Below are 113,955 nucleotides of genomic sequence, written 5' to 3'. Positions count from 1 at the left end.
TGGCGGGGTATCGGCATCCGCACCGAGGACGACGTCCTGGTCACCGGCGAAGGCCATCGCGTGCTGACCGGCGCACTGGCGCGTTCGGCCGAGGAAATCGAAGCGTTCATGGCGGCGAAGTAGGCGCCGCGCAGGACGGCCGATCGCGGGTTTCCATCCAGAAGGAGTGCCAGGCGCTTGGGGCGCGGTCGATCCGTGGCCGGGTGGCGCGGGACCGTCCACCCCTCCGCCGGATGAACGACCAGCGGCCCGCCTTGAAATACCTGCCTAGGCATCTATATCCTATGCACCCATGCCTGCCAAGACAGACCCCCGCGAGAGCCTCGGCTACCAGGTCGCCGACCTGCACCGCCTGTTCGGCCGCGTGTTCGATCGCCGCGTCGCGCACCTCGAGCTGACCCGCGTGCAGTGGCGCGCGCTCAAGCATCTGGGCCACGCCGAGGGCGTCACCCAGGTAGAGCTGGCCGACCGGCTCGACATGGAGCCGATCGCGCTGGGCCGGGTCATCGACCGGCTGCAGAAGGCCGGTTTCGTCGAACGGCGCGCCGATCCGGCCGATCGCCGGGTCTGGCGCCTGTATCTGCTGCCGCAGTCGGCGCAGGTGATGGGCCCGGTGGAAACCGTGGCCCATGCACTGCGCAAGGAGGCGATGGCCGGCATCTCCACCGAAGAACTGGCGAACACGCTGTCGGTACTCGATCGCGTGCGCGAAAACCTCACCCGGCTCGACCGCGAAGACCGCGGCGAACCTTCTCCCAAGAGCTGAACCCCATGACCAGCAAGTCCGACAACACCCTCGCCGACGCGACTCCGGCTCCGGCACGCAAGCGCCGCGTGCCGGTCTGGCTGTGGATCGCCGGGCCACTGGCGGTCGCCGGCTTCTTCGGCTGGCAGTGGGTCAATTCCGGCCGTGAAGTCGATACCGACAACGCCTACGTCAAGGCCGAACGCATCCTGGTCGCGCCGCAGGTCGGCGGCCGGGTCGTAGAGGTCGCGGTCGGCCAGAACCAGCCGGTGAAGAAGGGCGACCTGCTGTTCCGCATCGACGCCCAGCCGCTGGAGATCGCGGTGGCGCAGAACGAGGCGTTGCTGGCGCACATGGCCAATGCCGCCGACGCCAGCCGGGCCAAGGTCACCGGTACCGGCACCACCATCCAGGCGTCGCGCGAGACCCTGGCCTGGGCCCAGCGCGACCTGCAGCGCCTGCAGCAGCTGGGCGACCAGCAGCTGGTGTCGCGCAAGATGGTCGACGATGCGCGCCATGCCGTGGCCGAGGCGCGCACCGACCTGGCCGATGCGATCGCTTCGCAGAGCGAAGCGGCCGCCACGCTCAGCGGCCAGGCGAACACGCCGACCGAAGACCTGCCCGACTACCGCGCCGCGATGGCGATGCTGGCCAAGGCCAGGCTCGACCTGGCGCATGCCGAAGTGCGCGCGCCCGTGGACGGCGTCATCGGCACCCACGACCTGCAGGTCGGCGAATTCCTCAACGTCGGCCAGACCGCGATGCCGCTGGTGGCGACCTCGCCGATCTGGATCGAAGCGAACTTCAAGGAGACCGAGCTGGCGAAGATGCAGGTCGGCCAGCCGGCGACGATCAAGGTCGACAGCTATCCCGGCGCGAAATGGAAGGCCCACGTGGCCTCGATCGCACCGGCCTCCGGCGCCGAGTTCAGCGTGCTGCCCGCGCAGAACGCCACCGGCAACTGGGTCAAGATCGTGCAGCGCATCCCGGTGCGCCTGGAGATCGATTCCGCCGACCGCGACAACGCCCCCGTGCTGCGCGCCGGCATGAGCGCCGAGGTCGAGGTCGACCTGCGCGCGCCGCCCGCCAGGGCCGAAGGCACCGCCGCCGTGGCCGCCGGCCAGCACTGATTCCACGTTCCGGCCCGCGCCTGCGGGCCGCGACCGTACTTCCCGGATACCGGACATGATTTCGCGCCTGAGTTCTTCCGAAGGCGGCAGCCGTGCCTTGCTGGTCGGCTCGGTGATGCTGGCCACGCTGATGCAGGCGCTGGACACCACCATCGCCAACGTCGCCCTGCCGGACATGCAGGGTTCGCTGTCGGCCACCCAGGACCAGGCGTCGTGGGTGCTGACCAGTTACATCGTGGCTGCGGCGATCCTGACGCCGGTCACCGGCTGGCTGGCGGCGCGACTGGGCCGGCGCCGCCTGTTGATCATCGCCGTCTCCGGATTCACCGTCGCCTCGCTGCTGTGCGCGATGGCCACCGGCATCGGTCAGATGGTGATGTTCCGCATCCTGCAGGGCGTGTTCGGCGCCTCGCTGGTGCCGATCTCGCAGTCGCTGCTGCTCGATGCCTTCCCCAAGGAAAAGCACGGCGCGGCGATGGCGATGTGGGGCATGGGGATCATGGTCGGCCCGATCCTCGGCCCGCCGCTGGGCGGCTGGCTGACCGAGTACTACAGCTGGCACTGGGTGTTCCTGATCAACCTGCCGGTGGGCGCGATCGCGCTGGTCGGCATCATGGCCAGCGTGAAGCGCGAAACGCCGCGTCCGCGTCCGCTCGATGCGGTCGGCCTGGCCCTGCTGGCGCTGGGCATCGGCGCGCTGCAGCTGTTCCTGGACCGCGGCGAGACCATGGACTGGTTCGGCAGCCTGGAGATCCAGGTCGAGGCCGCGCTGGCCTTCCTGGCGCTGTACCTGTACGGCCTGTGGTGGTGGAACCGGCGCGACCGCGCGCTGCTGGACCTGGGCATGCTCGGCAACCGCAACTTCGCGGTCGGCTGCGTGCTGATCTTCGTGGTCGGCATCGTCCTGTTCGCCACGCTCGCGCTGATGCCGCCGTACCTCAACACGCTCATGCACTATCCGATCCTGACCATCGGCATGGTGCTGGCGCCGCGCGGCATCGGCACCATGTTCACGATGATGCTGGTGGGGCGGATGCTCGGCCGGGTCGACGCGCGCATTCCGATCCTCGTTGGCATGGCGATGATGGTGCTGTCGCTGCACGGCATGTCGCAGTTCGGCATCGAGGCCTCGATCGAGGCGGTGGTGTGGCTGGGCGTGCTGCAAGGCATGGGCCTGGGCCTGGTGTTCGTGCCGATATCCACGATCGCGTACTCGACGCTCCCGGCATCGCAGCGCACCGAGGCCGCCGGCCTGTTCAGCCTGGTCCGCAATATCGGCTCGTCGGTGGGCATCTCGATGGTGGTCGCGTTGCTGGCCCGGGCCAGCCAGGTCAACCACGCCGAGATCAGCGCCCGCATCCCTGCGTACGGCGCGGAGCAGACCTTGCTGCCGGCGATCTGGAACCCGGCCACGCAATCGGGTGCAGCCATGCTCAATGCCGAGGTGATGCGCCAGTCGGCGGCGATCGGCTACTCGAACGATTTCTGGATGATGATGGTGCTGACCCTGTGCGCGATGCCGCTGGTGCTGCTGATGCACAGCGGGCGGCACGAAGCGCGCGAGGGCGGCGCCGCCGACGCGGCGGCCGCGGCGCATTGATGTGCGCGCCTTGAATCTCCGCCGCATGCCCGGGGATCGGGGCGCCTCAGCGCCCAGGCCTGCACTCGCACCATGAAGCTCGCCGGCATCCATCACGTCGCGATCATCGCCTCCGACTACGCGCGCTCGAAGCGCTTCTATGTCGAGGTGCTGGGGTTGGAGGTGGTCGCCGAGGCCTACCGCGAGGCGCGCGGCTCGTGGAAGCTCGACCTGCGCCTGGCCGACGGCACCCAGGTGGAGCTGTTCTCGTTTCCCGCGCCGCCGCCGCGCGTATCGCGGCCGGAGGCCTGCGGCCTGCGCCACCTCGCCTTGCGCGTGGCCGATCTCGATGAAGCGGTCCAGCACCTGCGCGCGCACGCCGTGGCCACCGAGCCGGTGCGCGTGGATGAATACACCGGCGGCCGCTTCACCTTCTTCGCCGATCCCGACGGCCTGCCGCTGGAGCTTTACGAAGGCTGAGGCCTGGCGGGGCCGCGAGCGGCCGGATCGCCGCGGTCCGGGCTGCATTTCCGGGGTGCGCACAATGCGACTGTCTTGGCAGTTAGCCGAAAGTCGCGTGACTGGCCTTGTCCAGCATCATGATCCGGTCGCGACGAGCCGGTAAAATCGGCCAATCCCCCACGGAACAACCGAATGAGCAACAGGATCGCCCACGCAGGGCTGGCGGCGAAGCGGATGACGGCCGAACAGGCGGCCGCGCTGATCGGGCCGGGCATGGCAGTCGGCATGAGCGGGTTCACCGGCGCCGGCTATCCGAAAGCGATCCCGCTTGCGCTGGCGCACCGGATCACCGCCGCGCACGACCGCGGCGAACCCTTCGCATTGCGCATCCTCACCGGCGCTTCCACCGCGCCGGAGCTCGACGGTGCGCTGGCCCGTGCCGGCGGCATCGATTTCCGCCTGCCCTACCAGTCTGATCCCGACCTGCGCGCCCGCATCAACCAGGGCGAGATCGAGTACATGGACATCCACTTGGGCCATGTCGCGCAGTACACCTGGTTCGGCTTCCTCGGCAAGCTCGATGTGGCCGTGGTCGAAGTCAGCGCGATCCTGCCGGACGGGCAACTGGTGCCCTCCACGTCGGTGGGCAACAACAAGACCTGGCTGGACCTGGCCGACAAGGTGATCATCGAGGTCAACCAGCGCCAGCCGCGGGGCCTGGAAGGGATGCACGACATCTACTACGGCACGGCCTTGCCACCGCAACGCGTGCCGATTCCGCTGACCCAGCCGGGCGACCGTATCGGCGAGCCCTACCTGCGTTGCGATCCGGACAAGGTCATCGCCGTGGTCGAGACCGACGCACCGGACCGGCTCGGGGCCTTCGCGCCGCCGGACGAGACTTCGCGGCGGATTGCCGATCACCTGGTCGAGTTCTTCCGCCACGAGATCCGCGCCGGGCGGCTGCACGAGAAGCTGCTGCCGTTGCAGTCGGGCGTGGGCAACGTCGCCAACGCGGTGCTGGCCGGCCTGCGCGAGGCGGGATTCCGTGGGCTGACCGCCTTCACCGAGGTGATCCAGGACGGGATGCTGGAACTCATCGGCGATGGCACCATCGAAGTCGCATCGGCCAGCTCGTTCGCGCTGAGCCCGGGCGGCGTGGACGACTTCGTGCGCAACATCGACCGCTACCGGGAGAAGATCGTGCTGCGTCCGCAGGAGATCTCCAACCACGCCGAGCTGATCCGGCGCCTGGGCGTGATCGGTATGAACGGCATGGTCGAGGCGGACCTGTACGGCAACGTCAATTCCACCCATGTGGCCGGCACCAGCATCATCAACGGCATCGGCGGTTCGGGCGACTTCGCGCGCAATGGCTTCCTCTCGTGCTTCCTGACCCCGAGTACGGCCAAGAATGGTGCGATCTCTGCGATCGTGCCGATGGTCAGCCATGTCGACCACACCGAGCACGACGTCGCGGTGATCGTCACCGAGCAGGGTCTGGCCGACCTGCGAGGCCTGTCGCCCAAGCAGCGCGCACGCAAGGTGATCGAGAACTGCGCGCACCCGGACTACCGGCCGATGCTGGAGGATTACTTCGACCGGGCCTGCAGGCACAGCAAGGGCAAGCACACCCCGCACCTGCTGGGCGAGGCACTGTCCTGGCACGAGCGCTATCTGGAAACGGGCACCATGCGGGTGTGATGAGGTACGTGGCAGCCGTGTCCTGCACGGCTGCTGCACTGTGATTCTCGCAGCGCATCGCGATGCGGTTTCGTCAAAGAGCGAGCACAGCATTGGTTTGGGCGGACGGGTCGCGGCAAGACGCGCTGCGATGCCCCTCGGGGCGAATGTCCCCCGGCACCGATAAAGCCGGTGCCTCCTCCTTGATTTCGCCCCGAGGGCATCGCACCACGTCCCGACAGGTACCAGGCGCTTCCTCCAGAAATCTGGCGCGCACGCGATGAACACATTGCGCCACTCGACGCATGCTGCCGGGTTCAGCCTTTTGCATTGACCGTGCGTCGCCCAGCCAGGCCGCTGCCACCTTCAGGCGATGTGGGGTGTTCCCTGCAGCGAAATAAAGGAGGAGGCACCGGCTTTATCGGTGCCGGGGGACATTCGCGGAAGGGAACACCCCGCAGCGCAACCGCGACGCACGCTCCGTCTTTTGCTTTTGCCCTTGCCTTGCTTTCTGCGTCCCGCCGCAAGCCAGGCTGCTAGCGCGCGGCGGCCTAGCGCCAAGCGAAAACGGGCGGCACCTGCGTGTCGCCCGTTCCGTTTCTCACTCTGGAAAGACTCAGCTCAGTGAAGCCAGCCACTCGTCGTCCGAACCTTCGTTGACGCCCTCGAACAGCGGAGTGGAGAAGTAGCGTTCGCCCGTGTCCGGCAGCACCGCCAGCAGCACCGTGCCGGCCGGCGCATCGGCGGCGACCTTGAGCGCCGCAGCGACCGTCGCGCCCGAGGAGATGCCAGCGAAGATGCCTTCCTCTGCCGCCAGGCGGCGTGCGGTGGCGATGGCGTCCTCGTCGGTGACGCCGAGGATCTGGTCGGCGACCTCGCGATTGAGCACCGCCGGCACGAAGTCCGGGGTCCAGCCCTGGATCTTGTGCGGCTTCCATTCGTTGCCGGCCAGCAGCGACGCATTGGCCGGTTCGGCGGCGGTGATCTTCACTTCCGGGCGGGCGACGCGCAGCACCTCGCCCACGCCGGTCAGCGTTCCGCCAGTGCCCCAGCCGCTGACGAAGTGGTCCAGTCGGCGACCGGCGAAGTCATGCAGGATCTCGGCGGCGGTGGTCTGGCGATGGTAGGCAGGATTGGCCGGGTTCTCGAACTGGCGGGCGAGGAACCAGCCATGCTTTTTCGCCAGCTCTTCGGCGCGGCGCACCATGCCCGTGCCGCGCTCGGCCGCGGGCGTCAGGATCACCTTGGCGCCGTAGGCGCGCATCAGCTTGCGGCGCTCGATCGAGAACGTCTCGACCATCACCGCGACGAACTTGTAGCCGCGCGCGGCAGCGACCTGGGCCAGGGCGACGCCGGTATTGCCTGAAGTGGCCTCGATGATCGTGTCGCCGGGCTTGAGCTGGCCCTTGGATTCGGCGTCCAGGACGATCGCCAGGGCCAGGCGGTCCTTGACCGAGCCGCCGGGATTGAACGCCTCGACCTTGGCATAGAGCTCCACGTGCGCCGGAGCGATGCGATGCAGCTTGACGACCGGAGTGCGGCCGATGGTGTCGAGGATGCTGTCGTAGATGGCCATGAGCGGGTTCCGTGGTTCCAGGAGGCGGGGAATGTGGGATTCAGTACGCGTGATTCAGGCGGCCTGGGCCAAGGCCGGTTCAGCGGGTGGCGGGCCGAGCGGCGTCGCGCCGAACCAGTGCAGCTGTGCAGCCAGTGCCGCCACCTCGCCCAGGATCAGCAGCGCCGGCGAGGCGACGGCGTGCGCCTGGGCGGTCGCGGCCAGGTCGTCCAGGGTGCCGGTGACCACGCGCTGCTCCGGGCGCGAGCCGTTTTCGACCAGGGCGAACGGCGTCGCCGGGTCGCGGCCCGCAGCGAGCAGGCGTTCGCGCAGGTGGCCGAGTGCGGCCACGCCCATGTACACGGCCAGGGTCTGCCGTTCCTGCGCCAGCGACGCCCAGTCCAGGGTGTCCACCGAGTCCCTGCAGTGGGCGGTCATCAGTCGCAGCGATTGCGCGTGGTCGCGATGGGTCAGGGGGATGCCGGCATAGGCCGCGCAGGCGACCGCCGCGGTGATGCCGGGCACGACCCGGTAGGGAATGCCGTGGGCATGCAGGTACTCGAGTTCCTCGCCGCCGCGGCCGAAGACGAAGGGGTCGCCGCCCTTGAGACGGACCACGCGGCGGCCGGCGCGGGCGTGCTCCAGCATCAGCGCGTGGATCTGCTCCTGCGGCATGCTGTGGTTGCCGGCCGACTTGCCGACCTCGATCCTCAACGCCGCCGGGTTGGCCAGGGCCAGCACGCCGGCGCCGACCAGGCGGTCGTACAGCACGACCTCGGCCGCCTCCAGCGCGCGCAGCGCGTTCAGGGTCAACAGGCCCGGATCACCGGGACCGGCGCCGACCAGGGCGACGCCGCCCGGGGGCAGGTCGAAGGCGGCGGAAGGGGACAGGCTCACGGCAGGCCCGGCAGGGAGTGGGATGCCGACCGTACCCCCGTGCTCATAACGGGCGGAAATAACTTGCCGCACAATGCTTATGCCTCCCAGTTATAAGATGGGGGCACTGATTACCACTACAGTCGCCAGACCTGTCACGACCTGACCCCCCCGGTCGCCCGGCCCCCGAATGACGCTTACCCAGCTGCGCTACCTCGTTGCCATCGCCGACGCCGGGCTCAACATCACCCTGGCGGCGGCGCGCGTTCATGCGACCCAGCCCGGCCTGTCCAAGCAGCTCAAGCAGCTGGAGGACGAGCTGGGCTTCCTGCTGTTTGTGCGCAAGGGGCGCAGCCTGGAGGCGATCACCCCGGCCGGCGCCGAGGTCCTGGACCGGGCCCGGGTGATCCTGGCCGAGACCGCCAACATCCGGGCCTACGCCGCCAACCAGCGCCGCGAGAGCCAGGGCCAGCTGACCATCACCACCACCCATACCCAGGCCCGCTTCGTGTTGCCGCCGGCGATCGCGCGGATCAAGCGCGAGTTCCCCCAGGTCAGCGTGCACCTGCAGCAGTCCGCCGAGGGGGCGGCGCTGGACCTGCTGGGCAGCGGCGAGGCCGACATGGCCGTGGTCAGCACGGCCGGGGGCGAACCGCAGGGCGGGGTGGCCGTACCGCTGTACCGCTGGCGCCGGCTGGCGCTGGTGCCGCGCGGCCATCCGCTGGACCGGGCCGGCAAGGCGCCGGACATCCAGGAGCTGTCGCAGTACCCGCTGATCAGCTACGAATCCTCGACCCGTCCGGAATCCTCGCTGCAGCGCGCTTTCAGCAGCGTCGGCCTGGAGCCGAACCTGGCCCTGACCGCGCTGGATGCCGACCTGATCAAGACCTACGTGCGTGCCGGACTGGGCGTGGGCCTGCTGGCGGAGATGGCGGTCAGCACCGGCGATACCGATCTGCGCGGCTGGCCGGCGCCCACCGAGGTTTCCGAATGCATCGCCTGGGCGGTGCTGCCGCGCGAACGCGTGCTGCGCGACTACGCGCTCGAGCTGGTCAACGTGCTCGCCCCGCAGATCGACAAGCGCGACCTGCGCCGCGTGCTGGACGGAAACCAGGCGGCCGACTGGCCCGAGCCTCCGACCTGGGAATCGCTGACCCAGACCATCACCAGCTGATCCGTGGCGCCTGCCGGCGGCGCAATACACCAGCGCGATGGAGGGCGACACGCGATGCATCGGCCGCTGCGCAACGGATGCGGGCCCCATCATGCAGCCTGCCGGTAGACTGCGCTCCTGCGCACGCCACAGGATCCCGGCATGAACACCATCATGGTCCCCGTTTCGGTCGGGGAGCTCATCGACAAGATCACCATCCTCGAGATCAAGGCCGAGCGGATCGCGGCCGAGGACAAGCGCCGGAACGTGGCAGTCGAACTCGACGGCCTGCGCCCGCTGTGGGAGTCGCTGGCGGCGGGGTCCGGTGAGCTGCCGGCGCTGAAGGCGCAGCTGCGCGCGGTCAACGAGCGTATGTGGGACGTGCAGGACGCCCTGCGCGCGAAGGAAGCGGCGCAGGATTTCGGCGAGGAATTCATCACGCTGGCGCGTGCCGTGGCGACCCGCAACGGCGAGCGGGTCGGGATCAAGAACGAGATCAACCGCCTGGCGGGTTCCCAGTTCATCGAGGAAAAGCAGTACCGCTAGTCGCCGGCGGCGGCCAGCTTCAATCCGGTGCCAGGCAACGCTAACCGCGCGGGCGGCACCGCAGCCCGGTCAGATCTCCTCGTGGATGCCGCACTCGCGCTTGAGGCCGAAGAAGCGGGTGTCCTCGTCGCGCATGCCCGGCTCCCAGCGGCTGGTGGTGTGGAAGTCGCCGATCGAGACATAGCCTTCGTGCCACAGCGGGTGGTAGGGCAGGTCGTGCTTCTTCAGGTACTGCCAGACATCGCGGTCGGACCAGTCGGCGATCGGGCTGACCTTGAGCCGTTCGCCGCGGCGCTGCAGGATCGGCGTTTCGGCGCGGCTGGCCGACTGGTTGCGGCGCAGGCCGGTGAACCAGGTACCCACGCCCAGGTCGTCCAGCGCGCGGCGCATCGGCTCGACCTTGCGCAGCTGGTTGTAGTTGTCCAGGCCGGTCACGCCCTGTTCCCACAGGCGCCCATGGCGCGCTTCCATCCACGCGCGACTGACCAGCGGACGATAGATCTGCAGGTTGAGCTTGAGCCGTTCGGCCAGTTCGTCGGCGAAGCGGTAGGTTTCCGGGAACAGGTAGCCGGTATCGATCAGGATCACCGGGATGTCCGGCTTCTGCAGGGTGAGCAGGTGCAGGGTGACCGCCGATTGCGCGCCGAAGCTCGAAGACAGCGCGGCGTTGCCCGGTCCATGCTGCAGCGCCCAGTCCACGCGCTGTTCGGCATCCATCGCTTCGAGCCGGCTGTTGAGCGCGTCGAGGTCCAGCACGGGCGTTGCCTGCGGGCTGTTGGCGGCTTCACGGGTAGTGGCGGTGAGGCTCATCGGAGGCTCCGGACGCAGGTTCTGCAGCGACATGGGATCAGGCGGCCTCGCCGAGCGCGGCCGGGGCCGGGTCGACGCGGACATGGGTGGGATAGGGCGGCAGCGCGACCAGGCCGGCGCGGTGCAGGAAATCGCCGAAGCCTTCGCCGGACTGGCGTTCGCCGGCATAGCGGGCGAACAGGGGATCGAGCGCCTCGATGATCTCGGCCTCGGTGATGTTCTCGCGGTACAGCGTGTTGAGCCGCTGGCCGCGGTGGTCGGCGCCAAGCATCAGGTTGTAGCGGCCCGGCGCCTTGCCGACCAGCGCGATCTCGGCCAGGTACGGCCGCGAGCAGCCGTTCGGGCAGCCGGAGATGCGCACCAGGATCGGCGCCTCGCGCAGGCCGTGCCGGTCCAGCAGCGGCTCCAGCCTGGCGGCGAAATCCGGCAGGTAGCGCTCGGCCTCGGCCATGGCCAGGCCGCAAGTCGGCAGGGAGACGCATGCCATCGCCGCGCGGGCGAGCGCGGTCGGCGCGCGGTTGCCGGCATCGAGGCCATGGTCGCGGACCAGCGCTTCGATGCGCTTGCGCTCGCCGGCCGGCACGCCGGCGATCACCAGGTTCTGGTTGCCGGTCATCCGGAACTCGCCACGGTGCACGTTGGCGATCTCGCGCAGGCCGGTCAGGTGCGGCGCGCCCGGGCGATCGGCGATGCGGCCGGCCGGCAGCGACAGGGTCAGGTGCCAGCGGCCATCCTCGCCCTCGACCCAGCCGTAGCGGTCGCCGTTGTGCTCGAAGGCGGCGGCGCGCGGCGCGGCGAACTTAAGGCCGGCGCGACGTTCGATCTCGTCGACGATGAACTCCAGGCCATGGTCGTCGATCGTGTACTTGAAGCGCGCGCGCTTGCGCAGCACGCGGTTGCCGAAGTCGCGCTGGGTGGTGACCACCGCGGTGGCGACCTCCAGCAGCGCATCGCGCGGGATGAAGCCGACGTTGTTGGCCAGCCGCGGGTAGGTTTCCGCGTCGCCATGGGTCGAACCCATGCCGCCGCCGATGGTGACGTCGTAGCCTTCGAGCTGGCCCTGGGGGTCGAGCACGCCGATGAAGCCCAGGTCGTTGGCGTACACGTCGACATCGTTCACCGGTGGCAGGGCGAAGCCGATCTTGAACTTGCGCGGCAGGTACTTGTCGCCATAGACCGGTTCGGTCTCCTCGCCGCTGCCAGCCACCTGTTCCTCGTCCAGCCAGATCTCGTAGTAGGCGCGGGTATTGGGCAGCAGGTGCTCGGACGTGCGCGCGGCGTCGCCGTACAGGTCGGCATGCGCCTTCGACAGCAGCGGATTGGCGGCGACCTGGACGTTGCGGTTGACGTCGCCGCAGGCGGCCAGGGTGTCGATCATCGCGGCGTTGATCGCCTGCATGGTCGACTTCAGTTCGCGCTTGATCACGCCGTGGAACTGGAACGCCTGGCGCGTGGTGACGCGCAGCGAGTGGTTGGAGAAACGCGTGGCGACCGAATCGAGCTTCAGCCACTGCTCGGGGCTGATCACGCCGCCGGGGGTGCGGGTACGGATCATGAACTGGTAGGCCGGCTCGAGCTTCTGCCGGCGGCGCTCGTCGCGGATGTCGCGGTCGTCCTGCTGGTAGCTGCCGTGGTACTTGATGAGGGTCTGGTCGTCCTCGCGCAGCGAGCCGGTGACCGGATCGGCCAGGCTTTCCAGCAGCGACCCGCGCAGGCGGCGGCTCTCGGCCTTGATGTCTTCGACGGAATGGGTGGTGCTCATGCGGTGGCTGGGCCGTGGCGTCTTCAGTAGACGTCGCGGCTGTAGCGGCCCTCGGTCTGCAGTGCGGTCAGGTAGTCGGATGCGGCCTCGGCGTCGCCGCCGTTGTGCGCGGCAATGATCTCGAGCAGGGTGGCGTGCACGTCCTTGCCCATGGCGATCGCGCCGCAGACATAGAAGTGCGCGCCGCTCTGCAGCCAGTCGTAGACCTCGCGGCCGCGCTCGCGCAGGCGGCTTTGGATGTAGATCTTGTCGGCCTGGTCGCGGGAGAAGGCCAGGTCGAGGCGGTGCAGTTCCCTGCGGCGCAGGGCATCCTGCCACTCGACCTGGTAAAGGAAGCCGGTATTGAAGTGCTGGGCGCCGAAGAACAGCCAGTTGCGACCGCTGGCGCCGGTCTCGGCACGTTCCTGGACGAAGCCGCGGAACGGCGCCACGCCGGTGCCGGGGCCGACCATGATGATGTCGCGCGCGCCGTCGGCCGGCACCCGGAAGCGCTCGTTGGGTTCGATGTAGACCGGAACCTGGCCGCCCTCGTCCAGGGTGGCGAGGAAACCGCTGGCCGCGCCGCCATGGTCGTGACCGTGGGCGTGGTAGCCGAGGATGTCGACGGTGAGGTGCGCTTCCTCGCCAACGCGCCTGGGGCTGGAGGCGATCGAATACAGGCGCTGGGCCTGCGGGCGCAGCGCGGCGAGCAGGCCGTCGTGGTCCCAATCCGCCGGCCAGCGGCGCAGCACGTCCACCAGCTGGTGGTCGGCAAGCAGCGCAGCCAGGCCGGCGGGCTGGGTCGGGTCGAGCAGCTGCTTCAGCGACGCCGCACCGGAACGTTCGGCATGCGCGGCCAGGAACGGGCGCGACAGCCGGGTCAGTTCGCGGCGGGTGGCCAGCCACTCGGACAGGGGCAGAGTCTGCTCGCCGGAGGTGACAGCGGTGTTGCCGTCCAGGTGCGTGGCCTGCAGCACGGCGTCGACCAGCACGGCGGGATTGCGGTGGCGGATGCCCAGTGCATCGCCCGGCTCGTAGGCCAGGCCCGAACCCTCCAGCGACAGCTCGATGTGTCGCACGTCCTTGTCGCCGGACCCGTACTGCAGGAAACCCTGGCCCTTGAACTCGCGCCCGCTCACGCGCTGGTTGGCGAGCACCTCGGCCGGGAACGGCCGTTCGTGCGACCAGGCCGACACCGCGCGCAGGGGAGTGACCGTGGCCAGGTGCGCGGCGGCCGGGGCGGGGCTCGCCTTGAGCAGCTCGCGCGCCTGGGCCAGGGCGCTGTCGCGCCAGGGACCGGCGACCGTGTCGATGTCCAGGTCGGCCTGCCCGGCCTCGAGCACGCGCTGCGCGCCCAGTTCGGCCAGGCGGGCATCGAGCTTGCGGGAGATGCCGCAGAAGTCGGCATAGCTGGTGTCGCCCAGGCCAAGCACCGCGAATTTCAGTTCGGGCAGCTTCGGCGCGCGCTTGCCGAGCAGGAACTCGGTGAAACCGATCGAATCGTCCGGCGGATCGCCTTCGCCCTGGGTGCTGATGACGACATACAGGAGGCGCTCGCTGGCCAGTTCGCGGGTGGCATAGGCATCGGTACGGAGCAGGCGCACGGCCAGGCCGGCGCCTTCGGCGGCCTGGGCGATCTTCTCCGCTTCACGGCGGGCGTTGCCGGTCTGACTTCCGTACAGCACGGTCAGCCGCTGCCCCGCCTGGCTCGCTGCCCCCGCAGCGCCGCCGGGAAGCACCGCCAGCTGGGGCGGTGCATGGACCTGGGCCAGGCCGGCGGTGTAACCCGAAAGCCACCACAGCGACGGCCCGTCCAGGCCATCGACCAGCCGGCCCAGCAGGACCTTGCGGTCTTCGTTGAGCGGGCTGGGGGGCAGCGCGGTGGGCGCAGCGGTCATGCGGGGTCTCGGCGGGCGTCGGGTTCGACGGACCACCGATGTTAGGAACCTGCAAAGCCCGGCTGAAACGCCCTGTAGTTATTGGCTTATGCTCTGAGCTTATTTCGTCGGACTCGCCGCCGCCCGGAACATCCACCGTCCCGGACCGCCACCGGGTCCCTCCAGGCCGGCCCTCCGTCGCCGGAGGCCCATGGCCTTCGCCCGCCCCCGCTGCCCGAACGCCTGATGAGCCTGACCCACCGCCTGTCCCACCTCGACCGCCTTGAGGCCGAGAGCATCCATATCCTGCGCGAGGTCGCTGCCGAGTTCCGGAACCCGGTACTGCTGTATTCGGTGGGCAAGGACAGCTCGGTGCTGCTGCACCTGCTGCTCAAGGCGTTCGCCCCGGCGCCGCCGCCGATCCCCTTGCTGCACGTGGACACGCGCTGGAAGTTCCGCGAGATGATCGCCTTCCGCGACCGGCGCGCCACCGAGACGGGCGTCGACCTGCGGGTCCACATCAATCCGGACGGCATCGCCCAGGGCATCGGCCCGGTCAGCCACGGCGCCACCATCCATACCGACGTGATGAAGACCCAGGGCCTGAAGCAGGCGCTGGACCAGTACCAGTTCGACGCCGCGATCGGCGGTGCGCGCCGCGACGAGGAGAAGTCGCGCGCCAAGGAGCGCGTTTTCTCCTTCCGCAACGAGAACCATCGCTGGGATCCCAAGCGCCAGCGCCCGGAGCTGTGGAACCTGTACAACGCCCGCATCCGCAAGGGCGAGAGCGTGCGCGCCTTCCCGATCTCGAACTGGACCGAGCTGGACGTGTGGCTCTACATCTACCGCGAGAAGATCCCGGTGGTGCCGCTGTACTTCGCCGCGCCCCGGCCGGTGGTCGAGCGCGACGGCGCTCTGATCCTGGTCGACGACGAGCGCCTGCCACTGGCGCCGGGCGAAGTCCCGCAGCTGCGCAACGTCCGTTTCCGCACGCTGGGCTGCTATCCGCTGACCGGCGCGATCGAGTCCGAGGCCGATTCGCTGGAGAAGATCATCGCCGAGATGCTGGTGGCCACCAGTTCCGAGCGCCAGGGCCGGGTCATCGACCAGGATCCGACCGCCTCGATGGAGAAGAAGAAGCTGGAGGGGTACTTCTGATGGCCGCCGACGCGACGGGCGCCACCGGCGCCGACATCGCCGCCTACCTGCGCCAGCACGAGGACAAGCCGCTGCTGCGCTTCATCACCTGCGGCAGCGTGGACGACGGCAAGAGCACCCTGATCGGACGCCTGCTGTACGAGAGCAAGCGCCTGTTCGACGACCAGCTCGCCGCGCTGGAGGCCGACAGCCGCCGGCATGGCACCCAGGGCGAGCGCATCGACTACGCACTGCTGATGGACGGCCTGGCCGCCGAGCGCGAACAGGGCATCACCATCGACGTGGCCTACCGCTACTTCGACACCGAGAAGCGCAAGTTCATCGTCGCCGACTGCCCCGGCCACGAGCAGTACACCCGCAACATGGCCACCGGTGCCTCCACCGCCGACCTGGCCGTGGTCCTGGTCGACGCGCGCAAGGGCCTGCTGCCGCAGACCCGCCGGCACAGCTATATCGTTTCGCTGCTGGGCATCCGCCACGTGGTGCTGGCGGTGAACAAGATGGACCTGGTCGGCTACGACCGCGGCGTATTCGAAGACATCGTCGAAGGCTACCGCGCGCTGGCCGCGCAGCTGGGCATCGCGCACGTGCAGGCGATCCCGCTGTCGGCGCTGGAGGGCGAGAACCTCTCCTCGGCTTCGACGCACACGCCGTGGTACGACGGACCCAGCCTGCTCCAGCACCTTGAAACCGTCGAGGTCGAAGCCGGCGACGCCGCGTCCGGACTGCGCCTGCCGGTCCAGTGGGTGAACCGGCCCAACCAGGATTTCCGCGGTTTCGCCGGCACCATCGCCGCCGGCGAAGTCGCGCCGGGCGACGCGGTCGTGGTGCTGCCCTCGGCACGGCGTTCCACCGTCACCCGTGTCCTGGGCGCGGACGGCCCGGTCGAGCGCGCCTTCGCCGGACAGGCGGTGACCCTGACCCTGGCCGACGAGGTCGACATCAGCCGCGGCGATGTCATCGCCGCCGCCGGCGACCCGCCGGCCGTGGCCGACCAGTTCGCCGCGCACCTGCTGTGGATGAGCGATGCGCCGCTGCTGCCGGGCCGCCCCTACTGGCTGAAGATCGGCGCGCGCACGGTGGCCGCCAGCATCAGCGAGATCAAGCACCGGGTCGACGTGAACACCCAGGAGCACCTGGCCGCCAAGCGCCTGGAGCTCAACGAGGTCGGCTACTGCAACCTCAGCCTGGAGGAGCCTGTTGCCTTTGCCGCCTATGCGGAGAACCGCGCGCTGGGTGGCTTCATCCTGATCGACCGCCAGAGCAACGATACCGTCGCCGCCGGCACCCTGGATTTCGCCCTGCGCCGCGCCGACAACGTGCACTGGCAGCACCTGGATGTGGACCGGGCCGCGCGCGCGCGGATCAAGGGCCAGGTGCCGAAGGTGCTGTGGTTCACCGGCCTGTCCGGCGCGGGCAAGTCGACCGTCGCCAACCTGGTGGACAAGCGCCTGCACGCATTGGGCTACCACACGTTCGTGCTCGACGGCGACAACGTGCGCCACGGCCTCAACCGCGACCTGGGCTTCACCGACGAGGACCGGGTCGAGAACATCCGCCGCGTCGCCGAAGTCGCCCGGCTGATGGCCGATGCCGGCCTGATCGTGCTGGTCAGCTTCATCTCGCCGTTCCGGGCCGAGCGGCAGATGGCGCGGGAGCGCTTCGCCGAAGGCGAGTTCATCGAAGTGTTCGTCGACGTGCCCCTGGCCGTGGCCGAGGCGCGCGACGTGAAGGGCCTGTACGCCAAGGCGCGCGCCGGCCTGATCCCCAACTTCACCGGCATCGACTCGCCCTACGAGGCGCCGGAGCGGCCCGAAGTCCACCTGGAAGCCGCGGGCAGCACCCCGGAGGCGATGGTGGCGCAGGTGCTGCAGGCGCTCGACCCGGAGGGGAGCTCGGGCACTTCCTGGCTCTGACGCGGGCGTCCGGCACGGGTTCTCCCATGTAGTCGGCGCACCATGTCAACGAAAGGCACATACAGACGTTAACAATCGCTCGTTACACTTCGCGGTCGAGTAATGAAAGCAGCGAGGCGGTCGATGGCGTCACGTTTCCTGGCCAGGGGTCTGGTCCTGGTCGGCATGGTGGGTCTGGCGGCATGCAACCGGCCGCCCGAGAAAACCGGTAACGCATCGCCCGCCATCCCGGTCACCACGACCGTGGTGCAGCCGGTGGCATGGAGCGACACGGTGCAGGCACTGGGCACGGCCCAGGCACGCGAATCAGTGACCCTGACCGCCAAGGTCAGCGAGATCGTCGACCAGGTCCACTTCGAGAGCGGGCAGCAGGCCCAGGCCGGCCAGCCTCTGGTGACCCTGCGCGTGGATGCGCAGCAGGCCGCGCTGGGCGAGGCGGAGTCGACCCTGGCCGAAGCCGAGCAGCAGTACCAGCGCCTGCAGGGACTGGCCGCGCAGCAGCTGGTGGCGCGCTCGACCCTGGATGCGCAGCGGGCGTTGCGCGAAGTCGCCGCCGCGCGCGTGCGGCAGATGAAGTCCGACATCCGCGACCGCCACGTGCGCGCGCCGTTCGCCGGCGTACTGGGCATCCGCCAGGTCAGCCCGGGCGCGTTGCTCACTCCCAATGCTGTGATCGCCACGCTGGACGACATCTCGCGGATGTACGTCGACTTCCAGGTGCCGGAAGCCGCGCTGTCGGCGATGGTGCCCGGCGCGCGCGTGACCGCCGGGACCGCCGCCTGGCCGGGGCGCAAGTTCGAGGGCGAAGTGCAGACCGTCGACGCGCGGATCGACCCGACCACCCGTGCGGTGACGGTACGTGCGGAGTTCGACAATCCCGAGCGCCTGCTGCGCCCCGGCATGCTGCTGGACGTGCACCTGTTCCGTCCCGAGCGCCAGGCGCTGGTCGTCCCGGAGATCGCGGTGGTGCAGGTGGGCCGGGACACGTTCGTGTACCGCGTCGGCCAGGACGACAAGGTCGAGCGGGCGATGGTGACGGCCGGCGTGCGTCGCGACGGCAAGGTCGAGATCGTGGAAGGCCTGCAGGCCGGCGACCGCATCGTGGTCGACGGCACCGGCAAGCTGCGCCCCGGCGTGACCGTGGCCGAGGGCGGCCCGGCGGCTGCGCCGGAGAAGCCGGCCGCGCCGGCGCCGGACGCCGACGCGCCAAAGCAGGACTGAGCGGATGAAGCTGTCGGACCTGTCGATCAAGCGCCCCGTGTTCGCGGTGGTGGTGAGCCTCTTGCTGGTGGTGCTGGGGGTGATGTCATTCCTGCGCCTGACCCTGCGCGAGCTGCCCAACATCGACCCGCCGATCGTGTCGGTGGAGGTGAACTATCCCGGTGCTTCGGCCGCGGTGGTGGAAACCCGCATCACCCAGATCCTCGAGGATGGCCTGGCCGGCATCGAGGGCATCAAGACGATCCAGTCGTCCAGCCGTAACGGCCGTTCCGACGTCACCATCGAATTCAACCTCAGCCGCGACATCGAGGCGGCGGCCAACGACGTGCGCGACCGCGTCAGCCGGGTGATGGACCGGATGCCGGACGAGGCCGATCCGCCGGAGATCTCCAAGGTCGAGGCCGACGCCGAGGTCATCGTCTGGTTGAACATGCGTTCCACCGTGATGGACACGATGGAGCTGACCGATTACGCCGACCGCTACGTCGTCGACCGGCTGTCCTCGCTGGATGGCGTGGCCCGCGTCCAGCTCGGTGGCGGCCAGCGCTACGCGATGCGGATCTGGCTGGACCGCGAGGCGATGGCCGCGCGCGGCATCACCACCAGCGACGTGGAAAGCGCGCTGCGTGCGCAGAACGTGGAACTGCCGGCCGGTCGCATCGAATCGGAGACGCGCGATTTCACCCTGCGCGTGGAGCGCGGCTACCGGCAGCCGCAGCAGTTCGCGCAACTGCCGTTGCGCAAGGGCGCCGACGGCTACGTGGTCCGGCTGGGCGACGTGGCCAAGGTCGAACTGGGCGCGGAGGAACGCCGTTCCTACCTGCGCAGCAACGGCGTGCCCAACGTGGGCCTGGGCATCGTCCGCACGTCCACCGCCAACGCACTGGACGTGGCCCGCGCCGCGCGCGCCGAGGCCGAGGTGATCCAGCAGACGCTGCCGGAAGGCACCGACATCTTCATCGCCTTCGACAGCACCACCTTCATCGAGGCCTCGATCGAGCGCGTGTACTGGACGCTGGGCGAGGCGATGGTGCTGGTGTTCCTGGTGATCTGGCTGTTCCTGGGCAGCCTGCGGGCCGCGCTGATTCCCGCGGTGACCGTGCCGGTGTGCCTGGTGGCGGCATTCATCGCGCTGTATGCGTTCGGGTTCTCGATCAACCTGCTGACCCTGCTGGCGCTGGTGCTGTGCATCGGCCTGGTGGTCGACGACGCGATCGTGGTGCTGGAGAACATCCAGCGCCGCGCCGACCTGGGCGAACCGCCGCTGGTCGCCGCGCGCCGTGGCACCCAGCAGGTCGCGTTCGCGGTGATCGCCACCACCGCGGTGCTGGTGGCGGTGTTCCTGCCGGTCGGTTTCATGGAGGGCAATACCGGGCGCCTGTTCCGCGAGCTTTCGGTGGCGCTGGCCGCGGCGGTGGCGATCTCGGCTTTCGTGGCGCTGACGCTCACGCCGATGATGTCGTCCAAGCTGGTGCGCCCGCACGGCAAGCCGCGCGGCCTCAATGCATTCACCCAGCGCACGCTCAACCGGATCGGCGAGGGTTACGGCCGCCAGGTCGCGCGCATGGTCGCCGTGCCTGGCCGGAGGCTGCTGGTGGTCCTCCTCGTTGCGATGGGGCTGTGCGTGGCGGCGATCGTGGGCCTCGGGCTGCGCGTGCCCAGCGAACTGGCGCCGGCAGAGGATCGGGGCCGCTTCTTCGTGATGGTCGATGGGCCCGAAGGCGCGGGCTTCGACTACACCGTCGGCCAGATGCAGCAGGTCGAAGAGATCGTGCTGTCCAAGGTCGGCGCCGACCAGCCGATCCAGCGCGCCAACTCGCGGGTGCCGCGCGGCTGGGGCGGTGGCGAGGACATGCATACCGGGCAGGTGATCGTCTTCCTGCAGGACTGGCACGAGCGCGAGGCCACGACCGACGAGGTGGTCAATTCGCTGCGCGCCCAGTTCGCCAAGCTGCCTGGCGTGCAGGTGCGCGCCAACGTTCCCGGCGGCCTGGTCGGCAGCCGCGGCCAGCGCTACCAGCTGGTGCTGGGTGGTCCCGACTACGCCGAGCTGGCGCAGTGGCGCGACCGGATCCTGCAGCGGATGGAATCCAACCCCGGCATCCAGGACCCGGATTCGGACTACAAGGAAACGCGTCCGCAGATGCGCGTGGAGATCGACCGCGACCGCGCCGCCGACCTGGGCGTGCCGGTGCAGGAGATCGGCCGCACGCTGGAGACGATGATGGGTTCGCGCCAGGTGACCACCTACGTGGACAACGGCGAGGAATACGACGTGATGCTGCAGGCCGGGCGCGAAAAGCGCGTCGACCCTTCCGACCTGGCCCAGACCTACGTGCGCGGCCGCGGCGAAGCGCTGGTGCCGCTGTCCAACCTGGTCACCCTGTCGGAGATCGCCGAGCCGGGCAGCCTCAACCGCTTCAACCGCCTGCGCGCGATCACCATCAGTGCCGGGCTGTCTCCCGGCTACACGATGGGCGAAGCGCTGGAGTGGACCCGGCAGGTCGTGGACGAGGAGCTGCCGGACTATGCCCAGGTCGACTGGAAGGGCGAGTCGCGCGAGTACCAGGAGGCGGGTGGCGCGATCGTGCTGACCTTCACCCTGGCCCTGCTGATCGTGTACCTGGTGCTGGCCGCGCAGTTCGAGAGCTTCCTGCATCCGCTGGTGATCATGCTGACCGTGCCGCTGGCGGTGCTGGGCGCGTTGCTCGGGCTGTGGGTGACCGGCAGCTCGCTCAACCTGTTCAGCCAGATCGGCATCGTCATGTTGATCGGCCTGGCGGCGAAGAACGGCATCCTGATCGTGGAGTTCGCCAACCAGCTGCGCGACGGAGGCGCGAGCGTGCACAGCGCCATCGCCGAAGCGGCCAAGGTGCGGCTGCGGCCGATCCTGATGACCTCGGTCGCCACGGTCATGGGCGCGCTCCCGCTGGTGCTCGCCGGCGGCCCGGGCTCGGCCAGCCGCGCCACCATCGGCATCGTGGTCATCTTCGGCGTGACCTTCTCGACCCTGCTGTCGCTGTACGTGGTGCCGGCGTTCTACGCGTTGCTGGCGCCGTACACGCGCTCGCCCGAGGCGTTGGCGCACGAACTGGAAAAGCTCGAAGCGGACACGCCCCAGGTCGGTGGCCATGGCTGAGCCGGGCACCCGTCCGCACGTGGAAGTGCGCCTGCAGGGCGATGGCTTCGTCCTGCGCGCCTGGCATGCAGGCGACCTCGAATCGCTGCTCGTCCATGCCGACGACCCGCAGGTGCCACGCGGCCTGAGCGACCGCTTCCCGCATCCGTACACGCGCGCCGACGGCGAGGCGTTCCTGGGCGGACGCGTGGTTGAACTGGACGGACCGCTGCTGGCCATCGAAATCGATGGCCAGGCCTGCGGCAGCATCGCCGCGCGTCCCGGCGCTGGCGAGCGTGCGCACGCGGCCGAGCTGGGTTACTGGCTCGGTCGCCGGCATTGGGGACAGGGCCTGATGACGCGGGTGGTGGGCACCTACCTCGGATGGGTGGTGCCGACGCTGGCGCTGCAGCGGGTGGAGGCCAGCGTGCTGGACGGCAATCCGGCCTCGGCGCGCGTGCTCGAGAAGAACGGGTTCCAGGAGGAAGGCGTGCGCCGCGGCGCCATCCTCAAACCGGACGGCCTGCGCGACCTGAGGCTGTTCGCGCGACTCTGGACGCACTGAGCGGCAACGCGGTACTGCGCACCGGCACGTGTTGCGGGTATCTTTCAGGCACCGGGCGGCGTTGCACGCCACCCTCCCTTTCCCGCGACACGACGGCCGGAGACCCATGCCCGTGGAAGCCTTTTTTGTCTGGTTGAACGGCATCATCTGGAGCAACGTGCTGATCGCGCTGTGCCTGGGCGCCGGCCTGTGGTTCTCGTTCCGCACCCGTTTCATGCAGGTGCGCGGTTTCGCCGAGATGTGCCGGCTGACGGTGTCCGGGCAGAAGTCCGAGGCTGGCGTGTCCTCGTTCCAGGCGCTGGCCATCTCCATGGCCGGGCGCATGGGCATCGGCAACATCGCCGGCGTGGCCACCGCGATCGCCTATGGCGGCCCGGGCGCGGTGTTCTGGATGTGGGTGATGGGCTTCCTCGGCGCCTCGACTTCGTACATCGAGTGCACCCTGGCCCAGATCTACAAGGAGAAGGACGCCGAGGGGCGCTACCGCGGCGGGCCGGCCTACTACATCGAGAAGGCCATGGGCCTGAAGTGGTACGCGGTGGCGTTCGCCATCGCCACCGTGGTCGCCGCGGGCCTGCTGCTGCCAGGCGTGCAGGCCAATGCCATTGCCGACAGCGCCACCAACGTGCTGTGCGGCATCGACGGCTGCACGGCGGTCGGCGGGACCGGCGCGATGAAGCTGTGGATCGGCCTGGGCGTGGCCGCGATGCTGGCGGTCATCATTTTCGGCGGCATCAAGCGCATCGCCACCTTCGCCGAGGTCGTGGTCCCGTTCATGGCCCTGGCCTTCATCCTGATGGCGGTGATCGTGATGGTCGCCAACGCCGACAAGGTGCCGGCGATGTTCGCCGACATCTTCTCCAGCGCGTTCGGCGGGCACGCCGCGTTCGGCGCGATCGTGGGGCAGGCGGTGGCCTGGGGCGTCAAGCGCGGCATCTACGCCAACGAAGCCGGCCAGGGCACCGGCCCGCACGCCGCCGCGGCCGCCGAGGTCTCGCACCCGGCCAAGCAGGGCTACGTGCAGGCATTCGCGATCTACTTCGACACCATGCTGGTGTGCACCTCGACCGCGTTCCTGCTGCTGTCCACGGGCATGTACAACACCTTCAAGACGGTCACCCAGGACGGCAAGGAAACCCTGGTGGAGATCTTCAGCGGCGTGCCGGGCGTGCAGCCTTCGGAAGGCGCGCAGTTCACCCAGGCGGCCGTGGAATCGGTGCTGCCCGGCTGGGGCGCGGGCTTCGTGGCGCTGGCGCTTTTCTTCTTCGCCTTCACCACGATCATGGCCTATTACTACATGGCCGAAACCAACCTCACCTACCTGGCTGGCGTGAAGAAGACCCACCCGCTGGCCACGCTGCTGCTGCGGCTGGGCATCGTGGGCATGGTGGTGTTCGGCGCGTACCACAACGCGGCCATGGCCTGGACCCTGGGCGACATCGGCGTGGGCCTGATGGCGTGGCTGAACATCGTCGCCATCCTGATCCTGCAGAAGCCGGCTTTGCTGGCGCTGCGCGACTACGAGCGGCAGAAGAAGCTGGGCCTGGACCCGACCTTCGATCCGGAGGCGCTGGGCATCCGCAACGCCGGCTTCTGGAACAGGCGCGGCTGACATGGCCGGCCCCTGGGACAACCGTCCGCCGCGCCGGCCTGCGCCGCCGCGCGGACCGCGTGGGCCGGACGATCGTGCCGGGCCGTCGTCGAACCCGCGGCTATCGGCCGCAGCTGTGCCTGCGCCGACGCGCGATGCGCCGGTGCATGCGACGGCAGGAGCGGGCGAACCGGCGCACGGTGCGCACGAGCGCGGCGGCAGCGGACATGCGACGCGCCGCGAGGAGCTCCGGCTCTACGGACTCAACGCGGTGCAGGCAGTGTTCGACCGCCGGCCCGAGGCGATCCGCAAGGTCTATCTGGCGCAGTCGCGCATCCACGCGCTCAAGCCTTTGCTGGCCTGGTGCGTGAAGCACCGGGTCGGCTACCGCGTGGTGGAGGAGGAAGACCTCGACCGCCTCGCGGCCAGCTCGCACCACGAGGGCGTGGTCGCCGACGTGCAGCGGATCGAGCCATTGCCGCTGGAGGCCTGGTTGCGCGGCCTGGCGCCCGGTGCGCCGGCACTGGCGATCTGGCTGGACGGCGTCGGCAATCCGCACAACTTCGGCGCGATCCTGCGTTCGGCCGCGCATTTCGGGGCGGCGGTATTGCTGCCGGCGCGCTCGCCGCTGGCGCTTTCAGGCGCGGCCGCGCGCGTGGCCGAAGGCGGCGCCGAGGCGGTCACCCTGGTGCGGTTGCCCGATGCCGCTGCGGCCTTCGCGCCACTGCGTGCGGCCGGATTCGCGATGGCGGCCACCCTGGTGCGCGGGGGCGACGACCTGTTCGGCGCGCGCCTTCCGCAGCGGCTGGTCTACGTGATGGGGGCCGAGGGCGAAGGCATGGATCCCGCACTGGCCGCCGCCTGCGAGTTGCGCCTGTCGATCCCCGGCACCGGAGCGGTGGAGAGCCTCAACGTGGCCGCCGCCACGGCGGTGTTCCTGTCACGGTGGGCGGCCCGTTCTATCTAGGCCGTTGCGTGCGGGCGCCGGCGTGGGCGCCACCCGGACCGCTTGCGCATGCGCGAGGTACTGGCCGCCGCGACGTTGCGATCGCGGTCGGGCACACGCCTGCAATCCGCTGCAGTCCCGTGGGGCGGGCGTGAAACCTCAGCGTGCGCTGCCGGCGATCCGCGGCGCGGGTGGCGCCAGATGCACCGCCGCGCCGCCCCCGCCGGACAGCTCCAGCTTCAGCGTGCGGTTGGCCGCATCGATGCGTCGCTCCTCGCGCCGCACGTCGGTCGCCGCGGCGCCGTCGCGCCACAGCGTGGCCTGGTAGTCGGCGGCGGGCAGGAAGTCCAGCGGCACTTCGAGCGTGCGCGGGGACTCATTGGTCATCGCGCCGATGTACCAGTCGCGGCCACTGCGTCGTGCCACCACGATGTACTCGCCGATCTCCCCGGCCAGCACGCGCGTCTCGTCCCAGGTCGCCGGCACGATCGACAGGAAGTCTGCACCGGGCGCCAGGCCGCCAGCTTCGCCCACGTATACGTCAGGGCTGTCGGCCACCATCTGCAGCGCGCTTTCGTAGACCACGAACATCGCCAGCTGGTGCGCGCGCGTGCCCATGACCTGCGGGCCGGTGAACGACTTCTGGAATTGCGCCGGGGCGACGTTGCGGAAACCGCCGGGGGTGTAGTCCATCGGACCCAGCAGCATGCGGGTGAACGGCAGGGTCACGTTGTGCGTGGGCGTGATGCGCCGGCTCCACTTGTTGTATTCCGCGCCGAGCACGCCTTCCTGGGTGAGGAAGTTCGGCCAGGTGCGGTTGAGGCCGGTCGGGCGGTACGCGCCATGCAGGTCGAGCATCAGCCGGTGTTCGGCGGCGCTGGCCATCATGCGGTGGAAGAACTCGACCATCTCCTGGTCGTCGCGGTCCATGAAGTCGATCTTGACGCCCTGGATGCCCATGTCGCGATAGGCCGCGAACACCGCGTCCATGCGCGGCTGCAGCGATTTCCAGTGCGCCCAGACCCAGATGCCCACGCCGCGCTCGCGCGCGTATTCGACCATCGCGGGCAGGTCCAGCTGCGGCACCGGGCGGAGGATGTCGGCGTCCGGGTTGTAGGCGCCGTTGCCGAGGCTGCCCACGTACCAGCCGTCGTCGATCAGCATGTACTCCAGCTTCAGTGCCGCGGCGTGGTCGATGTAGCGCTTGATGGTCGCGGTGTTCATGCCGGGGTCGGGCACATCCGGGGCCAGGCCGCCGGACCACCAGTCCCAGGCGGTCTTGCCCGGGCGGATCCAGGACGTGTCCTTGATCGGCGTGGGTGGATTGAGGCTGGAGATGAGGTTGGATTCGACCAGCGCACCGGGACTGTCGCCAAGCATCAGGACGCGCCAGGGGGTCAGGTGGCCACCAGCGGCGACGTCGGCGCGCGGCAGGCGCACCGCGATACCGCGCTCGTCCAGGCGCGGCGACAGGCGCGCTTCCACGCCCAGGCGTCCATCGCCGCGGCCGCTGAGGTACAGGCCGGCGAAACGGTCCAGGTCCGCTTCGGCGATTGCGAAGCTGGCTTCGCCGTCGCCGCTCCGGCAGACCAGCGGCAGTTCGATCAGATGCATCGGCCGCAGCTTGGAGGCGGCGAACCGGTCGTACTCGCCTTCGTGGCTGGTGCCGAAGGTGCCGAGGTTGAGCATCCAGCACGCGTAGTCGCGCGGAAACAGGAAACCGGTCAGGTCTTCCTTCACCACCAGGTCGCCCCTGGCCGGCAACGGCACGCGGTAGCGAAGCGCGATGCCATCGTCGTAGGCACGCAGGATCACGCCAAGCCTGCGGCCGCCGGCGTCGGCCAGGTCCACTTCCATCTGCCGGTAATGGTCGCGCACCTGGCTGGCCTTGCCGGCGACCAGCGCGTAGGTGCTGTCGTGGCTGCCATAGCGCACGTCGACGACGCGCAGCCCGCGATCGAGGCGGTCATCCGGTCCGAGCTGCAGGCCCAGCGGCGAGGGCAGCAGCACCTGCGTGCCGTTCCACTCCACCGAGTACAAGGCCTGGCCTTCGCCATCCAGCGACAGCGCGACTGTGGCCTGGCCCCCGGGTGACTGCAGCTGCAGTGGCGCGGCGGTTGCCGCTTCGCCCCGCGGAGCGAAAGCCAGCATGGCGACGATCATCACGAGAGCACGGCTTCCAGGCATTCCGGTATCCCCTCCAGGACAGGTCCCGGAGGTTAAACGCAGATGCGCGTCGTGTCTGGAATACCAGGGCGGCGCAGGTGGCATATGCGGCCTGCGCGCGTTACGGGTCAGGGCGCCTTCGTCTCCGCCTTCACCGTGCTGCCGAAATCGCCCTCGGCTTCGGCGGCGAGATACGCGAACACTGCATAGGCGGCTACGTTCTGCGCCAGTGCCGCCGGATCGATCTTGTCGAGGGTGTCGTCGGCGGTGTGGTGCAGGTCGAAGTAGTCGCTGCCGTCCTGCGCCAGCCAGGCCCACGTCGTGCCCTTGGCCGAAAGCGGGCCGATGTCGGGGCCAGCGCCGCCCTTGCCGGGTGCGTACTCGATGCCCAGCGGCGCCAGCGCTTCGGCGATCTTCTGCGTCGCCGCGCGCGCATGTTCCGGTGCGCCGGTGTTGAAGGCGTAGATGCGGCCCGCGCCGAAATCGCTCTCGGCGGCAAGCTGGTGGCGGGCAGCGTCGGCCGCATGCGCCGCCGCGTATGCCTTGCCGCCATGCAGGCCCTGTTCCTCGTTGGCGAAGGCGACCACGCGGATGCTGCGCGCCGGGCGCCTGGGCATCTGCGCGATGAGCTTCGCCGCGGCCATGGTGATGCCGATGCCGGCCGCGTCGTCGATCGCGCCCGTGCCCAGGTCCCAGGAGTCCAGGTGGCCGCCGATCAGTACGACTTCCTTCGGCTTGCTGCGCCCGGTCATTTCGCCGATGACATTCTGCGAGGTGTATTCGCCGTCCCAGCCCGCGTCGATCGCCAGGCGGACCTTGACCGGGCCGCGCGCGGCCAGGCGCGCGAGCTGGTCGGCATCGGGAATGCTCAGGGCGGCCGACGGCACCGGCGTCAGTCCCGCGTCATAACGGGTGATGCCGGTGTGCGGCACGCGGTGGTTGTCGGTGCCGGCCGAGCGCATCAGGAAACCGGTGGCGCCCTTGCGGATCGCCGCCGACGGACCCCTGGAGCGCACCGCGCTGCCCTTGCCGTAGCCGCTGCCATCGCGCGACGCCGGCATCTGGTAATCCACGAACGCGATCCTGCCAGCCAGCGAACCCTCTGCCGCCGCTTCCAGCGCGGCCAGGTCGGCGAAGCGCACGACCTCGCCCTCGACGGTGCCGCCGGGGCTTCCGCCCAGGGCGGTGATCGCCAGCGGCTGTGCATGCGGACCCAGCACCGCTGCGCTCTCGCTGCGCCGCTCCCATTTCGGGAAGGTCACCGGTTCGGTCCAGACCTTGTCGAAGCCCAGCTCGCGGAACTTGGCCTTGGCCCATTCCACCGCGCGCGCGTCCGCTTCGCTGCCGGCCAGGCGCGGACCGACTTCGGTGGTCAGCGACTCGGTGATCTTCCAGCCGGTGTCGTCGGCCAGGGCGCGCTCGCGCAGCTGCGCGGCCTGCTCCAGTGCCCTGGCGGGAATGCGGGTTTCGCTGGCGGCGTCCGCGGAACCGGCGAAGAACAGGGCAAGGGCCAGCGGGGCGGCGGCACGCAGGGCAGGGCGCATACGGACTCCAGGAGACAATCCGTCGAGCCTAGCAAACAGGGGCGGCGCGCTCCCGTGCGCATGGTCACGGGAGCGGCAGGGCCGGGCTCAGCGCTTGAGCGAGTCGCGGATCTCGCGCAGCAGCAGCACCTCGTCGGTCGGGCCCGGCGGCGGCGGGGCTTCGCGGCGCGAAATGCGGTTGATCGCCTTGACCACCATGAAGATGGCGAAGGCCACGATGACGAACTGGACGATCGCGTTGAGGAATTCGCCGACGCCGATGCCCACCGCCGGTACCACGTTGCCCGCGGCATCCACGCTGGCTTCCTTCAGCACCCACACCCATTTGGAGAAGTCGACCCCGCCCAGCAGCAGGCCGATCGGAGGCATGATCACCTTCTCCACCAGCGCGGTGACGATCTTGCCGAACGCGGCGCCGATGACCACGCCCACGGCGAGGTCGATCACGTTGCCGCGCATGGCAAATTCCTTGAACTCGCTCAACATGCCCATGCCTGTCTCCTGGTGTGCGGCACCCGGCGCGGGTGCGGTCGTAAGCCTAACCCGGCCACGGTCGCCGGTGGTTCAGTCGATCCTGCCACGCAGCGTGGCGATGCCATCCAGCGATGCCTCGAAACCGTCGCCCGGCTGCAACGCGGCCACGCCGGCCGGCGTGCCCATGAACACCAGGTCGCCTGCGCGCAGCGCATAGAGTTTCGACAGCTCGTGCAGGATGTCCGCAACATCCCAGATCAGGTCCGTCAGTGGCGCCTGCTGGCGCAGTTCGCCGTTCACGCGCAGCGACAGCGAGCGCGTGTCGATGTCGCCGGCCTCGGCGGCGGGGACCAGTGGGCCGATGGGCGCCGAATGATCGAAACCCTTGGCCGTATCCCAGGGCAGGCCCTTGGCCTTGGCCGCGGCCTGCAGGTCGCGCCGGGTCAGGTCCAGGCCGACGGTGTAGCCGAACACCAGCGCCGGTGCCTGCTCCAGCGGCAGTACGCCGGCAGGCGCGTCGCGGCCGATCGCCACCACCAGTTCGACTTCGTGGTGCAGGTCGGAAGTGCCGCTGGGATAGGGCACGACCTCGTCGATGACGATGGCATCGGCCGGCTTCATGAAGAACACCGGCACGCCGCGTTCGGCCTTCGATGCCGGTGCGGTGGCGCCCATCTCGCGGGCGTGGTCGGCGAAGTTGCGGCCGACGCAATAGATGCGCCGCACGGGAAAGCTGCCGCCCCCACGCACCGGGACGCGCGGTACGTCGGGAGCACGGATCACGTCGGTGGGGTGCAGGTCGGTGGGGTGCGCGTCTGTCACGGTTCGGCCCGGATTGTTGGGGCCTTGCAGTCTACGCGGCGCGGCGCGGAGGTCAGCGCGGCGCGGGCAGCTCGGACTTGCGCACGACGCGGTACTCCGCATCGACGACCTGGGTCGGGGAGGCCGGGCGCGCCGGGCTACGGCGCAGCAGTCGCCAGGCCAGTCCGACGGCAAGCATCGCCGCGCCGACGAACAGGCCGAAGAACACCAGCATTGCAAGCAGTACCAGGCCGACCACGCCCAGCACGGCGCGCAGCAGCGGCGTGCGCGGCTTGCGCGGGGAGAAGAACGCGTTGAGGTGGGCGGAGTCGAAGCGGAAAGAACGGGCGTGCATGCGATTTCACGTGCCAGAATGACGGCCAGTGCGAAGTATCGGCGTGTGCGTCGGCGAGGTTGTGATGGGTTCGTTAAATGTTGAACCACTGCTCAGTCTTGACGGGCTGGCCGATGGGGCGCTGGTCGAGGCCGAAGCGAGGCTGGGCGACGATTCCGAGTCCCTGGTCATCCATCGCCAGGGCGATGTCGTGCGCGCCTGGCTGAATGTGTGCCCACATGCCGGCCGGCGCCTGGACTGGGCGCCCGGCCAGTTCCTGAAGAGTCGCGAGGGACTGCTGGTCTGTGCCGCGCACGGCGCATCGTTCGAGCTCGAAGGCGGCCAGTGCGTGGCGGGGCCCTGCCGCGGCGATGCATTGCGCGCTGTGGCGGTGGAGGTGCGCGAGGGCCAGGTCTGGCTTGTGGGTGCCGCGGACGCCTGATCAGGCGATGGCGTTCAACGCGCGCCCCAGAACATCAGGTTGACCACGGTCACCGCGACCACGGTATAGATCAGCGACAGCGGCGCGCCGACACGCCATAGTTCCCGTGCCGAATAGTTGGCCGGGCCGGTGATCATCGACATCACCGGATTGGACGCGGTCATCAGGTTGTTGGAGGCCGACAGCGCGGCGATCAGCGCGAACGCGGTGGGATTGCCGCCCACCGCCAGGGCCAGGTTGATCGCGATGGGGACCATCACGATGGTCGCGCCGACATGGCTGATCACCAGCGAGAACGCGGTGGTCAATATCGCCAGCACGATCTGCAGCGCCCAGGGCGGCATCCCGTCGGGCAACTTGTCCAGGGTGTGGCCGGCGACCCAGGCGGCCGCACCGCTGCTGTCCATCGCCCAGCCCAGCGGGATCAGGCCGGCGGTGAGGAACACCGTCTTCCAGTTGATCGCTGCGTAGGCCTCGTCCATCTTCAGGACGCCCGCCAGCAGCATGCCGGCCACGCCGGTCATCAAGGTCAGCGCCACCGGCAGCTTCCCGGTCAGCGCGATGACGATGGTGATCGCGAAGATCCCCATCGCCAGCTTGAACTTGTGCGGGCGCTGCTCGCCCTTGGGGTAGTCGGTGACCACGGCGAAGTCGCGGCTTTCCGCCGCGCGCGCCAGGTCCTGCCAGATGCTGTGGAACACCAGCATGTCGCCGGCGCGCAACGTGGTCGAGCGCACGTCGTCGCGGATCACCTGCTTGTCGCGGTTGATCGCCAGCAGGCTGATGCCTGCCTGCTGGCGCAGGCGCAGCTCGCGCGCGCTCTTGCCGATGAAGCGCGAGGTCGGCGGCACCACCGCCTCGGAAATGCCCGCGCGCGCCGGATTGAACAGGTCGCCCAGGTTGCGCAGGCGCGAGGACATGCGCAGGAAGTGGTTCTGGGCGAAATCGTGGACCTGCTGGCGCGGGCCCATCACGCCCAGCACGCTGCCGACCCAGATGCGCATGTCCGCCGGCGGTGCCAGGCGCGTGTCGTTGCCGGATTTCAGCGCCAGCAGCAGCGGCGCGTCGTGCATCGACTCGGCCTCGGCCACCGACATGCCCACCAGCGGGCTCTCGGCGCTGACCACCAGCTCGAACACGTCGCCCTCGATGCCGTAGGTGCGGGCGAAGTAGCTTTCGGTGCGCGCCGGGGTGACGTTCTCGCCGCCGCCATCCTCCAGTTCGGCCAGTTTGCGGTTGCCGTAGAAGCGGAAGTACAGCAGCGAGGCGGCGAGCAGGACCACGCCCACGGGCGCGGGTGCGAACATCGGCAGCTGCTCGAGCGTGGCCATGCCCGAGGGCAGGTTGTTGTTGGCCGAGACCAGCAGGTCGTTGAGCAGGATCAGCGGCGAGTTGCCGACCATGGTCAGGGCCGCGCCCATGACGATGGCCGCCGCCAGTGGCAGCAGCAGCCGCGACATCGCCAGGCCGCTGCGCGAGGACAGCCGCGCGGCCACCGGCAGGTACAGCGCCATGACCGACGGGTTCTGCATGAAGGACGAATTGAGGCCCGCGATCAGCGTGGTCAGGGTCAGCAGCCGCTGTTCCTTGCCATGGCCGCGCCGCAGCAGCCAGCCGGCCAGCCGGTTGAGCGCGCCGGTGCGATCGAGCCCGGCGCCCAGGATCATGGTGGCCATGATGCTCATCACCGCGTTGCCGGAGAAGCCGCTGAAGATCTCCTCCGGCGGGATCAGGCCGGTGATGCCCAGGATGACCAGCACCACCAGCGCGACCAGGTCGGCGCGGATGCGCTCGAACAGGAACATGGCCATCGTGAACCCGACCAGCCCGAGCACCAGGCGCATGTCGTTGGTCAGGGTCAGGCCGGATTCCATTGCGCGCCGGTGTCCTTAGGGCGAAGCGGTGGCGGTGCGGTACGCGCGGCCGGCGGGTGCGGTCGAGCCTGGTCGGAGTTCGGGCGGCGCGGTGGTCATCGTGCTGGCGAGTCTAGCGCCGGCGCGCCGGCGTGATCCTCGATCCGGTCACGTTCGATGCGGTCGTACAGCAGGTCCCACACGCCGTGGCCGAGTTTCTCGCCGCGTCGCTGGAAGTGGGTTTCCGGCCGCCAGTCCGGACGCGGCACGTGGCCGCGCGGGCCGGCACGGTTGGCCAGCCCCGGGGTGGCGTCGAGCACGTCCCACATCTGCTCGGCGTAGTCGCGCCAGTCGGTGGCTGCATGCAGGCGGCCGCCGGGACGCAGCTTGCGCACCAGCAGCGCGGCGAACTCCGGCTGGACCAGGCGGCGCTTGTTGTGGCGCTTCTTGTGCCACGGGTCGGGGAAGTAGATCCGGACCTCGTCGAGCGAACCGTCGGCGATCTCGTTCTGCAGCACCTCGACCGCATCGTGGTGGTAGAGGCGGACGTGCCCGCTGTCGTCGTCGGCCAGTGCGTTGAGCAGGCGGCCGACGCCCGGGGCATGTACTTCCAGGCCGATGTAGTCGCGCGACGGGTCCTGGCGCGCGGCGAAACGCAGCGCCTCGCCGTTGCCAAAACCAATTTCCAGCACCTTCGGCGCTGTGCGACCGAATACCGCATCCAGGTCGCGCGGCGTGCCGGTGTAGTCGAGGCCGAAGCGCGGCCAGCGGTCTTCGAACGCGCGCTGCTGGGCAGGGGTGAAGCGGCCCTGGCGAAGCACGAAACTGCGGATCTCGCGGCGGCCGTCGCCGGGGGTGTAGGGCTTGGGCGGGGCCTTGGCGCCGTCGCTGCTGAAGGGGTCGGTCATGTCAGCCGATCAAGCCGTCGATCGGCGAGGATGCGCTGGCGTAGCGCTTGCGCGGGATACGGCCGGCAAGGAACGCGTCGCGCCCGGCCTCGACCGCCTTGCGCATGGCGCCGGCCATCAGCACCGGGTCGCGCGCGCCGGCGATGGCGGTGTTCATCAGCACGCCGTCGCAGCCCAGTTCCATCGCGATCGCCGCATCGGAGGCGGTGCCCACGCCGGCGTCGACGATGATCGGCACCTTGGCGTTCTCGATGATCTCCAGCAGCGTGTAGCGGTTCTGGATGCCCAGGCCAGAGCCAATGGGCGCGGCCAGCGGCATCACCGCGCAGCAGCCGATCTGTTCGAGCTGCCGGGCCAGGATCGGGTCGTCGCTGGTGTAGACCATGACGTCGAAACCGTCGGCAACGAGCAGCTCGGCGGCCTTGAGCGTCTGCACCACGTCCGGGTACAGCGTGCGCTGGTCGCCGAGCACCTCGAGCTTGACCAGCGTATGGCCGTCGAGCAGTTCGCGCGCCAGCCGGCAGGTGCGCACCGCGTCTTCGGCGGTGTAGCAGCCGGCGGTGTTGGGCAGGATGGTGTAGCGGTCCGGCGGCAGGACGTCGAGCAGGTTGGGCTCGCCGGGGTTCTGGCCGATGTTGGTCCGGCGTATCGCCAGGGTGACGATCTCCGCGGCCGCGGCTTCGGTGGCGCGACGGGTCTCGTCGAGGTCCTTGAACTTGCCGGTGCCGGTCAGCAGGCGCGAGTGGTAGGTCCGGCCAGCGATGACCAGCGGATCATGTGCGGGGGTGTTTTCCATCGCGCGATTATGGACCGGTGGCGCCGTGGCCGGAACCGCCCGTGCATGCTTTGCCTGCGGATCCGTCCGGGTGACGGCATGCGAGGGCACGAGCGGGTGTTGCGGCCATGCGAGCGACGACCCGGCGCCGCGCCATCATGACTGCAGCCGCAGTCGGGCTGCTGCGCGTTGGAACGTGCCCCGGCCTGGAGCTTTCGCGCCGGCGGGTGTGACCAGGGCGCGTTCGCGCCGCGGAATTTCCCGGCGACTAGCCGCCGCCGAGCGCGTGCACGATCTCGACCCGGTTGCCGGGCTCCAGCACCCGTGCCTCGTGCGCGCCACGCGGAACGATGTCGCCGTCGACCTCGACCGCGACCCGGCGCCCGGCCAGGCCCTCGGCCTGCAGCAGCCCCGCCACCGTCGTGCCGGGCGGAAGGGTGCGCGGCTCCCCGTTCAATGCGATGTCCATGGCCCATTGTCGCATCGCCCGCTCGCGGCATGCCGCAGCGCAGCGTGTGTGCCGGCCCGCTTGGGCGGACGATTGACCATTCGCAGCCGTACGCTGTAATGCCTTGCCCGCCCGGGCCTACCCAGATCCACAACAGGAGACTCCATGTCCGCTCCCCGTCCGCTCCGCTCGACGCTCGCCGTTGCCCTGGCCCTGGCGGCCGCTCCGGCCCTGGCGGGAGAGTTCGAAGGCGCCGTGTTCTTCGGTGACAGCCTCACCGATTCGGGCCACTTCCAGAACCAGCTGCCGGCCAACGTGCGCCCGATCACCGGCAAGTTCACCACCAACCCGGCCTGGGTCTGGGCCGAGTACCTGGCCGACCGCTACGACGGCAACGGCTTCACCGACAACCAGGGCGGCGACAATTACGCCCAGGGCGGTTCGCGGGTCACGGTGCAGAACGGCGCGGCCGAGTCGACGGTGTCGCAGGTCGGGCGCTACCTGGCCGCCAACGGCGGCAAGGCCAACCCCGACACCCTCTACACGGTGTGGACCGGCGCCAACGACCTGTTCGCGGTCGCCGCCGGCGCGCCGCCGCAGGCGACCCTCGCCACCGCGGTGGGCGGCGTCGTCCAGATCGTGGGCACGCTCGACGCTGCAGGCGCGCGCTACATTCTGGTTCCGAGCCTGCCGGACATGGGCATCACTCCAAACGCCATCGCTGCCGGCCCGGTGGCGCAGGCGACGCTGACCCAGCTGGCCACGACCTACAACACCTCCATGTACGGCGCACTGTCGCAGGCCGGCTACCGGGTGATCCCGCTGGACACCTTCAGCATGCTGCGCGAAGTGGTCGCCAGCCCGGTGACGTACGGCATGCGCAACGTCACCCAGACCGCCTGCCTTCCTCCGTCCGGCAGCTCGCTGACCTGCAACCCGTCCTCGCTGGTGGCGCCCGACGCGGCCAGTACCTACCTGTTCGCCGATGGCGTGCATCCCAGCGGCGCCGCGCACGCGATCCTGGCCGATTACGCCATCTCCGTACTTGAGGGCCCTCAACTGATCGGCGTCCTGCCGCACTCGGCCAAGGTCATCGGCCGCAGCCGCGCCGACCAGGTCGCCTACCACCTGCCGGAGGCGCCGGCCGGCCTGCGCTGGTGGGGCGGCGTGCGCGCCGACACCCAGCGCTACGACCATGCGGACCTCTACGACGGCATGGCCCCGGCCGGCCTGTTCGGCCTGGACTGGGCCAACGGCAACGGCATCGTCGCCGGCGGCTTCCTCGGCTATGGCCGCATGGATGCCGACTTCGGCGGCAACCGCGGCGACTTCGAGCAGACCGATGCGACCTTCGGCGGCTTCCTTGGCTGGTACGGCGGGCGCAGCTGGGTCAACGCCCAGGCCAGCTACACCAGCCTGGACTACGACGTGACCCGCGACGTGCGCATGGGCCCGTCGATGCGCCGCCACAACGGTTCGACCGATGGCAGCAATACCGCGTTCGGCGTCAACGGCGGCTACGACTTCGGCGAGGGCGCGCTGCGCCATGGGCCGGTCGCCGGCCTGCTGTGGCAGAAGGTCGAGGTGGACGGCTTCAGCGAGGACAACCTGTCCTCCACCGCCCTGGCCTATTCGGACCAGACCCTGGACTCGCTGGTCGGCAGCCTCGGCTGGCAGGTGCGCTACGACGCCGGCAGCTGGACGCCTTACCTGCGCGCCACCTGGGACCATGAATTCGAGGATGCGCAGGAGGAGGTCTTCGCCCGCCTGCAGACCCTGCCCGACCAGGAGTACGCAGTGCCGGGCGTGGACTTCGATGGCGACTTCGGCACCGTGGTGCTGGGCGCGCGCTTCGGCCTGTTCGGGCTGGACGCCGATGCGGGCGTGCGCGCCAGCGCCGGCCAGGATGGCGGCAGCGACAGCGGCGTGTTCCTCAGCCTGGGCGGCAGTTTCTGATCCACCACAGCGGCCGGGTGCGCACCCCGCGTGCGTACCCGGCTGGCGTTGCACGGGCGCCCCGCGGGCGCATAGACTGCCGGTCATCCGCGGGTGTAGTTCAATGGTAGAACTGCAGCTTCCCAAGCTGCTAGCGTGGGTTCGATTCCCATCACCCGCTCCACACATGCCGATAGCGCCGCGGACAGATCCGCGGCGTTTCGCGTCCCAAAGGCATCGTTCACGGTGACGCGCCGATGAAGCTGGCGATCCTTTCCCGCAACGCCTCGCTGTATTCCACCCGCCGGCTGGTGGAAGCCGCGCGCGCGCGCCACCACAGCGTGCGCGTGCTGGATCCCCTGCGCTGTTACATGCGCATCGCGCCCGGCGGTTTCTCGATGCGCTACAAGGGCCGGCCGGTGACGGGCTACGACGTGGTGATCCCGCGGATCGGCACCTCGATCACCCGCTACGCCACCGCGGTGCTGCGCCAGTTCGAACTGATGGGCAGCTGGACGCCCAATCCGCCCGACGCGATCCTGCGAGCCCGCGACAAGCTGCGTACGCACCAGTTGCTGGCCGCGCAGGGGATCGGGTTGCCGACCACGGTGTTCGGCGACAACCCGGACGACACTGTCGACCTGCTCTCGCTGCTCGGGCCGCCACCGCACGTGGTCAAGCTCAACGAGGGCACCCAGGGCGCGGGAGTGATGCTGACCGAGAAGACCTCGGCCTCGCGCGCGGTGGTGGAGACCCTGCGCGGGCTTTACGCCAGCTTCCTGGTCCAGGAGTTCGTGGCCGAGGCCAATGGCGCCGACCTGCGCTGCTTCGTGGTCGGCGACCGGGTGGTGGCGGCGATGCGCCGGCAGGCGGCCGAGGGCGAATTCCGCTCGAACCTGCACCGGGGCGGCGAGGGCTTCCCGGCTGAAGCCAGCGCCGAGGAGCAGGCGGTGGCCGTGCGCTCGGCGCAGGCACTGGGGCTGGGCGTGGCCGGCGTCGACCTGATCCGTTCGACACGGGGTCCGCTGGTCCTGGAGGTCAACTCGACCCCGGGCCTGGAGGGGGTCGAGGGGGCCTGCAAGGTGGACGTAGCCGGGGCCATCATCGACTACGTGTCTTCGAGATAATTCCTTTTATATCAGCAACATATGTTAATTGACGTGTGTTGCCCCGGTCGTTGGGGCCTGCGCTTTAACACGGCTTTAATCGATTCCGGCTTAGGCTCCGTCGGACCGCAGCTCCATCGTCAGCCAGGGAACCAAGGTCCCCCGGTCGTCAATACGAGATACGGTAATCGGGGCAATCCTTTGGCCCAGGCGGTCTCCCCAGCCTGGGCCTTTTTGTATCCGTCCGCCGCCGTTTGCCCGGTTCCCGATCGGCAGGCAGAATCGGAATACGCCCGCGTCCTGGCGATTCCCAATCCCTCTCGTTGCGAGGTCCCATGTACAAGCTGCTCATGCTTTCCGCTCTCGCCCTGGCGCCGCTCGTGGCCAGTGCCAACATCCAGTCCCAGGGCGACGCGTTCTCGCCGGAGAAGGGGCTCGACCTGAGCAGCTCGTTCGAAGCCCAGCGCACCGCCATCGTGACCGCACTGGGCGACGGCAAGACCTACGCCGAGATCTCCCCCGACGACCGGCAGCGCGTGACTTCCTCGCTCAACCGCATCTCCGGCCTGCTCGGCGACGTGCAGAGCGTGAACCAGCTGCCGGCAGCGACCAAGGTCGAAGTGTTCAACGAGCAGGAGCTGGTCAACACGCTGCTGACCCAGGCCCGCGAGGACAGCCGCCTGGTGTGCACCCGCGAGAAGAAGGTCGGTTCCCACCGCGCCACCAACAGCTGCATGACCGTGGCCGAGCGCCGGCGCGCCCGCGAGGAAACCGAGCAGCAGCTCTCGAAGATGCGCCGCGTGCAGATGCCGGCCGCCAACTGAGTGTCTTCCATGCGCATCCTCGTCATCGAAGACAACAGCGACATCGCGGCCAACCTCGGTGATTACCTCGAGGACCGTGGCCATACCGTGGATTTCGCCGCCGATGGCGTGACCGGCCTGCACCTGGCCGTGGTGCATGACTTCGACGCGATCGTGCTGGACCTGAACCTGCCGGGCATGGATGGCATCGAGGTCTGCCGCAAGCTGCGCAACGAAGCCCGCAAGCAGACCCCGGTGCTGATGCTCACCGCCCGCGACAGCCTGGAGAACAAGCTCGCCGGCTTCGACTCCGGCGCCGACGACTACCTGATCAAGCCGTTCGCGCTGCAGGAAGTGGAGGTCCGGCTCAACGCGCTGTCGCGCCGCGGCAAGGGCGTGCAGACGCGCGTGCTCAATACCGGCGACGTGGAGTACAACCTCGACACCCTCGAGGTCCGGCGCGAGGGCAGGTTGCTGCAACTCAACCCGACCGCGCTGAAAATCCTGCAGGCGCTGATGGAGGCCTCGCCGGCGGTGGTCACCCGCCAGGAACTGGAGACCCGGGTCTGGGGCGAGGAGTTGCCCGATTCCGATTCCTTGCGCGTGCACATCCACGGCCTGCGCGCGGTGATCGACAAGCCGTTCCCCGTTCCCTACATCCAGACCAGGCACGGCATCGGCTACCGCATCGCGGCTCCCGATGGCGGCACCTGACGGGACCGCGCCGGCGACCCGCAGCCCACGGCGCTTCCGCCGGCGGCTGCGCACCCGCATCATCCTTTCGTTCCTGCTGCTGGGCACCGGCCTGACGGCACTGTTCGCGTTCCTGACCGACTACTCGCGCCAGCGGGTCGAGAGCGAGCTGGTCGAGGAGGTGATGAACACCAACATCGACGAGTTCGCGCGCCGGTTCTACGTCGATCCCAGCCGCAACCCGGACCTGCCGGTGCAGCAGATGCGCGGCCGGGTGGTGAAGCGGGCCGACTTCGAGCAGCTGCGGGTCATGCAGCCGGACTGGTACGAGCTGCCCGACGGCATCCACAGCATCACCGGCCGCGACGACAACGGCGACCCGTTCGCCTACAAGCTCGCCGTCCGCAAGACCCCGAACGAGTGGTTCTTCCTCGCCTACGACATGACCCAGAGCATGCGCGGCGAGGCGCAGCTCAAGCGCGCGCTGTACGTCTCGATCCTGCTGTTCAGCGCGCTGTCGCTGGTAATCGGGTGGTGGTCGGCCTCGAGGGTGATGAGGCCGGTAACCGAACTGGCGGCGCGGCTGCGTGCCTATCGCGGCAGCAGCCACCCGCGCCGTCTGGCGACGCACTTCCCCGAGGACGAAGTCGGCCAGCTGGCCGAGGCGCTGGACGACTATTCCTTGCGGCTGACCGAAGTGGTCCAGCGCGACCGCGAATTCAATGCCGACGTCAGCCACGAGCTGCGCACGCCGCTGGCGGTGATCAAGGGCGCGGTCGAACTGCTGCTGTCGCGGCCGGAGCTGGACGAGCGCACCCGCGCGCGCCTGCAACGCATCCAGCGTGCCGAGCAGCAGTGCACCGACCTGATCGGCTCGCTGCTGCTGCTGTCGCGCAACGAGCGCGGCCAGGGCAGCAGCGACGTGGCCAAGGTCGCCGAGCAGCTGCTGGAATCGCATCGTGCCCAGCTGGGCGGCAAGCCGCTGGAGCTGCGCATCGAAGGCGAGCCGGGCTTGGTGATCGAGGCGCCGGAGGCCGCATTGTCGGTGGCGCTGGGCAACCTGATCGGCAACGCGGTCAAGTACACGCCGCAAGGCGAGGTCGTGGTCTGCCTGCTGGCGGATGGGGTGCAGGTGGTCGATACCGGGCCGGGCCTGAGCGAGGAGGACGCGGCGCGGCTGTTCCAGCGCGGCTATCGCGGTACGCACGCCGGGCATTCGCAGGGGGCCGGCATCGGCCTGTCCATCGTCGGCCGGTTGTGCGACCTGTATGGCTGGGACGTGAGCGTCCGGCCACGCCATGATGGCAACCATGGCGTGGTGGCCACGTTGTCGTTCAGCGGCGCTGCGCCGGTGGAGACGGGTACCGCCGGGTGATGCAAATCATGGCGCGCGGGCGGCGACGGGTTCGGCCCCGTCCAGGCGCCGGCTCCGCCGCACACGCTCGCGCCTCAGACGTACTCCAGCCAGCCACGCGTGTCGGCCGTGCTGCCATCGAACAGGCCGAAGAACAGCTGTTGCAGTCGCCGGGTCACCGGGCCGGGGACCCCATCACCGACCGGCTTCCCGTCGACCGAACGCAGCGGCGTGATCTCCGCGGCGGTTCCGCACATCAGCAGCTCGTCGCACAGGTACAGGTACTCGCGCGGGATGTCGCGCTCGACCACCTCGATCCCGGCGTCGCGGGCGAGCTTCACGATCGAATCGCGGGTGATCCCGCTCAGGATCGAAGCGCTGGCCGGCGTGGTGTGCAGGGCGCCGTCGAACACCAGGAACAGGTTCTCGCCCGCGCCTTCGCTGAGCAGCCCGGTGGATGCGAGCGCGATGCCTTCGCCGTATCCGTGGCGGCGCGCCTCGCGCGTCACCAGTTGCCCGGACAGGTAGTTGCCGCCGGCCTTGGCGCCGGCGGGGACCGTGTTGGGCGCGAATCGCTGCCAGCTGGAGACGCACGCGTCGATGCCCTGTTCCAGCGCCTCGGCGCCGAGGTAGCGGCCGAAATCCAGCGCGGCGACCGCCACGTCGATCGGCGTCTCGGCGGCGAGGCCGATGCTGCCGGCGCCGCGGAATGCGACCGGGCGCAGGTAGGCGCTGCGCAGGCCGTTGGCCGCCACGATGTCACGGCACGCGGCGTCGATCTGCCCGGGCGTGTACGGAATGACGATGTCGTAGATCCTGGCCGACTTGAACAGCCGCCGGGTGTGGTCGCCAAGGCGGAAGATCGCCGGCCCCTTGGGGGTGTCGTAGGCGCGCAGTCCCTCGAACACGGATGAGCCGTAGTGGATCGCGTGCGCCATCACGTGGGTGGTCGCCTCGGCCCAGGGCTTGATCGTTCCGTTGTGCCAGATCTTCTCGGGGAACTGCATGGGCCTGCTCCGCACGGGTACAGGGCCATTCTGCCCCAGGCCGCGACGGTGCGCGGGATGCGGGGATCGGCCTAGAGCGTGAGCCAGAAGCAGCCGTAGCTGCGGCGCAGGCCGAATACCGTGTGCGATGGCGTGGCGCGGCCGGCGAGGGTCTGTTCGACGCGCAGGCCGACCGGGCGCGGTCGTGCGGGTGGCAGGGGCGCGCGTACCGTTGCGGTCGCGGCGCCGGCAATGCCCGCGGCTTCGACATCCGGAGGGTTGGCGGATCCCTCGCTGCTGGTCCAGCTGGGCATCCAGGCTTCGGGACCCGTCGACGCTGCACGGGCGTCCACCTCTGCACCTTCATCCCGCGCCACATTGTCCGGGGGCGGCGGTTCCGGCAGCGGCATGGCATCACTACTGGCGTAGACCGGGACGATGTCCACCAGCGGACGTTCGGCCATCGCCTCCAGGCGATCGAGCGTTCGCGAGGCCGAGGCGTCGGTTGCTCCGCTCCAGTCGTACACGCTGGCCAGGCGATTGACGTCGCGGTTCTGGATGGCCGCGCCGATCTCGCCGACCAGCTGGCTGAGCTGGCGCGGACAGCCGCCACGGAACAGCCGCGGCCCTTCGCCGGCCGCCGCTGGCGGAAGCCGGGAGATCGCGCCGATGTCGTCGCAGCGGCGGTCGGTGTAGACCGCGCGCCCGTCCGGCCCGATGCAGCGTTGCACCTGCTGCGCCCGCACCGTCGCCGGCGGCAGCGCCAGGCAGAGGCAGGCGAGGAACAGCAGAAGCCGGGGCATCGGCGCAGCCTAGCGGCGACGCGCGCCCACGGAAAGCAGTTCGGTCACAGACGCGACAGCACCGCTTCGGTCGGCTTTGCCAGGTTCAGCGTGTAGAAGTGCAGGCCCGGCGCCCCGCCGGCGACCAGGCGCCGGCACAGGTCGGCGACCACGTCCGCGCCGAACTCGCGGATCGCCTCAGCGTCGTCGCCGAAGGCCTGCATGCGTTTACCCACCCAGCGCGGAATCTCCGCGCCACAGGCTTCGGAAAAGCGACGCAGCTGGGTGAAGTTCGAGACCGGCATGATCCCGGGAATGATCGGGATGTCCACGCCCAGTCGGCGCACATCGTCGACGAAACGGAAATAGGCATCGGCGTTGTAGAAGTACTGGGTGATGGCCGCGTCTGCGCCGGCATCGACCTTGGCCTTGAAATGGTGCAGGTCCGTCAGCGCATTCTCGGCCTGCGGATGCGTTTCCGGGTAGGCGGCCACTTCGATGCGGAAGCGGTCGCCGTGCTCGGCCCGGATCAGTTCGACCAGTTCAGAGGCGTAGCGCAGGTCGCCCGCATGGCCCATGCCCGAGGGCAGGTCGCCGCGCAGGGCCACGATGCGCCGGCAGCCGATCGCGCGGTAAAGCTTGAGCAGCTCGCGGATCTCTTCGCGGTTGCCGCCGACGCAGGACAGGTGCGGCGCCGCCTCGAAGCCATGGTGCTGGCTGAGGTGGCGGACGGTTTCGGAGGTGTAGCTCAGGGTCGAACCGCCGGCGCCGAAGGTGCAGGACACATATTCGGGAGCGTGCGCCTTCAGCTTCGCCGCGGCGCGATCGAGCTGCGTGCGCTGCTCGTCGGTCTTGGGGGGGTAGAACTCGAAACTGACGTGGCTCATCGCGGCCTGGCTCGGTGGGTCGCGGCCATAATATCTCTTTATCGCGATGGATGTGAATATGTATTTCCGCCGCCTGGCCAGGTGGCGGCCGCCACGCGATGCGGCGGTTTACCCTGTCGCGCCTGCCCCACGAACTGACACATGTCGATCTTCCTCACCGATTTCGCCCGCACCCGCCTGTTTCCGCGCCAGCCGCGCGGCAACACCATCCAGGACTGCACCCCGGGGCAGTTCGAGCAGTACCTCAACGCGCACGCGCCGCTGGCGGTCCTGGACGGCTATGCGTCGTTCTGCAAGCTGCACGTCCACCGCAACTGGACCTCGACCCGCTGCCTGACCGTGCCGGTCACCGCCGGGAACCGGCACCTGTTGCGCTCGGCCTACGAGGCGCGCAGCCGCGACGAGCTGCCGGTGCTGGTGCGCTGGTTCGAGGGCGTGCAGCCGCCAGTGGCCGACTACCTGGTCGTCATCCTCTATGACCGCGACCAGCTGGCCCGGGAAGGCACGCCGATCGATGCCGACTGGGGCGTGGTCGGCTGCCTGTACACGATGGCGCCGGAGGAGATCCCGATGGCGCCGGTGACGATGATGCGCAACGCGCTGGGGGTAGGGGAGGGTGGTTCGGGTGTCCCGCTTGATCGGGAGGCCTACCGCCGCAGCGTGGCGTTCTGGGAAGCCAACGCCAACTGGCGGCCCTGACGACGCGCCGGCCCGTCATTCCAGAGCGGGTTCCGGTGGCCACCCGGCCGTCGCGACCGCGCGGAGCGGGCGGTGCGCAGCCGGCACGCTCAGGATTCCGGTGCCGGTGCCGATCTATGCCAAGTCCCCTTGACCGGACGCCGCTGCTGGACGGCGTGCACCGGTGCGGGCGGATGCGACTTTCCGTCCACTCTTTACTCTGGTGCACATGGGCACGCTCCCGATCATCCTGATGAGTGTGCTGGGCGGCTGGGCCGTCCTGGCGACCGTGCTGGCTGTCGCCTGGGGCCGGAACCTGCGCCACGAGCGCGGGGAGCACGAGGCGGAACAGGAACGCAACGCGCGCTACCGTGCCGCACTGCGACGACTGGAGGGGCGCGCGACGGAGACGGCCGCGCAGTTCGAAGCGCTCGAACGCGAGTACCTCGTGTTGCGACGCAGGCTCGAGGCCGAGGCCCCGGATACAGCGCCGGAGGAGCGGCCTTTCCCGATGGTGGTGATCGACACCCTCGACATTTCCGGCGAGATCGGCCTGCTTTTCGAGCACGTCGCGCGCGTGGCCACGGCCATCCGCGGCTACAGCGCCTTCACCCGCGGCCATAGCGGCCCCGAACCGCAGAAGGCGCGCTACGACCTGCTCTGGCTGGCGGACTGCCTGCATACCTTCGACCGGATCGGCCGCGCGCTGGCCGGCGGCAGCCAGCGATCGCTGGCGGTTGCCTGCGAGGAGCTGCTCAGCATGTACGACATGTATCCCCGCGATGGCTCCGGATACGACAGCCGCGACACGTTCCGGCGCCTGGCCGAGCGCGTGCCACTGGGTGCGGCGACGGAGGCGGTCCGTTCGATCGCGATGAAGGTCGCGGCGGCACCGGAGCGGGTCGACCGGAACCCGCCAGTGGTGGAGGTCGTGGCGCCAGCGCCGGTGGCTAGCGTCGGCTGAGGTCGTAACGGCGCGGCGCGCGAAACGGAAACGGGCGCCTTGCGGCGCCCGTTCCGTGTACGGCTGAAGGCCTGTACGCCGCTCAGTAGCGGTAATGCTCCGGCTTGTACGGGCCGTCGACCGCAACGCCGAGGTAGTCGGCCTGGTCCTTGGTCAGACGGGTCAGCTTCACACCGATCTTCTCCAGGTGCAGCCGCGCCACTTCCTCGTCCAGCTTCTTGGGCAGGCGGTACACGGTCTTCTCGTAGACGTCCTTGTTCGCCCACAGGTCGATCTGGGCCAGGGTCTGGTTGGAGAAGCTGTTGGACATCACGAACGACGGATGGCCCGTGGCGCAGCCCAGGTTCACCAGGCGGCCTTCGGCCAGCAGGAAGATGCTGTTGCCGTTGGAGAAGGTGAACTTGTCCACCTGGGGCTTGATGTTGGTCTTCACCGCACCGGACGCGTACAGCGCATCGACCTGGATCTCGTTGTCGAAGTGGCCGATGTTGCAGACGATGGCCTGGTCCTTCATCGCCTTCATGTGCTCGAGGGTGATGATGTCCTTGTTGCCGGTGGTGGTGACGTAGATGTCGGCGGTGCCGAGGCTGTCCTCGACCGGGGCGACCTCGAAGCCTTCCATCGCCGCCTGCAGGGCGCAGATCGGATCGATCTCGGTGACGATCACGCGGGCGCCGTAGGCACGCAGCGAATGCGCCGAGCCCTTGCCGACATCGCCGTAGCCGCAGACCACGGCGACCTTGCCGGCCAGCATCACGTCCATGGCGCGCTTGAGGCCGTCGGCCAGCGACTCGCGGCAGCCGTACAGGTTGTCGAACTTGGACTTGGTGACCGAGTCGTTGACGTTGATCGCCGGGATCAGCAGCTTGCCCTGCTCGGCAATCTGGTACAGGCGGTGCACGCCGGTGGTGGTCTCTTCGGAGACGCCCTTCCAGTCCTTGACCACGCGGGTCCAGTAGCCCGGGCGCTCGCCGGCCACGCGCTTGAGCAGGTTCTTGATCACCTGTTCCTCGTGCGAGCCCGATGCCGAGTTGACCCAGCTGTCATCGCCTTGTTCCAGCTCGTAGCCCTTGTGGATCAGCAGGGTCACGTCGCCGCCGTCGTCGACCACCAGCTCCGGCCCGGTCAGGGTGCCGTCGGCCAGGGTGAAGGTCAGCGCGTCCAGGGTGCAGTCCCAGTATTCCTCCAGCGACTCGCCCTTCCAGGCGAACACCGGGGTGCCCGACGCGGCGATCGCGGCGGCGGCATGGTCCTGGGTCGAGAAGATGTTGCACGACGCCCAGCGCACGTCGGCGCCGATGTCCTTCAGCGTCTCGATCAGCACGGCGGTCTGGATGGTCATGTGCAGCGAGCCGGTCACGCGCACGCCCTTGAGCGGCAGGTTGGCGGCGTGCTTGCGGCGGATGGACATCAGGCCCGGCATCTCGTGCTCGGCGATGTCGATCTCCTTGCGGCCCCAGTCGGCCAGGGAGATGTCGGCAACCTTGTAATCGCCTTCGGTGGAGAAGGTCTTGGGCAGTGCGTTCACGTGTGTGCTCCGGTTCAATGGCGAGAGGGATCTCGCATTCGCCGGGCGCCGTTGTCGCTTGGGATACCTTGCCGAGCCTGGCCACGGGTCGGAAGCGTGCACGTATCGTGCGGCTCCTGCGGAAGATCCCGCACGTCCCATGGTCGCAGCGCCCCTCGGCGGCGCGCGCATTATATCCGTCCATCCGGATCGATGGATGAACCGGGCACGGCGTCGCCGTTGCGGGACTTTCGCCACGGGTAGCCGTCTCAACGGGCGTGGTATCCAGTCAGGTCGTCCCAAGCCACCCCAGGAACTGCCGATGCCCGCACCCAAGACCTCCGACCCCGGCCGCCCCGTGGCGACCGCCGGTTCCGGCCGTCCGCGACCGTCCGCCCCCAGGGGCGCCCTGCCGGCGCTGGCCCTGGCGGCGCTGGCCTGGGCCTTGCCCGGCCCTTCGGCGGCCCAGGCCGGAGCGGAAGGGGCGTCGCGCTATCGCGAACCGGTCGCCGAGCTGCGTGCGATCGTGGACGCGCCCCGCGCCCCGCAGCTGACCCTCTCGCCGCGCCGCGACCTGGCCGCGCTGGTGCGGATGCCGGACCTGCCGGGGATCGATGTGGTCGCCCAGCCCGAACTGAAGCTGGCGGGCCTGCGCTTTCATCCGCGCGTCCACGCGCCGAGCCAGTTCACCTTCGGCAGCGAGCTGTGGCTGATGGATGTCGCCAGCGGCAGCGAGCGGCGGATCGCCGGATTGCCTGAGCCGCTGGGACTGGCCGGGCTGGCCTGGTCGCCGGACCAGCGCCATTTCGTCTTCAACCGGATCGACCGTGCGAGCGGGGCCAACGAGCTGTGGCTGGTCGACGTGGCCGCACTGCGCGCGCGCCGGCTGGTGGCCGGACTCAACACGGTCGCCGGCAGCGCCTACAGCTGGTTGCCGGACAGCCGCGGACTGCTGGTGCGGCTGCAGGCCGGCAGCCCTGGCCCGTTGCCGCCTGCCGATGCGGTGCCGACCGGCCCGAGCGTGCAGCAGACCGAAGCCGGTGCCGGGGTGCGTTCGATCCGCACGTTCCAGGACCTGCTGCGCAACGAGAACGATGCGCTGACCCTGGAGCACTACCTGGTGTCGCAGCCCGCGCGCGTGGACCTGCAGGGCAAGGTGGTGCGTGTCGGTGCGGCCGCGTTGTACACCTCGACCTCGCCTTCGCCCGATGGACGCTTCGTGCTGGCGCAAAGGATCGAGCGCCCGTTCTCCTACCTGGTTCCTTTGATGCGCTTCCCGCGCGTGGTCGAGGTGCTCGACGCTACTTCCGGTCGCAGCGTGCACACCGTCGCACGCCTGCCGCTGGTCGAAGGACTGCCGACCGGCAACGACGCGGTGCCCACGGGCGTCCGTTCGGTGGCCTGGCGCGCCGACGCGCCAGCCACGCTGGCCTGGGCCGAGGCCCAGGACGGCGGCGACCCGGCCCGCGAGGCGGCGGTGCGCGACGCGGTGTTCATGCAGGCCGCGCCGTTCTCGGCCGCGCCGGTGAAACTGGCCGCCCTGGGCTCGCGCTACGGCGGCATCACCTGGGGCCGGGGCGACCTGGCGCTGCTGGATGAAGCCTGGTGGAAGAATCGCCGCACGAAGACCTGGCGCATCGCGCCTGATGCGCCAGCCCAGGCCCCGCAACTGCTGGTGGACCGTTCTTTCGAGGATCGCTACGCCGATCCGGGTTCGGCGGCCACGCTGACCGACGCTGCGGGGCGGCAGCGCCTCCTGACCAGCGCCGACGGGGGCAGCCTGTTCCTGCTCGGCGAGGGCGCTTCGCCGGAGGGCGACCGTCCGTTCGTCGACCGCTACGACCTGGCCACCGGCAAGTCCGAGCGCCTGTTCCATTCGCAGGCGCCGTACTACGAGGCGCCGCAGGCGCTGCTGGACGATAGCGGCCTGCGCCTGCTGACCACGCGCGAATCGCCGGCCGAGCCCGGCAACTTCTACGTACGCGATGCCGGCGCGGCCGAACCGCTGCGCGCGCTGACCCGCTTTCCGCACCCCACGCCGCAGTTGCGCGACGTGCGCAAGGAGCAGATCCGCTACAAGCGCGCCGATGGCGTGGAACTGACCGGCACGCTGTATTTGCCGGCCGGCTACGACGCCGGGCGCGACGGCCCGTTGCCGGTGCTGATGTGGGCCTACCCGCAGGAATTCAAATCGGCGCAGGCCGCCAGCCAGGTCACCAACTCGCCGTACCGGTTCAACCGGATCAGCTACTGGGGGCCGCTGCCGTTCCTGGCCCGCGGTTTCGCGGTGCTCGACGATCCGTCGATGCCGATCGTGGGCGAGGGTGACGCCGAACCCAACGACACCTACATCGCCCAGCTGACTGCCAGCGCGCAGGCGGCGGTGGACGAGCTGGCCCGGCGTGGCGTCGGCGACCCGAAGCGGGTCGCGGTCGGCGGCCATTCGTATGGCGCCTTCATGACCGCGAACCTGCTTGCGCACACGCGCCTGTTCAAGGCCGGCATCGCCCGCAGTGGCGCCTACAACCGCACGCTCACGCCGTTTGGGTTCCAGTCCGAGGAGCGCAACTTCTGGCAGGCGCCGGAAACCTACCTGACGATGTCGCCGTTCAACCATGCCGACCGGATCAAGGACGCGCTGCTGCTGATCCACGGCGAGCAGGACAACAATTCGGGCACCTTCCCGATCCAGAGCGAGCGCATGTTCGCCGCGGTCAAGGGCCTGGGGGGCAATGCGCGGCTGGTGATGCTGCCCAACGAATCGCATGGCTACCGCGCCCGCGAATCGATCCTGCACATGCTGGCCGAGACGGACGACTGGTTGCAGGAATACGTGCGCAACGCCACGGCGGAGCGCGCGCAGGCGAAGAACTGACCTGGGGCGTGGCCTGTCGTGGCGACGGGTCGCGCCGGTCCGTTTGCGCTGGAGTGGTGGCGCATTGGGTGCTGCTGAAACTTTTGCGGCGCCGCACAAAACGCGGCTAAGCTCGGGGGATCGTCTTCCTTTCCCGTAGCGCGTGTCGATGAATGCTCCCCGCCAGCTCGAATTCGCCCCACCGGACCTGCCGCTGCGCGACGACGTGCGGCGGCTCGGCGCGCTGGTCGGCGACATGCTCGCCGAGCAGGTATCGCCGGCCTTCCTCGAGGAAGTGGAGCGGGTGCGCACCACGGCGATCGCCCGGCGCCAGAACGGTGGTTCGATGGCGTCGCTGTCGGCGCTGCTGGACGGGCTGGAGCCGGTGCATGCCGAGGCCCTGGTGCGCGCCTTCAGCACCTACTTCCAGGTCGTCAACATCGCCGAGCGCGTGCACCGCATCCGCCGCCGCCGCGACTACCAGCGCGCCGACACCGGCAAGCCGCAACCCGACAGCCTGCACGATGCGCTGCACCGCTTGAAGCAAAAGGGCGTTTCTCCGGAGGAGCTGCGCGACTGGCTGGAGCGCATCGACATCGAGCCGGTGTTCACCGCGCACCCGACCGAGGCGGTGCGGCGCGCGCTGCTGGAGAAGGAACAGATCATGGTCGCCGCGCTGGTCGATGACCTCGACGGTGGCCGCACGCCCGGCGAACGCGCCGCCGACATCGCCCGCTTCCGCATGGCGCTGACCTCGGCCTGGCAGACCGCCGACTCCTCGCCGGTGCGCCCGGGCGTGGAGGACGAGCGCGAGCATGTCGGCTTCTACCTGACCGAAGTGCTGTACCGGGTCATGCCGGTGTTCTACGAGACGCTGGAACACGCGATCGGCGAGAGCTTCGGCATCGCCACCGACCTGCCGCGGCTGCTCCGCTTCGGCACCTGGGTCGGCGGCGACATGGACGGCAACCCGAACGTCGATGCGAACACGATCCGCAATACGCTCGACGCACAGCGCCGCGCGATCCTCGGAAAATACCTGGGCGAGCTGCAGCAGCTGACCACGGTGCTGAGCCAGTCCACCGGCGTGGTCGGAGTCGATCCGCAGGTGCTTGCCCAGGTCGAGCGCTACCGCGAGTTGTTGCCGCAGGCGGCCGCAGCCGCGCGCCCGCGCCACGCCGACATGCCGTACCGCCTGCTGATCGACCTGATGCGCGCGCGGCTGCAGGCCACCCTGGACGACCGCGCCGAGGGCTACGGCTCGCCGGCCGAGTTCGGCGACGACATCGAGCTGATCCGGCAGAGCCTGGAGAACCACCGCGGCGTGCATGCAGGCTGGTTCTCCGTGCGACGCCTGGTCTGGCGCCTGCGCACCTTTGGGTTCCACCTCGCACGGCTGGACGTGCGCCAGGAGTCGAGCATCCACGCGCGCGCGGTGGCTGCGGCGCTGGGCGAGGAGGACTGGGAATCGCGCGATGCGGTCGACCAGGCGGCGCTGCTCGGGCCCTACGCCGGAGGCGACACGGCGCTGCCGCAGGTCGACGAGCCCGGCAACGCGCGCCTGGACGCGGTGTTCGCCGCGCTGGGCGATGCCCGCCTGCGCCACGGTACCGACGCGCTGGGCGCCTACATCATTTCCATGGCGCGCAGCCGCGCCGACGTGCTGACCGTGCTGGCATTGGCACGGCGCGGTGGCCTGGTCGATGCCGAGGGCAACGTGCCGCTCGACATCGCGCCCCTGTTCGAGACCGTGGACGACCTGCGCCACGGCCCCGATACGCTGCGCGACCTGCTCGCCGACGCGGTGTACCGCCGGCACCTGGCCGCGCGCGGCAACGTGCAGATGGTGATGCTGGGCTACTCGGACAGCGGCAAGGACGGCGGCATCGCCGCTTCTCGCTGGGGGCTGCAGCGTGCCCAGGTGGAACTGATGCAGGCGGCCGAAGAGCTCGGCATCAAGCTGACTTTCTTCCACGGCCGCGGCGGTTCGATCAGCCGCGGTGGCGGCAAGACCTCGCGGGCGGTCGATGCGTCGCCGCGCGGGAGCGTCGATGGTCGGCTGAGGGTGACCGAGCAGGGCGAGGCGATCCACCGCAAGTTCGGCATCCGCGCGCTGGCCCTGCGCTCGCTGGAGCAGGCCACCGGCGCGGTGCTGGTGTCCAGCATCCGGCCGCGCGAGCCGGAGCCGCGCGAGGCGCGGTGGCGCCAGGTCATGGCCACGGTGGCCGAGGCCAGCAGCGGCGCCTATCGTGGTTTCGTCGGCGCACCGCGCTTCATGGACTATTTCCGCAGCGCGACGCCGATCGACGTGATCGAGCGCATGACACTGGGGTCGAGGCCGTCGCGCCGGCTGGGCCAGGATGCGGCGCTGTCCAACCTGCGCGCCATCCCCTGGGTGTTCGCGTGGAGCCAGGCACGGGCGGTGATCCCCGGCTGGTACGGTGTGGGTAGCGGACTGCAGGCCGCGGTCGGGGAGTACGGCGAGGACGCGCTGCGCGAGATGGGCCGCGACTGGCCGTTCTTCAAGACCTTCCTCGACGACATCGCCATGGTCCTGGCCAAGGGCGACATGGGCATCGCCGGGATGTTCTCGCGACTGGCCGGCGACGCGCTGCACGGCGAGTTCTTCCCGCGGATCGAGGCCGAGCACGCGCTCACGCGCGACTGGGCGATGCGCCTCAACGGCAACGAATGGCTGCTGCAGCACGACCAGCGCCTGGCGCTGTCGATCCGCCTGCGCAACCCGTACGTGGATCCGATCAGCGTGCTGCAGGCGGACCTGCTCAAGCGCTGGCGCGCCAGTGGACGGGAGGACGAGACCTTGCTGCGCGCGCTGGTGGCCAGCGTGAACGGTGTTTCGCAGGGCGTGCAGAACACCGGCTGAGTCGCTGCAGCACCAGGCGCGGGCGTCAAAAGAAACGGGCCGCTTGTGCGGCCCGTTTCCACGTCCGGCGATGAGCCGCGCGCTTACTTCAGCTTGGCGTCCGCGCGCAGGGCATCTGCGCGATCGGTCTTCTCCCACGAGAACGCGGTGGCGGTCTGCTTCTTGCCGGCGCCGTCGGTGTAGGTGACCTGCTGCGGCTTGCGGCCGAAGTGGCCGTAGGCAGCGGTGAGCTGGTACACCGGGTGGATCAGGTCGAGCATCTTGACGATGCCATACGGGCGCAGGTCGAAGTGCTTGCGGATCAGCTTCTCGATCTGCTCGTCGCTGATCTTGCCGGTGCCGAAGGTGGTGACCGAGATCGAGGTCGGCTCGGCCACGCCGATCGCGTAGGAGACCTGCACTTCGCAGCGGTCGGCCAGGCCGGCGGCGACGATGTTCTTGGCCACGTAGCGGGCGGCATAGGCGGCGGAACGGTCGACCTTCGACGGATCCTTGCCCGAGAACGCACCGCCGCCATGGCGGGCCATGCCGCCGTAGCTGTCGACGATGATCTTGCGGCCGGTCAGGCCACAGTCGCCCACCGGCCCACCGATCACGAAGATGCCGGTCGGGTTGATGTGGACCTTCTTCTTCGGCAGCGTCTCGAGCCACTTCTTCGGCAGCACCGGCTTGAGAATGTGCTCGTACACGCCCTCGACCAGGTCCTTCTGCTTGATGCCCGGGTCGTGCTGGGTCGACAGGACCACCGCGTCCAGGCCGAGCACGTTGTGCTCGTTGTCGTAGCGCAGGGTGACCTGCGACTTGGCGTCCGGGCGCAGCCAGGGCAGCGGCGAGTTCTTCTTCTTGCGGACCTTGGCCTGCTGCTCGACCAGGCGGTGCGAGTAGTAGATCGGCGCCGGCATGAATTCCGGGGCCTCGTTGCAGGCATAGCCGAACATCAGGCCCTGGTCGCCCGCGCCCTGTTCTTCGGGCTTCTTGCGGTCCACGCCGGCGGCGATGTCCGGCGACTGCTTGCCGAGCATGTTGATGATCGCGCAGGTATGGCCGTCGAAGCCCACGTCCGAATTGTCGTAGCCGATGTCGTTGATGACCTTGCGCGCCAGCGACTCGATGTCGACCCAGGCATTGGTCGTGACTTCGCCGGCGACGATCGCCGCGCCGGTCTTCACCATCGTCTCGCAGGCCACGCGCGCGCGCTTGTCCTGGGCGAGGATCGCGTCGAGGACGGCGTCGGAGATCTGGTCGGCGATCTTGTCCGGATGGCCTTCGGAGACCGATTCGGAGGTGAAGAGATAGCTGGACATCGGGCTATATCCTTGCATTCGGATGGAGAGATGGGTGCGCATGATACACGGGCGCCGGGTGGGGTGCATTGTGCCGGCGTGGCGGTTGACCGGCTGTTAAGCCGCCGGCGCCGGGCCACTTGCACCGCGTCACCGGGCCGTAGCCTCGCCGCAACCGGATTGACGCGTCCGCGGCGCAGGCTGCGCGGCAGGCAGGCCGTCGAGGACCCCGATGCGCAGCAGCGACTCCATGCCGGAAAGCCCGGCCACCCAGCCGGCGCCGCGCGGCCGGCGGATCCCGCCATCATCGTGCCCGCAGATCGGGCTGCGCGGGCATCGGCGTCTACCAAGGCTGCCGGCGCCGGCAGCGCCGCCGGCCACGCTCGGGGAGGGCGGCGCATGAGCCCCGCCGCGGTGGACCTGCCGCCGCGGCACCGGGCGGTGTTCATTTCCGATGTACATCTCGGTTCGCGCCACTGCCACGCGGCCGAGCTGGCCGATTTCCTCGGCCAGCTGCGCTGCGCAAAGCTCTACCTGGTGGGCGACATCGTCGACTTCTGGTGGATGGCCCAGCGGCGGGCGAGCTGGGGCGCCGCGCAGCAGCGCGTAGTCGAAGCCCTGCACGCGCTGGCCCGCGGCGGCACCGAGCTGGTCTACGTGCCGGGCAACCATGATCGCCCGGTGCGGCGCTTCTGCGGCCTGGTGCTGCCGGCGATGCAGCTGCGCCGGCGCGCGATCCACGAGACCGCCGACGGCCGCCGGCTGCTGGTGACGCATGGCGACGACTACGACGGCATCACCCATTTCGGCGGCCTGCAGGAGCGCTTCGGCGACTGGCTGTATTACCGCATCCTCACCGGCAACCGCCTGACCAACGCCGCGCGGCGCCGGCTTTGCCTGCGCTACTGGTCGCTGGCAGACTGGCTGAAGCGGCGCAGCGGCGCGGCCGAGCGTTACATCGACCGCTTCGTGCAGGCCGGGCTCGACGACGCGCGCCGGCGTGGCCTGGACGGCATCGTCTGCGGCCACATCCACCGCGCCGGCCTGTGCGAACGGGACGGGCTGGTCTACGCCAACGATGGCGACTGGGTGGAAAGCCTGACCGCGCTGGTCGAGGCCATGGACGGCAGTCTGCGCCTCGTGTCGCATCGCGGCGACACACTGGCACGGGTGCCGGCGCGCATGCGACCTGTGCGCGAGGAGCTCCGCGGCGCGGCGTGACTGCCGCGACGGCACGATGAGCACAGCCGGCGCGGGTGAGTCAGAAGCGCTGCCGGTAGCCCGCATGCCAGAAGCGCCCAGGTACGTCGTAACTCGGGTCGTAGGAGTTGATCGAACTGTAGGCGACCGGCGGGTCGTGGCCGAAGGCGTTGCTGACGCCGAGGCTGAAGACCATGCCCGCGCGCGGCTGCCAGCGCAGCTGCAGGTCGGTGTAGAGGCGCGCATCGATGATGTGCACGGGCGCACCGAACAGCGGGCTCTCGACATCCGGGCGGTCGCATACCGAGGGGTCGCCTGCGCGCTGCGGACCGTCGCAGCTTTCGTCCAGCGCCGGGTAGTAGCGCAGGCGCACGGTGCCGCCCCAGCGGGACCGCTCCCAGTCCAGCGACAGCAGCGAGCGCAGCCGCCAGCCGGGATCGAGGAAATAGTAGTTGCCGGCCAGCGGACTCGGCGGCGCGCCCTTCGGGACTTCCAGGTCGCTGCGCACCAGGTAGACGCTGTCCCAGCGCAGGCCGAAGTCGCCCCAGTCGCTGCTCCAGCGGTAACCCAGGCCCAGGTCCCAGCCTTCGACCTGGTAGCGGCCGAAGTTCTGCAGGCGCGCATCGATCTCCAGCAGCTCGCCGGTGGCCGCGTCGCGGCGCAGGAATGCGCAGGCGCTGTCCAGACCTTCCTCGTAGCAGATGGAGGGCAGGACCGATGCCGGGATCGCGTAGATCGTTTCTTCCAGGTCGATCCGCCACCAGTCCACGCTGAGTTCCAGTCCGGCGATGCGCGCCGGGCTCCAGACCACGCCGGCGCCGCGGTTACGCGAATGCTCCGGCTGCAGGTCGGGATTGGCGCCAAGCCGGACCTCGGGCCCGACCTGCGGATCGAAATCGTCCAGGGGCACGCCGGCCGCGGCGCAGCGTGCAGCGACTTCGCCGCTTGGCTGGTTGGCGCAGGGGTCGAAGGGAAGGAAGTCCGTGGTTTCGCTGGTGCTGAAGCTGCTGGCGTAAAGCTCGGTGGTAGAGGGCGCGCGGAAGCCCTGCGACCAGTTGGCGCGCAGCAGCAGCGCAGGCACCGGCTGCCAGGCCAGTCCCGCCTGGCTGTTGGTGGTGGAACCGAAGTTGGAGTAGCGGGAGTGGCGCGTGGCCAGGTTGAGGCTCAACGCATCCGCCCAGGGCCGGCCCGCCAGCAGCGGCAGTTCGAACTCGAGGAAGGCCTCGTCAACCCGCGTTTCGCCGGCGATCGGGTCGTAGGGTGTGTTGCCGAAATCGAAGGCATGGTCGGCCAGCAGTGGATCGGGCGTCAGCCGGCCGCGCTCGCGGCGGTGTTCCAGCCCGGCCACCGCCGCGACCTGGCCCGCCGGCCATTCCAGCAGCGCGCCGCCGATGCGGAACGCGATGTCGCGCAGGTCGCGCTCCTGCTGGATCCAGCCGTCGGCGCTGATGCTGGCGTACATGGCGTCGGTGAACCCGTCGCTGCCGTGCAGGAAGTCCAGCGGCACGCAGCCGGCAACCGGCGCGGCCGCGCTGCCGCAGGTGGCGACGCCGCGGCTGTCGAGGAACGAGGGGCCTACGCCGCGCGCCACGGAGCCCAGGTCGAAGCCGCCGCTGATGTCCTCGTCCACCCGGGTGCGTGCGTCGATCACGCCCAGCTCCCAGTCCAGCACGCGCCCGCCCGGCCGCCAGATGCCGGCGAGGGCCAGCGAGACGTAGTGGGTGGCCGCTTCCTGCTCGAAGCGGCGGTCGCGGTTGAGCGGGCGGAATGCCAGGAAGGTGACCGCCTGGCCGAACGGGTTGTAGACATTGGCGGCGTCGATGTCCGGGCCCGCATAGGGATCATTGCCGGCCAGCGTCAGCCCGGCCGGCGCCAGTTGCTGGCTGGAACGGCGCCGGTGCAGCAGCACGTTGGCGTGGACGGACAGGTCCGCTGCCAGGTCGTAGCGTCCCTGCGCGAACAGCGCAGTGTGCGTGTACGGCGTGCGCAGGTAGGTCTGTTCGGCGTAGTTGTAGCCGTCGCGGCTTCCGTCGAACCGGCGATGCCCTGCCAGCGCCGGATCCCAGGTCAGCTGCCCCGGGCTTCCGTCGGGCATGCGGTTGCCATTGCGGCCGAAGCCGATCCTTCCCTGCGGCGTGTTGGCGGAAGCCCCGGCCGAAGTGTCGTTGGCCGGAAAGCCATACATCGGCACCGCGGAAATCGCACGGTCGCGCGCCAGGATCGGCTGCTGGTCGGAGAACGACAGGTTCAGCGCGACGCTGCCGCGCTCCCCGAGCCGGCCCCAGCTGAGGTCGGCGCTGCGGCGCTGGCCATCGCCCTGCTCGTTGCTGGCGTAGAGCACGCCGGCATCGACGCCCTCGAAATCGTCGCGGGTGATGACGTTGACCACGCCGGCGATCGCGTCCGACCCGTAGATCGCCGACGCACCGGCAGTCAGCACCTCGACCCGCTCGACGATCGCCAGCGGGATGCTGCCGACATCGACCGCGCCGTCGAGCGTGTTGACGTAGCGGCGGCCGTTGAGCAGCACCAGCGTGCGCTTTGACTCCAGATTGCGCAGGTCCACGCGTGTCTCGCCATTGCCGCCATTGTTGTAGTCGCTGTTGAGGTCGGAGACGTGCTGCGGCAGCTGCTGCAGGATCTCGCCCAGGTTGCTCAGGCCCGTCCGCAGCAACTCATCGCGCTGAAGGACCAGCAGCGGCTGCGCGGTTTCCAGTTCGACCCGGCGCAGGTGGCTGCCGGTGACCTGCAGGCGTGGCAGCTCGGTGGTCGCGGCGGCGTCTTCGCCGTCCCTGGCGGGCGCGGCCACGGCGCTGCCGATCGACAGCGCCAGTGTGCAGGCCAGCGCGATCGGGGCGCGTGGTCGGAGCTGCGCGGATCGGGTACGCGCTGCGAACGCCTGCCGGATCACGGCGCAGGCACCGCCACCGCCACCGGCCGATGGCGCAAGTCCGTAGCCGGCCAGCGGGCGAGGTCCTGCAACTTGCGTTCTCCGCCTCATTCGCGCTGCCCCGGCCGGGAGGACGGTGCCGCATCGGCCAACGGATCGAGGGTGATCGCGGCGATCACCACCGGGCGATCGCCTGCCAGTGGCGAGGTGGCGCGCACTTCGATCGCGGCCAGCTCGCGGGTCGGATGCGGATTGTCGATGCGCGTGCCATACAGCTGCATCTGCGCGTTGTACGACACCTCCAGCTCGGGCAGCGACCCGGACCAGGGCATCGACATCGACGGCTGGTCGATCCATCCGGCGTGGCCGCCGCCGATGGTGCCGAGCCGCAGCGGGACCTCGGCCTGGCTGCCGTCGCTGTAGGAAAATCGCAGGCGTGCGGCCGGGTCGTCGCCGGTGCCGGCTGCGGGAGCGCCAACCTGCGCGCCGAGCACGTGGGCGGCGGCGTACCGGCCGGGCTGCACCGGCAGTGGTCCGGTGCTGTCGCTGCGGCCCTGTGCCGGCGCGTTGCGGTCATTGGCGGACGCACGCAGGTCGACCACGCCGCGCAGGTCGTAGTCCACGCCCTGCAGCCGTTGCACGCCGAGCGGCACGGCGCACAGGTTGCCGAGGCCTTTCGGCCTGGAACCCCAGGACGACCGTTGCAGTTCGTGCAGCGAGGCGGTGTAGCGGCTGCCCAGGTCGAGCAGGCGGGCGGGGGTGTCCGCTGCCCGCGGCGGCAGCGTGCCGGGTGCGGCCAGGCAGGACCACGGACCCGGTCGTGGCCCGCCCACGGCCGACGTGTCGTCCCGTTGCAGGAACGAGGCCCTGAGGGCGGGCGAGGGCAGCCGGAATTCATCGCCCGGCACCGGTGCGAGCAGGGCTGCCTCTTCCGCGACCAGCGCCGGCTCGCGGGCTTCGGGCGCGAGCGACCAGACCAGCCAGCGCCCCAGGGCGGTGCGCGCGACCAGGGCCCGCGCATCGGGGCTGAAGGCAAGCTGGGCGACGGCGTCGGGAATGCGCACCTGGGCGCGCAGCGCGGGGCCGAGCGGCGCGCCGGTGTCGGCATCGAACAGCATCACCCCGTCGGCCAGCGCCTGGGCCAGAACGCGGCCATCGGCGCTGAAGGCCTGCGCCCGTGCCAGGTGGCCCAGCCGCGGCTGGGTCATCGGCAGGCGCTTGCCATCGCGGTCGATCATCAGCGACCGGTTCGAGGTCGAGGTGCCGCCCGGGTTGCCGCTGATCGCGATGCGACCGTCCTGCACGCGTGCCAGCAGGTCGTCGGCGCGCAGCTTGAGCGGTTCCTCGCCCAGCAGCCGCCCGTCTGCCAGCGACCAGCGCCGCAGCGCGTTGTCGACGCCCGATTCCACGCGTTCCAGCATCTGCACCAGCTCGCCGTGCACGCGGTCCTCGATGCCGGAGGCCACCTGCCAGCCGTAGTCCGGGATCGGGAAGCTGCGCAAGGGCTGGCGCAGGTCGGCCAGGGCGTACAGATGGGTGGCGTCCGCCACGCTGACCAGCAGGTGGCGGTTGTCGGCGGTGAGGTGGGCGCTGTCGAGCAGCAGGTCGCCCGCCGGGCCCAGCGGCTGGCCGCTGGCCAGGTCGTGCGCCTGCACCCGCTGCAGCCCGGGCGGGCGTGTCTGCGGACTGGCCCAGCGGCTGACGACGCTGCCGCCGTCGCTGGCCAGCCACAGGTCCATCGGGCTGCCGCCCAGCATGATCGGCGGATAGCGCAGGGCGCCGTTGCGCCAGTCGAACACGTGCAGCTCGCGTCCACTGCTGGCGACCAGGGTGCGGCCATCGGCGGCGAGCGCGGCGAACCCGACGGGCTGCGGCAGCCGCATCCGTGGCGAAAGCGCCTGGCCGGACTGCGCATCGAAGATCCAGGTGTCGTGGCCGTCGACCGCCACCAGGTGCCGGCCGTCGAAATGCAGCGTCGCTTCGCGCTGGGTGGGTCCCAGGTGTGGTCGCAGCGGCGCTGCCGGCAGGCGCCACAGGCGCAGGCTGCCGTCCTGCGCGCCGGTCGCCAGCAACTGGCGTGCCGGATCGAAGCGGCTGGCGAAGCGGGGAACGAACGAGTGGTGGGTGATCTCCGGCGATTCCATCAACGGCGCATCGCCAAAGCGATAGCCGCCCGACATCGACCACAGCGTCACCCGGTCCGACTCCATCAGCAGGGCGCGGCAATCGTCGCTGCCGGTCTCGCATTCGAACTGGTGGCCCCACAGCACCGCCGGATCGCGCGCCATGTAGTACATGCCGGCGCCATCGGGAATGCCGAACACGAAGAATTCCGAACCCACCGTCGCCGCCAGGTGGCGCCCATCGCCGCTGAATTCGAGCCACGTGGCTTCGCCGCCGGTGGGCGGGAACAGTGTCCGGGTGCTGCCATTGCCGGCATCGACCAGCAGGGTTTCGCCATCGGCCCGGCCCAGCGCCAGCCAGCGCGCATCCGGGCTGATCGCCCATGCCGTGTAGCGTGCGCCGCTTTCGGCTGCGGGCACGACGTGGCGTGGCTGCAGCGTGCTTGGATCGAGGACGCCGATGCTGCCGTCACCGCGGTGCATGGCGATGAACACCAGTCCTGGTGCGATCAGCCAGCCGGGCCGGAATCCGGCCAGCGGCGCGTCCATCGCAGGCCCCAGGGGTTGCCAGGTGCTCGCGTCGTACAGCCGGAACCAGCGCTGGCCCAGGTCGGTCAGCACCACGTGGCGTCCGTCGTCGCTCCAGCTCTCGCTGCGGACCGTGTCGCCGCCGGGCACCTGCGTCTGCTTGCCATCGGCCAGCGCCAGCCGGTAGCCCTGGAAGCCGCTGGGGCGGATCTGCAGCATGCTCCAGTGCTCGCTGACCAGCAGGTGGCGCATGTCCGGGGTGAAGTGCAGGCGCCGCAGCTGGCCGTCGGTGCTGGGTTCGTGCAGCGCAAGCTCCACGCGCCAGAGCTGGCGCAGGCTGGCGACCTCGTACAGCGCCACCGTGTTCGGCTCCAGGCCCAGCGCCAGGTAGCGTCCGTCCGGGCTGAGCGCGAGCACGTGCACCGCGGCGCCGACGTCGATCGCTTCCAGCAGTGCCGGGACCTGTGCCTGGGCCACGCGCAGGCGAAGACGTTCGGTCGCCTCGGCCGCCGCCGCCCCGTGTGCGCGCTGTTCGGCCAGGTTGGTGGCCAGTAGCGGCAACGCCGCGAAGCCGCGCTGCTCCTCGAAGTGCCGCCAGGCGGTTTCGTGGCGTTGCGCCCACAGGTGGCCGCGTGCGCTGGCGGCGCTGGATTCGGCGCGCTGCCATTGCCAGGTGCTCGCCACCAGTCCGGCCAGCAGGGCGAAAGTCGCCAGTGCGCTTGTGGCCGCGATCGCCGGCTCGCGGTGCATCCAGCGCCACAGCCGTTGCCACCTGCCCAGCGGACGCACGCTGACCGGACGATCCTCCAGGAAGCGCCCCAGGTCGTCGGCGAGCAGGCGCGCGTCGGCATAGCGTTCCGAGGGTTCGCGGGCCAGGCATTTCAGGCAGATCTCTTCCAGGTCCGCCGGGATGTCTTGGCGATGGCTGCCCGGTCGCGCAAGCCTGCCATGCAGCACCTGGTCCAGGGTTTCCCTGGGCGTGGCCGCGCTGTAGGGCGGATGCCCGGTCAGCAATTCGTAGAAGATCGCGCCCAAGCCGTAGATGTCGGTGGCGACGCTTAGCCGGTGCCGGCGCAGCTCGACCTGTTCGGGTGCCATGTAGCTGGGCGTGCCGGAGATCTCGTTGCCGTCCGTGGCCAGGGTGCTGTCGATGCGCCGGGCCAGGCCGAAATCGGCCACGTGAGGCTCGCCGTTCGCATCGGTGAGCACGTTGCCGGGTTTCAGGTCCAGGTGCAGCACGCCCAGGCGGTGCGCATAGTGCAGCGCCTCGGCGATGGTGCGGACCATCCGGGCGGCCTCGCGCGGCGGCAGCGGTCCGCGCCGCGCCAGCAGCTGCGCCAGGCTCGGGCCGGTGAACAGCGCCATGGAGAAATAGTTGAGCTCGTCGTGGATGCCGATCTCGTGGATCGCCACGATGTTGGGGTGCTGCAGGCGGGCGGCCGACTGCGCCTCACGCTGGAAGCGCGCGATGAAGTCGCGCGATGCCCAGGGACCGGCGGAGAGCAGCTTGATCGCCACCTCCCGGTCCAGGCTCTTCTGCCGGGCGCGGTAGACCACGCCCATGCCGCCGGCGCCGATCTCCTCGAGCAGTTCATAGTCGCCGAACGCGCGCTGTTCCGGGTCGGACAGGTCGAGCTCGAGCGCCTCGATCGAGAGGAAGGCCAGGTGCCGCGTTACCCCGGCCTCGGTCGCCCGGATCCGGCGGCTGTGTCCGAATGCCAGCGACGCCAGCGCGGCCATCGCCTCGCGGTGCCCGGGATCCTGCATTTCGTCGCCGGGGTTCATCGCAGGATGGCCAGCAGGTCCATGCGTTCCTGCACGGTGTCGGCGTCGCTGCCGACGGTCTGCGCCACCTCTTCCTCGACCAGCTCCTGGAACCGCTGGCGCAGCCGCTTCAGGGCCAGCGACAGGACGAGCGGGCGCGTGCCGAGCCTCTGCGCGATCAGCTCCAGTGCGCCCGGTTCGGCTTCGGCGCCCAGGTAGGGCGCCAGCGCTTCGAACATCGCCTCGCGTCCCGCCTGGCTCGCCTCGCGCTGCAGTCGCCGGTAGGCGCCTTCGATCAGCGCCAGCGCGTAGCTGCGCTGGAAGGCATGTGCCGGGCGCAGCGTGCCCGGCTCCTGCCGGTGGCGGCTCTCCAGTTCCGCCGCACCGAGCGGTGGCGCAACCGCCGGTTCCTGCCCGCGTTCGGCGGTGTCGCGCCAGTCGGTATCGAGGAACCGGTGCAGCGCCTCCAGCAGGAATTCGCGGAAGCGCACGTGCGCGCCCGCTGGTTCCAGCAGCGCCGGCGAGCGCAGCAGGTCCTCGAAGAAGGCGACGCAGATGTCCGCGGCTGTGGCGGGCGGGTGCCCGCAGCGGCGCAGGTAGGTATACACCGGGGACCAGTACTGCAGGCACAGCTCCAGCAGTGCCGGGCGTGCCAGCGCGTGGTTCCCGCCTAGCGCCTCCCTGACCACGCTCCAGCGCGTGTCGGCGAAGCGCGAGGTGGCTGGCACCGCACCGGCGGGTTCGTGCTTCATCGATTCCTCCACTGGCCTTCTCCCCAACCATTCCGGAACCGCGGGCGCCGATTACACGGGGCCGGACTCCACCGGCGGGGCGGGCTCCAGGATTCCCTGCAGCGCCGCCATCTCAGCCTCCAGGGCGGCCGCGCTTTCGACGGTGTCGCCCAGTTCGGCGCGGACCATGGCGCGCATCCGGTTGCGCAGCCGGTGGATCGCCACGGCCAGCGTGTTCCGGCGCAGGTTCAGGCGGGCCGAAAGCACGGCGTACTCGCTCGGGTCCGGCGGTTCGAGCAGGAACCCGCGCACCTCGTCGAACAGGGCGAGCTTGCCGGCGTCGATGGCCTCCTGCCGCAGCCGCTCCAGCGCCCGCTCGATCACGGTGAGTGCGTAGTCACGTTCGAAGGCCTGCTCGGGCGTGAGCGCGCCGGCATCGGCCGGCGCGTCGTCCTCGTCGAGTGCGACCAGGACTTGGCCGCCCCCGCGCTTGAGGGCCGTTTCGTGGTCGCGCTGGTTGGCCAGGTGGCGCTTGAGCGCGGTCAGCAGGAACGCGCGGAAGCGCCCGCGCTCCGGGTCGGCCGCCGCGTGCAGGCGATGCACCAGCAGCTGTTCGAAGAAGGCCTGGGCCAGGTCCTCGGCGTCGCTAGGCGAATGCCCGCGAGCGCGCAGGTAGGAGACCACCGGCGACCGGTACGCGCGGCACAAAGTGTCCAGCGCCAGCCGACCGCTGTCCGAATCGGCCCGGGTCTCGATCACCAGGCTCCAGCGGGTGGTATTGAACATGCCTGCCATCCTCCGCGCCGGTTGCCCATCATGGACCGCGCGCTTCGGGGAAGCCGCGCTGCTCGGGGTCCGCCGACGGACGGTGGGGGCGCCATCCCTGCAACCGGGGTCACCCGGACCGCGGTTGCAGGTGGCGCGGCTCCCCTACGGCTGGTCGGTGGTGCGGTCCGCGTCCCCTGAGTCGATGCGGGCGATGGCCCGCGTACCCTGGTTACGCAGTTCGATCGGGCGGCCGGCCATCAGGTCGTTGTAGCGCTGCTCGCCCAGCGCGCTGCGGAACTGCGCCTGCTTGCGGCTGAAGACGCTGCGGTACTCCGGGTAGCCGCTGCGCGCGCCCACCAGCATGCGCACGTGGCGCGGGCTCAGGCCGGTTTCGTCGGCCAGCTGCTTGACCGTGACGTTCGGGTAGGTCACGGACGGGGCGATGACCGGAGCCAGGTCGACGGTGGCGTCCTGCGCGAACGCGCAGGTGGAGCATGCCGACAGGAAGGCGATGGCCAGGACTCTGGTGTTCATGGAATTCTCCTTGGGCGGGGTCGATGCTTGGATGGGAGGGCTTGCGGTGTGCCGGCGCATCCACCGGTATCGATGGATTAAGCAAACCGGCATCGCGATTACAGCGGCCGGCGCGGAGACGCTTCGCTGGGCCGGACGGTGTGGCCTCGGCTAACATCGCCGCCCATGGATTCCCTCACCCAGATACTCCTCGGCGCCGCGGTCGCTGCCGCCATCGCCCCTGCCCACCACCGTCGCGCCGCACTGCTGGCCGGCGCCGCGCTGGGCACGTTGCCGGACCTCGATGCGATTCCGCTCGCCTTGCTCAGCGACGACCCGGTGGTGCGGATGACCGTGCACCGCAGCTTCAGCCACTCGCTGTTCGTACTGCCGCTGCTGGGGCTGGCGATCTGGTGGCTGTTCCGCCGCTTCGGCCACGGGCGCGTCGCCGAAGCGCCACGCCGCTGGTTCTGGGCGATCCAGCTCGCGCTGGTCACCCATCCGCTGCTGGATGCATTCACCGTCTACGGCACCCAGCTGTGGTGGCCGCTGCCGGTGCCGCCGACGATGTGGTCAAGCGTGTTCATCATCGATCCCGGCTACACGCTGTGGCTGCTGCTGGCGTGCGTGGTCGCCTGGTTCGCGCGCGAACGCGTGCTGGCGCAGCGCGCACTGGTGGCCGGGCTGTTGCTGAGCAGCGCCTACCTGGGCTGGTCGTTGCTGGCCAAGGGCATGGTCGAGCGGCAGGCGCAGCAGGACCTGGCGGCGCTGGGCCTGGGCGCTGCGCCGCGCTTCTCGGTACCGATGCCGTTCAACACGCTGCTGTGGCGCGTGGTGGCGATGACGCCGTCGGGCTACGTCGAAGGCGAGCGCTCGCTGGTGGCCGACCGCGGGCCGATCGTGTTCCGCGACTACCCCTCCGACACCGGGGCGCTGGCGCAGGCCGCCGACGTGCCGGCGGTGCGCCGGCTGGGCTGGTTCAACCACGGCTTCATGCGCGCGCGCGAACACGAGGGACGGCTCGAGCTGGCCGACCTGCGCATGGGGGCCGAGCCGGACTATTCGTTCGTGTTCGCCGTGGCGCAGCGCGACGCCGGCCAGGAATGGCAGGCGCTGCCACCCGAACAGCTGCGACCGCCGTGGGAAGCACGGCGGCGGCTGGGTGCGATGTGGCAGCGCATCTGGACGGCGCCGACGGCGTCGTCGGCGTCCGGACCGCAGGCCCAGGCGCGCGACTGACGGCCGTCGGGGCGGCTCAGCCTTCGCTCTGCGCGTCCTGGGTCTTGGCGGCGCGGTCCTGCGCGGCGATCGCGGCTTCGCGGGCGACACGCTCGCGCCTGATCTCGACCGCCGCGGCGACTTCGCCCTCGAGCAGGTACTGGTAGCCCTCCTGGCCGAGCGCGGACTTCAGCTGGCGCTCGACGCGGTCGAACATGATCCGGTACTCGGGGTAGGGCGTGCGTGCGCCCACGACCATGCGGATGTGGCGTTCGCTGACGCCGGTCTCGCGCGACAGGTCGGCGACGCTGGCCTCGTTGGCGAAGGCGGAAGGAACGGCGGCCAGTGCGGCCGCGACAACGGCGATGCGTGCAAACATGACAGCCTCCTGCGGGCGGGTGCCCGTGCGGGGGTGCCGTGGCGGAAAGGGACCACGGGCCGGGTGCTGTCCCGGCGTGCCCAGCGTCGCGCCGCACGTGCGCAGGACACAGTGCCGGAGTGCAGGATGAAGCAAGTCACGTTTACGCGACGGATGGTTACATGAAGCAACTTTCCGTGGCCGTGCTCAGGCCACCGCGGGCAACGAAACAGAGGCGCCATCCCGCAGCGCATCGAAGTAGGCTTCGGTCAGCACGACCTGCTCGCCGGCGGTCTGCGCGCGATTGACCACGGCACGGAACGCGGCATTTTCAGGGCGGTCCTTCGCATACCAGCCCAGGTGCTTGCGCGCGATGCGCACGCCCTGTTCCTCGCCGTAGAACGCATGCAGCGCGTGCAGATGGTCGAGCAGGATGCCGCGGACCTCGTCCAGCGAAGGCGGCGGCAGTTCCTCGCCGGTGGCCAGGAAGTGCGCGATCTCGCGGAAGATCCACGGCCTGCCCTGCGCGGCGCGCCCGACCATCACCGCGTCGGCGCCCGTTTCGCGCAGCACCTGCGCCGCGCGCTGCGGCGAATCGATGTCGCCATTGGCGATCACGGGAATGCCGCGCTCGGACTTGATGCGCGCAATCGTCGCGTACTCGGCCTGGCCGGTGTAGTGCTGGTCGCGGGTGCGGCCGTGCACGGCCAGGGCCTGGATGCCGGCCGACTCGGCGATCCGCGCGATCGCCGGCGCGTTGCGGTTGCCCGCGTCCCAGCCGGTACGGATCTTCAACGTCACCGGCACGTCGACCGCCGCGACCACTGCTTCGAGGATGCGGCCGATCAGCGCCTCGTCGCGCATCAGCGCCGAGCCGGCCCAGACGTTGCACACCTTCTTGGCCGGGCAGCCCATGTTGAGGTCGATGATCTGCGCGCCATGGCCGGCGTTGTAACGGGCCGCCTCCGCCAGCTGGCGCGGATCGGTGCCGGCGATCTGCACGCTGACCGGTTCCGGCTCGCCTGCGTGGTCCATGCGCTGCAGCGACTTGCGCGTGTTCCAGAAGCGCGGGTCGCTGATCGTCATTTCCGATACCGCCAGGCCGGCGCCGAGGCGCTTGCACAGCAGGCGGAAGGGCTTGTCGGTGACCCCGGCCATCGGCGCCAGGACCACGCGCGGCTGGATGGAATGGAGGCCGATGCGCATGCTGCGCCCTCAGGCGCCGAAACGTTCCAGCACTTCGTCGTGGCGCGGCATCGCCGCGGCCGCGCCGCTGCGCTCGGTGGACAGCGCGGCGAACCGGCTGGCATAGCGCACGTGCGTGGCGAAGGCCTGCTCCGGTGCGCGCGCCAGCGAAGCGGCGAGGGCGCCATTGAAGGCATCGCCGGCGCCGGTGGTGTCGGTGGCGGCCACGCCCTCGGCGCCGATGCGGTAATGGGGCTGCGTGTCGCCGCGCAGTTGTTCTTCCGCATGCGAGACGAAGACGCCGACCGATCCCAGGGTGACCGCCACGCTGCCGTGCGGCAGCAGCTTGCGGCACAGCGCATGGAAGCTCGCGCCATCGAGGGCGGCGACCGCTTCGGCCTCGATTCGCTCGCCGACGTGGCGCGCGAGCAGGGCGGCGAACTCGGTTTCGTTCGGGGTCAGCAGGTCGGCCAGGCGCAGCAGGCCGATGCTGCTGGCGGCGTTGGCCGGTGCCGGGTTGAGCAGCGTGGTGACGCCGGCTTCGCGCGCCATCGCCAGCGCGGCTTCAATCGTCTCCAGCGGCGACTCCAGCTGCGCCAGCAGCACCTGGCAGCCGGCAAGCAGGGCGGGGTCGGCGGTGACATGGGCCACGCCCAGGGTGCCGTTGGCGCCGGCGCCGATCACGATGCTGTTGCGCCCGCGCGCGTCGACATAGATGCCGGCGGTGCCGGTGGGCTGGTCGCTGGCCTCGGCCCGCAACTCGATGCCGTCGGCGTCGGCCAGGGCGCGTGCAAGCGCACCGCCCGGATCGTCGCCCAGCGCGCAGACAAAGGCGGTGCCCACGCCGGCGCGGGCGGCGGCGACGGCCTGGTTGAAGCCCTTGCCGCCGGGGCCGGTGGCGTACTGGCCGGCGATCGTCGCGCCCACCGCCGGCAGCTCGGCGCAGCGCCAGACGTGGTCGACGTTGAACGAGCCGACGACGATGACCGGATTCATATGTGATTCCACCTGCGGTATGCCATTACGGAAGAACGGAAAAGGCGGGCCGCCAGGGCCCGCCCGGATGCACGATGGCCGGGCTCAGCTGAAGTGCGTCAGCACGCCGGCGATGGTGGCGGTCATGAAGGTGGCGACCGAGCCGCCCAGCACCGCGCGCAGGCCGAACCGGGCCAGGTCCTGGCGCCGCTCCGGGGCCAGCCCGCCGATGCCGCCGATCTGGATCGCGATCGAGCTGAAGTTGGCGAAGCCGCACAGCGCGTAGGTCGCGATCAGCGCGCCCTCCGGGCTCAGCGCCACGCCGGCGACCTGGCCGTTCACGATCCGCGCCAGCTGGGTATAGGCGACGAATTCGTTGAGCACGACCTTGGTGCCGATCAGCGAGCCGACCGTGGTCGCGTCCGCCCACGGCGTGCCGATCACCCAGGCGATCGGCGCCAGCAGGTAGCCCAGCAGCGTCGACAGGCTGGTCGGCTGACCGAGCGCGGCGGCCACGCCGGTGACATCGCCCAGCCACACCAGCGGCGCGTCGACCAGCGCGATCAGCGCGATGAAGGCCAGCAGCATCGCGCCGATGTTCAGCGCCAGGCGCAGGCCGTCGCCGGCGCCGGCGGCGGCCGCGTCGATCACGTTGGCGGTGGTCTTCTCGACCTCCATCTTCACCGTGCCGCGGGTCAGCGGTTCACCGGTCTCCGGCACCAGGATCTTGGCGATCACCAGCGTGGCCGGCGCGGCCATGATGCTGGCCGCGAGCAGGTGCTTGGCGAAGAAGGCCTGCTGCTCCGGGTCTCCGCCGCCCAGCATGCCCACGTACGCGGCCAGCACGCCGCCGGCGATGTGGGCCATGCCGCCGATCATCATCGTCAGCAGTTCGGACTGGGTCATCTTGGCGATGTACGGGCGCACGGTCAGCGGCGCCTCGGTCTGGCCGATGAACACGCTGGCGCACACGCTGGTGGTCTCGGCGCCGGACACGCGCATCACCTTGGTGATCGCCCAGGCCATGCCGCGCACCACCGCCTGCATCGCGCCCAGGTGGTAGAGCACGCCCATCAGCGCCGAGAAGAAGATGATCGTGGGCAGCACCTGGAAGGCGAAGATGAAGCCGTTCCGCTCGATGTCCATCAGGCTGCCGAAGATGAAGTTGGAGCCCTGCGCGACGAAGCCCAGAATCTTCACGAAGCCATGGCTGAGCCAGTTGAAGACCTGGCGCCCGCCCGGGACCAGCAGCACCACCGCGGCGAAGGCGATCTGCAGGACCACGCCGGTGATCACCAGCTTCCAGTCCACCGCGCGCTTGTTGTTGGAGAACAGCCAGACGATGCCGATCAGCACGGCCAACCCGAACAGGCCGAAACCGATCCGCCCCAGTGCCTCGATCATGGAATCCCCTGCGGATGTTAAATAATTGCGAAATCCTAGCAGGTCAGGCCCCACCCCGTCCCCTCGATCCAGGCTGACTGAACGTCTTCAGCGAGCAGGGCAAAGACCCCGCTCCACGTCGGCGCGAGCGGCGCGCTTGTGCGCTCTGCAGGCCCCAGTCCATGCCACCCACTAGACTGGAGCCATCGTTCGCGGGAGATCCCCCAATGCAATATCGCCGCCTCGGCGCTTCCGGCCTGCAGCTGTCCGCGCTCTCGTTCGGCGCCTGGATGACCTTCGGCCGCCAGGTCGGGCGTGGCCAGGCGCGCGAACTGATCGCGGCGGCCTGGGACCACGGGATCACCTTCTTCGACAATGCGGAGGCCTACGCCAACGGCGAGGCCGAGCGGGTGATGGGCGATGTCATCGCCGACCTTCGCCTGCCGCGCGACGGCTACTGCGTCTCGAGCAAGGTGTTCTTCGGTTCGGTGGACGAGCCCCGGCCCACCCAGCGTGGGCTGTCGCGCAAGCATGTGATCGAGGCCTGCCATGGCGCACTGAAGCGCCTGAGGGTCGAACACCTTGACCTTTATTACTGCCATCGGCCCGATCCGGATACGCCGGTCGAAGAGACCGTCGCCGCGATGGATCTGCTCGTCCGGCAGGGCAAGGTCCTGTACTGGGGCACGTCGGAGTGGCCGGAGGCGCTGATCCGCGAGGCGGCGCGCTTCGCCCGCAGCCACCACCTGGCGGCTCCGACGGTGGAGCAGCCGCAGTACAACCTGCTGCATCGCGAACGGGTGGAACTGGAATACGCGCCCCTTTACTCGGAGCTGGGCCTGGGGACGACGATCTGGTCGCCGCTGGCCTCGGGTCTGCTCACGGGCAAGTACGCCAGCGGCGTGGAGCGCGACGGCAGGCTGGCTCAGGCCGACGCGGGCTGGCTGCAACGACTGGTGGTCGGCCACAGCGAGGAGCGGAGGATCGAGCGCGCGCAGCGCTTCGTCGAGGTCGCCGCCGGACTTGGCGAAAAGCCCGCACCGCTGGCGATCGCCTGGTGCCTGCGCAACCCGCACGTGAGCAGCGTGATCCTGGGCGCCAGCAGCATCGCGCAGCTGCTCCAGAACCTTTCAGCGCTGGAAATCGCCAAGCGATACGACGAGCCGGTCTGGCAGCAGCTCGAGGTCGCGGCCGCTCTCTGAGTCGCTTGACATGTTAATGAGAACAATTATCATTAACAGGGTTCCCGTGCCCTTACCGTTGGAGCCCGACCATGAATGTGCACCGCCTGACCCTGACGCACGTCCAACCTGCACGCACACCCGCTCCGGCGCCGCTCGCCGATGAAGTGGCTCTGGGCAGCGAGCAGCTTCTCAATGGCCGCCGCGAGATCCTGATCCGTCACGGCGACAAGCTGTACCGGCTGCGCCATACCAGCAACGACAAGCTGATCCTGACCAAGTAGCCGTCGCGCCGCTTTCGGCCCTCGCCATCGTGCGGCGGCTTGGCCCTCGACGCTGAAGCACCATGCAAGGCGCCGGCACGCCTCGCTTTTTCCTGGACGACCGCTTCCGTTTGCCGGAGGCCAGCTCATCGCTTTCCTTTCTCTTGAGCCTGGTTGCCGACCGATGATCCGCACCGCACCGCCGGCTGCTGCCATCTGCGCTGCGCTCGCCACCGCATCTCTCTCCGTGCCTGCTCAGGCGGGGGAGATCGTGCGCGAACAGGTCAGCTACTGGTCGCGTTGCGCGCCCGCCGGAGCTGCCGCCGCGCGTGCACCTGAAGACCAGGGTCGACGGCATGGCGATGATCGCGTTGCTGTTCATGCAGACCGGCGAGGAAGAAGGAGAGTGGGCCGACGCGAAGATCGATGAGGTCTTCGCCAAGTCGGTGGCACCGGTGCGCCGAATCGAAAAAATTCCCCCGCGTCCTGCGGGGGAGGGGGAAGGCCGGTGGGTTCCGGCGCGTATTCGGATTTGCGGGATGCCACGTTCAGAGCGGGACAGCCCTCGCCGCTGCCTGGGGTGTCGGTAGCGGTGGTGCCCTCACCGCCGGCACTGGCGGTGCCGGGCGCTCGGGCGGCACGGGAATGAAATCCAGCGAGCGTATGCGCTCGGGCACCGTGATCTGCACTTCGCGCACGCTGCGGTCGCGCATGACCGTCACCTTGGCCTGTTCGCCGGGCTTCCTTGCGGTCATCGCCTGCATTGCTTCGCGCGGGCTGGCGACGGCCTTGCCTTCGATCTTGTGGATCACGTCGCCGGCCTGCAGGCCGGGCAGGGCGCCCTGCGAGAGCACCAGCACGCCGCGTTCGGTGCCGAAGTAGCGGCCAAGCTGCGGCTCCAGGGCGAGCAGGTTCAGTCCGTCCCAGCGCAATGCCTCGGCCAGGAGCGGGGCCGTGCAGCCGTCGCCCAGGCAGGAGCCGGGTCGCGACAGCCGAATCACTTCGCCCCGCAGCTGCGGCCCCAGGTCCTTGAGCCTGGCCAGGTCGGCGCTGTCGATCACGGTGGTGACCGGATCGTCACCGCCATCGCGCGAGATCGTGCGCGCAAAGACCAGGGACTGCGTCGCGGCCGGAGTCACGTCCGCGTCGTGCTGCTTGCCATCGCGCTGGTACGACACCCGTACCGGCTTGCCCTGCTCCAGCACGGCCAAGGCCGCACGTGCGTCGGCAACCCGCGCCTCGCCGGAGGCACCATGGATGGCCTTGCCGCGGATCCGCAGCAGCCGGTCACCGGTCTTCAGTCCCGCCTTGTCGGCGCCACCCCCGGGCGTGACCCCGGCAATGCGCACGCCGGCCTGCTCATCGATGCCCAGCAGCACGCCCAGGCGCGGCTTGCCGTTCTCGCCGAGCCGGGAGTCGATATGGATGGACTCGATGCGGTTGGCATCCACGCCCGTTTGGGCGGACAGCTCGGCAACGCGGCGCGCCGCCGACTGGAGGTCGGTACGTGCCTGCTCCAGTTGCTTCTGCTGGTCGGCCTTGTCCTGCGCGTGCGCCGGCAAGGCAAGGCCACAGGCCAGCGACAGGGCCAATATCGCATTGCGTGGCAGGGGGAGGGGATTGGCGTGGCTCATGGCATCGTCTCGGATGTTCAATGGAAAGGGCGCATCTCAATAGACCTGGACCAGGGCGTAGTCGGCGGCCGGACCGCCATAGAGGGCGTTCCAGCGCTGCTCGGCGGCGACGCCGGCCAGTTCGCGCAGGGTCTCCACGCGTTGTTTCCACAGGTCGACAAGGGCGGGCTCGTCGAGCGGGGCACCGGATAGCGCGGCATCGATGTAGCTGACCTGCGTGCGCAGGGAGATCGTCAACGCCAGCCGTGCGCCGTCGCCCGATCCGGCGTCGTCGGACAGTTCGGTCAGCAATGCTTCCAGGCGTGCGGACTCGGCATGCAGTTCCTCCAGCGCGACGCCGGGTGCCCGCGCGGTGGAAGGACCCGGAGGCGGGGGCGCTGGTGAAGCGGTGCCGGATACGCGCGGTCCGGTGCCATCGACGATTGCTGTCGTGGTGGCGTTGCCGGCCGCGCTGGTGGGCAGGGATGGCGCATCGGCGCTGGCCACGACCGGCGCATCCGTCGCAGTGGAGGGAGCGGGCTGGCGCATGAACACCAGCACCGGCAATGCGGCCAGGCACGCGATCGCCGCGGCGATCGCCCAGGGCAGCGCACGGCGCCGGCGCGTCGACGCAATGACGTGCTGCGTGGCGAACCGCTGCCAGCCATCGGCCGGCGGCGCTTCCAGCGGCAGCGCTGCGAACGCATCGTGCCAGTCGGCCGGCGCGAGGGAGCGGGCGGGAATCGGTGTGCGATCAGACATGGGGGGCCTCCTCGACCTGCAGCAGCGCACGCAGGCGGCGCGTGCCGCGCGCCAGCTGCGACTTCGAAAAACTGGGCGTGCGCTGCATCAGTTCGGCGATCTCTTCGTGGGTATAGCCTTCGGCGTGGTACAGCCAGAGCACGCTGCGGGTGGCGGCTGGCAGGCCCAGCAGCGCGCGTTGGAGCAGGGCGGCGTCGGCGGCCGCGGGTGGTGGCGGCGCGCCGTCCTCCAGGTCGTGCCCGTCGATCGGCAGGATGTCCTCCATCCGCCGACCGCGGCGCAACCGCAGCAGCGCTTCGTTGATCGCGATCTGGCGCAGCCAGCCCCAGAACGGCCCGCTGCCCCGGTACTCGCCGATCCGGCGCAGCAGCTTGAGCATGGTTTCCTGCAGCGCTTCGCCGGCCTCCTCGCGGTCGCCGCACAGGCGCAGGGCGAGGGTGAACACCGGGCGCTCGAACCAGCGGTAGATCTGCTCGAACGCGGCGGAGTCGCCGCGCCGCGCACGCTCCAGCAGCGTGTCGGGCACTTCGATCGCGAAGCCCGAGCGCGGCGCCGTCTCGTCCGCGCGCAGGTCGGCCGCGGCCAGCGCTGGAGCGAGCGCAAGGCAGCCGGCTGGCGAGAGCAGGTGGACGCTATCGGGGGCGGGTGGGGCGGTCATATCCGGTGTGGATGCCCATGGCGGCGAAAGCGTCGCACTCCTTTTCAACCGATTGCGACCGCGCCCCGGCCGGCCGGTTCCCGCCCGCGTGCATTGCCTATACTGGGTCCACATGGGATGGCCACGAACGGCCAAGGAGGAAGGGGATGTTTTCTTCGGGTTTCCTGGCGGTAGTACTGCTGGTGGCCGGCGTGATCGTGCTGTTCAAGACCGTGCGGATGGTGCCGCAGGGCTACGAATGGACGGTGGAGCGTTTCGGCAAGTACACCCATACCCTCGATCCGGGCCTGCACTTCCTGATCCCGATCATCTACGGCGTCGGCCGCAAGGTGAACATGATGGAGCAGGTGCTGGACGTGCCCAGCCAGGAAGTCATCACCAAGGACAACGCGGTGGTCCGCGTGGACGGCGTGGTGTTCTTCCAGGTGCTGGATGCCGCCAAGGCGGCCTATGAGGTCGCCACCCTGGAAGTGGCGATGATCGCGCTGGTCCAGACCAACATCCGCACCGTGATCGGTTCGATGGACCTGGACGAATCGCTGTCCAATCGCGAGCGCATCAACGCCCAGCTGCTCAACGTGGTCGACCACGCCACCAATCCCTGGGGCATCAAGGTCACCCGTATCGAAATCCGCGACATCCAGCCGCCGCGCGACCTTGTCGACTCGATGGCCCGGCAGATGAAGGCCGAGCGCGACCGCCGCGCGGTGATCCTGGAGGCCGAAGGCCATCGCTCGTCGGAGATCCTGCGAGCGGAGGGCGACAAGCAGGCGGCGATCCTGCAGGCCGAAGGCCAGAAGGAAGCCGCGTTCCGCGAAGCCGAGGCCCGCGAGCGCCTGGCCGAGGCCGAGGCCAAGGCGACCCAGATGGTGTCGGAGGCGATCGCCAACGGCAACGTGCAGGCGATCAACTACTTCATCGCCCAGAAGTACGTGGAGGCGTTCAAGGAGTTGGCCACCGCGCCGAACCAGAAGTTCGTGCTGATGCCGATGGAGGCCACCGGCGTGATCGGCTCGATCGCCGGCATCGCCGAACTCGCACGCGAGGCGCTGTCCGACCAGCAGCAGAAAGGCACCGGGCAACGCATGCCGCCGCCGCGGCCGGGGGGCTGAGCCATGCGCGTGGACGTGATCGGCTGGGCGGCGCTGGGGTTGCTGCTGATTGCCGCTGAGACGCTGGCGCCGGGTGCCTTCATGTTGTGGATGGGCTTCGCGGCCATTGCCGTGTTCCTGGCCGTGCTGGTGGTGCCGGGCATCCCGGTCCTGGCACAGGTGGCCGCATTCGTCGTGCTCAGCTTCGTCTCGATCCAGATCTACCGGAAGTGGTTCCGCAAGGCCGCCCGCGAGAGCGACCAGCCGCTGCTGAACCGCCGCGCCCAGCAGAACATCGGCCTGGTCGCGCCATTGGACCAGGCGATCGTCGCGGGGCGCGGCCGGATCAAGCTCGGCGATGCCTTCTGGACGGTCGAAGGTCCGGACCTGCCCGCAGGAACCCCGGTACGGGTGGTCGCGGTCGACGGAATGATGCTGAAGGTGCAGGAAGCCTGAAGCCCGCGAGTGGCGGGTCTGGCAGGGAGGGCGGTGCGGCGACGCATCGCCCTCTTCCTTTATAGAGAGGCTGCCATGGTCCCGGGCGCGGCGACAGTTCCAGAAGAAGGAGTCTGGGATAATGCCGGTCTTCCTTTCCGCGAGACCGCCATGACCCGCAAGACCGTCCTCAACGACACCCACCGTGCGCTCGGCGCCAAGATGGTCGACTTCGGCGGCTGGGACATGCCGATCCACTATGGCTCGCAGCTCGACGAACACCACCTGGTCCGCGGCGACGCCGGCATGTTCGACGTCAGCCACATGACCGTGGTCGACCTGCGCGGCGCCCGGGTGCGCGAATTCCTGCGCCACCTGTTGGCCAACTCGGTCGACAAGCTCAAGGTGCCGGGCAAGGCGCTGTACTCCTGCATGCTCGACGAACGCGGCGGGGTGATCGACGACCTGATCACCTATTACATGGACGAATCCTTCTTCCGCCTGGTGGTCAACGCCGCCACCCGCGACAAGGACCTGGCGTGGATCGGGAGGCAGGCGGCCGCGTTCGGCGTCGAGGTGACCGAGCGCCCCGACTTCGCCCTGATCGCGGTGCAGGGTCCGCAGGCGCGCGGGAAGGTGATCGGGCTGCTGCGCGAGTCCGACCGCGTGGCCGCCGGCAAGCTCGGCCGCTTCGCCGCGCTGGAGGTGCAGGCCGCCGCCGGCGTGCCGCTGTACCTGGCGCGCACCGGGTACACCGGCGAGGACGGCTTCGAGATCGTGCTGCCGGAAGCTGAGGCGGTCGCGTTCTGGAACGCGCTGCTGGAAGCCGGGGTGAAGCCGGCGGGCCTGGGCGCGCGCGACACGCTTCGCCTGGAAGCGGGCATGAACCTCTATGGCCAGGACATGGACGAGACCACCACGCCCTGGGAGTCGGGCCTGGCGTGGACGGTGTCGCTGGACGACGGCCGCGACTTCATCGGGCGCGGCGTGCTCGAGGCGCAGAAGGCCGCGGGGACCCCGCGCCAGTTGCTCGGCCTGGTCATGGACGAGAAGGGCGTGCTCCGTCACGGGCAGAAGGTGCTCACCGCGCAGGGCGAGGGCGAGATCCTGTCCGGCACCTTCTCGCCGACGCTGGGCAAGGCGATCGCGTTCGCGCGCGTCCCGGCCGGCGAGCCGGGCCCGGTTCGCGTCGACATCCGCGGGCGCGAGGTACCGGTGCGCGTGGTGAAGTTCCCGTTCGTGCGCGATGGCCAGGCGCAGCCCGGCGTGCTCGGCTGACCGGGGCGGCCGGCGCGCTTTGCGCCGGCCGGTTCCTGCACGGCGGAGTCCTCCGCTAAACTAGCCCCTCCTTCCAGACCGACGCGTGACCGGAGCATTCCCATGAGCGAGATCCCCGGAGACCTCAAGTTCCTCAAGTCCCACGAATGGGCGCGCGTCGAAGGCAACGGCCGCATCACCGTGGGTATTTCCGACCACGCCCAGGGCCTGCTCGGCGACCTGGTCTACGTCGAGCTGCCCAACGTCGGCGACAGCGTCGAAGGCGGCAGTGCAGTCGCGGTGGTGGAGTCGGTCAAGGCCGCCTCGGACGTCTACAGCCCGGTCAGCGGCCGGATCGTGGAAGTGAACGCGGCACTGGCCGACAAGCCGGAAACCATCAACGAGGACGCCTACGGCGAGGGCTGGCTGTTCGTGGTCGAGGGTGGCGATGCCGACCAGTTGGCCGAGCTGCTCTCCCCGGACGACTACGCCGAACTGATCGAGGGCGAGGACGACTGAGTCCCGTCGCTCCCGCCGGATACAGGAAGAACGCCCGCCCGCCAGCGGGCGTTTTCTTTTTGCCCGTCTCATCGACGCGGGTGGCAACTCGGCTCGATGGCGCCCGAGGACGCCGCGGCATGGGCCGGTTCCGTCGCGCCATGCGCGCGGCGCCGCGTCGATGGACGCCAGGAAGTACATCCCCCGATGCTGCCGTCGGAGTCCGTGGACGACGTGTGCAGGCATCGCGAAAGCGTCGCCAACGTCGTCGCCGGGCTTGCGCAGTTCTGCGCAAATCGGCTTGTGCGACGCGAAACGGGAACGCCCCGAGCAAATTTTTTTTGGGCATCGGAAACGCCTCGTCGAGGTCGCTCCACCTTGCTCGGTGGTTATGGTCGTGCGACGCCGGGAACACCTTCGCGCGAATGCACGATTGGAAAACGACTTGTTTTACGCATTGGTTTGAATTGCATCCGGCGACGGTGCGCTTTGGCGGTCCGGCGCGCAGGCGAGCGACGGCAGGATCCGCCGCCGCGGCAGGGACGACTGCCCGGAAAAAAAATGCGGGCGGGTGTTGACAGTTAAAAAAACCGTGATTAGGTTTCGCCCCAGCAGACGCTGCCTGCCGAAGCGAGTGAGTCGAATCAACACCACAACGCGAAGCACAACTCGGGCGACCACCAGGAACCTTCAGTCGGTGGAGCAGGCCCGCTTCCCTCCAAGAAATGCAGCGAACCCCCGATCTACCGCCCGCGCCGAGGTAACGCGCGGGTCTTCCCGTATCCGTATCGACGTGCGTATCGCGCCGACGGACTCCCCCCGGCGGTCGCCGCCGCGGGTTTTCGCGACTGGGCGTTGCGTTACCAATCCGTAGTTCACTGACGAGGAGCCACCCATGGCAACGAAGAAAGCTGCTGCTAAGAAGAAACCGGCCGCCAAGAAAGCGGTCAAGAAGGTAGCCAAGAAGGCCGCCGCCAAGAAGACCGTAAAGAAGGTCGCCAAGAAGGCCGCCCCGAAGAAGGCCGCCAAGAAGGTTGCCAAGAAGAAGGTCGCCAAGAAGGCCGTGAAGAAGGTCGCCAAGAAGGCTTCCGCCAAGAAGGCCGTGAAGAAGGTTGCCAAGAAGGCCGCCAAGAAGAAGGTCGCCAAGAAGGTCGCCAAGAAGGCTGTCAAGAAGACCGCCAAGAAGGCTGCCAAGAAGACCGCCAAGAAGACCGCCAAGAAGGCTGTGAAGAAGGTCGCCAAGAAGGCTGCCAAGAAGACCGCCAAGAAGGCTGCCAAGAAGGTCGCCAAGAAGCCGGCCAAGAAGGTCGCAAAGAAGGCCGCCGCCAAGAAGCCGGCCAAGAAGAAGGTCGCCAAGAAGAAGTCGGCCCCGGTCGCGCTCCCGGCTACGCCGGCTCCGCTGATCTGATCCAAACCCGATTGCCGTACCGAATGACTCCCTCCCCGATGCCCAGCGGGGGGGGAGTTTTTTTATGGGCGCGCATCGGCCAGCGTCCAGCGACGCACCCACGCACGCACGCCGCAGCGGCAGGGCCGATGCCTGGCAGGCGGTCAGGAGTTCTTGAAGAGGGCGCGAGGCATAACCCCGCGCGAGCGGTCAGTGCGGCGCCGCCACCGAGGTCGAGGACGAGGTGCCCTGCGCGGGTGCGGCCGGCGGCGTGGCGCCGTCGGCCATCAGGTTGTCGGCGCCGAAGTCGGTATCCACGTCCAGCCAGCGTTCGGCCGGCAGGCCGATGGCGCGGTCGATGATCGTCGGCAACAGTCCGGTGGGTAGCGAGCTTTCGCTGTTCCAGAGGATGGCGATGCCCAGGTCGCGGCCGGGCAGCAGCGCGGTCAGCCCGCGATACCCCTGTACCGCGCCGGCATGGAACACCACTTCCTCGCCGGCGTAGTCGAATACGCGCCAGCCCAGGGCGTAGCTCGCGGCATGCACGCGATCGCGGCGCCAGCCCGAGCGCATTTCGCCCGGCGTCGACACCACGGGTGCGTGCAGCGTGGCCAGCAGGGGCGCCGGCAGCACGTCCGGACGATGGCCGGTGTGGGCGAGCAGCCACTGCGCCATGTCGCTGATGCTGGCGTTGACGCCGGCGGCCGGCGGCAGGCGGTAGTAGGTCGGCTTGGGGCTGATCGAAACCCAGCCATTGCGGCTGCGCACGTGCGGCCGCGCCCAGCTCGGGCTCGATTCGATGCCGGCCAGGCCCAGGCTGGCGTCGTTCATGCCCAGCGGCACGAGCAGGCGACGCTGCACGGCCTGCTCGTAGAAGTTGCCGGAGGCGGCGAAGACCACGTCGCCGACCAGGCTGAAGGCCACGTTCTGGTAGGCATAGCACTGGCCGGGCGCGCAGGTCAGCGACGCCGACCCGAGCTTCTGCGCCACCTGGTAGTACTCGGCGTTGCCTTCGATGTCGCGGTCGAAGGCGTTGTGCGCCTTCAGGCCCACCCGGTGGCTGAGCAGGTCGGCCACGGTCACCTGCTGCGTGTAGCCGGCATCGGACAGGTGGAAGCCCGGCACGTAGTCGGCGACCTTGCTGTCCCAGCGCAGGCTGCCGTCATTGACCAGCAGGCCGGCCATCGTCCCGGCGAACGCCTTGGACAGCGAAGCCAGGCGGAACACGGTGTGCGAGTCCACCGACTGCGGACGGGTGACATCGGTGACGCCGTAGCCGCGCACGCTGAGGATGCGGCCGTTCTGCACGATCGCCATCGCCATGCCGGGCACGCGCTGGCCCTGGACCAGCTGTTCGGCGAGCGCCTCGAAGCGGGCGACATCGAAGCCGTCGGCGACGGGCTGCACGTCAACGTCGGCGTAGGTGCGGTAGGGCAATGGCTGGGTCGGCGGCGGCAGCGACATCGGCGACAGGGTCGGTGTCTGCGCGGTCGAGGGCAGCGCCATCGCCAGCAGCAGGGCCAGCGAGCCCATGCTGACCGTGCCGAGCGTCAGCGGTCGGATTCTCCGGGGCCCGATGTTTGGCCGGACACGCGCGTCTTTCATTGTTTTGATGCCTGTAAGCTACCGCTGCGGCCGATTCTAGCGCCGGATTTCGTGTGTGCACAAACCAGGAGAAGATGAATGGGCAGTTTGTTGATCCTGTTGGTGTTTTTGGCCCTGATCGTGGGCGCGGCGCTGTGGGCGGTGGGCATCTACAACGGGCTGGTGACCAGCCGCAATGGCTGGAAGAACGCGTTCGCCCAGATCGACGTGCAGCTGCAGCGGCGTTTCGACCTGATCCCCAACCTGGTGGAGACCGCCAAGGCCTACATGGGCCACGAGCGGGAAACGCTGGAGGCGGTGATCGCGGCGCGCTCGGTGGCCCAGTCCGGCCTGGCCGCGGCCAAGGCCCATCCGGGCGACGAGGCGGCGATGGCGCAGCTGGCGACCAGCCAGGGCCAGCTCAACGGCGTGCTGGGGCGGCTGATGGCGGTGGCCGAGGCCTATCCGGACCTGAAGGCCAACCAGAACATGATGCAGCTCAGCGAAGAACTGTCGTCCACCGAGAACCGGGTGGCGTTCGCGCGGCAGGCCTACAACGACGCGGTGATGGGCTACAACAACAAGCGCGAGACGTTCCCGTCCAGCGTGGTCGCCGGCATGTTCAACTTCGCGCACGCCGCGATGCTCGACATCCCGGCCGACAAGGCGGAGGTACGCGAGGCGCCGAAGGTCCAGTTCTGAGCCGGCCCGGCCTGGCGGCGATGATCATGCGATCGACGACGGAGAGCGGCGGGCGATGAACTTCTTCGAGCATCAGGCTGCGGCGCGCCGCGGCTCGGGGCGGCTGGTGCTGCTGTTCGTGCTGGCGGTGGCGGGCATCGTCCTGGCGGTGGACCTGGCCACGCTGCTGTTCACCGGCAGCTGGGGCGCGACGGCGGCGGCGACGGTGGGCACCCTGCTGGTGATCGCGCTGGGCTCGCTGTACCGGATCGCCTCGTTGCGCGGCGGCGGGGCGGTGGTGGCCGCGCAGATGGGCGGCACCTTCGTTCCGGAAGATACCCGCGATCCCTCGCTGCGGCGGTTGCGCAACGTGGTCGAGGAGATCGCCATCGCCTCCGGCGTGCCGGTACCCAGGTTGTTCGTGATGGAGCAGGAGGCCGGGATCAACGCGTTCGCCGCCGGCTACAGTCCGTCGGACGCAGCCATCGCGGTGACCCGCGGCGCCCTGGACCGGCTCAACCGCGATGAGTTGCAGGGGGTGATCGCGCACGAGTTCGCCCACGTGCTCAACGGCGACATGCGCCTGAACATCCGCCTGATCGGCCTGTTGTTCGGGATCCTGATGCTGAGCCTGATCGGCCAGCGCATCCTCATCTACGGTCGCCTGGGGCGCAGCCGCGAAGGCACGCCGGTCCTGGTCGCCGCGCTGGTGGCGATGGCGGTGGGCGCGATCGGCGTGTTCTTCGGGCGGATGATCAAGGCCGGGGTCAGCCGCCAGCGCGAACTGCTGGCCGATGCTTCGGCGGTGCAGTTCACCCGGCAGACGCGCGGGCTGGCCGGCGCGCTGAAGAAGATCGGCGGACTGGACGCGGGCTCGAAGCTGCAGGACAAGGCCGATGCGGAGGAAGTGAGCCACATGCTGTTCGGCCCGGGGGCGGCGCTGTCGGGCCTGTTCGCCACGCATCCGCCGCTGGTCGAGCGCATCCGCCGGCTGGAGCCGACCTTCGACGCGCGCCAGCTGCAGCAACTGGAAGCGCGCTGGCGGACGACGCCGCCCGATGGCCTGGCCGAGGATGTCGCGCTGGGATTCGCCGCACGCGATGCAGGCGGAACCGGAGGCCCGCCACCACTGCCGCCGGCCGACGCGCAGGTGCTGGTCACGCCGCCGATGGTCGCCCGCCAGGTGGCCGCACCGGCGGAGGACGACTACCGCCGCGCGCACGACCTGGTCGAGGGCCTGGGCGAAGAACTGCGCGCGCTGGCGCGCCAGCGCGATGCGGTGATGCCGCTGCTGGTGGGCCTGTTGCTGGATCCCGACGCGGCGGTGGCATCGCGCCAGCGCAGCGAGGTGGTCGCGCGCTGCGGCGAGCCGATGGCGCAGCAGGCATTCGAGCTGCGTCGCCTGCATCTGGAGGGGCTGCATCCGGCGCTGCGCCTGCCGCTCGCGTCGCTGGCGTTCCCGGTACTGCGCCAGCGCCCGCGACCGGAGCTGGAAACCTTCCTCGACACCATCGATGCGATGGTCCACACCGATGGTCGCGTGTCGGTGTTCGAATACTGCCTTTCGTGCCTGGTCCAGGTGCAGGTGCGCGAAGCGCTGGATCCGTCGCGCCACGCCCGCTTCGGCCGCAACAAGGCCACCGGCGTGCGCCAGGAGTTCGCCACGCTGCTCGCGGTTCTCGCCCAGGCTGGTCATCCCGACGCACCGATGCAGGCGCAGCGCGCCTACCTGGCGGGCCTGCAGCGCGTGCTGCCGCGCGACCACCTGCCGTACGCGCCGCCGGCCGAAGGCGTTCAGGCGCTGGACGCGGTGTGGGCGCCACTGGACGCGCTCGTGCCGGCCGCCAAGGAAATGCTGGTCGAAGCGCTGGTCGATGCGGTCTCCAGCGACCAGCGGGTCAGCGTGGCCGAAGCGGAGCTGTTGCGGACCGTCTGCGCTGTCCTGCATTGCCCGCTGCCGGCGTTGCTTGAGCGAGGCTGAGCATTTCCGCCGCACCGCTGCATTCCGGGGAACGACGCATGAAGGCATCCGTTCTGGTCGTCGCTGCCATGCTGGTGGCTGCGGCTCCCCTTGTCCACGCGGCCGGAAACGATGGCACGCCCGGTCCGGTGATCGACATGCACGTGCACGCCTGGCCGCTGGAGGCGCCCCCGGGTGCACCGGTCTGTCCGGGGTCGCAAGGGGTGACGATGCCCGTCGCCGATCCGCGCGCGCCGTTCGATTTTTCCGCTTTCCCCGGTTGCGAGAAGCCGCTGCTGGCGCCTTCCGGCGACCAGGCGCTGCAGGACCAGAGCATCGCCGAGCTTCGCCGCCACAACGTGCGCCGAGCCGTGCTCGACGGCACGCCCGAGCGGGTGGCGCAGTGGCGACAGGCCGCGCCCGGGCTGTTCCTGCCGGCCGTGGCGTTCGGCAAGAAGAAGGAACTGTCGACGGACGAGATGCGTCGCCTGCATCGCGAAGGTCGCCTGCAGGCCTTCGCCGAAGTGGCCATGCAGTACCGCGGCCTGCGCGCGGACGACCCGCGCTACGAACCCTATTTCGCGCTGGCCGAGGAGCTCGACGTCCCCGTCGGGATCCACCTGGGCGAGGGACCGCCGGGCGCGGCGCGCTTCCCCGGCTACGCGGACTACCGCGCCAGCGCGACCTCGCCGTTCCAGCTGGAAGAAGTGCTCCGACGACATCCGAAGCTGCGCGTCTACGTCATGCACTACGGCTCGCCGCTGGTCGACGAGATGATCGCCATGATGTACACCCATCCGGGCCTTTACGTGGACGTGGGCTGCAACGACTGGCAGTTCCCGCGGGCCCAGTTCCACGACGCGTTGAGGCGCATGGTCGAAGCGGGGTTCGGCAAGCGGATCCTGTTCGGTTCGGACCAGATGTACTGGCCCGGCGCCATCGGCGAGGCGATCGCCGCGATCGAGGACGCGCCGTTCCTGGACGCGGCGCAGAAGCGCGACATCCTCTACCACAACGCCGCGCGCTTCCTTCGACTGGGCGAGGCGGAGATCGCAGCCGACCATCGTCGGCTCGCCCAGTAGACGCGGTCGGGTTTCAAAAGCCCGCTTCTGCACGCCGGTTCAGGCAGCAAGCCCTCGCACAAGGTCGGCGGCGCGCTCGGCGATCATGATCGTGGGCGCATTGGTGTTGCCGCCGACCAGGGACGGCATCACCGAGGCATCCACGACGCGCAGCCGCTCGATCCCGCGCACGCGCAACTGCGGATCGACCACCGCGCCACTGTCGGTGCCCATCCGGCAGGTGCCGACCGGGTGATAGATGCTCTCGGCCTTGGCACGGACGAAGTCCGCCAGCTCGGCATCGGTCAGGTCCTCGCGCGACGGGTAGATCGGCGCACCGCGCCAGCGGTCGAACGCCGGTTGCGCCAGCAGCTCGCGCGACAGCCGCGCGCATTCCACCATCACCTTCAGGTCGAAGCCCTCCGCATCGGACAGGTAGCCCGCCTCGATGCGCGGCGGCGATCCCGGCGCGGCATCGCGCAGCCCGATCCGGCCGCGGCTGCGAGGGCGCAGGAAGCAGGCGTGCACGGTGAAGCCGTCGCCGTTCAGGCGGTTGCGGCCGTGGTCGTCGAGCATCGCCGGGACGAAATGGAACTGGACGTCGGGCCGTTCGTCGCTGGCCAACGACGAGCGCACGAAGCCGCCGGCTTCGGCGATGTTGCTGGTGCCCGCGCCACGGCGGCCGCGCAGGAACCAGTCGAACGCGATCCCCAGCTCGCTGGCGCGGTCGTAGCTGACCCCGGGCGGGCAGTGGCGCAGGGTGCACACGTCGAGGTGATCCTGCAGGTTGGCACCCACGCCGGGCACGTCGGCGGCCACCGCGATGCCATGGCGTCCCAGTTCACCGGCCGGGCCGACGCCGGACAGCATCAGCAACTGCGGCGAATTGATCGCCCCGCCGCAGAGCAGCACTTCGGCTTCGGCGGTGGCGCAGTGCAGGCGGCCGCGTCGGCGGTACTCCACGCCGGTCGCGCGACCGCGCTCGATCACGACGCGCTGCACCTGCGCGCCGGTGACCACGTGCAGGTTCGGCCGAGCGCGCGCCGGGGCCAGGTAGGCGGCCGCAGCCGAGCAGCGCGCACCATCGCGCTGGGTCACCTGGTAGAGGCCGACGCCGGCTTGCGCCGCGCCGTTGAAATCGTCGTTGCGCGGCCACCCGGCCTGCACGCCGGCGTCGACGAACGCCTGCGAGAGCGGATTGACGTGGCGCAGGTCCGACACGCGCAGCGGACCGTCCGCGCCGTGCAGCGGTCCGGCACCGCGGGCATTGCCCTCGGCGCGCAGGAAGTACGGCAGCACCGCCTTCCAGCGCCATCCATCGGCACCGGCGGAATGCCACTCGTCGTAGTCGCGCGGGGTGCCACGGGTGTAGCACATCGCGTTGATCGAGCTGGAGCCGCCCAGGACCTTGCCGCGAGGCCACCAGAGGCGACGGGCGCACAGGGCCGGCTCCGGCTCGGTGCTGTAGTCCCAGTTGATCGTGCGGTTGTTGACCAGCCGGCCCAGGCCGGCGGGCATGTGGATCAGTGGATTCCAGTCGCGAGGCCCGGCCTCGAGCAACAGCACGCGGCAGGCCGGATCCTCGCTAAGCCGGGCGGCCAGCACGCAGCCGGCCGAGCCGGCGCCAATCACGATGTAGTCGTACACACGCCCCCCGTCGGCCGTGGGCGGCATTGCCCCGACCCGACGGCAATGCTGTCGGCCGGCATGCGTCCGGCGCAAGTGTTGCGTCGCCCCGCTGCGCCGCTGGCGATGTTGCAGTGCATCGGATACCGTGCGCGCCAAGGACGGGCCTGCGCGGCCGGCCGGTACGACTCCCAGGACCGCCTAGCCCATGACTGCTGCAGACACGGCCTCCTCCCGGCTTGGCCGGCTCCGCTCGGCAATGGCCGAGTCGCCGCCGCTGCTGTGGTCGTTCGCGTACTTTTTCTGCCTGCTCAGCGGCTACTACGTGCTGCGTCCGGTGCGCGAGGCCATGGCTGCCTCCAGCGACGTCGAGGCGGTCTTCCCGCCCGCGCTGATCGCGTTCTTCGCCGATCGCGGCGTGGCGCTGGGCGAATTCACCCTGCAGTTCATCTTCACCGCGGTGTTCGTGATCATGCTGCTGCTGCAGCCGGTGTATGGCTGGCTGGTCAGCCGTTTCCCGCGGCGGGTGTTCCTGCCGGCGATCTACGTGTTCTTTATCGTCACCTTGCTGCTGTTCTACGCGATGTTCGACAGCGGCGTGGCCGGGCGCGGACTGGCCTTCATCCTGTGGATCACGGTGTTCAACCTGTTCGCGGTCGCCGTGTTCTGGAGCTTCATGGCCGACATCTACAGCAATGCGGAGGCCAAGCGGTACTACGGCTACATCGGCGCGGCAGGCACCCTGGGTGCGTTCCTGGGACCGGTGCTGACCCGGACGCTGGTGGAGCGGGTCGGCATCGCCAACATGATGCTGGTGTCGGCGGCTTTGCTGACGGTGTGCGTGGTGTGCATCGCGCGGCTGCGCCAGTACGCGGTGGCGCGCGAGGCCGAGCGCGGGCTGGCCAGCGGCGAGAAACCGATGGGGGGCCAGATCCTGGCGGGCCTGAAGCTGGTGGCCAGGGAGCCGCTGCTGCGCTGGCTGGCGCTGCTGGTGGTGCTGGGCGTGGGCATCGGCACCCTGCTGTACAACGAACAGAACCGGATCGCGCGCACCGCGTTCGCCACCGCCGAGGAGCGCGCCGCGTTCTTCTCGACCCTGGACCTGGCGGTGAACTCGCTCACCCTGGTGGTGCAGCTGCTGATCACCCGCGCGCTGATGTCGCGCTTCGGCATCGCCCCGGCGCTGCTGATCCCCGGCTTCGCGATCATCCTGGGCTTCTCGATCCTGGCCGCCTCACCGTTGCCGATGATGATCGCGGTGGTGCAGGTATTCACCCGCGCCAGCGAGTTCGCGCTGGCCAAGCCGGCGCGCGAGACGATCTACACCCGGGTCGGGCGCGAGTGGCGCTACAAGGCCGGTGCGGCGATCGACACGGTGATCTACCGCGGCGCCGACCTGACCTTCGTCTGGCTGCACAAGTTCCTGTCCGCGTTCGGCTCCAGCGCTGTGTTCGGCTTCGGCGTGCTGGTGGCCGGCATGATGACGTTCTCGGCGGTCAGGCTGCTGCGGCAGGAGAAGGAGCTGCCGGGCGGTCGCGAAACATCCGCGGTGACCGGCGGCGAACCGGCCTGAGGTCGCTCAGGCCGCAAGCAGCGGCCATGCGAACAGTACCGCGCCGAGCACGAACAGCGCGGTCAGGATGTGGACGATGGGCCGGTTGATGCGCAGGAACACGAACTGCTCGACCGTGCGCCCCACCCAGAACAGCAGCATGAACCACAGCACCGCCCTGCCCAGCGGTGTGCCGCGCAGCTGCGCCGGAAACAGCAGGCACAGCATCCCGATGCCGAGGAAGACGTAGACCAGGCGCAGGTTGAGGATCTGGGTGATGGCCCGGGTCGGCAGGTCGACCCGGGCCAGCTCGCGCTTCCAGTCGAACAGCTTCCAGAACGCCAGGTGGAAGGCAGCGAAGGCGAAGCTGTGCAGTGCGCACAGCAGCAGGGGAATGTCGTGCATGGTGCCCTCCTTCATCGGTGGCGCGATCAGCCCGTGCGCGCGGGCTTGGGCGATACCCACATCGCGATGCGCGCGCGGAACACCGCATCGCCGTCGCGATCGCGCACCACCACCCCGACCGGCAGGTCATAGCCTTCGCTCGCCTCGACCAGCGGCACGTCCGGCAGGGCGACCGCATGCATCGGGCCGGTGGCCTTCTTCAGGTATTCCACGGTCATGCCGCGCGGGATCCAGCGCATCGATCCGGGCAGGCTGGCGTCGGTCATAACACCTGCTACCAGTTCGGCCAGGTTGCACAGCGCGATCGCGTGGACCGTGCCGATGTGGTTGGTCACCTTGTGCCGGTGGCGGATGGTCGCCTCGCAGCGGCCCGGTTCCAGCCGGGTGATGCGCGGGGCGATGGTGGCGAAGTAGGGCGCCTTGAAGCACACCGCGCGCGAGAACAGCCAATCGCCGGCTGGCCAGCGCTGCAGTCGATGCCAGGTGTCGAGCAGGCGATTGGCCATGGCGGATCCTGTGGTGGGCGGTGGACGATGCGGGGCGGTCCTGCGGGGCCGGCCCCGCTACGGTGTGTCGATCCCGCCTGCAGGCCTTGGATACGAAGACGGCGGGCTTGGGCCCGCCGTCGTGTGAGTGCAATGCAGGTCGCGTGCTTCTACAGCGGCTCAGGCCGCTTCGCGCGCACCCGGGCGGGGCTGGTCGTAATAGCTTGCGGCGCGCAGCTCGTGGACATCGAAGTCGTCCACGGTGATCGCCTCGAGGGTGATCTGGCGCAGTTCTTCCAGCAGCTTGCGTTCCTCGGCGCTGATCACGCCCTCGGCCACGGCCTCGTCCAGCTGCGCGGGGAATTCCAGCGCCTCGATGCCCTTGGTCTTGAGCGCCTTGAGGAACTTGCGCTCGACCGGCTCGGCCTGCACGGCCTTGGCCAGGTAGCTGTCGATGCGGCCGCCCGGGTTGTTCGGGCACGGGGTCAGGAACACGCCCACGCCCAGGCGGTCGCGCGCTTCGTTCGGGGTCATCAGCAGCGAAGCGACGCGGTGGTTGAGGCGGTCGCCCGGGGCCTCGGCGCGGCGGCCGAGCGGGAACACCAGCGCCCACAGCGCCCAGCCGACCGGACGGATCGGGAAGTTGCGCAGCGCGTCCGACAGCGCGGTCTCGATCACGTGGAAGCTGTTGTACATGCTCCACGCCAGCAGCGGCTTGTCGGCCTCCGGCGCACCTTCGTCGTGGTAGCGCTTGAGCACCGCGCCGGCCATGTACAGGTGGCTGAGCACGTCGCCCAGGCGGCCCGACAGCGATTCCTTGAACTTCAGCTTGCCGCCGAGCAGCAGCATCGACACGTCGGCCATCAGCGCCAGGTTGGCGGCGTAGCGGTCGAGCTTGCGGAAGAACGGACGGGTGTAGTCGTCGCCCGGCGCGCCACCGACCTTCGAACCGGTCAGGCCGAACCAGAACGAACGGAACGCGTTGGAGATGCCGTAGCGCACGTGGCCCGACAGGCTCTCGTCGAAGCTCTCCAGCGCAGCGGCGCGGTCCGGGTCCTGCGCGGCCTTCATTTCCTTCATCACCCACGGATGGCACAGGATCGCGCCCTGGCCGAAGATCAGCAGGCTGCGGGTCATGATGTTGGCGCCCTCGACCGTGATGCCGATCGGCGCGGCCTGCCAGCTGCGGCCGGCGAAGTTGCGCGGCCCGAGGATGATGCCCTTGCCGCCGATCACGTCCATCACGTCGGAGATGACTTCACGGCCCATGTTGTTGCAGTGGTACTTGGCGATGGCCGATGGCACCGAAGGCACGTCGCCGCGGTCCACCGCAGCGGCCGTCGCCTGCGACAGCGCGCTGATCGTGTAGGCCTTGCCGCCGATCCGGGCCAGCGCTTCCTCCACGCCCTCGAAGCGGCCGATCGACAGGCCGAACTGCTTGCGGATCCGGGCGTAGGCGCCGGTCACGCGCGCGCCGAACTTGGCGCCACCCGAAGCGGTCGAGGGCAGGGTGATCGAGCGGCCCACGGCCAGGCATTCGTTGAGCATGTTCCAGCCCTTGCCGGCCAGCTCGGCACCGCCGATCAGCTGGCTCAGCGGGATGAACACGTCGCGGCCGCGGATCGGGCCGTTCTGGAACGGCGAGTTCAGCGGGAAGTGGCGGCGACCGATTTCCACGCCGGCGGTGTCGCGCGGCAGCAGGGCCAGGGTGATGCCGATGTCCTTGGTGTCGCCGAGCAGGCCTTCCGGGTCATACATGCGGAATGCCAGGCCGACCAGGGTCGCCACCGGGGCCAGGGTGATGTAGCGCTTGTCGAACGTGAGCTTCACGCCGAGGACGTTCGCGCCCTCCCACTCGCCCTTGCAGACGATGCCGAAGTCCGGGATCGAGGTGGCGTCGGAGCCGGCGAACGGGCCGGTCAGGCCGAAGCACGGCACTTCCTGGCCGATCGCCAGGCGCGGCAGGTAATAGTCCTTCTGCTCCTGGGTTCCGTAGTGGTTGAGCAGCTCGCCCGGGCCCAGCGAGTTGGGCACGCCGACGGTGGAGCTGACCACGCTGGAGACCGAGGCGATCTTCTGGATCACCTTGTGGTGGGCCAGCGCCGAGAAGCCCAGGCCGCCGTACTGCTTGGGGATGATCATGCCGAAGAAGCGGTTCTTCTTGACGAACTCCCACATCTCCGGCGGCAGGTCGGCGTGGACGTGGGTGATCTCCCAGTCGTTGATCATCGTGCACAGCTCTTCGACCGGCCCGTCGAGGAAGGCCTGCTCCTCGGTGGTCAGCTGCGGCTTGGGATAGTTCAGCAGCATGTTCCAGTCCGGATCACCGGTGAACAGCTCGCCTTCGAAGCCGACCGAGCCGGTCTCCAGCGCGATGCGTTCGGTCTGCGACAGCGGCGGCAGGATCCGGCGGAAGACATTGAGCAGCGGTGCGACGATCAGCGGCTTGCGGATCGCGGGGATCAGCAGCGGAATGGCGACCAGCGCCGAGAGGATGCCGATCACCGCCACGGTCGCGTGGTGTGCGCCCAGCAGCCAGCAGGCGACCAGGGCGACGGCCAGCAACGCGGCCCAGGTGGCCAGCCGCAGCCGGTGGTAGGCGGCGAACCCGCCGATCAACAGAAAGGCCAGGATGGGCGCGGCAATGCTCATGGGTTTGCTCCAGTGACGGGCGAGGACGCCCTTTGCACGGCGGAACTGCCGGTCCCCTCGGTCCGGTCCAGTTCCGCCAGGTATTCCAGCACGGTGGCGGTAAAGCGGTCGTTGTCGTCCCCGGCCAGCATATGCGTGGCATCGGCGAGCTGCACGTGTCGGGCGTGCGGAGCCAGTTCGAGGAAATCGGCGACGGTGCGTTCGGACACCAGGTCGCTGCGGCCACCGCTGACCAGCAGCAGCGGGCAGCGCACGTTGCGCGTGGCTTCTGCGATGTCGTCCTGGTGTTGCTCGCTGTCGCGCGCAAATTCGTCGACCAGGCGCGGATCCCAGTGCCAGCGCCAGCGGCCGTCTTCGCCCTCGCGCAGCAGCTCGCGCAAAGCGCCGGGCGACTTCCCGGGCTCGCGACGCCGGTGCGGCAGGTAGATGGCGATGCGCTCGGCGGCGTGCTCCAGTGAATCGAAGCCGTCGGGGAAGGCGGTCATGAAGCCGAGGATGCGCTCCACCCCTGCCGTCTCCCAGCGCGGCGTGATGTCGACCAGGACCATCGCCCGGAACAGGCCTGGCCAGCGCGCTTCGGCCAGCAGGCCGAACAGGCCGCCCATCGAGGCGGCGACCAGCAGTGGCGGGCGCGGCTGTTCGCCGGCCAGGACGATCAGGTCGTCGGTGAACTGGTGGCCGGTATAGCAATCGCCCTCGGCGTTGCGATCCGAGCCGCCGTGCCCACGCGCGTCATACGCCAGGCCGTCATGCCCGTGCTGCGCCAACGACTGCGCCGTCGCCGCCCATGCGCGACGGGTCTGGCCGAAGCCATGCGCGTACAGCACCGAAGCGGTTGCATCGACGGCCGTACCCGGCAGGCAATGACGACTGGCGGCCAGTCGCAGCCCCGCACCTTGCAGGTGCAGGTCGCTTGCCAGCGGGGCGACAGTGGCGGCCGGGTCCATACGAGATGGTATGGATGGGTTGCGTGGAAAGTCAATACGAATGCGTATGGCAAAGGACCGTCCGGGATGGCGAGGGCGGGGGCCTTTGATAAGGCACGGTTTCCCTCGCAACGACGTACTGCAACGCACTGCTGCGTATGGTTAAATCCGGACATGAACCCGACATCGATGGCTCCACCCTCTTCACCTGCGCCCGCGCGCAGCGCCCGTCTCAGCGCTGCCGACTGGGCCCAGGTCGCCTTGGACGTCATTGCCGAGCAGGGCGTGGCCGCGGTCGCGGTCGAGCCGCTGGCGCGGCGCCTGGGCGTGACCAAGGGCAGCTTCTACTGGCATTTCCCTTCACGCGACGCGCTGCTGCAGGCCGCGCTCGAGCGCTGGGAGGAAGTGGAACAGGAGCAGGTGTTCGGCAGCCTGGAGGACGTTCCCGATCCGCGCGAGCGACTGCGCATGCTGTTCCAGCTGGTCGGGCACGAAACCAAGCCGCACGCGATCTACAGCGAACTGCTCAAGGCGCTGGACCATCCGGCCGTGCAGCCGGTGATCCAGCGCGTCTCGCAGCGGCGCCTGGAATACCTCACCGCCTCGTTCCGCCAGGCCGGCCTGGGCCGCGCCGAGGCGCAGAACCGCGCGCGGCTCACCTACGCGGCCTATGTCGGCTTCCTGCAACTGCGGCCGCACCAGCCGAAGATGACCCACGAGGAATTCGAGGAATACCTCGAACACGTGATCAACACGCTGATCCCGGTCTGACCGCCGCCGGAACGCCCGGCAGGGCGGGGACTGCCCCGCTCGCTTGCATCGGCCGAACCCGGGGGCAGCGGGGCACGCCCCGCTCCACGAAGGCGCCGGGGCGATCGCCGTCCGGGCGCAGGTTCTATCCGGCGAACGCCGGCCGGGTCAGGTTTTCGGCCGCGCCGTCGGTGCACAGCACCTCGTCTTCGATGCGGATGCCGCCGTAGGGCCGGAACGCGTCCACGCGCGCCCAGTCGACGCTGGCGGCGTGGCCGTTCTTCTTCACCTCGTCCAGCAGCATGTCGATGAAGTACAGGCCCGGTTCGATGGTGACGACCATGCCCGGCTCCAGTACGCGGGTCATGCGCAGGTAGGGGTGGCCCTCCGGCCGGGCGATCGTGCCGCCGCGATCGCTGGCGGCGAAGCCGGCCACGTCGTGCACCTGCAGGCCGATCGGATGGCCCAGGCCGTGCGGGAAGAACGCCGCGCTCACACCGGTGGCCAGTGCCGCTTCCGGGGAGACCTTCAGCACGCCGAAGTCCTTGAGGATGCCCATTAGCGACAGGTGCGCATCCACGTGCAACTGGCGGTAGTCAGCGCCCGCCCGCACGCCGGCACACATGGCCTGCTGCGCGGCGTCGACCGCCTCGATCATCGACTGGAACTCGCTGCCGCGGTCGGCCGCGTAGGTGCGGGTGATGTCGGAGGCGTAGCCGCAGTGGCTGGCACCGGCGTCGATCAGGAAGCTGAGCGACTCGGTCGGTGGGTCGCGGTCCAGTTCGGTGTAATGCAGGACGGCGCCGTGCGTGTTGAGCGCGACGATGTTCTGGTACGGCACCTCGGTGGCGTCCTGGCGCGCGGCCTCGCAGTACGCCATGTGGATGTCGAACTCGCCGGCGCCGGCGCGGAACGCGCGCTCGGCGGCGCGGTGCGCGTGCGCGGCTTTGCGCTGGGCCACGCGCATCAGCGCGACCTCGTAGGGCGTCTTGTACGAGCGCTGGTAGTGCAGGTAGTCCAGCGCCGGGGCCGGATTGTTCGGCACGTAGTCACCGAGCGCGCTGTTGGCTTCGCCCAGGATCGCGCAGCGCGCCGCCGGGCCCGGCAGCAGCGGCAACGCTTCTTCCGGTGTGCGGATCACGTGCACGTCCACGTGCTCCACCCACCACCCGTTCGGTGCCTCCGGCACCACGTGCCAGTAGTCGAACGGCTGCAGGTAGATGACCTTCGGGCGCTGCCCGGGGGTGTAGACCAGCCAGCTGTCGGTCACCCGGGTCAGCGGCAGCCAGTGCTTGAAATGCGGATTGACCGCGAACGGATAGTCGCGGTCGTCGAACAGCTGGTAATGGCGGCGGCCACTGGGAATGAGCAGGTGCTCGTGGCCGCTGCGCAGCAGCGCCTCGTCGGCGCGCGCGCGCAGTGTCGCCAGGTGCTGGGGGTAGAGCGTAGCGGGATCGGCGGCGTTCATCGGCGGGTCCGGAACGGAAAGGCGCAAGTGTGCCCGATCCGGCGGAAACCGGCCCTTAAGACGCGCGATCAGGTCGCGGCGGCTTCCTCGCCGGCGCGCACCCAGTCGCGGATGTGGCTGCGGTGTTCCTCGGAAATGGTCAGGAACCGGAACCCGCACCAGCTCTGGCCCGGGGTGTTCGCCGGGACCGCCCACAGCAGGTGCACGCCGATGCCGATGGGCGCGATCGGGCCGCGGCCGGTGAGGTGGAAGCGCAGCTGGTAGAGCGCGTCCTCGACCAGCGGCACCGAGGCGATCAGCAGCATGCCGCTTTCGGACAGGTTGCCGAGCTGGCCGATGACCTCGTCGGTCATCGCATCGATGACCGGCACGCTTTCGGTGACATGGCGGCGCGGGGCGCGGCGGGCGTCGTGGATCATGCGCTGGCAGCTCCCAGTGCGCCGTCATCGGACCGCCCGGCCAGGCCGCGCAGCACGCGCAGCGTTGCATGCCAGGCCCGGTCGATCAGCCGGCCCTTGTCTTCGGTGACGATTCGCGCCTGGCCCTGCGCCATCAGCCGGGCCAGGCTGTCGAGCGACTGCTCGCCGACCTTGTGGCCCCGCGCGTTGACGAACAGCGCGTTGTCGGTGACCGGGCTGTACCAGGAGAGCCGCTGCCGGCGCACGTCGCCCTGCTGGTTGTGCACGAACTCGAACCAGGTGCCGAACGGCAGCGTGCGCAGGTGTTCGTAGCAGCCCTGTTCCTCGGTGGTGCGCGCGGGCGGCTTCACCTTCTTGGCCTCGGCGTGCTCGCCTTCGCCCAGGCGCGCGCGGGCCTTGAGCTTGGCGGTCAGCTCGGTGCGCGAGGTGTTCTCGTCCTCGTCGCTGCGCGAGAGGCGGCGCGCGATCGCGCTGGCTTCGTCCTCGTGGTACCCGACCTGGCGCAACGCCGAATCGATCTGTCCCGCCAGCTCCGGATCGGCCGGCGCCTCGGCGGCGCAGGTGATGTCGATGATGCGGCCGGTCGCTTCCTCGCGCTCGCGCCACTCCTCCGATTCCTCGCCGTGGCGCAACGCGGTCAGGGTCAGCACGTCGGCCCAGGCCTGGTTGATCAGTGCCTGCACGAACTGCGGCGGCTTGCGCCCGCCCAGGCGCGCGGCGATGGTCGTCGCCGCGCTGTGCTTGGCGGTCTCCAGCCGGTCGCGGCCACGCGCGGCCTCCACCTGGCGGCGCTCGCTGACCTCGGCCTTGTGCGCCTGCGCGCGGTAGTGCTCCTGCACTTCGCGGTTGGCGCGCTCGAACACGGACTCGTCGCCGGCGTATTCCTCCACCACCTTGTCCACGGCCTGTTCCAGGCGCAGGACCAGCTGCGGGTCGGCGTCGTCGTCGGCCAGCCAGGTGGCCCCGGACTCGGCCACCGAATTGAGCAGTTCACGCGCCGGATGCTGGTCGCGGACGAAGAAGCTGCGGTCCTGCACCGCGGCGCGCACCACCGGCACCTGCAGCTTCTCGAGCAGGTCCTGCGCCGGCGCATCCTCGTGCACCTCGCGCCCGATCTCGTGGTACAGCATGCCCAGCAGTTCGAACGTGTCGCTGTGTTCCTGCGACAGGCCGGCTTCGGGCCCGTGCGATTCGCGCATCCGCGCCAGCATCGCCTGGCGCAGGTCGTCCACGGTCCGCCGGGGGCGGCCGGAGGTGCGCGCCGGCGAGGGGATGGCCTGCATCGCCCCGAGCACGTTGACCACCGCGTCGAGTGGAAGGATGACGCCGGGCATCTGTCCGGCCGCGCCGGCGAGCCCGGCGTTGCCCGACAGGCCGCCGCGATGTTCGGTGAGCATGCCCTGCAGCGCGGCGAAGACCGCCTGCTCCGGGATCTCCCCCGCGCTGGCCTGGGCGGCTTCGGCGGGCGCGGCCTCGCCTTCGCCTGTCTCGGCACCGGGATGCGGCTGGCGTGAGGCCAGACCGGCCATCAGCGCCCCGCTCCATGCCGAGGGTCGTGCCTGGCCGTGCCATCCGGTCAGCGGACGCTGGCTGACCGCGCCGGCAGAGCCGGACGCGGCACCGCGTCCGCGACTTTGACCCTGGGTGCGGGGCCGGTAGGGCAGGTAGACCAGGCCGGGCAGCACGCCTTCGTGGGTCAGCAGCACGTTGAGCCGCTCGACCAGCTCGCCGTAGCGCTCCATCACCTGGCGCTCGAAGACCCGGTACAGCAGCAGCTGCGAATCCAGGGTCATGTGCAAGGTGTCGCCGGCATCGCGCAGCACGCGGCACAGCGCGAACGGGCCGATGGGCAGGCGCTCGGGATCGAACGCGGGGCGTCCGGCGAGCACGGCGAAGCGTTGGCCCAGCAGCAGCAGCGGGGTACCGCCGCGCTGCGCCTCGCGACGTCCGATCTCGCGCAGGACGATGTCGCGGTCCAGGTCGGTGTCCTCGACCAGGGTCAGGCGCTGGAACTGCAGTGGATCCTGCGGCGGCGGTTCTTCGGCGGGATCGTGTTCGGGTGTTTCGCGCAGGCGGGCGAGCGAGGTCTCGAGGCCGGCCAGGTAGCGCGGCACGACGTCGGCGCGGTGCTGGCGCAGGCGCTGCAGTTCGGCGAAATGCTCGGACTGCTGCTGGCTGCTGCGTGCGCGGTCGGCCTGCTTGAACAGCTGGCGCTCGAACTCGTTGAGCGCCAGGTTCAACGAGGTGGTCAGGGTCTGCCCGGCCAGCGCGTTGATCGCCTCGAGGATATGGCGCACGCGCGGAGGCAACGCCGCATTCGCGAGCGTTCGCGATGCAGCGCCAATAATTGATGTTGGTCGAACGGTAGATGACATCCGGTGGCCCGGCTCCCCTGTGGCAGGGTATTTAACACGTTTGGGGCGGACCGGCCACAGCGTTTCCGGCTCCGGCCCGCGTTTAGAGGAACAAGGCGATCACGTCGTTGGCGAAACGGCGGCCCAGCGCGGTCGGAACGACGTGGCTGTCCGAAACAACCAGCCATTCGCGTTGCCCGGCCAGCTGCAACGCCGCCTGGATGCTGTCGCGGGACATGCCGGTACGAACCTCGAAGTCGGCCAGGGCGAATCCCTGGTGCAGGCGCAGGGCGTTGAGCATGAACTCGAACGGGCGTCGCGATGGCTCGATCCGGTCGTCGCCGCCGATCGCCCCCGCGCCGCCGGCCGCTTCCATCCAGGTCGCCGGGTGCTTGTGCTTCCAGCGCCGCAGGATCGTCTGCTCGGCGCCCAGGGTGATCTTGCCGTGCGCGCCGGCGCCGATGCCCAGATAGTCGCCGTAGCGCCAGTAGTTGAGGTTGTGCGCGCACTGGCGGCCTTCGCGGGCGTAGGCGCTGGTCTCGTAGTGCGCGTAGCCGGCCTCGGCGAGCCGTTCCTGGCAGCGCTCCTGGATATCCCAGGCGTCGTCGTCGTCGGGGATACCCTGCGGCGGCTGCGCGAAGAACACCGTGTTCGGTTCCAGGGTCAGCTGGTAATGGCTGATGTGCGCCGGCTGCAGGGCGAACGCGCGCTCCAGGTCGGCCAGCGCCATGCCCAGGTCCTGGCCGGGAAGGGCATACATCAGGTCCAGGTTGAGGTTGTCGAAGCCCGCATCCTGGGCCAGCCTGACCGCCGCTTCGGCCTCGGCGCTGTCGTGGATCCGGCCCAGCCTCTGCAAGCAACCATCATCGAAGCTCTGGATGCCGAAGCTGATGCGGTTGACGCCGGCGGCACGATAGCCGTCGAAGCGGCCGTGCTCGGCGGTGCCCGGATTGGCCTCCAGGGTGATTTCGGCCTCGGGCGCGAAACGCAGCCGGCTGGACGCGGCCTGGAGGATCCGGTCGATGGCGTCCGGAGGGAACAGGCTCGGCGTGCCGCCGCCGAAGAAAACGCTGTGCACGGTACGTCCCCAGGCCAGCGGCAGGTCGTGCTCCAGGTCGCGGACCAGCGCGTCGACGTAATCGTCGAACGGCAAGGCGCCCTTGCCGGCATGCGAATTGAAATCGCAGTACGGGCATTTGCGCACGCACCAGGGCAGGTGCACGTAGAGCGAAAGCGGCGGCGGAATCAGGGCGGGTGTCATGCGGGCAGTGCGTTGAGCGGTGGGGCGTCCGACGGGGCGGGGCGCGTCAGCGCAGCGCGGCCAGGGCCGCGGGCAGGCGGATGCGCAGCTGGTCGAGCGCGCGGCCGCGATGGCTGATCCGGTTCTTGAGCGCGGGATCGAGTTCAGCCGCCGACAGTCCATGTTCGGTATCGAAGAAGACGGGGTCGTAGCCGAACCCGCCTGTGCCGCGGGGTGCGTCGAGGACCAGGCCCGGCCAGATGCCCTCGGCGACCAGCGGCTGCGGGTCCTCGGCGTGGCGCAGCAGCACGATCACCGAATAGAAGTGCGCGGTTCGCCACTGCGGGTTCAGTCCTTCCAGTTCGCGCATCAGGCGGGCGATGTTCGCCGCGCTGTCACCGTGGCCGCCCGCATAGCGGGCCGAGTAGAGCCCCGGCGCGCCGCCGAGCGCGTCCACGCACAGGCCCGAATCATCGGCCAGTGCCGGCAGGCCGGTGACCCGCGCGGCGTGGCGTGCCTTGAGCAACGCGTTCTCGACGAAGGTCAGGCCGGTCTCTTCGATGTCATCGACGCCCAGCGCCGACTGCGGCAGCAGTACCGCGCCCGTGTTGGCGAGCAGGGCCTGCAGTTCGGCGAGCTTGCCGGCGTTGCCGCTGGCCAGGACCAGGCGCGTGCTCATCGCCCGGGCTCCAGCAGGTCCCACCGGTTGCCATACAGATCGCGGAAAACCGCGACGGTGGCGTACGCCTCATGGCGCGGTTCCTCGAGGAACTCGACGCCGCGCGCGCGCATGGCCGCATGGTCGCGCGCGAAGTCGTCGGTCTCAAGGAAGAAGCCGACCCGGCCCCCGGCCTGGTCGCCGATGCGCGCGCGCTGCGCGTCATCGCTGGCACGCGCCAGCAGTAATGCAGCGCCCGTGTCGTGCCCGGGCGCCACCACTACCCAGCGCTTCCCGCCGCCCTGCGCGCTGTCTTCGACCAGGTTGAAACCGAGCGTGCCGGTGAACCAGGCGATGGCTTCGTCGTAGTCGGCCACCAGCAACGTGGCCAAGGCGAGCCGGCGGTTCGCGGCCACGCCCGTCATGTCCGTGCCAGGGCCGCCTGCTGCGCGGCGAGCAGTTCGCCGATGCCGCTTTCGGCCAGTGCGAGCAACGCGTCGAGCTCGGTCCGGCGGAAGGCGTGGCCCTCGGCGGTGCCCTGCAGCTCGATGAAGCCGCCGCCGTCGTTCATCACCACGTTCATGTCGGTGTCGCAGTTGCTGTCCTCGGCGTAATCCAGGTCCAGCACCGGGACGCCCTGGTAGATGCCGACCGACACCGCGGCCACCGCGCCGAACACCGGGTCGCGGGTGATCTCGCGCTTGGCCTGCAGCCAGCGGATCGCGTCGACCAGCGCCACGTAGGCACCGGTGATCGCCGCGGTGCGGGTGCCGCCGTCGGCCTGCAGCACGTCGCAGTCCAGGGTGATGGTGCGCTCGCCCAGCGCGCCGCGGTCGACGCAGGCCCGCAGCGTGCGTCCGATGAGGCGCTGGATCTCCAGCGTGCGGCCGCCCTGCTTGCCCCGCGAGGCTTCACGGTCGGAGCGTGTGTGGGTCGAGCGCGGCAGCATCCCGTACTCGGCCGTGACCCAGCCTTCGCCCTTGCCACGCAGGAAGGCCGGCACCCGGTTCTCTACGCTGGCGGTACACAGCACGCGGGTTTCGCCGAAGCTGACCAGTACCGAACCTTCGGCATGGCGGGTGAAGCCGCGTTCGATGCGGACTTCGCGCAACTGGTCGGGAGCGCGGCCACTGGGGCGGGCGACGGTCATTCGATGGATTCCATGGGGGGAGGCGGGCGCCTGGTGCGCGCGGCGGACCGGATCGGGCCCGCGCCGGGCGCGGCGTGCCGCGGGAGGCCGGCTAGATTAACATTCGCGCCTTGCCGCAAGCGCCTGGCCCGAAGGAACCCCGCATGATCCGTAGCATGACCGCCTTCGCCAGCGGCGAACGCGCCACCCCTTGGGGGCTGCTGGGTTGCGAGCTGCGCTCGGTCAACCACCGCTTCCTGGAAACCGGCCTGCGCCTGGCCGACGAGCTGCGCGCGCTGGAGCCGGTGCTGCGCGAGCGCATCGCCGCGCGGGTGCAGCGCGGCAAGCTCGATCTGGTGTTGCGCCTGCGCGCGCCCGAGTCGGCGGCCGGGCTGGTCGTGAACGAACCTTTGCTGGAACAGCTGGGCGCACTGGCGCAACGGCTGGATGGCAGTTTCCCGCGGCTGCAGGTCGAGTTCACCCAGCTGCTGCAGGTGCCCGGCGTGCTGCGGGTGCAGGCGGCGGACGGCGAAGCCCTGCAGGCACAGGCACTGGCATTGCTGGACGAGGTGCTCGACGGATTCGTGGCTGCGCGTGAACGCGAAGGCGACAAGCTGGCCACGGCGATTTCCGAGCGCGTGGACGCGATCGAACGCATCGCCGGCCAGGTGCGCGAACTGATCCCGGCGATCCGCGAGGGCCAGCGCGCCAAGCTGGCCGCGCGCCTGGCCGACCTGCCGCACCCGGTCGACCCGGGCCGGGCCGAGCAGGAACTGGTGCTGTGGTTGCAGAAGCTCGACGTGGACGAGGAGCTGGATCGGCTGTCGAGCCACATCGTCGAGATCCGCCGCGTGCTCGTCCAGCGCGAGCCGGTCGGCCGCCGCCTCGACTTCCTGCTGCAGGAATTCAACCGCGAGGCCAACACCCTGGGCTCCAAGTCGGTGGACGCGCGCACTTCTTCGGCCGCGGTGGAGCTCAAGGTGCTGATCGACCAGGTCCGCGAACAGGTGCAGAACATCGAATGAGCCAGATGCGAGGCACGCTTTTCATCGTGGCCGCGCCCTCCGGGGCCGGCAAGAGCAGCATCGTCAATGCGGTGCTCGCGCGCGATCCGCAGATCCGCCTGTCGATCTCGTTCACCTCGCGCGCGCCGCGGCCGGGCGAGCGCCACGCCGAGCACTACCATTTCGTCGGCGCCGACGAGTTCCAGCGCATGATCGATGCCGGCGACTTCTTCGAGTACGCCCGCGTGCACGGCGACTGGAAAGGCACGGCACGGCAGTCGGTGGACCCGCAGCTGGATGCCGGCCACGACGTGCTGCTGGAGATCGACTGGCAGGGCGCGGCGCAGGTGCGGGCCAAGGTGCCCGATGCGGTCAGCGTGTTCATCCTGCCGCCTTCGCGGCAGGCGCTGGAGCAGCGCATGCGCCATCGCGGCCAGGACAGCGAGGCGGTGATCGCGCAGCGGCTGGCGGCCGCGCGCGAGGAGATGTCGCACTACGCCGAGTTCGACTACGTGGTCGTCAACGAAGTGTTCGACACCGCAGTGGACGAGATGTGCGCGGTGTTCACCGCCAGCCGCCTGCGCTGCGCCCAGCAGCAGGCCCGGCATGGGGCATTGATCGGGGCGCTGGTCGCTCCGGCGCCCGGGGATCCGTAAAGCCCGCCAGGCAGGACAGGGGCCGGGCCTCGCGGAGGGCTGGCCTAAGTGATTGATTGGAAAGGCGCGTTCAGCCTGGATGCTTGCCTCCTCCCGGGTCGTCGGCTTAGACTCCGCGCCCGATCCCCCTTTCTGAGTGGCGACCGCAGTCGCCTGGAACCCCTATGGCCCGTATCACCGTCGAAGATTGCCTGGAAGTGGTCAACAACCGCTTCGAACTGGTCATGATGGCCTCCAAGCGCGCGCGCCAGCTGGCCAACGGCGTTCCGGCCACCCTGGACAACAGCGAGAGCGAGGACAAGCCGACCGTGCTGGCCCTGCGCGAGATCGCCGCCCGCACCGTCAACCACACCCTGATCGACGAAGTCGAAAAGTCCGAGCGCGAGCGCGCCGAGCGCGAGGCGCTGGAATGGGCCGCCGCCGAAGTGGTCGCCGACGACGACCTGTCCAAGGGCGACGACTGATCCACGGATGAAGCACCGGGCGGACGTCGCGTTCCGTCCCGCTTGCCACCCCAGACGGCCCGCACTCGTGCGGGCCGTTTGCGTTGGTGGCTGCGACAGCCGGGTGAGGGTGCCCGCGTGCCGCCACGCTAAGCTGCAGTCGTGATGAGAGTTCCCGTCGGGTGAACAACACGGATGGTGGCCACGGCCGGCCGCGGCTGCCGCGGCTGTTCACCTGGCGCAGGCCCGCCTCCTGGTGGGCGCGGGCATTGCTGGCGGTTGGAATGCTCCTGGCGCTGATGCTGCTTTTGCGCCAGCCATTGGCCGACCGGCTGTGGCCGCAGGCGCGGATCGACCGCCTGCTCGACGAAGGCGCGCGGGCATTGGCCGAGGGCCGGCTGGACGCCGCCGACGGCCAGGGTGCGCGACAGAAATACGAGGCGGCGCAGGCCCTGGACAGCGATCGCGGCGAGGCCCGCGCCGGGCTCGCTCGGGTCGGAAGGCAGGCGCTGGCCAATGCACGACAAGCCATCGGTGCACGACGATTCGACGAGGCCCATCGCTGGCTGGCCCTGGCCGCGGAGCTGCAGTTGCCACGCGCACAGGTGGATGCGGTCGCCGGGCAGCTGCGCCAGGCGGAACTCGCGGATATCGACCCGGGCGTGGTGCGCGGCCGCGCTGAAGCGGCGCTGGCGGCCGGCGACGTGGAAGCGGCATTGCCGCTGTTCGCGCAGTGGCTTGCCGTCGCGCCGGACGATCCCGCGGCGCTGGAGGGTCGCGAAGATGCACTGTCGCTGCTGCTCGAACGCGTGCGGCCGGCGCTCAGGCAGGGCGACCTGGTGGGTGCGGCGCGCTGGCTTGCGCTGACCCGGAGGCACGATCCGGGCCATGTGGCCCTGCCCGACCTGAAAGCGGCGTACGCGCAGGCGCTTGCCGCGCAGTTGCGCCGTGTCGAAGTACAGCGACAGCGGGGACGGCTCGCCGAAGCCGCCCGCCTGGTCACGGCCTTGCATGAGGCCGAGCCGGCGGACGCGGCCGTCGCCCAGGAGTCGCAGCGCGTGGCGCTGGCGCTGGTCGTGCACGCAAGGCGGCAGGCGGGCGATTTCCATTTCGATGCGGCCGGCGAGGCACTGGCGCAGGCGCGCGCGCTGGCACCGGCATCAGGCGCGCTGGCCAGCGCGCTGGTCGAGGCGCAGCGCGACCTGGAGCGTGCACGCGCCGCCGAGGCGCGGCTGCACGTGCCTGAGCGGACGAAGGATGCCCCTGCTTCGATGGTGCGCAGGACGCTGGCGGGTTTCGACGAAGCGCTGCGGCGCGGGGACTGGATCGAGCCCCCCGGGGCCAGCGCCTACGACCGCTTGCGCGCTGCGCAGGGACTCGCGCCCGGCGATCCGGCAGTACGCGCTGCAGCGACACGCATGCAGTCGGCCGTGGCCGCCTGCGTTGAAGAAGGGTTGCGTGACAACCGGCTGCGCGCGGCGCAGGACTGCCATGACGCCTGGCAGGCGCTGGCACCCTCCGACCCGGCGCTCGCCCCCGCCCGCCGTCGCCTCGCGCAACGCTGGCTGGCGGTGGGCGAGGAGCGCCTGCGTGCGGGCGAGCTGGAAGCGGCCGCGCACGCGCTGGATTCGGCGCGCCGGCTGGATCCATCCACGCCGGGATTGGAGGAGTTCGCCGCGCAACTGGTGCGTGCACGCCCGGGCCTGCGCTGAACGCCGCGGGGACGACTCAGTTGAAGAACACCCGGCGCACCGTTGCGCTGGCCGCGTCGAGCGAGAAGTGGCGGGCGATGTTGTCCAGCCCTGCCTGCGCCTGTGACTGCCAGCGCGCACGGGCGGCGTAAAGCTCCGCCACCGCGTCGGCAAACCCGGTCGCGTCGTCGGCCACCACCACGTCGACGCCGTCGCGCAGGTGCATGCCCTCGACCGCGCAGGTCGTGGCCACCACCGGCTGGCCGTGCGCCATGCTCAGGTTGACCTTGCCCTTGACCCCGGCGCCGAAGCGCAGCGGCGCCACCGCGACGCGTCCACCGTCCATGTACGGTGCCAGGTCGGGGACGTGACCGTGCACGATGATTCCCGGTTGCGTGGCCAGGGCGCGGACCTCCGCCGGCGGGTCGGCGCCGATGCAGTGGAAACGCACGTCGGGCAGGCGCTGGCGGATGCGCGGGAAGACCTCGCGCGCGAACCACAGCACCGCATCGGCATTGGGTGGATGGCGGAATCCGCCGACGAAGACCAGATCCTGGCGCGTGTCGAAATCGGGGCCGCGACCTGCGACCTCGTGCAGGTTGGACAGCAGCTCGACCCGCACCTGCGGCACGTCGCGCGCCAGCTGCGCCTGCTCCTCGGCGCTGACCACCAGGGTGATGTCGGCGGCGGACATCGCCGCCAGTTCGCGTTCGCGGGTCGCATCGGCGGCACGCAGCGCGGCGACGTCGCCGGATACTTCGGCGCCACGGCGTTCGCGCAGGTAATGGAGGTCGACCGTGTCGAACACCAGTCGTGCATGCGGCGCGTGCCGGCGCAGCAGCGGCAGGAAGGTGCCGGCGAGGTGGTGGCGGGTGAGCACGATCACGTCGAAGCGCTTCGCGTTGGCGCGCAGCCAGGCCGGTGCCGAGCGCGCGAACGGGGCGTACCAGGTCTCCACCCCGAGTTGCTGCAGCGCTGCGGTGGCGGCGCCGGCGTGGGCAAGCCCGGTCGGCAGGAGCGCCACGTGCGCACCCTCTGCGCGCAGCATCCGCAACAGGTTGAACTGCCGCAAGGAAGCGGAGTCGCGGTCAGGTCGCGGGATGGCCTCGTCGACCACCAGGATCCGCCGTTGCCGGCCATGCAGCAGCGCCGGGCCCGGGACGGTGCCGGGTGCCGGATGGGCACGCAGCGCCTCGGCCCACTTGGCCGCGAACACCTGCCGGTTGCGCACCTGGTAGGCCTTCACGCCCGTGCTTGTGTCCGTACCGGCCGTGGTGCCTTCGTCGTGCAGCACCCGGCTGGCCGGCTGGACCCGCACGTGCCGGCCGAGTGCACGCACCGCGAAAGCCAGGTCGGTGTCCTCGTAATAGGCCGGTGCGTAGCGCGTGTCGAAGCCTCCGGCCTCGGCGAACAGTGCGCGCGGAATCGCCAGCGCGGCGCCGGAGCCGTAATCGCAGTCGCGCACGTAGCTGTAGCGGGGATCGTCGGCCGATTCGAAGCGGCCGTAGCTCCACGCGCTGCCGTCGTTGAACACGATGCCACCGGCTTCCTGCAGGCGGCCGTCGGGATACAGCAGCTGGGCGACGGCCAGTCCTGTATCGGGACAGGCATCGAAGGTGCCCAGCAGGGCGTCCAGCCAGCCGGGCTGTGGAATCGTGTCGTTGTTGAGGAAGACGAGGAATTCACCGCGGGCCAGCGTCGCGCCGTCGTTGCACGCGGCGATGAAGCCACCGTTGGTCGCCCGGCGGTGATAGCGAAGGCCCGCGATCTGCTCCATCCATTCGCCGGTCGCATCGCTGCTCCCGTCGTCGACCACGATCACTTCGAGACCGCCAGCACAGGCCGGGGGATGCACGGCCAGGGCGCGCAGGCACGCCAGGGTCGCCTCGCAATGGTTGTAGACCGGGATCACCACGCTGGCGCGCGGCGCCGTGCCTGCCGGCGGGGCGGGCACGGCGAACGCTGCGAACGGTGCCGGATCCGCCCGGTACAGCGGCAGGCGCGGCGGCGGTGGCGGCGGACGCACGTGCAGCAGCACGCGCTGCCAGGTGGCCTGCCAGCCACGGCTGCGCAGGCTGGAAAGGCCGCGGCGCGCCAGCCCGCGCAGGTGCGCCAGCCAGTAGCGGACTTCGGCCAGCGGCGTGGAGGGCATTCCGGTTCGCAACTCCGACTGAAGGAGGGTGAAAGGCGTCCGCGGCGCGAAGGGAAGGCTGCGCTAGACTCGGCCGACTCCGCATTCTCGCATTCCCGTGCCCCGACGCCACGAGCCTGACGACATCGAAGACTTCGACGACGAAGGCGCCGCCCCGGCCTGGCGCCGCCACCTGCTGACCCTGCTGCTTGCGGGTGCCGCGCTGGCGGCCGGCTTCCTGATCCCGTACATGCTCTACCTGAACCACCAGGTCAGCGAGCGCTTCGCCGCGCTGCAGTGGCAGATCCCGACCCGCGTCTACGCGCGCCCGCTGCAGCTCAAGCCGCAGCTGGCGATGGACGTGCGCACCCTCAAGACCGAGCTGGACGCCGCCGGCTACCAGGACGATGGCAGTGGCGAGCGACCCGGCAGCTATCGCGAAGAGGGCGGCCGTTTCACGATTGCCAGCCGCGGCTATTCCGACGTCGACGGCCAGGTGCCGGCGCGACGCCTGGACGTCGCCATTTCCGGGGGGCGCGTGGCCAGCCTGCGCGACAGCGCTTCGCGCAACGCGGTCAAGGCGGCGCGGCTGGACCCGGCCCGCATCGCCACCCTGTATGGCCAGCGCCAGGAGGAGCGGCGCCTGGTCCGGATCGACGAGGTGCCCGAGCTGCTCGTCACCGGCCTGCAGGCGGTGGAAGACCGCGATTTCGCCAAGCACCACGGCATCGACCTGTCGGGCATGGCGCGCGCTGCCTGGGTCAACCTGCTCGCCGGCGAGAAGCGCCAGGGCGCCAGCACGCTGACCCAGCAGCTGGCGCGCAGCGGCCTGCTGGGCATCGGCAAGGAACAGACCTACACGCGCAAGTTCAACGAGGTCCTGTACGCGATCATCCTGGAGTCGCGCTACGACAAGCGCACGATCCTGGAGACCTACCTCAACCAGGTGTACCTGGGCCAGCGTGGCGGGCAGGCGATCCACGGCGTGGCTTCGGGCGCGGAGTTCTGGTTCGGCCGCGACCTGGATGCGCTGACCACCGAGCAGACCGCGTTGCTGATCGGCCTGGTGAAGGGCCCGTCCTACTACGATCCACGCAAGCACCCGGAACGCGCGCTGGAGCGGCGCAACGTCGCCCTGTCGATGCTGAATGCCACCGGCCTGGTCGACGACGCCGAGTACGAGCGCGCGCGCAAGGCGCCGCTGGGCGTGACCAGGCAGCCGGGCGTGGCCGCGGCCAACCGTTTCCCCGCCTATATCGACCTGGTCCGCCGGCAGCTGGCCAACGACTACCCGGAAAGCGCTTTGCAGGGCGCCGGCCTGAGCGTGCTGACCGGCATGTCGCCATCGGCGCAGGCCTACGCCGAAGGCGCGGTGGTGCGCGCGGTCGAAGCCTTGCAGACCGGCAAGCGGCCGCCGCTGCAGGCCGGTGTCGTGGTCACCGACGTGCATGCCGGCGACGTGCTTGCGGTGGTCGGCGGGCGCGACGTCGCCACCCATGGTTTCAACCGCGCGGTCGAAGCGAAGCGGCCGGTCGGTTCGCTGCTCAAGCCCTACGTGTACCTGCTGGCGCTGGCGCAGCCGCAGCGGTTCTCGCTGGCCAGCTTCGTCGAGGACACGCCGGTCACCGTGCAACTGGCGCGCGGCAAGACCTGGTCGCCCGACAATTCCGACAACACCAGCCACGGCACCGTGCGCCTGGTCGACGCGCTGGCCCATTCCTACAACCAGGCCACGGTGCGGATCGGCATGCAGGTCGGCCCCGAGCGGCTGGCGCAACTGATGAAGGTGCTGGCGGGCGTGCAGGCCGAGCCCAATCCCTCGCTGATCCTCGGCTCGACCGACCAGAGCCCGTACGCGATGGCGCAGCTGTACCAGTTCCTGGCTTCCGGTGGCGAGATCCAGCCGCTGCGCGCGGTGCGCGGGGTGCTCGCTCCGGACGGCAAGCTGCTCAAGCGCTACGACACCGAACCGGCGCCGGCGCAGGAGGGCGATTCGATCGCCGCCAACCTGGTCTCCGTGGCCCTGCAGCAGGCGGTCACCGACGGCACCGCGCGCCGGCTGCTGGCCGACGGCCTGGGCCGCCTGTCGCCCGCGGGCAAGACCGGCACCAGCAACGATGGCCGCGACAGCTGGTTCGCCGGATACACCGGCGACCACCTTGCGGTGGTGTGGATGGGCAACGACCAGAACCAACAGACCGGGTTGTACGGCGCTACCGGCGCGATGCGGGTCTGGTCGGGGCTGTTCTCGCGCCTGCCCAGCTCGCCCTTGCGGATCCCGGGCAAGGGGCTGGACTGGCAGTGGATCCAGCCGCAGGGCTCCTACAGCACCGACGCCGATTGCCCGGGTGCGCGCCGCTTCCCGTTCGTCGCAGGTGCGGCGCCGGCGTATGCGCCGTGCGCGCCGGCCTACGAAAGCGCAGCTCCCGAGGGTGGCGAGGTGCAGGAGGGCGGCGGCTTCTGGAAACGGCTGTTCGGTCGCGACCGCGATGCCGATGCCGCCCAGCCCGAACCGGCGCAGCCCGTCACGCCGCCTGCGCCATAATGGCGGCATGAAATTCCCCACGCGATCCACCGCGACCCTCGTCGCGATGTGCCTGTTCCTGTGCGCCTGCGCGCCGGCGGTCCAGTCACCGGCGCCCGCGCCCGGCCCGGGACCGCAGCAGCGGCTGGCCGCCGTGCATGCGGCCGCGGGCGTCGACGACACCGAACTCAACGTCCAGCCGCTGCGCGACCCGCAGGTCGAGGACCTGCGCGCGAAGGCGTCGCGCGCACTCGCGTCCGGCGACGTGGGAGCCGCCGCCGAAGCCTTGAACCAGGCGCTGCTGATCGTCCCGGACGATCCGGCGGTGCTGCAGGAACGTGCCGAGATCGCGCTGCTGCAAGGCCAGTACGACCGCGCCGAGACCCTGGCGCGCAAGGCGTTCGACGTCGGCTCCCGGGTCGGCCCGATGTGCCGCCTCCACTGGGCCACGATCGAGCAGGCGCGGCTGGCGCGCGGGCAGGCGGAGAACGCCGCCTCGGCCCACGCGCAGATCGGCACCTGCACGGTGCCCGGCCTCAAGCGCATGTAGCACGCTGCCGCGGCGCGGCGCCCCTGCGGGCGCCGGGTCGTGGCCTGACGCGTGCGCGCCCCGACGCTTTCCATGTCCCGCCTAGCCCATGCCAGCCATGAAGCGCTCAGCGAAGGCGGCGCGCTCGCCGAGCGCGTCGACGGCTTCGTCGCGCGCCCCGCGCAGCAGCGCCTGACCGCCGCGGTGGCCGACGCCATCGACCAGCGCGAAGTGCTGCTGGCCGAGGCCGGTACCGGCACCGGCAAGACCTACGCTTACCTCGTGCCCGCGCTGCTTTCCGGACTGAAGACGATCGTCTCCACCGGCACCCGCGCGTTGCAGGACCAGCTCTACCATCGCGACCTGCCGCGCGTGCGCGAAGCGCTGGGCGTGGGCCTGCGCAGCGCGCTGCTCAAGGGCCGCGCCAACTACCTGTGCCTGTACCGCCTGAACCAGGCCAAGGGCGAGGCGCATTTCAGCAGTCCGGAACAGGCCTCGCAGTTCCAGCGCATCGTCGCCTGGGGCGGGCGCACCCGCGCCGGCGACATGGCCGAGCTGGAAGGCTTGGCGGACGATTCGCCGCTGCTGCCGCTGGTCACCTCCACGGTCGACAACTGCCTGGGCAGCGAGTGCCCGTTCTACGAGGAATGCTTCGTGGTCCAGGCGCGCCAGCGCGCGCAGGCGGCGGACCTGGTCGTGGTCAACCACCACCTGCTGCTGGCCGACCTGGCGCTGAAACAGGAAGGCTTCGGCGAGATCCTGCCTGGTGCGCAGGCATTCGTGATCGATGAAGCGCACCAGCTTCCGGAACTGGCCGCGAGCTTCTTCGGCGAAGGTTTCGGCATGCGCCAGATCCAGGAACTGGGACGCGACTGCCTGGCCGAGTGCAAGCAGACCACCGGCGCGCTGGCCGTGGTGCAGGCCCCGGTACGTGCACTGGAGCAGGCGTTGCGCGAACTGCGCGCGGCGATGGAGGCGCTGCCGCCGCGCGGTACCCGTTACCGCGCACTGACCTTGCCTGCGGTGGCCGACGGCCTGGACGTGCTGGCCGATGCACTGGGTACGCTGGAAGATGCGATGACGCCGCTGGCGCCAACTTCGCCCGGCTTCGATGCCTGCGTGGCGCGTGCGCGCGACCTGGGTGAGCGGCTGGAGCGCTGGCGCGACGGCGGCGCGGCGTCGGATGCCTTCGAAGAGGGCGATGCCGAGAGCGAGGCGCTGGTCGAAACCGTCGCCGGCGACGGCGCGGGTGGCGATGGTGGGGTGGATCCGGCGCGGCTGGCCGCCGCGGCCGCGCGCGGCGGCGAGGTGTACTGGTACGAGTTGAGCCCGCGCGGCTTCCGCTGCCAGCGCACGCCGCTGGACGTATCTGCCCCCCTGCGCGCGCACCGGGAGAGTTCGCGCGCGGCCTGGATATTCACTTCGGCCACGCTGGCAGTGGGCGGGGGCTTCAACCACGTCGGCCGCAAGCTCGGCCTGTTCGACCCGGACACGCTGCTCGAGCCCAGCCCGTTCGACTGGCCCCGGCAGGCGTTGTGCTACCTGCCGCGCAACCTGCCCGAGCCCAATACGCGCACCTTTGGTGCGGCCATGCTGGAAGCCGTGCGTCCGGTGCTGGACGCTTCCAACGGTCGCGCCTTCCTCCTGTTCGCCTCGCACCGCGCCTTGCGCGAAGCGGCGCAAGCGCTGCGCGGCGCGCCGTGGCCGCTGTTCGTGCAGGGCGAATCGCCCAAGGCCGAGCTGCTGCGTCGCTTCCGCGAATCGGGGAACGGTGTGCTGCTCGGTTCGGCCACGTTCCGCGAGGGCGTGGACGTGGCCGGCGACGCGCTGAGCGTGGTGGTGATCGACAAGTTGCCGTTCGCCGCGCCGGACGATCCGGTGTTCGAGGCGCGGCTGGACGCGGTGCGCCGCCGCGGCGGCAATCCGTTCCGCGACGAGCAGCTGCCGCAGGCGGTGATCGCGCTCAAGCAGGGCGTCGGCCGGCTGATCCGCACCGAGTCCGACCGCGGCGTGCTGGTGCTGTGCGACCCGCGCCTGACCGGCAAGCCTTACGGCCGGGTGTTCATGGAGTCGCTGCCGTCGTTCACGGTCACCCGCAGGATCGAGGACGTGCAGGCGTTCTTCGCCCGGGCGTAGGAGCGGGCATGGCCGCGACACCGGGGCGGCCGGCACAGCGAGGCCGCGTGATTGCGACGGCGTCGGTGTCGCGGTCATGCCCGCTCCTACGGGCAAGGCGAGCCCTCGGCCGGGGATGGCGCAGGTCCGCATGCCGGTGATCGTTTACCCTTTCCGGCCAGTCCCAACTGCTCCCTGCCGCCGATGAAGCTGCTCGCCTTCGAAACCGCCACCGAAGCCTGTTCGGTCGCGCTCTACCTGGATGGCCAGGTGCGCGAGCGTTTCGAGATCGCGCCGCGCCGCCATGCGGAACTGGCCCTGCCCTGGGCGGATGCCTTGCTGGCCGAGGCTGGCGTGGCGCGCACGCAACTGGATGCGATCGCGGTCGGCCGCGGACCCGGGGCATTCACCGGCGTGCGCCTGGCGATCGCGCTGGCCCAGGGCGTCGCCCTGGCCCTGGACCGGCCGGTGGTGCCGGTCTCGACGCTTGCCGTCCTGGCCGCGGGAGCGGCCGTGGCGGGACCGGCGCGCATCCTCGCCACGATCGATGCGCGCATGGGCGAGGTGTATGCGGGCGCTTTCCTGCGTGAGGGTGATGGCCTGGCCGCGCTCGACGTGGAACGCGTGCTGGCTCCGGGTGCAGTCGAACTGCCGGCCGATGACGGGGGCGAATGGCAGGGCGTGGGCACGGGTTTCGCGGCGGCCGACGGCCTGCTCGCGCAACGCCTGCAGTCGCGCCTGGCCGCGGTGGACGCAGCGGCATTGCCGCGGGCGGCGGACCTGGCCCGGCTTGCCGCCGCTGCCTTCGCCCGTGGCGAAGCGGTCGCCGCCGAGCGGGCCGAGCCGGCCTACCTGCGCGACAACGTCGCCCTGACCCTGGTCGAGCAGCAGGCGCTGCGCGCGTCCCGTCGCTAGACGGCGCGCAGCTCGCCCCGCGTACCGGTTCGGCAGCGCCGAGGCGCGTTTTCCGGTCCATTTGCCCGTTTGTCGGGCAGGTTTCGGGGGTAGGACAGGCTCCTGTGGCAAAATTGCCGGCCCGAGGTCGTCCAACGCCGCAATGTCGCCCTGTCCTGCACCGTCCCCGATGCCCCGCGCCCGGCCCTGCCGCGTGCCTTCGGCCGTGGACGCCTGAACCATGGCCGACGAAACCGGGCACCTGCCCCGACGCCCCGGACGCATCCTCAAGGCGACCCAGTGGTCGATCCAGGGACTGCGTGCGGCGTGGATGCACGAGTCCTCGTTCCGCCTCGAGGTCTACCTGTTCGTGATCCTCGCGCCGCTGGCCCTGTGGCTGGGTGCGAACGGGCTCGAGCGGGCGGTGCTGGTCGGCTCGATGGTGGTGGTGCTGTCGGCCGAGCTGCTGAACTCGGCCGTTGAAGCGGTGATCGAGCGCTACGGCCCGGAGCACCACGAACTGGCCGGGCGTGCCAAGGACATGGGTTCGGCGGCCGTGTTCGTGCTGATGATGAACGTGCTGCTGTGCTGGGGCCTGATCCTCGGCCCGCGGCTGCTGTAACCGCTCTGGCTCTCTGAAAACGAACTTAGGAACCGATCCACGATGAATCTCGAATTCCTGGCCGACCCGAACGTCTGGCTGACCCTGGTGACCCTCAGCGCCCTGGAAATCGTCCTGGGCATCGACAACCTGGTGTTCATCTCGATCGCCGTCGGCCGCCTGCCCGAACACCAGCGTGCCTTTGCGCGCAAGTTCGGCATCGCGGTGGCCTGCATCACCCGGATCGCCTTGCTGATCTCGCTGGCATTCCTGGCGCGGATGCAGAGCGACCTGTTCACCCTCTACGGCATGGGCTTCTCGATCCGCGACCTGATCCTGATCCTCGGCGGCGCGTTCCTGCTGATCAAGGGCGCGATGGAAATCCGCGAGCTGATCACCGGCGGCCACGACGAGGACCCGCGCACGACCAAGAGCTCGCAGGTGTTCTGGGTGGTGATCGCGCAGATCGCGATCATCGACATCGTGTTCTCGCTGGACTCGGTGATCACCGCGGTGGGCATGGCCCAGCACATCCCGGTGATGGTGTTCGCGATCCTGCTGGCGGTGGCGATCATGCTGCTGGCAGCCAACCCGCTCGGCCGCTTCATCGACGACAACCCGACCATCAAGATGCTGGCGCTGGCCTTCATCCTGCTGATCGGCGTGGTCCTGATCCTGGACGGCTTCGCGATCCACGTGCCCAAGCCGTACATCTACTTCGCCATGGCGTTCTCGGTGCTGGTGGAAACGCTCAACCTGTTCATGCGCCGCAACGCCGTGCGCAAGCACGTGCCGGGCGCCGGCGAGTTCTGAGCCGGTCCCGGCGGCCGCTGCCGGGACGCTGTGGACATGGCCGGCCCGGCATCGCTTGCGCGGTGTCCGGGCCGGTGCTGCAATGGCCGCGCGCCGGCTCCCGGCCGGCCCGCGCCATTCCGGACACAGGAGCCGTGCCATGCAAGGAATTCTCCGCAGGTCGATCATCGTCGCGGCCATCGTCGCGCTCACCGTGCTGCTGTCCGGTTGCGGCTACAACGCCATCCAGCAGAAGGACGAGGCGGTCAAGGCCGGCTGGTCCGAGGTCCTGAACCAGTACCAGCGCCGCGCCGACCTGGTGCCCAACCTGGTCAACACGGTCAAGGGCTATGCCGCGCACGAAAGCCAGGTGCTGACCGAGGTCACCGAGGCGCGCGCCCGGGTCGGCCAGGTCCAGGTCAATGCCGACGATCCGGCGTCGCTGCAGCAGTTCCAGGCAGCGCAGGGCGAGCTTTCCTCGGCGCTGTCGCGCTTGCTGGTGGTGAGCGAGAACTACCCGACCCTGAAAGCCGACCAGTCCTTCCGCGACCTGCAGGCGCAGCTGGAAGGCACCGGAAACCGGATCACCGTCGCCCGCGGCCGTTACATCGCCACGGTGCAGGACTACAACACCTTCATCCGCTCGTTCCCGCAGCTGATCACCGCCAAGATCTTCGGTCATCGCGAGAAGCCGAACTTCAGCGTCGAGAACGAAGCGCAGATCCAGCGTGCGCCCAGTGTCGACTTCGGCCCGCCTCCGCCTGCCGCACCGTCGGCGCCGCAGCCCCCGCCGCCGCCCGCACCGGGTGGTTGATCCGGCCGCACGGATGATTTCCCGCGCCCTGCGCCTGTGTGGCCTGAGCTTGCTGCTGGCCTGCACGCCGCTGTGGGCGCAGCCGGCCGCGCCGGCGCCGGTGCCGCCGCTGGACGCGCCGGTGGTCGACACGACCGGCACCCTGGACGCCGCCACCGTGCGGCGCCTGGATGCACAGGCGCGCGCCCTGCAGCAGCGCAAGGGCAGCCAGTTGCAGGTCCTGGTGGTGCCGACCACCCAGCCCGACAGCATCGAGCAGTACGCCGTGCGCGTGTTCGAGGCCTGGAAGCTGGGCCGCAAGGGCGTGGACGACGGCGTGCTGCTGCTGGTGGCCAAGGACGATCGCGCAGTCCGGATCGAGACCGGCTACGGCCTGGAAGGCGCGATTCCCGACGCGGTCGCCAACCGGGTGATCCAGGAATACCTGGTGCCCAAGTTCCGCCAGGGCGATTTCGGGGGCGGGATCGAGGACGCCACCGCGGTGCTGGTGAAGGTCATCGATGGCGAGCCGTTGCCGGCACCGGTCAGCCGCAACCCCCCGTCCGGATCCTCCGGGCGCGGGGCGTGGCTGCCGGCGCTGTTCATCGCCTTCGTCGTCGCCCAGGTGGCGCGCGGCATTTTCGGCAGGCTGCCGCGCCCGGTGCGTGCGCCGCTGGTGGCAGCCGCCTCCGGTGGCGTGGCCTGGTTCGTGTCCTCGCTGCTGCTGACCGGCCTGGCCGGCGGCGTGATCGGCTTGCTGGTCGGCCTTGCCAGCCTGGGCGGTGGTGGCGGGCGCTGGGCAGGGCACGGTGGCGGCGGTAGCTGGGGCGGTCTCTTTTACCCCTTTGACGCTGCCGACGAAGAGGGAAGTGGAAGAGTCGGTGGCTGTCTGTGCCTTCTCAATACTAGAGCTATGAA

Annotated in this window: 94 protein-coding genes, 1 tRNA gene, 2 pseudogenes and 1 riboswitch (1 of these 98 only partly in view); of the genes and pseudogenes, 52 read left to right on the top strand and 45 right to left on the bottom strand. The window is 69.8% G+C overall.

The window, feature by feature from the left end:
• The 6 genes from CSC65_RS06625 to scpC form a co-directional block, all read left to right on the top strand.
• Positions 1-123, top strand: the 3' portion of a protein-coding gene (locus CSC65_RS06625; RefSeq protein WP_162409692.1) for an aminopeptidase P N-terminal domain-containing protein. It extends 1,206 nt beyond the left edge of the window; only the last 123 of its 1,329 coding nucleotides appear in the window; its start codon lies beyond the left edge, outside the window; it ends in the stop codon at positions 121-123.
• 169 nt (positions 124-292) lie between these two features.
• Positions 293-766 (top strand): MarR family winged helix-turn-helix transcriptional regulator, encoded by a 474-nt coding sequence (locus CSC65_RS06620; RefSeq protein WP_162409690.1) that lies wholly within the window; start codon positions 293-295, stop codon positions 764-766.
• 5 nt (positions 767-771) lie between these two features.
• Positions 772-1,875 (top strand): HlyD family secretion protein, encoded by a 1,104-nt coding sequence (locus CSC65_RS06615; RefSeq protein ID WP_162409688.1) that lies wholly within the window; start codon positions 772-774, stop codon positions 1,873-1,875.
• Positions 1,876-1,930: 55 nt separating this feature from the next.
• The gene (locus CSC65_RS06610) at positions 1,931-3,475 is read left to right on the top strand and encodes an MDR family MFS transporter (RefSeq protein ID WP_202922838.1); all 1,545 of its coding nucleotides are present in this window, start codon (positions 1,931-1,933) and stop codon (positions 3,473-3,475) included.
• Between the two features lie 72 nt (positions 3,476-3,547).
• On the top strand, positions 3,548-3,934 hold the full coding sequence (gene gloA2 / locus CSC65_RS06605; RefSeq protein WP_162409686.1) for an SMU1112c/YaeR family gloxylase I-like metalloprotein: 387 nt from the start codon (positions 3,548-3,550) through the stop codon (positions 3,932-3,934).
• Positions 3,935-4,108: 174 nt separating this feature from the next.
• Positions 4,109-5,620, top strand: coding sequence for a succinyl-CoA:acetate CoA-transferase ScpC (scpC, locus tag CSC65_RS06600; protein ID WP_162409684.1), 1,512 nt, complete (start codon positions 4,109-4,111; stop codon positions 5,618-5,620).
• A 595-nt stretch (positions 5,621-6,215) separates the two neighbouring features.
• Here the strand turns inward: scpC and cysK are convergent.
• Both cysK and cobA read right to left on the bottom strand, forming a co-directional pair.
• Positions 6,216-7,175, bottom strand: coding sequence for a cysteine synthase A (cysK, locus tag CSC65_RS06595; protein ID WP_162409682.1), 960 nt, complete (start codon positions 7,173-7,175; stop codon positions 6,216-6,218).
• Between the two features lie 54 nt (positions 7,176-7,229).
• A pseudogene (cobA, locus tag CSC65_RS06590) lies at positions 7,230-8,057 on the bottom strand (uroporphyrinogen-III C-methyltransferase); the annotation flags it as partial.
• A 163-nt stretch (positions 8,058-8,220) separates the two neighbouring features.
• On the opposite strand from cobA, the gene CSC65_RS06585 reads away from it, so the two are divergent.
• Together CSC65_RS06585 and CSC65_RS06580 are read left to right on the top strand one after the other, a co-directional pair.
• Positions 8,221-9,204: a LysR family transcriptional regulator gene (locus CSC65_RS06585; RefSeq protein ID WP_162409678.1), complete on the top strand. Its 984-nt coding sequence runs from the start codon at positions 8,221-8,223 to the stop codon at positions 9,202-9,204.
• A gap of 141 nt (positions 9,205-9,345) precedes the next feature.
• The gene (locus tag CSC65_RS06580) at positions 9,346-9,729 is read left to right on the top strand and encodes a DUF6165 family protein (protein ID WP_162409676.1); all 384 of its coding nucleotides are present in this window, start codon (positions 9,346-9,348) and stop codon (positions 9,727-9,729) included.
• Positions 9,730-9,798: 69 nt separating this feature from the next.
• Here the strand turns inward: CSC65_RS06580 and CSC65_RS06575 are convergent, their stop codons facing one another.
• From CSC65_RS06575 to CSC65_RS06565, 3 genes are read right to left on the bottom strand one after another with little or no spacing between them, the layout of a single operon-like run.
• Positions 9,799-10,539 carry a phosphoadenylyl-sulfate reductase gene (locus tag CSC65_RS06575; RefSeq protein ID WP_162409674.1) on the bottom strand — a complete coding sequence of 247 codons (741 nt, stop codon included), beginning with the start codon at positions 10,537-10,539 and terminating at the stop codon, positions 9,799-9,801.
• A 37-nt stretch (positions 10,540-10,576) separates the two neighbouring features.
• Positions 10,577-12,301: an assimilatory sulfite reductase (NADPH) hemoprotein subunit gene (cysI, locus tag CSC65_RS06570; protein WP_162409672.1), complete on the bottom strand. Its 1,725-nt coding sequence runs from the start codon at positions 12,299-12,301 to the stop codon at positions 10,577-10,579.
• A gap of 23 nt (positions 12,302-12,324) precedes the next feature.
• Positions 12,325-14,178 carry an assimilatory sulfite reductase (NADPH) flavoprotein subunit gene (locus CSC65_RS06565; protein WP_162409670.1) on the bottom strand — a complete coding sequence of 618 codons (1,854 nt, stop codon included), beginning with the start codon at positions 14,176-14,178 and terminating at the stop codon, positions 12,325-12,327.
• Between the two features lie 225 nt (positions 14,179-14,403).
• Here CSC65_RS06565 and cysD point away from each other — a divergent pair, with 225 nt between their 5' ends.
• The 7 genes and pseudogenes from cysD (at position 14,404) to CSC65_RS06530 (ending at position 24,693) form a co-directional block, all read left to right on the top strand.
• Positions 14,404-15,315: a sulfate adenylyltransferase subunit CysD gene (gene cysD, locus CSC65_RS06560; protein WP_162409668.1), complete on the top strand. Its 912-nt coding sequence runs from the start codon at positions 14,404-14,406 to the stop codon at positions 15,313-15,315.
• Between the two features lie 35 nt (positions 15,316-15,350).
• Positions 15,351-17,231: pseudogene (gene cysN / locus CSC65_RS06555) on the top strand (sulfate adenylyltransferase subunit CysN); the annotation flags it as partial.
• Positions 17,232-17,354: 123 nt separating this feature from the next.
• The gene (locus CSC65_RS06550) at positions 17,355-18,452 is read left to right on the top strand and encodes an efflux RND transporter periplasmic adaptor subunit (protein ID WP_162409664.1); all 1,098 of its coding nucleotides are present in this window, start codon (positions 17,355-17,357) and stop codon (positions 18,450-18,452) included.
• 4 nt (positions 18,453-18,456) lie between these two features.
• Positions 18,457-21,591: an efflux RND transporter permease subunit gene (locus CSC65_RS06545; protein ID WP_162409662.1), complete on the top strand. Its 3,135-nt coding sequence runs from the start codon at positions 18,457-18,459 to the stop codon at positions 21,589-21,591.
• Positions 21,584-22,135, top strand: a complete 552-nt coding sequence (locus tag CSC65_RS06540) for a GNAT family N-acetyltransferase (RefSeq protein WP_162409660.1) — start codon at positions 21,584-21,586, stop codon at positions 22,133-22,135. Before CSC65_RS06545 ends, CSC65_RS06540 begins: the two co-directional genes overlap by 8 nt.
• A gap of 106 nt (positions 22,136-22,241) precedes the next feature.
• Positions 22,242-23,747 carry an alanine/glycine:cation symporter family protein gene (locus CSC65_RS06535; RefSeq protein ID WP_425501315.1) on the top strand — a complete coding sequence of 502 codons (1,506 nt, stop codon included), beginning with the start codon at positions 22,242-22,244 and terminating at the stop codon, positions 23,745-23,747.
• 1 nt (position 23,748) lies between these two features.
• On the top strand, positions 23,749-24,693 hold the full coding sequence (locus tag CSC65_RS06530) for a TrmH family RNA methyltransferase (RefSeq protein ID WP_162409657.1): 945 nt from the start codon (positions 23,749-23,751) through the stop codon (positions 24,691-24,693).
• A gap of 138 nt (positions 24,694-24,831) precedes the next feature.
• Here CSC65_RS06530 and CSC65_RS06525 read toward each other — a convergent pair whose 3' ends face one another.
• From CSC65_RS06525 to CSC65_RS06505, 5 genes are all read right to left on the bottom strand, one after another.
• Positions 24,832-26,859 (bottom strand): glycoside hydrolase family 97 protein, encoded by a 2,028-nt coding sequence (locus CSC65_RS06525; RefSeq protein WP_162409655.1) that lies wholly within the window; start codon positions 26,857-26,859, stop codon positions 24,832-24,834.
• 107 nt (positions 26,860-26,966) lie between these two features.
• A complete protein-coding gene (locus CSC65_RS06520; RefSeq protein WP_162409653.1) occupies positions 26,967-28,382 on the bottom strand; it encodes a M28 family peptidase in 1,416 nt (471 codons plus the stop codon).
• Between the two features lie 87 nt (positions 28,383-28,469).
• Complete coding sequence (gene mscL / locus CSC65_RS06515; protein ID WP_162409651.1) at positions 28,470-28,874, bottom strand: large-conductance mechanosensitive channel protein MscL; 405 nt, start codon at positions 28,872-28,874, stop codon at positions 28,470-28,472.
• Positions 28,875-28,946: 72 nt separating this feature from the next.
• Positions 28,947-29,654 (bottom strand): fumarylacetoacetate hydrolase family protein, encoded by a 708-nt coding sequence (locus CSC65_RS06510; protein WP_238390309.1) that lies wholly within the window; start codon positions 29,652-29,654, stop codon positions 28,947-28,949.
• A 76-nt stretch (positions 29,655-29,730) separates the two neighbouring features.
• The gene (locus CSC65_RS06505) at positions 29,731-30,012 is read right to left on the bottom strand and encodes a hypothetical protein (RefSeq protein WP_162409647.1); all 282 of its coding nucleotides are present in this window, start codon (positions 30,010-30,012) and stop codon (positions 29,731-29,733) included.
• Between the two features lie 64 nt (positions 30,013-30,076).
• On the opposite strand from CSC65_RS06505, the gene CSC65_RS06500 reads away from it, so the two are divergent.
• Positions 30,077-30,433, top strand: a complete 357-nt coding sequence (locus tag CSC65_RS06500) for a Rieske (2Fe-2S) protein (RefSeq protein WP_162409645.1) — start codon at positions 30,077-30,079, stop codon at positions 30,431-30,433.
• 14 nt (positions 30,434-30,447) lie between these two features.
• Here CSC65_RS06500 and CSC65_RS06495 read toward each other — a convergent pair whose 3' ends face one another.
• The 4 genes from CSC65_RS06495 to thiS all read right to left on the bottom strand — a co-directional run bounded on the left by CSC65_RS06495 (position 30,448) and on the right by thiS (position 34,438).
• Positions 30,448-32,307 carry an SLC13 family permease gene (locus CSC65_RS06495; RefSeq protein ID WP_162409643.1) on the bottom strand — a complete coding sequence of 620 codons (1,860 nt, stop codon included), beginning with the start codon at positions 32,305-32,307 and terminating at the stop codon, positions 30,448-30,450.
• Between the two features lie 95 nt (positions 32,308-32,402).
• Positions 32,403-33,194, bottom strand: a complete 792-nt coding sequence (gene trmB, locus CSC65_RS06490) for a tRNA (guanosine(46)-N7)-methyltransferase TrmB (RefSeq protein WP_162409641.1) — start codon at positions 33,192-33,194, stop codon at positions 32,403-32,405.
• 1 nt (position 33,195) lies between these two features.
• Positions 33,196-33,990 (bottom strand): thiazole synthase, encoded by a 795-nt coding sequence (locus CSC65_RS06485; RefSeq protein WP_162409639.1) that lies wholly within the window; start codon positions 33,988-33,990, stop codon positions 33,196-33,198.
• Between the two features lie 247 nt (positions 33,991-34,237).
• The gene (gene thiS, locus CSC65_RS06480) at positions 34,238-34,438 is read right to left on the bottom strand and encodes a sulfur carrier protein ThiS (protein WP_162409637.1); all 201 of its coding nucleotides are present in this window, start codon (positions 34,436-34,438) and stop codon (positions 34,238-34,240) included.
• Positions 34,439-34,582: 144 nt separating this feature from the next.
• Here thiS and CSC65_RS06475 point away from each other — a divergent pair, with 144 nt between their 5' ends.
• From CSC65_RS06475 to CSC65_RS06450, 6 genes are all read left to right on the top strand, one after another.
• Positions 34,583-36,373: an autotransporter outer membrane beta-barrel domain-containing protein gene (locus tag CSC65_RS06475; RefSeq protein ID WP_162409635.1), complete on the top strand. Its 1,791-nt coding sequence runs from the start codon at positions 34,583-34,585 to the stop codon at positions 36,371-36,373.
• Positions 36,374-36,462: 89 nt separating this feature from the next.
• Positions 36,463-36,536 (top strand) — tRNA-Gly (locus CSC65_RS06470).
• Between the two features lie 73 nt (positions 36,537-36,609).
• Positions 36,610-37,479 carry a 30S ribosomal protein S6--L-glutamate ligase gene (gene rimK / locus CSC65_RS06465; RefSeq protein WP_162409633.1) on the top strand — a complete coding sequence of 290 codons (870 nt, stop codon included), beginning with the start codon at positions 36,610-36,612 and terminating at the stop codon, positions 37,477-37,479.
• 314 nt (positions 37,480-37,793) lie between these two features.
• A complete protein-coding gene (locus tag CSC65_RS06460) occupies positions 37,794-38,282 on the top strand; it encodes a hypothetical protein (RefSeq protein ID WP_162409631.1) in 489 nt (162 codons plus the stop codon).
• 9 nt (positions 38,283-38,291) lie between these two features.
• A complete protein-coding gene (locus tag CSC65_RS06455) occupies positions 38,292-38,975 on the top strand; it encodes a response regulator transcription factor (protein ID WP_162409629.1) in 684 nt (227 codons plus the stop codon).
• Entirely contained in the window at positions 38,962-40,329 is a 1,368-nt protein-coding gene (locus CSC65_RS06450) for a sensor histidine kinase (protein WP_162409627.1), read from the top strand. Before CSC65_RS06455 ends, CSC65_RS06450 begins: the two co-directional genes overlap by 14 nt.
• A 74-nt stretch (positions 40,330-40,403) precedes the next feature.
• Here CSC65_RS06450 and CSC65_RS06445 read toward each other — a convergent pair whose 3' ends face one another.
• From CSC65_RS06445 to metF, 3 genes are all read right to left on the bottom strand, one after another.
• Positions 40,404-41,315 carry a branched-chain amino acid transaminase gene (locus CSC65_RS06445; protein WP_162409625.1) on the bottom strand — a complete coding sequence of 304 codons (912 nt, stop codon included), beginning with the start codon at positions 41,313-41,315 and terminating at the stop codon, positions 40,404-40,406.
• Between the two features lie 71 nt (positions 41,316-41,386).
• Positions 41,387-42,097, bottom strand: a complete 711-nt coding sequence (locus CSC65_RS06440; protein ID WP_162409623.1) for a hypothetical protein — start codon at positions 42,095-42,097, stop codon at positions 41,387-41,389.
• A gap of 44 nt (positions 42,098-42,141) precedes the next feature.
• Positions 42,142-42,963, bottom strand: a complete 822-nt coding sequence (gene metF / locus CSC65_RS06435) for a methylenetetrahydrofolate reductase [NAD(P)H] (protein ID WP_162409621.1) — start codon at positions 42,961-42,963, stop codon at positions 42,142-42,144.
• A 141-nt stretch (positions 42,964-43,104) separates the two neighbouring features.
• On the opposite strand from metF, the gene CSC65_RS06430 reads away from it, so the two are divergent.
• Both CSC65_RS06430 and CSC65_RS06425 read left to right on the top strand, forming a co-directional pair.
• Positions 43,105-43,662 (top strand): DUF3228 family protein, encoded by a 558-nt coding sequence (locus CSC65_RS06430; protein ID WP_162409619.1) that lies wholly within the window; start codon positions 43,105-43,107, stop codon positions 43,660-43,662.
• Between the two features lie 208 nt (positions 43,663-43,870).
• Entirely contained in the window at positions 43,871-44,605 is a 735-nt protein-coding gene (locus CSC65_RS06425; RefSeq protein ID WP_162409617.1) for a hypothetical protein, read from the top strand.
• 82 nt (positions 44,606-44,687) lie between these two features.
• Here CSC65_RS06425 and ahcY read toward each other — a convergent pair whose 3' ends face one another.
• Entirely contained in the window at positions 44,688-46,133 is a 1,446-nt protein-coding gene (gene ahcY, locus CSC65_RS06420) for an adenosylhomocysteinase (RefSeq protein WP_162409615.1), read from the bottom strand.
• A 36-nt stretch (positions 46,134-46,169) separates the two neighbouring features.
• Positions 46,170-46,296: riboswitch (S-adenosyl-L-homocysteine riboswitch) on the bottom strand.
• Between the two features lie 138 nt (positions 46,297-46,434).
• On the opposite strand from ahcY, the gene CSC65_RS06415 reads away from it, so the two are divergent.
• Both CSC65_RS06415 and ppc read left to right on the top strand, forming a co-directional pair.
• Positions 46,435-48,987: a prolyl oligopeptidase family serine peptidase gene (locus CSC65_RS06415; RefSeq protein ID WP_162409613.1), complete on the top strand. Its 2,553-nt coding sequence runs from the start codon at positions 46,435-46,437 to the stop codon at positions 48,985-48,987.
• Positions 48,988-49,135: 148 nt separating this feature from the next.
• Positions 49,136-51,850 (top strand): phosphoenolpyruvate carboxylase, encoded by a 2,715-nt coding sequence (ppc, locus tag CSC65_RS06410; RefSeq protein ID WP_162409612.1) that lies wholly within the window; start codon positions 49,136-49,138, stop codon positions 51,848-51,850.
• Between the two features lie 83 nt (positions 51,851-51,933).
• Here ppc and metK read toward each other — a convergent pair whose 3' ends face one another.
• The gene (gene metK / locus CSC65_RS06405; protein ID WP_162409610.1) at positions 51,934-53,154 is read right to left on the bottom strand and encodes a methionine adenosyltransferase; all 1,221 of its coding nucleotides are present in this window, start codon (positions 53,152-53,154) and stop codon (positions 51,934-51,936) included.
• Between the two features lie 378 nt (positions 53,155-53,532).
• On the opposite strand from metK, the gene CSC65_RS06400 reads away from it, so the two are divergent.
• A complete protein-coding gene (locus CSC65_RS06400; RefSeq protein ID WP_162409608.1) occupies positions 53,533-54,354 on the top strand; it encodes a UDP-2,3-diacylglucosamine diphosphatase in 822 nt (273 codons plus the stop codon).
• Positions 54,355-54,394: 40 nt separating this feature from the next.
• Here CSC65_RS06400 and CSC65_RS06395 read toward each other — a convergent pair whose 3' ends face one another.
• The 5 genes from CSC65_RS06395 to CSC65_RS06375 all read right to left on the bottom strand — a co-directional run bounded on the left by CSC65_RS06395 (position 54,395) and on the right by CSC65_RS06375 (position 63,671).
• Positions 54,395-57,244, bottom strand: a complete 2,850-nt coding sequence (locus tag CSC65_RS06395; protein ID WP_162409606.1) for a TonB-dependent receptor plug domain-containing protein — start codon at positions 57,242-57,244, stop codon at positions 54,395-54,397.
• A gap of 86 nt (positions 57,245-57,330) precedes the next feature.
• Positions 57,331-61,659, bottom strand: coding sequence for a WD40 repeat domain-containing serine/threonine protein kinase (locus CSC65_RS06390; RefSeq protein WP_162409604.1), 4,329 nt, complete (start codon positions 61,657-61,659; stop codon positions 57,331-57,333).
• Entirely contained in the window at positions 61,656-62,390 is a 735-nt protein-coding gene (locus tag CSC65_RS06385) for a hypothetical protein (protein WP_162409602.1), read from the bottom strand. The genes CSC65_RS06390 and CSC65_RS06385 overlap by 4 nt, the downstream gene beginning before the upstream one ends.
• Positions 62,391-62,441: 51 nt before the next feature.
• Positions 62,442-63,155, bottom strand: coding sequence for an RNA polymerase sigma factor (locus tag CSC65_RS06380; RefSeq protein WP_162409600.1), 714 nt, complete (start codon positions 63,153-63,155; stop codon positions 62,442-62,444).
• A 144-nt stretch (positions 63,156-63,299) separates the two neighbouring features.
• Entirely contained in the window at positions 63,300-63,671 is a 372-nt protein-coding gene (locus CSC65_RS06375; protein ID WP_162409598.1) for a hypothetical protein, read from the bottom strand.
• A 165-nt stretch (positions 63,672-63,836) separates the two neighbouring features.
• On the opposite strand from CSC65_RS06375, the gene CSC65_RS06370 reads away from it, so the two are divergent.
• Positions 63,837-64,889, top strand: coding sequence for a metal-dependent hydrolase (locus CSC65_RS06370; protein WP_162409596.1), 1,053 nt, complete (start codon positions 63,837-63,839; stop codon positions 64,887-64,889).
• Positions 64,890-64,905: 16 nt separating this feature from the next.
• Here CSC65_RS06370 and CSC65_RS06365 read toward each other — a convergent pair whose 3' ends face one another.
• From CSC65_RS06365 to CSC65_RS06350, 4 genes are all read right to left on the bottom strand, one after another.
• A complete protein-coding gene (locus CSC65_RS06365) occupies positions 64,906-65,247 on the bottom strand; it encodes a hypothetical protein (protein ID WP_162409594.1) in 342 nt (113 codons plus the stop codon).
• Between the two features lie 186 nt (positions 65,248-65,433).
• Positions 65,434-66,432, bottom strand: a complete 999-nt coding sequence (gene dusB, locus CSC65_RS06360) for a tRNA dihydrouridine synthase DusB (protein ID WP_162409592.1) — start codon at positions 66,430-66,432, stop codon at positions 65,434-65,436.
• Between the two features lie 9 nt (positions 66,433-66,441).
• Complete coding sequence (locus tag CSC65_RS06355) at positions 66,442-67,407, bottom strand: ribokinase (protein ID WP_162409590.1); 966 nt, start codon at positions 67,405-67,407, stop codon at positions 66,442-66,444.
• 84 nt (positions 67,408-67,491) lie between these two features.
• Complete coding sequence (locus tag CSC65_RS06350; RefSeq protein ID WP_162409588.1) at positions 67,492-68,790, bottom strand: NupC/NupG family nucleoside CNT transporter; 1,299 nt, start codon at positions 68,788-68,790, stop codon at positions 67,492-67,494.
• Positions 68,791-68,996: 206 nt separating this feature from the next.
• Here CSC65_RS06350 and CSC65_RS06345 point away from each other — a divergent pair, with 206 nt between their 5' ends.
• On the top strand, positions 68,997-69,971 hold the full coding sequence (locus tag CSC65_RS06345; protein ID WP_162409586.1) for an aldo/keto reductase: 975 nt from the start codon (positions 68,997-68,999) through the stop codon (positions 69,969-69,971).
• Between the two features lie 71 nt (positions 69,972-70,042).
• Positions 70,043-70,234, top strand: a complete 192-nt coding sequence (gene hemP, locus CSC65_RS16320) for a hemin uptake protein HemP (RefSeq protein WP_162409584.1) — start codon at positions 70,043-70,045, stop codon at positions 70,232-70,234.
• A gap of 527 nt (positions 70,235-70,761) precedes the next feature.
• On the opposite strand, the gene CSC65_RS06335 is transcribed toward hemP, so the two are convergent.
• Genes CSC65_RS06335 through CSC65_RS06325 form a run of 3 tightly spaced genes read right to left on the bottom strand, consistent with a single transcriptional unit; the run spans position 70,762 to position 73,246 of the window.
• Positions 70,762-71,847, bottom strand: a complete 1,086-nt coding sequence (locus CSC65_RS06335; RefSeq protein ID WP_162409582.1) for a PDZ domain-containing protein — start codon at positions 71,845-71,847, stop codon at positions 70,762-70,764.
• Between the two features lie 36 nt (positions 71,848-71,883).
• The gene (locus tag CSC65_RS06330; protein ID WP_162409580.1) at positions 71,884-72,588 is read right to left on the bottom strand and encodes a hypothetical protein; all 705 of its coding nucleotides are present in this window, start codon (positions 72,586-72,588) and stop codon (positions 71,884-71,886) included.
• Positions 72,581-73,246 carry an RNA polymerase sigma factor gene (locus CSC65_RS06325; protein WP_162409578.1) on the bottom strand — a complete coding sequence of 222 codons (666 nt, stop codon included), beginning with the start codon at positions 73,244-73,246 and terminating at the stop codon, positions 72,581-72,583. Before CSC65_RS06325 ends, CSC65_RS06330 begins: the two co-directional genes overlap by 8 nt.
• Positions 73,247-73,392: 146 nt before the next feature.
• Between CSC65_RS06325 and CSC65_RS06320 the strand changes: the two genes are divergently transcribed.
• From CSC65_RS06320 to CSC65_RS16370, 5 genes are all read left to right on the top strand, one after another.
• Positions 73,393-74,358, top strand: a complete 966-nt coding sequence (locus CSC65_RS06320; protein ID WP_162409576.1) for an SPFH domain-containing protein — start codon at positions 73,393-73,395, stop codon at positions 74,356-74,358.
• A 3-nt stretch (positions 74,359-74,361) separates the two neighbouring features.
• Positions 74,362-74,793, top strand: a complete 432-nt coding sequence (locus CSC65_RS06315) for an NfeD family protein (protein WP_162409574.1) — start codon at positions 74,362-74,364, stop codon at positions 74,791-74,793.
• Positions 74,794-74,943: 150 nt separating this feature from the next.
• On the top strand, positions 74,944-76,050 hold the full coding sequence (gcvT, locus tag CSC65_RS06310) for a glycine cleavage system aminomethyltransferase GcvT (protein WP_162409572.1): 1,107 nt from the start codon (positions 74,944-74,946) through the stop codon (positions 76,048-76,050).
• A 102-nt stretch (positions 76,051-76,152) separates the two neighbouring features.
• On the top strand, positions 76,153-76,548 hold the full coding sequence (gcvH, locus tag CSC65_RS06305; protein ID WP_162409570.1) for a glycine cleavage system protein GcvH: 396 nt from the start codon (positions 76,153-76,155) through the stop codon (positions 76,546-76,548).
• Between the two features lie 874 nt (positions 76,549-77,422).
• Positions 77,423-77,935 carry a histone gene (locus CSC65_RS16370; RefSeq protein ID WP_162409568.1) on the top strand — a complete coding sequence of 171 codons (513 nt, stop codon included), beginning with the start codon at positions 77,423-77,425 and terminating at the stop codon, positions 77,933-77,935.
• A 189-nt stretch (positions 77,936-78,124) separates the two neighbouring features.
• Here CSC65_RS16370 and CSC65_RS06295 read toward each other — a convergent pair whose 3' ends face one another.
• Positions 78,125-79,447, bottom strand: coding sequence for a serine hydrolase domain-containing protein (locus CSC65_RS06295; RefSeq protein ID WP_238390302.1), 1,323 nt, complete (start codon positions 79,445-79,447; stop codon positions 78,125-78,127).
• 150 nt (positions 79,448-79,597) lie between these two features.
• Here CSC65_RS06295 and CSC65_RS06290 point away from each other — a divergent pair, with 150 nt between their 5' ends.
• The 3 genes from CSC65_RS06290 to CSC65_RS06280 are packed head-to-tail and all read left to right on the top strand — an operon-like array spanning position 79,598 to position 83,221.
• The gene (locus CSC65_RS06290; RefSeq protein ID WP_162409564.1) at positions 79,598-80,200 is read left to right on the top strand and encodes a LemA family protein; all 603 of its coding nucleotides are present in this window, start codon (positions 79,598-79,600) and stop codon (positions 80,198-80,200) included.
• Between the two features lie 55 nt (positions 80,201-80,255).
• Positions 80,256-82,160 carry a M48 family metallopeptidase gene (locus tag CSC65_RS06285; protein WP_162409562.1) on the top strand — a complete coding sequence of 635 codons (1,905 nt, stop codon included), beginning with the start codon at positions 80,256-80,258 and terminating at the stop codon, positions 82,158-82,160.
• 38 nt (positions 82,161-82,198) lie between these two features.
• The gene (locus CSC65_RS06280) at positions 82,199-83,221 is read left to right on the top strand and encodes an amidohydrolase family protein (RefSeq protein WP_162409560.1); all 1,023 of its coding nucleotides are present in this window, start codon (positions 82,199-82,201) and stop codon (positions 83,219-83,221) included.
• A gap of 39 nt (positions 83,222-83,260) precedes the next feature.
• Here the strand turns inward: CSC65_RS06280 and CSC65_RS06275 are convergent, their stop codons facing one another.
• Positions 83,261-84,847, bottom strand: coding sequence for a GMC family oxidoreductase (locus CSC65_RS06275; RefSeq protein WP_162409872.1), 1,587 nt, complete (start codon positions 84,845-84,847; stop codon positions 83,261-83,263).
• A 187-nt stretch (positions 84,848-85,034) separates the two neighbouring features.
• On the opposite strand from CSC65_RS06275, the gene CSC65_RS06270 reads away from it, so the two are divergent.
• Positions 85,035-86,399: an NTP/NDP exchange transporter gene (locus CSC65_RS06270; protein ID WP_162409558.1), complete on the top strand. Its 1,365-nt coding sequence runs from the start codon at positions 85,035-85,037 to the stop codon at positions 86,397-86,399.
• 6 nt (positions 86,400-86,405) lie between these two features.
• Here the strand turns inward: CSC65_RS06270 and CSC65_RS06265 are convergent, their stop codons facing one another.
• The 4 genes from CSC65_RS06265 to CSC65_RS06250 form a co-directional block, all read right to left on the bottom strand.
• Entirely contained in the window at positions 86,406-86,783 is a 378-nt protein-coding gene (locus CSC65_RS06265) for a hypothetical protein (protein WP_162409557.1), read from the bottom strand.
• Positions 86,784-86,809: 26 nt separating this feature from the next.
• A complete protein-coding gene (locus CSC65_RS06260) occupies positions 86,810-87,289 on the bottom strand; it encodes a hotdog fold domain-containing protein (protein WP_162409555.1) in 480 nt (159 codons plus the stop codon).
• Positions 87,290-87,448: 159 nt separating this feature from the next.
• Positions 87,449-89,920: an acyl-CoA dehydrogenase gene (locus CSC65_RS06255; RefSeq protein WP_162409553.1), complete on the bottom strand. Its 2,472-nt coding sequence runs from the start codon at positions 89,918-89,920 to the stop codon at positions 87,449-87,451.
• Positions 89,917-90,867, bottom strand: a complete 951-nt coding sequence (locus CSC65_RS06250; protein ID WP_162409551.1) for an alpha/beta fold hydrolase — start codon at positions 90,865-90,867, stop codon at positions 89,917-89,919. The genes CSC65_RS06255 and CSC65_RS06250 overlap by 4 nt, the downstream gene beginning before the upstream one ends.
• Positions 90,868-91,020: 153 nt before the next feature.
• Between CSC65_RS06250 and CSC65_RS06245 the strand changes: the two genes are divergently transcribed.
• Complete coding sequence (locus CSC65_RS06245) at positions 91,021-91,617, top strand: TetR/AcrR family transcriptional regulator (RefSeq protein WP_162409549.1); 597 nt, start codon at positions 91,021-91,023, stop codon at positions 91,615-91,617.
• A 124-nt stretch (positions 91,618-91,741) separates the two neighbouring features.
• Here CSC65_RS06245 and pepQ read toward each other — a convergent pair whose 3' ends face one another.
• From pepQ to rph, 7 genes are all read right to left on the bottom strand, one after another.
• The gene (gene pepQ, locus CSC65_RS06240) at positions 91,742-93,064 is read right to left on the bottom strand and encodes a Xaa-Pro dipeptidase (protein ID WP_162409547.1); all 1,323 of its coding nucleotides are present in this window, start codon (positions 93,062-93,064) and stop codon (positions 91,742-91,744) included.
• Positions 93,065-93,132: 68 nt separating this feature from the next.
• Positions 93,133-93,483 (bottom strand): PilZ domain-containing protein, encoded by a 351-nt coding sequence (locus CSC65_RS06235; protein ID WP_162409545.1) that lies wholly within the window; start codon positions 93,481-93,483, stop codon positions 93,133-93,135.
• On the bottom strand, positions 93,480-95,858 hold the full coding sequence (locus CSC65_RS06230) for a DUF1631 domain-containing protein (protein WP_162409543.1): 2,379 nt from the start codon (positions 95,856-95,858) through the stop codon (positions 93,480-93,482). The genes CSC65_RS06235 and CSC65_RS06230 overlap by 4 nt, the downstream gene beginning before the upstream one ends.
• An 82-nt stretch (positions 95,859-95,940) precedes the next feature.
• Positions 95,941-97,098 (bottom strand): radical SAM family heme chaperone HemW, encoded by a 1,158-nt coding sequence (gene hemW, locus CSC65_RS06225; RefSeq protein ID WP_162409541.1) that lies wholly within the window; start codon positions 97,096-97,098, stop codon positions 95,941-95,943.
• Between the two features lie 46 nt (positions 97,099-97,144).
• On the bottom strand, positions 97,145-97,756 hold the full coding sequence (rdgB, locus tag CSC65_RS06220; protein ID WP_162409539.1) for an RdgB/HAM1 family non-canonical purine NTP pyrophosphatase: 612 nt from the start codon (positions 97,754-97,756) through the stop codon (positions 97,145-97,147).
• A complete protein-coding gene (locus CSC65_RS06215; RefSeq protein ID WP_238390301.1) occupies positions 97,753-98,151 on the bottom strand; it encodes a VOC family protein in 399 nt (132 codons plus the stop codon). Before CSC65_RS06215 ends, rdgB begins: the two co-directional genes overlap by 4 nt.
• 5 nt (positions 98,152-98,156) lie before the next feature.
• Positions 98,157-98,885 (bottom strand): ribonuclease PH, encoded by a 729-nt coding sequence (rph, locus tag CSC65_RS06210; RefSeq protein ID WP_162409535.1) that lies wholly within the window; start codon positions 98,883-98,885, stop codon positions 98,157-98,159.
• A 143-nt stretch (positions 98,886-99,028) separates the two neighbouring features.
• On the opposite strand from rph, the gene CSC65_RS06205 reads away from it, so the two are divergent.
• The 4 genes from CSC65_RS06205 to CSC65_RS06190 all read left to right on the top strand — a co-directional run bounded on the left by CSC65_RS06205 (position 99,029) and on the right by CSC65_RS06190 (position 102,679).
• Positions 99,029-99,889, top strand: coding sequence for a YicC/YloC family endoribonuclease (locus tag CSC65_RS06205; RefSeq protein ID WP_162409533.1), 861 nt, complete (start codon positions 99,029-99,031; stop codon positions 99,887-99,889).
• A 5-nt stretch (positions 99,890-99,894) separates the two neighbouring features.
• Positions 99,895-100,524 carry a guanylate kinase gene (gene gmk, locus CSC65_RS06200; protein ID WP_162409871.1) on the top strand — a complete coding sequence of 210 codons (630 nt, stop codon included), beginning with the start codon at positions 99,895-99,897 and terminating at the stop codon, positions 100,522-100,524.
• A 164-nt stretch (positions 100,525-100,688) separates the two neighbouring features.
• On the top strand, positions 100,689-100,988 hold the full coding sequence (gene rpoZ / locus CSC65_RS06195) for a DNA-directed RNA polymerase subunit omega (protein ID WP_162409531.1): 300 nt from the start codon (positions 100,689-100,691) through the stop codon (positions 100,986-100,988).
• Between the two features lie 161 nt (positions 100,989-101,149).
• On the top strand, positions 101,150-102,679 hold the full coding sequence (locus tag CSC65_RS06190; RefSeq protein ID WP_238390300.1) for a hypothetical protein: 1,530 nt from the start codon (positions 101,150-101,152) through the stop codon (positions 102,677-102,679).
• A gap of 16 nt (positions 102,680-102,695) precedes the next feature.
• Here CSC65_RS06190 and CSC65_RS06185 read toward each other — a convergent pair whose 3' ends face one another.
• The gene (locus CSC65_RS06185) at positions 102,696-104,810 is read right to left on the bottom strand and encodes a glycosyltransferase (protein ID WP_162409527.1); all 2,115 of its coding nucleotides are present in this window, start codon (positions 104,808-104,810) and stop codon (positions 102,696-102,698) included.
• A gap of 97 nt (positions 104,811-104,907) precedes the next feature.
• Between CSC65_RS06185 and mrcB the strand changes: the two genes are divergently transcribed.
• The 8 genes from mrcB to CSC65_RS06145 form a co-directional block, all read left to right on the top strand.
• A complete protein-coding gene (mrcB, locus tag CSC65_RS06180) occupies positions 104,908-107,334 on the top strand; it encodes a penicillin-binding protein 1B (protein ID WP_162409525.1) in 2,427 nt (808 codons plus the stop codon).
• 7 nt (positions 107,335-107,341) lie between these two features.
• On the top strand, positions 107,342-107,863 hold the full coding sequence (locus CSC65_RS06175; protein WP_162409523.1) for a tetratricopeptide repeat protein: 522 nt from the start codon (positions 107,342-107,344) through the stop codon (positions 107,861-107,863).
• A 72-nt stretch (positions 107,864-107,935) separates the two neighbouring features.
• A complete protein-coding gene (gene yoaA / locus CSC65_RS16405; protein ID WP_162409521.1) occupies positions 107,936-109,978 on the top strand; it encodes a DNA repair helicase YoaA in 2,043 nt (680 codons plus the stop codon).
• Positions 109,979-110,161: 183 nt separating this feature from the next.
• Positions 110,162-110,872 carry a tRNA (adenosine(37)-N6)-threonylcarbamoyltransferase complex dimerization subunit type 1 TsaB gene (gene tsaB, locus CSC65_RS06165; RefSeq protein WP_162409519.1) on the top strand — a complete coding sequence of 237 codons (711 nt, stop codon included), beginning with the start codon at positions 110,162-110,164 and terminating at the stop codon, positions 110,870-110,872.
• 220 nt (positions 110,873-111,092) lie between these two features.
• Positions 111,093-111,473, top strand: a complete 381-nt coding sequence (locus tag CSC65_RS06160; RefSeq protein ID WP_162409517.1) for a diacylglycerol kinase — start codon at positions 111,093-111,095, stop codon at positions 111,471-111,473.
• Positions 111,474-111,515: 42 nt separating this feature from the next.
• Positions 111,516-112,265, top strand: coding sequence for a TerC family protein (locus CSC65_RS06155; RefSeq protein ID WP_162409515.1), 750 nt, complete (start codon positions 111,516-111,518; stop codon positions 112,263-112,265).
• A gap of 139 nt (positions 112,266-112,404) precedes the next feature.
• A complete protein-coding gene (locus tag CSC65_RS06150) occupies positions 112,405-113,058 on the top strand; it encodes a LemA family protein (protein WP_162409513.1) in 654 nt (217 codons plus the stop codon).
• 13 nt (positions 113,059-113,071) lie between these two features.
• Positions 113,072-113,955, top strand: an 884-nt coding sequence (locus CSC65_RS06145; RefSeq protein ID WP_162409511.1) for a TPM domain-containing protein, incomplete at its 3' end; no start/stop codon positions are given.

Origin of the sequence: Pseudoxanthomonas daejeonensis (assembly GCF_010093205.1) — a bacterium.
Classification (GTDB): domain Bacteria; phylum Pseudomonadota; class Gammaproteobacteria; order Xanthomonadales; family Xanthomonadaceae; genus Pseudoxanthomonas; species Pseudoxanthomonas daejeonensis.
The sequence above is the reverse complement of the archived record's forward strand: the minus strand, read 5'-3'. Positions and strand labels throughout refer to the sequence as shown.

Coding starts and splice junctions, on each gene's coding strand:
- CSC65_RS06345 (WP_162409586.1), top strand. CDS start 68,997: ATGCAATATCGCCGCCTCGGCGCTTCCGGCCTGCAGCTGTCCGCGCTC.
- scpC (WP_162409684.1), top strand. CDS start 4,109: ATGAGCAACAGGATCGCCCACGCAGGGCTGGCGGCGAAGCGGATGACG.
- CSC65_RS06370 (WP_162409596.1), top strand. CDS start 63,837: ATGGATTCCCTCACCCAGATACTCCTCGGCGCCGCGGTCGCTGCCGCC.
- CSC65_RS06150 (WP_162409513.1), top strand. CDS start 112,405: ATGCAAGGAATTCTCCGCAGGTCGATCATCGTCGCGGCCATCGTCGCG.
- cysI (WP_162409672.1), bottom strand. CDS start 12,301: ATGAGCACCACCCATTCCGTCGAAGACATCAAGGCCGAGAGCCGCCGC.
- pepQ (WP_162409547.1), bottom strand. CDS start 93,064: ATGAACGCCGCCGATCCCGCTACGCTCTACCCCCAGCACCTGGCGACA.
- CSC65_RS06450 (WP_162409627.1), top strand. CDS start 38,962: ATGGCGGCACCTGACGGGACCGCGCCGGCGACCCGCAGCCCACGGCGC.
- cysK (WP_162409682.1), bottom strand. CDS start 7,175: ATGGCCATCTACGACAGCATCCTCGACACCATCGGCCGCACTCCGGTC.
- metK (WP_162409610.1), bottom strand. CDS start 53,154: ATGTCCAGCTATCTCTTCACCTCCGAATCGGTCTCCGAAGGCCATCCG.
- trmB (WP_162409641.1), bottom strand. CDS start 33,194: ATGACCGACCCCTTCAGCAGCGACGGCGCCAAGGCCCCGCCCAAGCCC.
- hemP (WP_162409584.1), top strand. CDS start 70,043: ATGAATGTGCACCGCCTGACCCTGACGCACGTCCAACCTGCACGCACA.
- CSC65_RS06415 (WP_162409613.1), top strand. CDS start 46,435: ATGCCCGCACCCAAGACCTCCGACCCCGGCCGCCCCGTGGCGACCGCC.
- CSC65_RS06325 (WP_162409578.1), bottom strand. CDS start 73,246: ATGACCGCCCCACCCGCCCCCGATAGCGTCCACCTGCTCTCGCCAGCC.
- yoaA (WP_162409521.1), top strand. CDS start 107,936: ATGTCCCGCCTAGCCCATGCCAGCCATGAAGCGCTCAGCGAAGGCGGC.
- CSC65_RS06320 (WP_162409576.1), top strand. CDS start 73,393: ATGTTTTCTTCGGGTTTCCTGGCGGTAGTACTGCTGGTGGCCGGCGTG.
- ppc (WP_162409612.1), top strand. CDS start 49,136: ATGAATGCTCCCCGCCAGCTCGAATTCGCCCCACCGGACCTGCCGCTG.
- CSC65_RS06270 (WP_162409558.1), top strand. CDS start 85,035: ATGACTGCTGCAGACACGGCCTCCTCCCGGCTTGGCCGGCTCCGCTCG.
- CSC65_RS06430 (WP_162409619.1), top strand. CDS start 43,105: ATGTCGATCTTCCTCACCGATTTCGCCCGCACCCGCCTGTTTCCGCGC.
- CSC65_RS06455 (WP_162409629.1), top strand. CDS start 38,292: ATGCGCATCCTCGTCATCGAAGACAACAGCGACATCGCGGCCAACCTC.
- CSC65_RS06285 (WP_162409562.1), top strand. CDS start 80,256: ATGAACTTCTTCGAGCATCAGGCTGCGGCGCGCCGCGGCTCGGGGCGG.
- CSC65_RS06330 (WP_162409580.1), bottom strand. CDS start 72,588: ATGTCTGATCGCACACCGATTCCCGCCCGCTCCCTCGCGCCGGCCGAC.
- CSC65_RS06175 (WP_162409523.1), top strand. CDS start 107,342: ATGAAATTCCCCACGCGATCCACCGCGACCCTCGTCGCGATGTGCCTG.
- cysD (WP_162409668.1), top strand. CDS start 14,404: ATGAGCCTGACCCACCGCCTGTCCCACCTCGACCGCCTTGAGGCCGAG.
- CSC65_RS06620 (WP_162409690.1), top strand. CDS start 293: ATGCCTGCCAAGACAGACCCCCGCGAGAGCCTCGGCTACCAGGTCGCC.
- gmk (WP_162409871.1), top strand. CDS start 99,895: ATGCGAGGCACGCTTTTCATCGTGGCCGCGCCCTCCGGGGCCGGCAAG.
- CSC65_RS06485 (WP_162409639.1), bottom strand. CDS start 33,990: ATGGAAAACACCCCCGCACATGATCCGCTGGTCATCGCTGGCCGGACC.
- CSC65_RS06355 (WP_162409590.1), bottom strand. CDS start 67,407: ATGAATCCGGTCATCGTCGTCGGCTCGTTCAACGTCGACCACGTCTGG.
- rimK (WP_162409633.1), top strand. CDS start 36,610: ATGAAGCTGGCGATCCTTTCCCGCAACGCCTCGCTGTATTCCACCCGC.
- CSC65_RS06425 (WP_162409617.1), top strand. CDS start 43,871: ATGGGCACGCTCCCGATCATCCTGATGAGTGTGCTGGGCGGCTGGGCC.
- CSC65_RS06530 (WP_162409657.1), top strand. CDS start 23,749: ATGGCCGGCCCCTGGGACAACCGTCCGCCGCGCCGGCCTGCGCCGCCG.
- CSC65_RS06375 (WP_162409598.1), bottom strand. CDS start 63,671: ATGAACACCAGAGTCCTGGCCATCGCCTTCCTGTCGGCATGCTCCACC.
- rph (WP_162409535.1), bottom strand. CDS start 98,885: ATGACCGTCGCCCGCCCCAGTGGCCGCGCTCCCGACCAGTTGCGCGAA.
- CSC65_RS06445 (WP_162409625.1), bottom strand. CDS start 41,315: ATGCAGTTCCCCGAGAAGATCTGGCACAACGGAACGATCAAGCCCTGG.
- CSC65_RS06230 (WP_162409543.1), bottom strand. CDS start 95,858: ATGTCATCTACCGTTCGACCAACATCAATTATTGGCGCTGCATCGCGA.
- CSC65_RS06290 (WP_162409564.1), top strand. CDS start 79,598: ATGGGCAGTTTGTTGATCCTGTTGGTGTTTTTGGCCCTGATCGTGGGC.
- CSC65_RS06315 (WP_162409574.1), top strand. CDS start 74,362: ATGCGCGTGGACGTGATCGGCTGGGCGGCGCTGGGGTTGCTGCTGATT.
- CSC65_RS06575 (WP_162409674.1), bottom strand. CDS start 10,539: ATGAGCCTCACCGCCACTACCCGTGAAGCCGCCAACAGCCCGCAGGCA.
- gcvH (WP_162409570.1), top strand. CDS start 76,153: ATGAGCGAGATCCCCGGAGACCTCAAGTTCCTCAAGTCCCACGAATGG.
- CSC65_RS06280 (WP_162409560.1), top strand. CDS start 82,199: ATGAAGGCATCCGTTCTGGTCGTCGCTGCCATGCTGGTGGCTGCGGCT.
- CSC65_RS06295 (WP_238390302.1), bottom strand. CDS start 79,447: ATGGGCTCGCTGGCCCTGCTGCTGGCGATGGCGCTGCCCTCGACCGCG.
- CSC65_RS06205 (WP_162409533.1), top strand. CDS start 99,029: ATGATCCGTAGCATGACCGCCTTCGCCAGCGGCGAACGCGCCACCCCT.
- CSC65_RS06265 (WP_162409557.1), bottom strand. CDS start 86,783: ATGCACGACATTCCCCTGCTGCTGTGCGCACTGCACAGCTTCGCCTTC.
- tsaB (WP_162409519.1), top strand. CDS start 110,162: ATGAAGCTGCTCGCCTTCGAAACCGCCACCGAAGCCTGTTCGGTCGCG.
- CSC65_RS06580 (WP_162409676.1), top strand. CDS start 9,346: ATGAACACCATCATGGTCCCCGTTTCGGTCGGGGAGCTCATCGACAAG.
- CSC65_RS06250 (WP_162409551.1), bottom strand. CDS start 90,867: ATGGACCCGGCCGCCACTGTCGCCCCGCTGGCAAGCGACCTGCACCTG.
- CSC65_RS06380 (WP_162409600.1), bottom strand. CDS start 63,155: ATGTTCAATACCACCCGCTGGAGCCTGGTGATCGAGACCCGGGCCGAT.
- CSC65_RS06520 (WP_162409653.1), bottom strand. CDS start 28,382: ATGCGCCCTGCCCTGCGTGCCGCCGCCCCGCTGGCCCTTGCCCTGTTC.
- CSC65_RS06235 (WP_162409545.1), bottom strand. CDS start 93,483: ATGATCCACGACGCCCGCCGCGCCCCGCGCCGCCATGTCACCGAAAGC.
- CSC65_RS06365 (WP_162409594.1), bottom strand. CDS start 65,247: ATGTTTGCACGCATCGCCGTTGTCGCGGCCGCACTGGCCGCCGTTCCT.
- CSC65_RS16370 (WP_162409568.1), top strand. CDS start 77,423: ATGGCAACGAAGAAAGCTGCTGCTAAGAAGAAACCGGCCGCCAAGAAA.
- CSC65_RS06505 (WP_162409647.1), bottom strand. CDS start 30,012: ATGCACGCCCGTTCTTTCCGCTTCGACTCCGCCCACCTCAACGCGTTC.
- gloA2 (WP_162409686.1), top strand. CDS start 3,548: ATGAAGCTCGCCGGCATCCATCACGTCGCGATCATCGCCTCCGACTAC.
- dusB (WP_162409592.1), bottom strand. CDS start 66,432: ATGCGCATCGGCCTCCATTCCATCCAGCCGCGCGTGGTCCTGGCGCCG.
- CSC65_RS06540 (WP_162409660.1), top strand. CDS start 21,584: ATGGCTGAGCCGGGCACCCGTCCGCACGTGGAAGTGCGCCTGCAGGGC.
- rdgB (WP_162409539.1), bottom strand. CDS start 97,756: ATGAGCACGCGCCTGGTCCTGGCCAGCGGCAACGCCGGCAAGCTCGCC.
- metF (WP_162409621.1), bottom strand. CDS start 42,963: ATGAGCCACGTCAGTTTCGAGTTCTACCCCCCCAAGACCGACGAGCAG.
- CSC65_RS06610 (WP_202922838.1), top strand. CDS start 1,931: ATGATTTCGCGCCTGAGTTCTTCCGAAGGCGGCAGCCGTGCCTTGCTG.
- CSC65_RS06495 (WP_162409643.1), bottom strand. CDS start 32,307: ATGGAATCCGGCCTGACCCTGACCAACGACATGCGCCTGGTGCTCGGG.
- hemW (WP_162409541.1), bottom strand. CDS start 97,098: ATGACACCCGCCCTGATTCCGCCGCCGCTTTCGCTCTACGTGCACCTG.
- gcvT (WP_162409572.1), top strand. CDS start 74,944: ATGACCCGCAAGACCGTCCTCAACGACACCCACCGTGCGCTCGGCGCC.
- CSC65_RS06260 (WP_162409555.1), bottom strand. CDS start 87,289: ATGGCCAATCGCCTGCTCGACACCTGGCATCGACTGCAGCGCTGGCCA.
- CSC65_RS06475 (WP_162409635.1), top strand. CDS start 34,583: ATGTCCGCTCCCCGTCCGCTCCGCTCGACGCTCGCCGTTGCCCTGGCC.
- CSC65_RS06335 (WP_162409582.1), bottom strand. CDS start 71,847: ATGAGCCACGCCAATCCCCTCCCCCTGCCACGCAATGCGATATTGGCC.
- CSC65_RS06525 (WP_162409655.1), bottom strand. CDS start 26,859: ATGCCTGGAAGCCGTGCTCTCGTGATGATCGTCGCCATGCTGGCTTTC.
- CSC65_RS06185 (WP_162409527.1), bottom strand. CDS start 104,810: ATGCCCTCCACGCCGCTGGCCGAAGTCCGCTACTGGCTGGCGCACCTG.
- CSC65_RS06255 (WP_162409553.1), bottom strand. CDS start 89,920: ATGAGCATTGCCGCGCCCATCCTGGCCTTTCTGTTGATCGGCGGGTTC.
- CSC65_RS06400 (WP_162409608.1), top strand. CDS start 53,533: ATGAGCCCCGCCGCGGTGGACCTGCCGCCGCGGCACCGGGCGGTGTTC.
- CSC65_RS06545 (WP_162409662.1), top strand. CDS start 18,457: ATGAAGCTGTCGGACCTGTCGATCAAGCGCCCCGTGTTCGCGGTGGTG.
- CSC65_RS06565 (WP_162409670.1), bottom strand. CDS start 14,178: ATGACCGCTGCGCCCACCGCGCTGCCCCCCAGCCCGCTCAACGAAGAC.
- CSC65_RS06615 (WP_162409688.1), top strand. CDS start 772: ATGACCAGCAAGTCCGACAACACCCTCGCCGACGCGACTCCGGCTCCG.
- CSC65_RS06500 (WP_162409645.1), top strand. CDS start 30,077: ATGGGTTCGTTAAATGTTGAACCACTGCTCAGTCTTGACGGGCTGGCC.
- CSC65_RS06440 (WP_162409623.1), bottom strand. CDS start 42,097: ATGCCCCGGCTTCTGCTGTTCCTCGCCTGCCTCTGCCTGGCGCTGCCG.
- thiS (WP_162409637.1), bottom strand. CDS start 34,438: ATGGACATCGCATTGAACGGGGAGCCGCGCACCCTTCCGCCCGGCACG.
- CSC65_RS06385 (WP_162409602.1), bottom strand. CDS start 62,390: ATGAAGCACGAACCCGCCGGTGCGGTGCCAGCCACCTCGCGCTTCGCC.
- CSC65_RS06535 (WP_425501315.1), top strand. CDS start 22,242: ATGCCCGTGGAAGCCTTTTTTGTCTGGTTGAACGGCATCATCTGGAGC.
- CSC65_RS06460 (WP_162409631.1), top strand. CDS start 37,794: ATGTACAAGCTGCTCATGCTTTCCGCTCTCGCCCTGGCGCCGCTCGTG.
- CSC65_RS06585 (WP_162409678.1), top strand. CDS start 8,221: ATGACGCTTACCCAGCTGCGCTACCTCGTTGCCATCGCCGACGCCGGG.
- mscL (WP_162409651.1), bottom strand. CDS start 28,874: ATGGGCATGTTGAGCGAGTTCAAGGAATTTGCCATGCGCGGCAACGTG.
- CSC65_RS06245 (WP_162409549.1), top strand. CDS start 91,021: ATGAACCCGACATCGATGGCTCCACCCTCTTCACCTGCGCCCGCGCGC.
- CSC65_RS06350 (WP_162409588.1), bottom strand. CDS start 68,790: ATGATCGAGGCACTGGGGCGGATCGGTTTCGGCCTGTTCGGGTTGGCC.
- CSC65_RS06390 (WP_162409604.1), bottom strand. CDS start 61,659: ATGAACCCCGGCGACGAAATGCAGGATCCCGGGCACCGCGAGGCGATG.
- CSC65_RS06160 (WP_162409517.1), top strand. CDS start 111,093: ATGGCCGACGAAACCGGGCACCTGCCCCGACGCCCCGGACGCATCCTC.
- CSC65_RS06155 (WP_162409515.1), top strand. CDS start 111,516: ATGAATCTCGAATTCCTGGCCGACCCGAACGTCTGGCTGACCCTGGTG.
- rpoZ (WP_162409531.1), top strand. CDS start 100,689: ATGGCCCGTATCACCGTCGAAGATTGCCTGGAAGTGGTCAACAACCGC.
- CSC65_RS06550 (WP_162409664.1), top strand. CDS start 17,355: ATGGCGTCACGTTTCCTGGCCAGGGGTCTGGTCCTGGTCGGCATGGTG.